This is a genomic window from Aureibacillus halotolerans, assembly GCF_004363045.1.
GTDB lineage: Bacteria > Bacillota > Bacilli > Bacillales > DSM-28697 > Aureibacillus > Aureibacillus halotolerans.
Map to the genome: position 1 here is coordinate 1 of NZ_SNYJ01000008.1, position 115,343 is coordinate 115,343.

The window sequence follows — 115,343 nt, forward strand, 5'->3', positions numbered from 1 at the left end:
GTGTGTCGCAACTATCATTATACAGGTTTTGGGGAGGTGCTCTATTTTTTATGTGGTTTTACTCTTAGAGCCGTATGGGTTCGGAGTTATGAAATGGATTCAAGTGTATTCCTTATTACAGTAATTGCAATAGCTACAACCATTGTGAAAGCGGAGGCGAAAGTATTTTCCGATGTATCCAATTCGCATTGGGCCAATTCCAGCATTCAGAACGCAGTTGGTCAAGGCATTTTAAAAGGCTATGGCAATGGAACTTTTGGTCCAGATCGGGATATTACTCGTGCAGAGTTTGTCACTATCCTTACACGTATGATTGATGCGGAATCGAATAGCTCTAGCTATTCAGATGTTCAGGGTCATTGGGCTGAAGATGCGATTGCTAGCGCGAAGGCGTCAGGCATTGTTGGACATGCTTCAACATTCCGTCCTAATGCGTCGTTGTCTAGAAAAACAATGGCTGTTTGGGTGGCCAAAGCACTTGGAGTAGAAAACAGTTCGTACAATCAAGCGTTCGCAGACAGCAAGACTGCATTGCTTCCGTTTACGGATCACAAGCAGTTTAAAGGAGCAGACCAGCAAGGTGCAGCTGTCGCATTTGGTACAGGGATTATGAAAGGCTTTCCAGATGATAGCTTTAAGCCAGGGGAAACAACAACACGTGCAGAAGTGGCATCAGTTATTCAACGTTTTCAGAACGTTGTGAAGAAAAGTCCGGATTCATTCGATGATTTGAACGAATTAATTGAGGTTTCAATAACTGGTACAAATATAATTACAAGGGTCCCAGAGGCAAGCATAATAGGAGGGGAATTTGAAGAAGTAAGAGGGAAAGAGATTACATTGAAGAATAACATTGGTGTAGATCGTGTACTTATGAACATTTTTTTAACAGACGATAGTATTTACCGGAAAATGTTTCTAGATATTGAACTTGAGGGAACTCTACCTATTGCTATCTATAAAAATCATTTTACTACTGTTAGCGTCGATGATGAATGGTCATATGAGCTGTCTTACGGTAATGCTCTTGGTTTTTCAGGTTTTTTGGTTGGGGGAAGCAGAATAGATGAAAACCTCGCCGATCAATTTAATTATAAAACAAGACCGTTAGACATTTCCAACTTTTATAAAAAAAGTAAACAAAACACGTTTTGGACCATTAATTATCTAAGAGATGGTGGACGTTACTCTATTACTACTGACAATGGAAGCGAATTTGAAATTGCTTTATGACGTTAAAGAAAGTTTGTAAAAAATATAAGAATTCACAGCAACAACTCCAACAATAATTATAAGTAGTGGGATTGGCATAAACGCAGCTGATACCTCAAAACGATTTCTGACGGGACGACAAAGTAAGTTGAAGTCCATCTCTATTGCAAGTGAATGTAACAGTGACAGCGAGTTATGACGTTGAGCGTCCATATTCCTATAGGCAAATCAAAACGTTTGGTGTGTGGCATAAGATGATGCTGAAATAGAGAACTATGCGCTACCGATTGGTGTGATGCTCCGATTGTCTCTTACTGAAACAGCACAAACTTAGAAAATTACTGACCCTGAAGAAATTGAACAAGATGATTTGCGAAAATAATATGAATTAGCCCTATCTATTTCTAATTTGCGTGATTTTTAAATGTAAATTAACTATACAGTCCAAGAAACTAAGAAATGAAATTCAACTAAAAGCAGCCACTAGCGAGACTCCTGCGGGAATAGCGAGCTAAGCGAGACCCCGCAGAGCGCGCAAGCGATCGAGGAGGCTCGCAGTTCGCCCGCGGAAAGCGAGCGTATGGCAGCTTGCATATAAAAGTCCTCCATAATTCCTAATCCCTTTTTACATCTTTCAGCATGGATGCTTTTCAGTTCGCATAAAAATTCTGAAATTCATTCCCAGAATTCAGTTCATTGTGCTTGACGCACGTCACAAGATCAGTGAAAATATAATGCAGGATAGAAAAGGGGAGGAAAAAAACATGAAGGAAATGACAGCGAAAGAGCTCGAACAGACATTGGAGACTTCATCTTTTGTCGTTGTCGATGTTCGTGAAGATGAAGAAGTGGCTGAAGGAATCATTCCAGAGGCTTTGCATATAAGACTCTCAACGTTGCCTGAAAGAATTGAAGAGCTGGATAAGACAAAGGAAATTGTTTTTGTATGCCGCTCAGGGAAACGTAGCGCAATGGCAGCCGACTTTGCTGACAATCAAGGGTTTCAAACGACGAATATGGTAGGTGGCATGCTCGCTTGGGAAGGCCCTACCAAGACTCCGGAGAAATAAGATTGTGGAAGGGCTACTTTGGTGGTGCCTGTTCCTTATCTTAGGGATGATTATCCTATGGCGCTTTTGGATAGAGCCGTCTTTTCTAATGAAGCAGCTTGCGTTTGAATGCGCAGATCAAAGCAAATATTACGTCATTGACGTTCGGGACTTCATCTCATTTAATAAGGCTCCGTCCATAGTGACAAAAAACATCCCACTGTCGTATTTACCAAGAGAAATGAGAGAGGAAGCTCGTTGCTCAAAAGACATTGTGGTCATCGCAGATGATTTGCAAACGGCGAGGTCTGCCGTTCGAATCATTAAAAAACGTTATAAGAATAAAGTGTTTTACTCCATATTGCCTAAAGCGTCCCCTTGTTTATAAGCAGGGGGCGTTTTTTGCCGTCTTGAATGAGGTTTCTTTTCTTGCATTTTAGGTTATAGATATAGAGAAGCACGAAGACAACGAATTAATTTGGAGGAGATCATATGTCAACCGAACAAAGAGCGAAAGACGTTGCCGAACTAGAGCTACAAGTGAACAGACAATTGTCCAACCTGCATGTCCTCTATATTAAATTGCACCATTATCACTGGTATGTGAAGGGACCACATTTCTTCTCACTCCATGAGAAATTTGAAGATATGTACGATTCCACTAAAAATCATATTGATGAAATTGCAGAGCATATGTTGGCGATTAAAATGAAGCCATGTGCGTCGATGGACGAGTTTATGCGCAATGCGACAATTAAAGAAGCGAGTGGTCATGAGGCAGCTGATGAAATGGTTGAAACCATTTCAGATGATTTGTTTGCTATCGGTGAAGAGTCCAAGCAGCTCATTGAAAGCCTTGAAGAGCATCAAGAATTCGCCATCGCTGATGTATTCCATGCCATGCTCGAAGAATACAAAAAAGATGACTGGATGCTGCGCGCTTACTTAAATAAAGAGTAATCAACCAAAAAGACATCTTCCGCCCATTAAGGCAGAAGATGTCTTTTTTTATTATCCTTTGAGTGAAAACGCCACGCTTGCAAGCCTTCTGTGAAAATGTCTCTCCCTGTTGTAATGCTTCCTCTAAACTTGTCACCCTCATTTTGAAGAGAATTCATATTCGAAAGACTTCCAGATAAACGACTGAGTGAAAGGAATGATTTTGTGATAAAATACAAAGGTCTGCAAAATTTAACGTAGGGAGGTCTAGCATGGCAGTTTCGCGCTTATTGCGGGGCACTTTTTTATTGACTTCCGCCACATTTATCTCGAAATTTTTAGGTATGATTCTCGTTTTTCCACTAAACGCGCTCTTAGGTGAACAGGGCGGTGCATTATACTCTTATGCTTACATACCTTATTCCATCATGTTAAGTATTGCGACGATGGGAGTTCCTTTAGCTGTCTCGAAATTCATTTCGAAATACAATACGATAGGTGATTATCAAACGGGGAGACGATTGTTTCGTTCTGGTCTCAAGGTGATGGGTTTGACGGGCGTCATTTCTTTTCTTTTTCTCTTTATCATCGCGCCTTGGATTGCGCCCTTTGTCGTCAATGAAGGCTCCGTGCATGCCACCTCTGACGTGGTCAATGTGATTCGACTTGTGTCGACAGCGCTCATTATCGTACCAGCAATGAGCTTGATGAGAGGATTCTTTCAAGGCCATCAGTCTATGGGGCCATCAGCAGTGTCTACCGTTATTGAACAAATCATCCGCGTCGCCTTCATTGTGATTGGATGTTCCATTGCTTTGTATTGGTTCCAAAGTGATATGCAAACAGCTGTAGGCATAGCGACACTTGCTGCCTTTGTTGGAGCACTTGGTGGTCTCGTCACGTTAGTGTATTTTTGGAAAAAACGCAAAGATGGACTTAATGAGATGCTGACACAGAGCAAACCTCATCCGAAAAAACCGTTGGATGAAGTGTATCGAGAATTATTACGTTACGCGATACCCTTTGTGTTTGTTGGGCTTGCAGTGCCGTTGTTTCAGCTTGTTGATATGTTTACGTTTAATACAGCACTCGCTGTGTCTGGCTTCAGTGGCGACACGAGTGGGGCATTTTCAGCGTATACCCTTTACGGGCACAAGCTCATCATGATTCCAGTTTCACTCGCGACAGGCTTCGCGTTAACGTTAATTCCAACGGTAACGTCTGCTTATGTTGCAAAACGCACGACAGATGTACACAAATACATCACTCAAGCGTTACAGATCATTATCTTTCTTATCATGCCAGCCGCTCTAGGTTTGTCGATCCTAGCGAAGCCAGCCTATGCAGCATTTTTCGGCATTTCAGACCAATTTTCAGTGTACGCGTCTATTTTAGGTTGGTATGCGCCAGCCGCCTTGTTGTTTGCGCTCTTTACAATTACGACATCCATCTTACAAGGTGTCAATCGTCAAAGAGTTGCGATGTTAAGCTTAACGATAGGCTTTATCGTTAAATGCTTACTCACCTATCCGCTCATCCTTGTGCTCCAAGCGGATGGTGCACCGGTTGCCACAATGCTTGGATTTGGGTTTGCCGTGCTCTTTAATTTTTATGCCATACACCGCACAACAGGATATCCGTTCAAGCGCTTGAAAAGACGTTCATTATTGGTTTTTCTGATGTGCCTGTTCATGTGCCTTTGCGTTGGCATTTGGAGTGCTACGCTTCAAGTATGGTTGCCCATTGAAAACAATCGTTGGAATGCTGTTGTTGTTCTTGGGACAGGCGTACTAATCGGTGCGCTTATCTATGGATTAGTCGCTTTAAGAACAGGTTATGCAGAGAAGGTTTTTGGTCCAGGACTTATGAAAAAGCTTAGATTGAGAGCTTGACGATGTTTTATTACTAAGAGAGGGACCTTTCACTTATCGTAAGTAAAGGAGTAGCTCAATACAACTTCATCAGAAAAATAAAAAACAAGAAGTTCCGCAAGGTTGGGAACTTCTTGTTTATCGCTTTTTGCGCCTATGAAATTACGCAGAAATTTATTTAGCAACTGTCGCTTTGTGTCTTTCGGTGGTTGTCCAATGTCCGCGGCTAGGGCTGTGTACCAAATCATTATATGCCAATACATGCAGGTCTCTCTGGATCGTTCGTTGGGTAATCCCAAATTCGTCGACGAGCTCGCTAGTAGATACAGTACCGTTTTGGCGGATATAAATATAAATGGATTTCACTCGTGTTAACATCCGGCCGGTTGATGGATTCAAAGAACCACTCCTTCACACTTAATAAGCATGGGTGTCTGGATGGGGGACAGTGAAGTATAATTACCCTATGTTTATGCCACTACAAACATTTTACAACGAAAACTTAGTGAACAGTTGATTTTTCAAAACCTTTTACAAACATTTTACAACGATTCTTCTTTAAAAACAAACGCAAATGTCTGAGAGTCGTGTCAGTTACTGGAAATCAAATAAGTCACCAGATAAATAGCGCTCCCCTGTATCACAGGCAATAAACACAACGGTTTGTTCAGGGGTTAAGTTTTTCGCTACGGTTAATGCAGCAAAGCACGCAGCTCCACTTGATGGACCAACAAGAAGACCTTCTAACCGAGCGAGATCCCTTGCCGTTTTATAAGCGTCCTCATCCTTTAATCTGATGATAGAAGAGTAAACGTCTTGATTTAATATATCTGGAATAAATCCTGGACTTGTGCCAACAAGCTTATGCCTGCCTGGTTTTCCACCAGATAAAACTGGCGATCCATCAGGTTCTACGACGTGAATGGCAATGTCCGGAAAGGCTTTTTTCAACTCTTCGCCTGTCCCAGTAATGGTCCCGCCTGTGCCAGCAGTTGCAACAAAAGCATCTAATGGCTTGCCAAGCTCGTTCATCGCGTCGATAATTTCAGGAGCTGTTGACATTCTGTGGGCCTCAGGGTTGGCATCATTGCTAAATTGCATTGGCATAAAGCTGTTATCAATTTCTTTTACTAGCCGTTTTGCTTTTCGAATGGCGCCTGGCATTTTTTCATCCCCTGGTGTGAGAACAACGTCAGCACCGTAAGCCTTCAATAAATTAACGCGCTCTTGAGACATCGTGTCGGGCATCACAAGAATGGCTTTATAGCCACGTGCTGCTGCGTTCATCGCCAAGCCAATCCCGGTATTGCCACTTGTTGGTTCAATAATGGTTGCCCCAGGTTTGATTTGACCTTTTTCCTCAGCAGATTGTATCATTTGATAGGCTGCTCGATCTTTTACGCTTCCGCTTGGGTTCATCATCTCAAGTTTTGCGTAGACCGCAGCACCATCTTTTGGGCTGAGTTTATTCAGCTTAAGTAATGGTGTGTTTCCAATTAATTCAGCGATGTTATTTACAATGGTCAAACAATACACGTCCTTTGTCCTAAAATCCTATCGGTTTATTTTATCACAGGATTGGACATCAATGCATACCGAAGCATTTTATCCTGAAAGGAGGAGCTTACGGTGGCAGCTCATTATTTTATAGGGGCAAAAATCCCAACGTCCTTTTATGAACCTTTACGAAGCTTACAACAGCATTTGGCATCGCACGCAGTAATGAAGCAGTGGACGCATGAAGAGGATTTCCATCTCACTTTTGCATTTCTCGGGAGCGTGTCCCTAGAAAAACTTGACGAGATCAACGATGCACTGTTGTCGGTGTCGCAATTAAATTCGTCGGTGTGCATGCATTGGACAACCATTGCTTCATTCGGGAAAGAAAAACAGCCGCGAGTCGTCTATGCTGGTGTGGAAAAAACCGGGCCTTTGCTCCGATTGCACGCTGCTATAGAAAAGGCATTGCAAAAGACAGGGCGAACGCCAGAAAAACGAACCTTCACTCCGCATGTGACGTTAGCGAAACGATGGGCAGATCAAACCCAACAGGTAGAAAGTGATTTTTTAGGAAAACCAATCCATTTGCCCTCATGGTCGTTAGAGAAAATAACGATATTTGAAATTAAACCTTTATTTCTGCCAAAATATCATGTTTTAAATGACCTCCCTCTTCAAAAGATCGGTACATCGTACGAAATGTTAAATAGAGAATAAGGAGAAAGAAGGCGAAGCTATCATGGCTCAGCTCATTAAGCTACAAGATTTTGTTTCACGATACGAAAGTGATATGTTTAAATACCCTAGCCAATTCATTCGTCTGAAGCAACAGCGCTGGCGACATTTGAAAAACGCTCATCATAATCAAACTTTGGTGCACCCAGAAAACGATCAATCGTCACTGAAGGATTGGGGAATTGATGATGACAAAAAGGGTTGGCAAGATAGGGTGTTCCGTCTTTTCAAGAAGACAAAAGAGGTTGAAGAGAAGAGTCCTGAGCCATTTACAGGCACACTGCATGAAGTGAAATCCATGTTTTTGGAAGAGTTATTTTTGCACCAGCTAAAATGGGCAAGCTCAACAATGCTTGAAAAGTCGTATGGTGTGAACACGTATAAACGGGACAGCCAGCTTCAGTTTTGGCTACGTGATCTTCCAGACAATTATTTTGTTATGTATAAGCCAGTGATTCAATTGAATCAATCGGTTGTGGAACTCGATACGATCATTATTGGCCCAACCGATATTTACTGTGTCACAATGATTGAGGGAGAACACGGTGCTGTATATGAAACGACAGACGCTTCTTTTTGGATGGAAAATGGCAAAGAAGAGCTCAAAAGGCAAAATCCGATACAATCATTGCAGAGGATGGAGAAAGTACTAAAAACAATCTGTCCGGAAAAAGAACGTCAAATGAGCATAAAAAAAATCGTCTATTGTCCTTCAGGATTTATCGAGGCGTCTGAATCGATCTCTTTTGCCCAATACGTTGATCTGCGAAACGAAAAAGAGTGGCTTAAAAAGATGCAAAGCAATTCCACCCCATTAAAATATTCGCAGTTAAAAGTAGCTGAACGGTTGTTGTCTCAATGCCAAACGACGTCTGTGTATCGAAGTGAATGGGAAAGTGAGACAAAAGAAAAAACAAAATGATGCAAGCTCTGCTTTTCCCTTCTTAGGGTTTTTGATATAATAAGAAATGTTCTAGAATGGACGGTCATAAAAAAGCTCAAGCACTTGAAAATAGCTCAAAAAAGCCTTGTTGAACAGGCTTTTTTGCTCTCTATAAACTGTATGACAGTATGAAATCATCATTTGAACACCAAAAAAAGGATATTCAAATGTAAAAGTAGCGATCAGCATGACGCAAATGCATTGGAGAAATTGAGGGTGAAGTGGTTGGATGATATTTTAGGGAAAGAATGGGAAATAAAGCCTGCTGGCGGAGCAACTGGTGAAGCCTACTTTGCGCAATCCCATAACGAAAAATTGTTTTTAAAACGAAATTCCTCTCCTTTTCTTGCAGTGCTGTCAGCGGAAGGAATTGTTCCTAAGCTGATCTGGACGAAACGCTTAGAAAACGGTGATGTCGTCACAGCGCAGCGTTGGATGGACGGTCACGAGCTCAAAGCAAATGATATGACAAGCCATCGTGTTGCTCAATTGTTAAGCAAAATCCATCGCTCGACGGACTTGCTCAACATGCTCAAGCGCTTGGGAAAACAGCCGATGCACCCGACGGAAATGTGTGAGCACGCCATTCAGGCAACGCAGTTATACGGGAACGATATATTGGTACGCACTTCGATTGATTATTTGAGTGCTCGTGTTGAAAAGGTGCAGCTACATGTTGAAAAGGTTGTCTGTCACGGAGATGTCAATCACAACAATTGGTTGATGAGCGCAGCCGAGGAACTCTATCTGATTGATTGGGAAGGGGCAGTCGTTGCTGACCCCGCCCTGGACATAGGCATGATTTTACATTGGTATGTGCCTCAGGAGGAATGGACGACCTGGCTCGCACACTATGGAGAAGAGCTAACCCCAGACCTTGAGGAACGGATGAAATGGTATGTTGTCTATCAATCCGTTGTTTCGATGGTGTGGCACCGCGGTCGCAATGAAACGAGAGAAGAGCGCCATTGGACCCATATCCTTAAAACTTTATTGGTGCAGCTGCATTTGATCCAGTAAGGAGACCCAGTGGTTCAATTTATCCTCGTGTGATGTAATATGTGTCGCCTGATCCATCGAAGAAGCTCCCAATTCACTATAACTGAGCACGTCTCGTAATAGCGTCTGGCTTTCGGTCGGCATAGCCGTATCCTGAGCGAGACGTTTTGCGATGCGTTGAATTTGCGCATGTTCCGAAGAGGACGCAGCGTGATCCATTTGATGAGTGATTAAAATATCTCTAAGGATGCGGAGCTTGTCGTTTGCAGTAAGTGGCATCGTCCTTAAGCCTCCTTTACGTTTTAGTCTATTTATTGTGTGCAACATAGAACATGACAATCTGGCGCTTTTAGGGAATAGCCCCAGAATTCTTTTTGGAAGGACGTTTTTTAATGAGAATGAAACATAAGCCTTGGGCAGAATCCTATTTACAATCGCATCCTTCAATTGCCATCCAAGAACCAGAGCTGAGAAAAGGGAAATGGCTGCAAGCAGCTGGAAAAACCAAGCTTCACATTGAAATCGGCTCGGGGAAAGGCCAGTTTATTACACAGCTGGCAGCACAACACCCAGATTGGTTGTTTATCGCTGTCGAAAAGCACGAAAGTGTCGTCGTAAGTGTGTTACAAAAATGCATAGAACAAGGGCTGAACAACCTTTGTATTTTAAATGTAGACGCAGAACGCTTAACAGAGTGCTTTGCTGACAATGAGGTTGACGTTTTTTATTTGAATTTCTCAGATCCATGGCCAAAAAAAAGGCATATGAAGAGACGCCTAAGTCATGCGGGTTTTTTAAATCACTATGCCCAAATGCTTACGAATGAAGGACAATTGCAAATGAAAACAGATAATCAAGGGCTGTTCATTTTTTCGCTTGAGTCGTTTTCACAAAATGGTTGGGGAATGGAGGCCATATCTTTTGATCTTCATCATCAAATTGAAATGGATCCGACAATCGAAAATATTGAAACAGAGTACGAGGAAAAGTTTTCAGCGAAAGGTCAGCCGATATATACACTCACAGCGAAACCTTTAAGCAATCGGACAGAAACAGTCGAATAAAGCGCTTTTATATGATATGATAATTTCGTTCCGTGTTTTTGCAGAGTAGAAGTGGTTTAGGAGGGAATAGATGATGTTGAAAAAATGGGTAGGAAGCTTTATGACAGTTGCTGTTGTTTTGTTTGGACTGGCATTGCCACAGGCATCTGCCGCAGAAGCAAGTGAATATGCAGGTGAATTTTCCCAAGCAGCGAATACCTTCTTGCAAGAAGAGCATCCTCACTTTAAAAATGGTTCGCTCGAATTATTTGACCTGACAGTTATTGACGTGGAAGACCCTGAAGGAAATATTACAACATTGGTCGGCGCAAAGGTTAAATATCTGACGGTGCGCGACGAAGTTTTTGGTTTCACGCATGTGAACACAATGTTTTTTAACCCAACTGAAAATACAATTGCGGATAAAACAGTTGTAGGCGGGTTTGAGCCGGTATCAGCTTTCCAAGAGCAATACCGTGATGCTTCTGGAAAATTCATGCATTTTACTGCAATTTTACTTTATCTTTTAGCGCTTGTTGCAGTTCCGATTATCATTCTTGTCATCATGAAAAAACGCTATTCTTCGATGGAATTCGTTACTCAAAATGACGTTTACAAGCAGTCTACGACGTACCTATAAAAATCCAGCTCCCTCTAAAGTGAGGGGCTGGATTTTTTTGTAGATCATTTTTTACTGTGCTGCCTCATAGGGGGTTAGGACGAAGAGTTTTCCACTGTACACATCCATTTGAAAATGGAAATGATGAGCACCGTACGCATCGGTTGCCATGACACCAAGCTCCAATGTGGAAAGGGTGCGACCTTGTATGACGGTCGGGGAAGGTTGATTGACGATCCAAGAACCGCTTATTTCATAACCAAGGTCACGTACAAGGCGTTTTGCCCTCTCAAGAGCTTCAGCCTCTGTAATTTTCAAACTAAACAACGTCCCGACCAATACACGTACAGTGATTGCACCTAAGCATGCGCCCGCGATAAAGCTTATGCTTTTTTTGGACATCCGATCGCCTCCATTGGTCCACTATTTACAAAAGTATATCATACTTAATGGGCAGTAAGGAAAGCGTGTGCTCTCTTTTCAATAGGGGAGCACTCCGATACAATAGAGACAGAGCTTACATAAGGAAAGGTGTGGTTTGATGGAACAAAAAACAAAAGCATTGTTTAAAACATTAACCGAATTAAGAGGGGCTTCAGGGTTTGAACATGAGGTCCGTGCTTTTATGAGACAAGAGCTTGAAAAGGTTTCTGATCGTATTGAACAGGATCGTCTAGGAAGTATTTTTGGTGTGAAGGAAGGTCAGCCAAGTGAACCGACCGTTATGGTGGCGGGCCATATGGATGAGGTTGGCTTTATGGTGACAGGGATCACAGAGACGGGGATGATTCGTTTCCAAACGTTAGGTGGATGGTGGAGCCAAGTATTACTTGCTCAGCGAGTCGAAATCGTTACCACGAATGGCATTGTGCCAGGGGTCATCAGTTCTATTCCTCCGCATTTATTGGACGATGCAACAAGAAACAAACCAATGGATATTAAACAAATGCTAATTGATATAGGAGCCGATTCAAAAACGGATGCTGAAGCCATTGGTATCGTGCCGGGACAACAAATTGTTCCAACATGCCCTTTTACGGAAATGGCAAACCCTAAAAAGTGGATGGCCAAGGCATTTGACAATCGTTATGGGTGTGGACTCGCAATCGAGCTCATGCAAGCTCTTCAAAACGAAACATTACCCAACACGTTGTATGCGGGAGCGACAGTTCAGGAAGAGGTTGGCTTGAGAGGGGCAAAGACAGCAGCGAATATGATAAAGCCAGATGTCTTTTTTGCTCTAGATGCTTCCCCAGCCAATGACATGCCTGGAAGCAAGAAAGAATTTGGACACTTGGGTCAAGGAGCGTTATTGCGGATTTTTGACCGTTCAATGGTGACACATAAAGGTATTCGTGAGTTCGTTTTGGATACAGCAGAAAGTGAATCCATTCCATACCAGTATTTTGTTTCTCCAGGTGGTACAGATGCGGGCAGTGTCCATGTAAGCGGGAGTGGCGTTCCGTCGGCAGTCATTGGCATTTGTTCACGTTATATTCATACGTCCGCTTCGATTATCCACACGGATGATTATGAGGCAGCAAAAGCTTTAATCACTTCTCTCGTGAAAAAAATGGATGCAACGACTGTGGCTACACTGCATCAGGCTTAAAATAAGCTCCCCATGTGACTTGAGCACATGGGGAGCTTTAAAGTGTATGAAGACAAGAAAAAATGGTTGTCATCTATTCATTTGTATAGTCATTTGGCTTCGTAATGTAATGAAGCACTTCAGCCGCTTGATCAAAGGATTCAACGGTGACTTGAGCGTGATTTGAAACTTCCTTTAAAGCGTGATGTAATGAAGGGTCCCGAACAAGAAGCACTGGTTTTCCTAGTCCAAAGGCAACACCGCAGTCAGAAGCAGTGTTCCATTGTTTATAGCTTGAGCCGAAATAAGCGACGACCACATCTGCCTTTGCTAGTAACACTTTTGTGCGGAGATTATTAATTGATGAAGCTGCTTCATCAGACGAAATGCTGTCAGGTTGTTTCCCCTTGATTTGTTCTCCAATTTGATCAGACATGGAATGTTGTTCAATTGGACCAAAGGCATTTATGTTTACCCCCTTCTTACGGCAAACCGTATAGAATTCTTCCTGCCACGGGTCATGAATTTGTCCAGCTAAATACACTTGAATGGTCATTAAATACAACTCCTTTTTGGTTTCTCTTCCTATAATTCCCGATATGGATACCGACAAATCCCCCCAAATGTTCTTTCTATTTGTCGAAAATCTATGTGGGTTTTTTGAACGTTTATCCAGCCATCAAGGTCATATACATTTAAAATGTAGAAAGGAGATCCAATGCATGAACGTTATTTCAAAAGGGGTATTCACCTTATGCATATTCAGTTGTTTATTGTTAGCCGCGTGCTCTGTATCAGAAGAGGATGCTCTCCAGTCGTTTGAAGACACTATACAGAATGCGGTTGAATCCCCTGTGCAAGAAGTCAATTATACAACGGATTCAATGTCTTTTTATAAGCCTGAAGCTTTTAGCGTAAATGAAGAAGATCAATACAATGTCGTATTGGAAGATGCCGGTCAACTGTTCATTCTGTTTGCCAATCCTTTTTCAGTTGAAAGTAACACGAAAGTGAATGAGCAAGCTGATTTTTATTCAGATTCAATAAAGGTACCTCAGTCAGAAACCGAGTTAAAAGTAAACGTGATAAAAGAGGACGACACGTACTTGGTTACATTCCAGCATGGCGACATGAAAATTTCTACAGAAACGAATAACCCAGGAGATCTCTCGAAGTATGCAGAACAAATGATTTCCATCATCAAGTCATCAAAGTATTTATAAGCGTACGTTACGCTTCTCTACAAGAGTTCATCGAGTAGGGAAGTTTTTTTGCAACCGTTTAAATGTACAAAAATTTCCGTTCTAGGGAACGCAAGGCAGTGTGAATTGACGTTAGAATTTGGTGAGCAAACTCCCTTAAGTGTCTTTACTTTTGACTATACATCCACTACCATAAGGAAGGGTAAAAGAGGGGTGGGAGAGCGCATGAAGGCGTTTTTAGAACGAAAAGGAATTCAACTTTCGGCGAAGGTGTATTTTATTGACGCATTATCTGCGATGGCGATCGGTTTGTTTTCTACGCTCATTATTGGATTAATTGTTAAAACGATTGGTGAATATAGCAAGCTTGATGGGCTTATCACAATGGGAGAAATGGGAATGGCGCTCATGGGGCCTGGGATCGCTGTAGCGGTGGCTTACGGGCTGAAAGCGCCGCCTTTAGTGCTAATTAGTGCATTGGCTGCTGGACAGGCCGCGGTGACAAATGGAGCGGGTCCAGCAGGTGCCTTTATTGCCGCGATCATCGCTGTTGAACTTGGCAAGATCGTGAGTGGCGAGACGAAGCTTGATATCATCCTAACCCCGTTCGTGACATTGACTGCTGGTTTTACAAGTGCTCTGTTTATTGCACCACCTATTGCTCAGCTGATGTCAACGATCGGGCAAGTCATTACGTGGTCCACAGCGCAGCAGCCTTTATTGATGGGGATCTTGGTCGCCGTTTTAATGGGGCTTGCGCTAACCGCACCAATTTCAAGTCTAGCCATTGCGATCATGCTGGACTTAAGTGGTATAGCTGCGGGGGCTGCAACGATTGGTTGTTGTGCCCAAATGATTGGGTTCGCAGCGAGCAGTTTTCGTGAAAATGGTTGGGCAGGATTTGTCGCCCAAGGGATTGGGACGTCAATGCTGCAAATGCCCAATATCATCAAACGGCCTGCAATTCTTATTCCACCAACTGTAGCTGGGGCAATTCTGGCTCCGATCGCTTCGGTTTGGCTTAGAATGACAAACAATGCGGCAGGAGCGGGAATGGGCACTAGTGGCCTCATTGGCCCGATGATGACCTTGCAAACGATGGGGGCCTCACCATCTGTCATCCTTTCTGTCGTGCTGCTCCATTTTGTTTTACCGGCTTTAATTGCTTTCTTACTTTCCGAATGGTTGAGAAAAATCGGCTGGATTCGATTTGGGGACCAAAGCCTATATTCCACAAAGCAGTCCTAGTGCCTCATCAGGTAATGTAGATCTTATTCTATTTAGAAAACGTGATCTCTTACAAATGCCCATTTTGAAACCATTTTCTCTAGGCAAACGGCTATACATGCGTGTTCAGCCTGAAGGGCACAAGGGCATCATCGACTCAAAAAGACTTCGTCGTGTTTTCATTGCCGCTGGAGTCTAGTTTCACTTCATTCCTTTACCATAATTTTTGTGTAAAAGGCACCAGATGATCTACCTTGAAAGATTGCATTTACTTGCTTTATTTGGTTGCCACAGAGCTTTTTCCCCTCTATACGAGACCAAGCCACATTAAAACAATGTAGACAGAAACAAACATCAGCGTAGTCAACAGACGTAGACTCTAGTGGGATCAGCGCGAGCTGAAGATCCCCTCGGAAAGCAAGATTCCGAGGAAGCTGAAGCCGTGCCCCACAGAAAGCGAAGTTTGTTGACGGAGCGATTCATAAAGACCTCGTCGTGTTTTCATTGCTGCTGGAGTCTCACTAGTTACCGTTTTTGGTTATTGTTAAGAACGAATGATATGAGATAGACCTTGTTAATTCAATTTCGACCATGACCAACTAAGTAGTGGAAAGCGCACTAGCTAAATAATTGAAGAGTGAAAGCAAGATAGATTCACAAGTAGGCTAACTTTCATAAAGTGAATTGTATTAATGCCCCCCTTCTGCGAAATGGCGGGGCTTTTTTTGTCTAATTCTAGCTCGCTGAAACTCCGATGTACCAGGGGAAATAAACCATTTCCGCCTTTCCATGCGTGACATGGTTTGTAGAAGAAGCATATGAAAAGCACCTCAATTGAGATTAAATCAAGCATGAGTTTTAATTGATCCTCGCGATCTGATACAATAAGAGAATGAGCAAAATACATAAGGGGGATTTCTGTTGCCGAAAAAAATGACAGTCTCCGCCATGCGGAAAAAAATAGAAGCAGCTTTTCAAACAATGCCAGGGATTGAATGTACTTTTGATTCAGAGAAGAGTTCTTTACGTATTCAATGGGCCGAAACAAAAAAAGGGGTCGATCTAGCCCTTTCTCCAGTGCTTGCGAAATGGGAGCGGCGTCAAGATGCAGCATTTGACGAGGTCGTTTTTCATATAAAAGAAACCTTAAATGCGATGAATGAGATTCAAACATTGCAGGGCAAAGAAAAACATGTCTTTCCAGTGATCCGTGCTACCTCGTTTCCATCAGAAACAAAAGATGGCGTTGCGCTCGTTTCAAAGCCTCACACAGCAGAAACGCGAATTTATTATGCGTTAGACTTGGGGAATAGTTATCGTCTCATTGATGTACCATTGTTAAAAGAAGAAGGCTGGAGCGAAGGACAATTGCATGAGATGGCGTTGTTCAACATCCGCTCTTTGGACACAACACTTAAGGAAGAAACAGTAGCAGGCAATCGTTTTTCGTTTCTGAATACGAAAGATGGCTATGATGCAGGGCGTATTTTAAACGAATCCTTCCTTGAACACTACGCAAGTACATGTGCTGGAGTGATGGCGGTTGCTGTTCCACATCAAGATGTTTTGATCTTGGCGGACATAAACAATGATCAAGGGTACGATATTCTTGGACAGATGGGAATGTCGTTTTTTGCGGATGGATATATTCCGATTACAGCCCTGCCGTTCATTTATGAGAACAAAGAACTTGAACCCATTTTCATTTTGGCAAAAAAACGACCTATACAGGAAAGAAATGAGGAAAAGTAAATGAATGCATATTATAACGAGATTGGCATAGGGGATGTACTCCTACTTGTCATTAAAGAAAGTGAAACTGAGGAGACGACCGTAGAGCGCCGAGGTGATGTCGCTGTGCTTAAGAATGCTGAAACAAAGGAGACGATTGGCTGGAACTTGTTTCATGTGAGCAAGCAACTGCACCTCACTGGGAATGGTCGTATTGATTTGCAAGAAGCCCAGGTAGATACGCTACAGTCATTGCTTAAAAAAGAAGGCTTTGATGAAGTGTTGCCAAAAGCGAGTGCGGCTTTTGTTATCGGACATGTTGAGTCATGTGAGAAGCACCCGAATGCTGACAAGCTAAATATTTGTCAGGTAAACGTAGGCAGCGAGACACTGCAAATTGTATGTGGGGCGGCGAATATCGCTGCCAATCAAACTGTCGTCGTTGCTCAAGTCGGTGCCATTATGCCTGGTGGGATGTTAATCACATCATCAGACCTTCGTGGAGTGGCATCCTCTGGGATGATTTGCTCCGCTCGAGAGCTCGCTTTGCCTAACGCAGACAATGAAAAAGGAATCCTTGTCCTAGATGGTGAAAAGTATAAGGCAGGCGACGTTTATACTGTAAGGAAGTAAACGAGTATAATCGGCCTCCTACCTCATGTCTATTGGAAATAATGAAGGGATGAGTGCAACGTGAGCAATTGGTTTAAACGTTTCTTTGAAAAAGAAGATGTTGATGACGTCCATTTAGAAATGCCTAATGAGCAAAAAAAGTACCGTAAGGATGAATTCAAGGCAAGAGTGACATTTCAATACCCACAAGGGCAATTTCGCTTCCCCGTTATTCCTGATCGTGCTTCGAGAGGATCCCAACGTTCAAACTCGGAAACAGCGCCACCACCAAAGGTTGAACGAAGCGAAAAGCCGACTAAGGAGACAAAGCCTTCATCTGTAGTAGGACCTAAATCATCAGGAACTAAAAAGCCATTTCAACCAACGGATGTGCCTTCGCCTATTTATGGTTTTAAGCAGCGTAAGTCATCGGAAGAAATAGAGCACAAGAAGGACGAAATTGTCCCTTTCCCTTCAGCACGAAGAAGAAAGCTGAAGCGTTTTAGTGAACTGGAGGTGGAGGCGGAACATAGTCGACCAATCACAAAAACAGAAGCGCCACAACCAGTAACTCAAGACACGTCGCTTAACTTAGTCGTCCCTGTGAAGAGGAAAAATGACAGTGCCGACCAAGCTCCTGAAAAAGAGACGGTGTCACCTGCTCAACAACCTAATATTTACGAGCAAAAGGCGTCCGACGAAGTAGAAAAGATGGACAGTGAACAAAAAGAAGAGAATCGTACGCCTGCTCCTGTCATCGAAGAAAAGCCCATTCAAAAACAGGTGGAGCCGATTTCTCGACGCAAAAAAAGCGCATCGGATGATGATCGTAAAGCAGAGAGAGATGAAGACGCGTCTGTTGTGCCATTTAATGTCGTCATGTTAAATCGTGATAAGCAACAGCTTAAAGATGGCAAACAGCTTGGATCATATCAGCATCCTTCACTCCAGCTGTTAAATGTTCCACCAAGACAAAGCGATGTGGAAGATGAATGGGTTCAACACAGCAGTGAGGTACTTAACGCTACACTGGCTAATTTTAATGTTGAAGCGACTGTAGTTGACTCAACGCAAGGCCCAACCGTTACACGCTTTGAAATTCAACCTTCACCTGGTGTAAAGGTGAATAAGGTGACAAATCTCCAGGATGACCTCAAGCTCAGCCTGGCCGCTAAGGACATTCGGATCGAAGCGCCAATCCCTGGGAAAAGTACGATTGGTATTGAAGTACCAAATCGATCGCCAAGGGCTGTGCTCATTCGAGAGATTTTAAGAACACCCGAGTTTTTAAAGCACTCGTCTCCGCTAGCCGTTGCGCTAGGCTTGGACATTGCTGGTCAGCCAATCGTGACAGATCTTCACCGAATGCCTCATGGGTTGATCGCTGGCGCAACTGGCTCGGGAAAAAGTGTTTGTATTAATGCCATCCTGATTAGTTTGTTATACAAGGCAACACCTGATGAAGTACGTTTAATGCTTATCGATCCGAAAATTGTCGAGCTTGCTCCGTACAATGAAGTACCACATCTTGTCTCGCCAGTCATTACGGACGTGAAGGCTGCAACTGCGGCACTGAAGTGGGCAGTAGAAGAGATGGAGGAACGGTACACGACCTTTGCTGAGAACGGCGTCAGAGACATTTCACGCTACAATGAAAAATTCGCAGGTCAAAAGCCACGTATGCCATACCTCGTTATCGTCATTGACGAGCTCGCTGATCTAATGATGGCAGCCCCACAGGACGTTGAAGAAGCGATTGCACGAATTGCTCAAAAAGCACGCGCTTGTGGAATTCACCTTTTAGTGGCAACGCAACGTCCTTCTGTAGATGTCATCACTGGTCTGATCAAGGCAAACATTCCGACAAGAATCGCCTTTTCGGTTTCCTCGCAAATCGATTCACGTACGATTTTAGATGGGAGCGGTGCAGAACGATTGCTTGGAAAAGGGGACATGCTTTTCCTTGAAAATGGTTCATCAAAACCTTTCCGCTTGCAGGGCCTCTACGTTTCTGACGATGAAATTGACGAGGTTGTCACACATGTAAAGAAGCAGGCTGAGGTAAATTATCTGTTTAACCAAAAGGAATTGATTGAGAAGTCTGTGTCGATAGAGGCAGAAGATGACTTGTTTGAGGAAGCGTGCTTATATGTTCTGGAACAAAACAGTGCATCAGCATCTGCCCTTCAGCGCCGATTTCGCATCGGATACAATCGCGCTGCAAGACTCATTGATATGATGGAAGAGAAAGGCATTATTTCGGGGAATAAGGGCAGTAAACCGAGAGATTTGCTCGTGACAAGTGATCAGCTTAATTCCTATTTTTAGACCGCTCCGGCGGTTTTTTTTGTGCAATTAAATATGGATGAACTAGGCGTTGCGTAGCGAAAGGATAGAATTAGAAGACATCTGACAGCAATTTGGTTTGGCATCTATCATCAAGACTGGTATGATATGAGCAGTGTGTGTATTGGACTAAAGTCGGAGACGACCAATACGTACGAAGTTCCATTCATCATCAACACTATGTGCTTTTAACCAAATACATTTTATGTTCATATACTGTTACTGACTTTGACTGATATGTGCTATGGAGGTTTTATTATGTCATTTTATCATTTTATCGGCATTAAAGGGACTGGGATGAGCGCCCTCGCCCAAATTTTACACGATATGGGCCACACGGTTCAGGGATCAGATATTGAGAAAACGATCTTTACCCAGACGGCACTTGAAGAACGAGGAATCTCCATCTTGCCTTTTTCAAAGAATAACATCCATAAAAATGAAGTGGTCATCGCTGGGAATGCATTCCCTAATGATCATGAAGAAATTCAAGAAGCAAAAACCTTTGGCGTGTCTGTTGAGAGATATCATCATTTCCTAGGCAAATTTATTGAACAGTATGCAAGTGTTGCTGTTACTGGGTCACATGGGAAAACATCAACAACAGGTCTATTAAGTCATGTGTTAGAAGCGGCTAAACCGACCTCTTACCTAATAGGGGATGGCACTGGGAAGGGTGCAGAAGACAGCCGTTATTTTGTGTTTGAAGCATGTGAATACAAACGCCACTTTCTTTCCTATTCACCTGACTATGCCATCATTACCAATATTGATTTTGATCACCCTGATTACTTCAAGGATCTAGAGGATGTCAAACAGGCATTTCAAGAGATGGCTCAAAAAGTGAAGAAATGTGTCATCGCTTGTGGGGATGATGAACATCTGCAAACGATTCAGCCTCAGGTGCCCGTCGTCTATTATGGGTTAGGTGAAGACAACGACATTCAGGCGAGACAAATCACTTCGACGCCTGATGGAACATCGTTTGAGGTGTATTGTCGCAATGATTTCTACGGTCATTTTTTAATCCCTTCCTTTGGAGATCACCATGTACTTAATGCCCTTGCGGTGATTACACTGTGTCACTACGAGAACATCGCGGTTGAGCTCGTCCAAGCACAGTTGAAAACATTTAGAGGGGTCAAGCGTCGTTTCACAGAACGTGTATGGCGCGATCAAATCATTATCGATGATTATGCGCACCACCCAACTGAAATTAAAGCAACGCTTTCTTCTGCACATAAAAAATATAAGGATCGTGATATCGTGGCGATTTTTCAGCCACACACGTTTACAAGAACAAAAACGTTCCTTAAAGAGTTCGCTGAAAGCTTAAAGGACGCTGATTACATCTATCTATGCAATATTTTTGGTTCCGCTCGAGAAACAGGGCATGCGTTAAAGATTGAGGAACTAAAGGCATTGCTCCCTAATTCTGTCTTGTTACAAGAGGAAGAGGTCGCTGTGTTGGCACAACATCAGAAGGCCGTGCTTTTGTTTATGGGGGCAGGAGACATCCAAAAATATGAAGAGGCGTATATGACGTCTCAACCAACTGAGGCTGACGTCGTCAATGACTGATGTCTCAGTGATTGTTTGCGATTTATGGAGGATTCTTAGAGAAAAATGTGGAATAGTATTAGTGAAGCCATGTTTTACCTTCAAAGATTAGGGGTAAACTCTCTAGGACTTCTACGAAATTTTTAAAACTGCACGGAGGTGAATTACCCGATGGACAGCATTTTATACTGGAGTATTGCATTAATTGCAGTTGCATTCGCTGTATTGGTCATTTTCCTTATTCGTACGCTTATTTCGTTACGAAAAACATTGGAGAACACGGCTTCTACACTGGATAGTTTAGAAACACAATTGCAAGGCGTTACAAAGGAATCAACGCAACTGTTACATAAAACAAATGCTTTGGCAGAGGATGTACAACAAAAGTCCGCTGCCCTCAATGGTGTTGTTGATTCAATCAAAGGCATTGGTGATACAATTCAACGATTAAACACGTCAGTTCGTCGTATCTCAGACGATATTGGACATCGTGCTGAAAATCGTAGTGAGCAAGTGTCCCAAGCTGTTGAGTGGTCACAAGCTGCCATGGACATTTGGTCCAAATGGAAGCATAGAAAAGACTTAGATAAGCAACCACAAAGATAACTTAAGGAGGAATTGTAATGGGTGAAATGAACACGAAAGATTTTGTTATTGGTACTTTAATCGGTGGTATTGTAGGTGCGTCAGCAGCGCTTTTACTAGCACCTAAATCAGGGAAAGATCTCCGCAATGACTTGAATGAACAAGCGTACGTTGTGAAAGAAAAAACAAATCAATTCAAATCCAACGCCTTTGAAAAAGGGACGGAGTGGAGAGATGTTGCAAAAGAAAAAACGGCACATCTTTCGAAAAGTGTATCTGAACAAGCAGCAGACATTCGTAAAAAGCTTCAAAAAGAAGAGAACACGGAATCACCTGTTGATGCAACGTCTACGGCATCATTAGGTCAAACAGATGTTACAAACGAAAACCCTGTACCACCTGTATCACCAACAACACCGCCAATAAAATAATAAGGAGGTCCATCAATGGAGCACTTAAACTCAATTCAACGTTTCGAGCAGCTCATTGAAGAACAGTCTCCTTTCTTTCTCCTCAAGCATAGCTTGACCTGTCCCATTTCGGCGAATGCACACAATGCATATGAAACGTTTTCCGAAAAGACAGAAGTGCCTTGTTTTGTCCTGTATGTGCAGAAGGACCAGGAAGTGTCAGCAAAGATTACAGAGAGTACAGGGGTCACGCACCAATCCCCACAGGCTTTTTTATTAAATGGCTCTTCTGTGCTCTGGGATGCTTCTCATCAATCGATAACTGTCCAAGCACTGGACGATGCTGAAAAGAAAGTCATGTAACAAAAAGCACCACCCGTTAGACGAGAGTCTCACTTCGTCTAATGGGGAGGTGCTTTTTTATGATACGCAGATAGTAAAATTAAGCTAGACACATGAAAAAAGCCATTCGTGATACACTCAAAATGAAATTCCGACAAAAGAAATCATAGGAGTGATCATGAATGGCCTACACCCATCTTAGCACGGACGAACTCGTAATCATAGAAGCCTATTTTCATCAGAATACGTCTGTATCAAAAATTTCAAGGTTGATCGGTCGTGCTCGCCAAACCGTACACAACGTCGTGACCTATCTGAAAGAGGGACACACCGCATTGGATTACTACAAACGCTATAAAGTGAACAAAACGCACTGTGGTCGTAAACAGATCGTGTTACCAGAGAATCAACAGACCTACATCAAAGAAAAAGTCGCTCAGGGCTGGACACCGGATGTGATTGTCGGTCGTCAGGAATACCCCATCGATTGTTCAGAACGCACGCTGTACCGGATGTTTAAACGTCAGGTGTTTGACATTTCTGTACTGCCGATGAAAGGAAAACGAAATCCAAACGGGTATCAGGAACGTCGCGGTCGGCAAGCGTTCAAACGGAATATCGCTGAAAGAGACAATGATTATCCAACATGTAAGAACGAATTTGGACATATGGAAGGCGATACCATTGTTGGCGTTCGTCATAAAAGTGCCGTCGTTACGCTGATCGAGCGTATGTCAAAGGTCATCATCACGCTAAAACCAGAAGGCAGAACAGCCAAGGATATTGAAACAGCTATAAGTGTTTGGTTGCAGAATGTGCCCAAGAACCTTTTCAAATCCATCACATTTGATTGTGGCAAGGAGTTTTCCAACTGGCGTACCATCAGTAATGAACACGACATTTCGATCTACTTCGCTGATCCAGGAACCCCTTCCCAACGGGGGCTGAATGAACATTCCAATGGCTTGTTGAGAAGAGGCGGATTGCCCAAGGAGATGGATTTCAATCAAGTCGATCAAGCGTTTGTTTCGTCTGTTGCGTCCAAAAGAAACCACATTCCAAGAAAATCCTTAAACTACAGAACGCCATTGGAAGTATTTTTGAGTTTAGTAGGAATGGACAATCTGTCTAGCTTAATTTGACAAAGAGAAATAACAATTCTGACCGGTTGTTTATTCCTCTTCGAAAGACAGCTCAAGAACGTCCCCGTCTGCAATACCATCCTGAAATGAGGCAGTGATGCCATTTTTGAGTACATTGAATCTGCCTTGTCTCGGCACCTCTATGTCTACATGACCAAACACATCTTGATAAATAAACGGGGATTGTGGCATTGGTTCTATTTTGATGTGATCGTTATGAAAAAGTTCAACACTTTCATCAAGTAAGAGACCATTCCGTTTCCATTCAGAAGCCTTTTTGCGAATGATCGTTTTCGACCCATTGAAGTACACAGCAATTGAATGATAAAGAGTCGCTCCAGCGAGCTCGGCTAACTGATCTGAGTGCGACGCTTCTCTCGAGATAAGGTCAATTCGATCGCCATTCGTTATTTCTGCGTCTAAGTGAGCTGTCGAGCCGTTTCGTTTCACTATGTGACTCCCTGAGTGCAATTGGTATGGCGTGCTCCCAACTGTGACAGAAATGGTATCAGACGTTACCTCTCTTCCATATAGCTGCGGTAAGCAATCCCTAAGACGATATGTGGCAGACCATTCCACCTTGTCTCCATCTTTAAGTTTTGTTGTCCCATCGACTTTCTGTTTGTTTCTCCAGAGGGAGGCTGGAAGTGTTCTCATGTCTCCATTCAACCAAACAGAAATAGAGGGAACCTCACCGAATAACTCCTCAACTGTAAGCGCTGCGTCAGTGCCATTTGCTCCCTTTTGAAGGGTAATATGATCGCGATTTTTAACAGCTGTATCTAAAGTGGCTGGCTCCTCGTTAACGAGAAGTTGAGGCGCATGTCCTCTTTCTCCTGGTACAGTGATTTGCTTCTGATTCACTGTCACAATCAGCCCTAATCCCGGCGATCCATACCATTCTGGCAAACGAAAACCTGATGCAAGGAACACATCTTTCACTGTTAGTGGCTTAGAGTCAAACATACGCACTGGTTGATTATTCAAGTGGACGCTCTGGTATTGAATAGGGTTTCGTAATGCTGCAGATGCAATACCAAGTGGTGTCACATAGCTAGGGCTTGGTTCAAGATGAGTGCCAAAATCAATATCCTTTAAGGCGCTTGAATCTCGAACAGCCACTCGTTGGGGAGGCAGCTGCAAGCGCTGTGAGAGCTTTTCAGGCAATGAGGGCGTTAGGCTCCCACCACCAATAAGCATAACGGCTTGTGGGGCACGTTTATTTAATTGCATGATTTCCTCGGCAATGGCCGAAGCCAACGAGTCAATGGCTGGCTCAATATTCATGAGGAGCGCATTTTGGTCTATCGTTTGTTCAAAACCTAAAATGTCTGCTACGGTCGCACTCCCATTTTTCGTCACTTGCTTTTTAACGGATTCAGCTTCGTAAAAATCAAGTAAAAAGGCATCTGATACGGCTTCTGTCATTTCATCACCTGCCACTGGGACCATTCCATAAGCCGTCACTGTGCCAAAATCGGTCAGAGCAATGTCCGATGTGCCTGCGCCAATGTCAACAAGGGCGATGTTTAACCGCCGCATGGATTCAGGGACAAGTACTTGCATGGCTGCGATAGGTTCCAACGTTAACGCTTCTAGCTCTAAATCAGCTTTATGTAAGGCAGAGATGAGCGAGTCGACCACGACTTGAGGCAAAAATGTCGCAATGACTTCAACCGTTGCCAGCTGCCCTCGTTGGTCGATGAGACTTCCCATTTCTTGCTCATCTAGATAATAACGAACGACGGAATACCCTACGCAATAAAGTCCGTTCGCCTCCTCGGTTTTTCCACCGAAAAGTGCTTCGCGTGCTTCTTGTACAGCTTGGATTTCTAAATGGTGGACATCTTTTTTTAGCAAAACGCCTTTTTGAGAGATATCCCATGATGCATGGGAGTGAACCGTTTTTAGCGCTCGACCCGCAGCAGCAACGCATGCTTTTTTCAAGGGGCCATGCGTCTGTTCCAACTGTTCTTTTATGTCCTTAATTCTCTCGGCAACTGCACCGACGTGATGAATTTGTCCATCGACCATAGCGCGATCCTTATGTTCTTTTTCGACAGCGCCTTTGACGATAATACCTTGCTCCGACGTTTCAAGCACGAGACCTACAATAGATCGCGTACCAATATCTAGTGAAAATACAGTTGAATTTGTCATGTGAAAACCTACCTTCTCTTTGTCACTGTAACTTGCGGAAAACGACATTTGTAGACAGAATATTAAGCAAAACACTTTAGTGCTTAAAAGCGTTTAATTGAAAAAGAATTTTTCGTGACAATGATGATCTTATCGTTTATAATAAACTCAAATTACAACAATTTGAACGTTTTTAGACGTTTTCATTGGCACAGTTGTGGATATGAGCATACCAATTTTTTCTGCACACGTGCAATGTAGCTTTAGCTAATCATAGCGAAAAGGGTAGTTTTCTAAAAAAAGGGAGGCATTTTGCCAATGACGGATTCACTCGAACAACTAAGAAAAGAACTCGACTCAACAAACCTCGACATTTTAAGCCTTTTAAATAAACGAGCTGAACTTGTGCAACGGGTTGGTCAAGCGAAGGATGCTCAAGGCGTGAGCCGCTTTGATCCCGTTCGTGAAAGAGAGATGCTCGACAGCATTGCAGCAAACAACGAAGGACCTTTTGAGACAAGCACACTTCAACATTTGTTCAAGCAAGTTTTTAAAGCAAGCCTTGAGCTGCAAAAAGATGATCACAGCAAAGCATTGCTTGTTAGTAGAAAGAAACAACCTGAAAACACAGTCGTTACAATTAAGGGCGAAACGATTGGCGATGGCATTCAACGCTTCGTAGCTGGTCCATGTGCTGTGGAAAGCTATGAGCAGGTTGCAACTGTCGCAGAGACAGTTAAAAAACAAGGCATTAAACTCCTTCGTGGTGGGGCATTTAAACCTAGAACATCTCCATACGATTTTCAAGGGCTCGGTGTTGAAGGCTTAAAAATTCTAAAGCGTGTTGCTGATGAATACGATCTTGCTGTAATCAGTGAAATTGTTAATCCTTCAGATATTGAAGAAGCCGTCCAGCATATTGATGTGATTCAAATCGGCGCGAGAAACATGCAAAACTTTGAACTGTTAAAAGAGGCTGGTAGAACAAACAAGCCGGTTCTATTAAAACGTGGAATGTCAGCGACGATTGAAGAGTTCATTAATGCTGCTGAGTACATTATTTCACAAGGCAATGGACAAATTATACTGTGTGAGCGTGGGATTCGCACATATGAAAAAGCAACCCGAAATACACTTGATATCACGGCAGTTCCAATCTTGAAGCAAGAAACACATTTGCCGGTCTTTGTTGACGTCACTCATTCAACAGGTCGTCGTGATTTATTATTGCCAGCTGCAAAAGCCGCGCTTGCGATTGGTGCTGATGGTGTAATGGCAGAAGTGCATCCAGATCCAACTGTAGCGTTGTCTGATTCTGCACAACAAATGGACATCCCACAATTTGAAGCGTTCATCCATGAATTAAAATCAAATCAGCTTTCACGCGTGAAACAATAATAGATGACAAGAGAAGTCTCTCAGATAAGAATTACTGAGGGGCTTCTCTTATTTTACGGCAAAAATGACCAGTAATTTTAGTAAAAGAACGAAAAAAGAACGAATATTTATAGAAAATCGTGTCAAACTAGTAACAGATGTTATGAAAACTTATGAAAAAAACATGAAAATAGCGTATGTAAACAATTGCGGACTGTATCATTCTGTCGTATGATGAAATAAATCATCGTATTATGTTTTATGTATTCCTGTACAAAAGCAGGAACAAGGAGGAAATTGAATGTCTAATATTACAATTTATGACGTGGCACGTGAAGCGAATGTATCAATGGCGACAGTGTCTAGAGTCGTTAACGGAAACCCGAATGTGAAACCTACGACAAGAAAAAAAGTGCTAGATGCTATTGAGCGCTTAGGCTATCGCCCGAATGCGGTCGCACGCGGGCTTGCAAGTAAAAAAACGACGACTGTCGGCGTTATCATTCCAGATATTTCGAGTATTTTCTTTGCAGAGTTGGCACGAGGTATAGAAGATATTGCTACAATGTACAAATACAACATTATTTTAAGCAACTCAGACCAAAACAAGGAAAAAGAGCTTCACTTGTTTAACACGATGCTTGGGAAACAGGTCGATGGCATTGTGTTTATGGGGGGCAATATTACACAAGAGCATGTGGAGGAGTTTATTAAATCCCCAGTACCAGTTGTTCTTGCTGCGGCATTTGAGCCTGACAATAAGATCCCATCTGTTAATATTGATTATGAGCAAGCGGCTTTTGATGCAGTCAAGCACCTGATTGAGAAAGGGCACAATACCATTGGTTATGTGACCGGATCATATGAAACACGTAAAAATTCCGTATTAAAACTTACAGGGTATAAAAGAGCTCTTGAGGAAAAAGGCTTGCCATTTGATGAATCCGTCATCGTTGTGGATGATTATACGTATGATGCAGGATTAAAAGCAATAGACGTGTTTAGCAACGGTACTATGCCAACCGCTGTCTTCGCAGGAACCGATGAGATTGCGTTAGGTATCGTCCATGGGGCACAAGATCGTGGCATCTCTATTCCTGATGATCTAGAAGTTATTGGCTTCGATAATACGAGACTTGCAACGATGGTTCGTCCGACGCTCACAACTGTTGTTCAGCCTATGTATGATATTGGTGCAGTTTCAATGCGCTTATTAACGAAGCTAATGAATAAAGAAGAAGTCACTGAAAAAACAGTGCAATTGCCTCACCGCATCGAATATAGACGTTCAACAAAAGAATAATTCATTTTAGTGATTTTTCTTTAAAAGGAACCTTCTCTAATTCATTGCGACGAAACAAAGAACGCACAGCAAGGCAAGGAAGGTGAGAGCAATGAAAAGAATCGATATGGTCACACCAATAGGTCTGCTTATTGGTGTAAGCATTCTTCTATTCGGCATTTTTTCAAATAGCGGTTGGGAAGCAGCAATGTCATTTTTGCATCTTCCCTCCGCTATGATTGTGCTTGGGGGCGTTGGCGGGGCTCTCTTTGTGAATTTTGGTTGGGAGCATTTGAAAAAACTCCCTCGAATCATCGCTATCTGCTTTTCAAAGTCCACATTAAACACGACCCATATGGTTCGTCGCTGTGTGTTTTTCGCTGATGTAGCGAGACGAGAAGGGCTGTTATCTCTTGAAATGCGACTTGACGAAGACGATGATGCATTTTTTCGCAAAGGGACCCTCTTAACGATTGATGGTGTTGAGCCTGATGTTATTAAAGATATGCTAAATGGAGAAATTATAGCGCTCGAAGAACGGCATGCGCTTAATCGAGCTTTGTTAGAGAAAGCGGGAGCCTATGGGCCAGCATGGGGAATGATTGGAACTCTTCTGGGGCTCGTATTAATGCTAAGAGACTTGAATGATCCTTCAACATTAGGCCCAAGCATGGCCATTGCATTAATTACAACGCTGTATGGAACATTGTTGGCTAACTTAGTGTGCCTTCCTTTAGCGGCAAAATTAGAGGCGCGTACGAAAGATGAAGTGTTTCATAAGCTTCTTGCCATAGAAGGAATCGTTGGAATTCAGTCAGGACAAAACCCTGCGCTCCTTATGGAAAAATTAAACTCCTTTATCCCCTTGAACAAGCAGTTGACTGAGAGCAAGTTACACGATCGTTCGTCTGAAGGTATGTTCAATGAAACATCTTAAAAACCGACGTCAGCAGCAACAAACCCAAACTGACTCATCGCCAGGCTGGATGATTACATATGCGGATGTCGTTACACTTATTCTCGTATTTTTTATTTTGTTATTCTCTATTTCCCAAATTGATAGCCAAAAGCTTGATGCAGCTGTTCAATCCTTTAGTTCTGTGGAGCCAATGGATGTTCCAGAAACAACTCCTGAGACGCAGACAGCACCTGAGTCGGTGGATGCTCCCACAGATGATCAGCTGTTGCAAAAGGTACAAGCGTATTTAACGGATCATGGAATCGCTAATCAAATTGAGGCAAACCGAACACAACAAGGGGTGGTGCTCGTTTTAAAAGAACGGGTGCTTTTCCATTCGGCTGATGCAACAGTGTTGCCAAAAGGAGAAGAGGTTCTTTCTCGTATTGCAGGGTTGCTCTTACAGCTTCCGAACGATGTTATTGTTGAAGGACATACGGACTCGAGACCAATATCCACATATCAATTTCCATCCAATTGGGAACTTTCTAGTGCTCGAGCAAGTAGCGTTATTCGTTATATGATTTCATCTACCTCACTGGAAAAGGAGCGGTTTCGAGCGATTGGGTTTGCAGATACTCAACCCGCTGTAAGTGGTACGAACGCTGAGCAGCTCGCTCAGAACAGGCGTGTGGAGATGGTCATCCTTACTATGGACTCCTAAGTAAAAGTTTTTATAATGCGCCTACTGTTGCAGAAGCAGTAGGTCTTTTTTATGCATATTACATACGGCGCAATAGTCGAGAAATAAAAACAAAATTGAGAAGTCTAATTATTTATATTATACTAAGGTCAATGTAGAGATTAGCTAGGAGGATGAATGGAATGAAATTGGAAGCGCTTCCCTCAATAGATGGAAACTATCAGCTGCAGAGTTATGATAAGACGAGAGATAGCTTTTCCTGGGAACAGGTCGAAAAAGAATTCAGCTGGCATCGTACTGGACGAATCAATATGGCGTATGAAGCCATTGATCGTCATGCGGAAGGAGCGCTAAAAGATAAAATCGCCTTGCATTATCGCGACAACAATCGATCTGAATCTTATACATTTGAAGAAATGAGACAGCTGTCCAACCGAGCAGGGCACTTGCTACGATCGACTGCCCAAGTGCAAAAAGGAGAACGTGTTTTTATCTTTATGCCAAGATCCCCTGAGCTTTATGGGTTATTTTTAGGAGCCTTAAAGCTCGGTGCGATTGTTGGGCCACTTTTTGAAGCGTTTATGGAGGGAGCTGTCGTTGATCGCTTGGAAGATAGCAGTGCGCGAGTGCTCATAACGACAAAAGAGCTATTGCCTCGTGTTCCAGTTGCCAAGCTTGCGGCTTTAGATACGATTGTGATCGTAGGAGACATGCCTGATGAAACCTATGAAGGTGTGAATATGATTTCATACAATGCAGCCATCCAAGAGGCTCCAAGCGAGCTGCAGATTGAATGGGTGGATAGAGAAGATGGGATGATTATCCATTATACATCGGGGTCTACGGGAAAACCAAAAGGTGTACTTCATGTGCACAATGCAATGATTCAGCATTATGTGACAGGGAAATGGGTGCTTGACCTAAATGAAAACGATACCTATTGGTGTACGGCTGATCCAGGGTGGGTGACCGGGACATCGTATGGCATTTTTGCCCCATGGCTGAATGGCGCAACCAATGTTGTCGTAGGAGGACGCTTTAAACCAGAAGATTGGTATAAAACCATCGAAGATTTTAATGTGACCGTTTGGTATTCGGCACCAACTGCGTTTCGAATGCTAATGGGGGCTGGCAACGACATCATTCAACAATTTGATTTAAAAAGCCTACGCCACATCCTCAGTGTTGGTGAGCCATTAAATCCTGAGGTTATCCGTTGGGGAAAACAAGTATTTCAAATGAGAATTCACGATACGTGGTGGATGACCGAAACTGGAGCGATGCTTATTTGCAACTATCCATGTTTAGAAATGCGGGTAGGGTCAATGGGAAAACCGCTTCCAGGCATCGAGGCGACCATCGTTGATGATAACGGTGTCGAGCTTCCAGCGAATCAAATGGGGAATTTAGCGATAAAAAGAGGCTGGCCATCAATGATGCGGGAAATTTGGAACCGTCCGGAAAAATACGATTCCTATTTTACAGCCAACGACTGGTATGTCTCAGGCGACTCAGCGTATAAAGACGAGGAAGGGTATTTCTGGTTTCAAGGACGTGTCGATGATGTGATCATGACTTCAGGAGAACGTGTTGGCCCATTTGAAGTGGAAAGCAAGCTTGTCGAGCACCCTGCTGTTGCAGAGGCAGGTGTCATTGGAAAGCCTGATGCCATAAGAGGCGAAATTATAAAAGCGTTTATCGCATTACGTACGGGATATGAAGCCTCTGATGAGCTAATTGAAGACATTCGGCAACATGTGAAGAAAGGACTTGCCGCACATGCTGCCCCTAGAGAGATTGAATTTAAAGATAAGCTTCCGAAGACAAGAAGTGGAAAAATCATGCGTAGGGTCCTTAAAGCATGGGAACTCGACCTACCAACCGGTGACCTTTCAACGATGGAAGATTAATATGAAATTGTCCTGTAAGCGATTTTTGCTTACAGGATTTTTTAATGCAGCTTTAAAAGTAACTTGTTCCAAACCTAATCATCGAAGAACTATCGTCAACATGGCTCTGATAGGCAACTACAAGGAATCTCCACCAAGTGCTCTTCACTCCCTGAGTCGAAGGACATTCCGCTTCAATTAGAAATCGCATGTATTGAATTATAGGCTGTCGGGAGTTCTCCGCTGCCTTTATTGACATAACCATGGCATTCGGTTCTGAACGAGTGAGGAAAGTGTCATTCGCGAGTCTTTCTGCTTTTACTCTCCTTTGCCAAACAGCCCATAGGAATACAGCTTCAAGATTCCTCTTTTATACTCGGTGCTAGTCTGCAAATACTCTGCCTGTCCTGTGACGGCCACGGATGAGAGGAGGAAAGCGAGGATGGCTTCATTTGGTATGTTTTCATCTAGGGCACCTTCTTTTTTGCCTAACTCAATAAACTTCATATAGATCGAGATGGCTTTCGTATGGACAATTTCTTTGTAAATCTCCTGGAACGTTTTATCCTCCCAGGCCATTTGACTAAATGCGGAATGGCTGATTTCATCAGTCGCAGATTGTTTTTTATCCATAATCAAAGTGAGTTTTTCAGCGAATGGAAGATCCATGTCCAATAATGCCTCATAGCCTTTGATTGTCTCATTCATATAGGAGAGGAGCACCTCCTTGGCGAGGGCGTTTTTGCTTCCGAAATAATTATAGATGGACACTTGGGAAACATTCGCTTTCGCGGCAATCTCACTGATGCTTACATCGGTCACCCCACGCTTCGTAAAAAGCTCCCAAACAGCGTTTATTATGGCCTCTTTTTTTGCTTGAGTTCGTCTTTCATAACCGCTCATTTTCATCACCCGAGTGTATCATACCATAGTTTTGAAATTGAATAAAATATATTACAAAAGTCATTGACTTTAAAATTTAGCTTATATATTATGAAATATATGAAGTGATATTTCAAAACTTTATTTTAAATAATAAAATAGGTAGAGGTGGCTTATGAAACCATATATTATTTCGTTTGCTGACATTACACAGGAGGATCTTGCTGCCGTTGGCGGAAAAGGATTGAACCTTGGGAAATTGGCGAAAATTGAAGAGATCCATGTGCCGGACGGATTTTGCGTGACGACGGACGCCTATAAAAGAATGATTAACAGTAGTCCTCAGTTGGTTGGACTATTAGACACATTGGCAAACTTGACGTCTGCGGACAGAAATCTAATTACCACAACAGCGAATGACATTCGTGCCGTAATTGAAGGAATCGACATAGGAAAAGAAATTGAAGGTGAGATTACGAAGGCGCTTCGCGGATTCAATAACGAAGAAGCATTTGCCATCAGATCTAGTGCGACAGCAGAAGATTTACCACATGCTTCATTTGCTGGCCAGCAGGACACCTACTTAAATATAAAGGGTACTGGTGAAATTTTGCGTCACATCGGCAAATGCTGGGCATCCCTTTTTACGGATCGCGCAATCGCTTACCGTATGCAGCATGGGTTTGACCATCGCAATGTCCACTTGTCTGTCGTTGTGCAAAAAATGGTTGCGTCCGAGGCCGCTGGTACGATGTTTACCGCGGATCCGATGACCTCAGATCGCGCTTCACTAACGATTGACGCAAGCTTCGGATTAGGGGAGGCGTTAGTGTCAGGGTTGGTCAATCCGGATAGTTATAAAGTGAAGGCGGAGAATATCACGGAAAAATCAATTGGCGTCAAAGAACTGGAGATAAAAACCGCTGAACAGGGGATCCTGGAGACACGCGTGGATGGAGAACGCCAGAAGCAGCAGGTCCTGACCGACGATCAGGTCAAGGTGTTGGCGGAGATGGGAAAGACGATTGAAAACGAGTTTGGCACGCCTCAAGATATTGAATGGTGCCAGAGCGATGGACGCTTTTATATCGTGCAAAGTCGCGCGATAACGACGTTGTTTCCGCTCCCCGACGTTACAAATACCAGGACACCACGTGTCTACATGTCCATTGGCCATATCCAGATGATGACGGATGCGATCAAACCGTTAGGGATGTCTTTTTTCGAGATGATCTCAGATGTCCGCATGGACAGGATTGGCGGAAGGTTGTTTTCCGATATTACGCATGATTTATCTTCAAAGGTTGGGAGAGCACGGCTCGTCATGGCAACGGGCAAGCAGGATCTCCTTATCCAGGGGGCGCTTAAAAATCTCACCAACGATAAAGTCTTTCTAGCTTCGCTTCCAAAGGGAAAGCGTAATATTCAGGGGGGCGTATTCAACGTTGGCTCCATCGCAAAAGCCATTCAAGTGATGAGGAAAAATGACCCTGTAATCATCAATCATTTAACGCGTTCGTTTGAAACGGATATTGAACAAATGGAGCAACAGTTGTCTAAATGTTCAGGTGACCGTATCTTTGACTTTATTGAAAAAGACAAAAAGAATTTATTGGCAATGGCTTACCACCCAACGATGCTTGGTGCCATTATTGCCGCAATTCTCACACATGATTCACTCAACAAGAAGATAGCGAAATGGCTTGGGGACAAAAATGCGGCGGATACACTGGCCAAATCCCTTGACCACAACGTTACTACTGAAATGGGCCAAGAGCTATGTGACGTCGCTGACACAATTCGACAGCAGCCTGCTGTCTTAGAGTATTTGGCGCAACGGCCAGAAGATAAGACGTTCTTTGAAACAATGCAAACTCTTCCTGGTGGAAAAGAATCATATGCAGCATTTCAATCATTTTTCGTAAAGTTCGGAATGCGCTGCCCGGGTGAGATCGATATTACGAAAGCGCGCTTTGAAGAAAAACCGACACAGCTGATTCCTTTGCTTCTGAACAACATTCATTTGTTGGAACCGGGCGAACACAGAAGTCGCTTCCAAAGCGGAAAGGAGGAGGCGCAAGACAAAGAAGAGGATATTCTTCGGCGCATAGCAAGTCTGCGTGGCGGACGGAGAAAAGTGAAAAAAATCAAAAAAAACATTCGCTTGCTTCGAAACTTCAGCGGTTGTAGGGAAGATCCAAAATATTATATCGTCCGTCGATTTCAGGTGTATAAAAAAGCAATGATGAAGGAAGCTCAGCGATTGGTAGATCAAGGAACAATCAAAGCAGCCGAGGATGTATTTTATTTATATATGGATGAACTTCGTGAGGTCGTAAGGACGAATACGCTCGACGCCGCTGTCATCGAAAAGCGGAAAGAAGCATTCGTTCGTTTTGAAAAGCTGACGCCTCCGCGTGTGTTTACCTCCGACGGATATGTTCCGCCAGTGACAATGACCACAGGAAATCTCCCTGATGAGGCAATTCCCGGAATTCCGGTCTCTTCAGGGGTCGTTGAGGGTCGTGCCAGGGTCGTACTGTCGGTCGATGAAGCGGACGTCGAAGAAGGAGACATCCTTGTCACTCAGTTTACTGATCCGAGTTGGACGCCTTTGTTTGTCACTATCAAAGGACTCGTGACGGAAGTCGGGGGCTTTACGACGCATGGTGCCGTCGTAACCCGGGAATATGGCCTGCCTGGTGTTGTCGGCGTCCAAAACGCTACGAAACGCATCAAAGATGGGCAGAGAATCAGAGTGAATGGAACAGAGGGGTATGTGGAAATTTTGGAAGATAGATAATGTGCAGGAACGATGTCGTTACTATATATTTTACATTTAAATGACTACTATCGTTAGTCGGAAACCGAATTTGGAGTTACATATAATAAGCGGTAAGACGACACGTTTTGTCGTTCTTGCCGCTTATTATATGTTGGCGCATGCCTAACCCGTAGCATTCCTTCCGGTGTTATTAAAATCTTTATCCAGGTGCACGTTGCCTATTAGGGCGTGTCTTAAAACTCGCTAAGAGACATCTGTCACCGCCTTTTCGTCCCCTGCTGCGTTCCTTTTCCTTGACGTACGTCCGGTACGCCTGCGAAAAAGCGCCTTGCTTGGAACGAAAATTCGGCAACATCTGCTCCCTTCTGAGTTCTCAGACACACCCTAGATGAATTTAATTTCGTGCTTTTGCGTCAAGTATGTCCCAGGCTCTTGTAAAAAAATGCTTTTTCCCTTGGCAGGATGTAACGTTTCATGTAAATGCTGGTTGCCCGTGTATGTCGAATGCTGTAAGCTAGAAGGGTGTACCCATGGCTGATTCTAAGAGCTGTAACATAGGGTAAAGCAGTTACGAACAATGAATCTATGAAAAAGGGAGAAAAGTATATGTCAAATCATCGTTTCTTAGCAAGTGCCGTCAGCGTTGCCGCTGTGGCCTCTATTGCCCTTCCTGGCGTCTCTCAAGCAGCGGAATTTACTGACTTAACCTCATCAAATGGTCATTATGACGATATTATGGCATTGGTTGAACGTGGTGTCATTACGGGCTTTCCAGATGGCACGTTTCAACCACAGGCTTCTCTCACACGAGCGCAAGCCGCAGTGATGTTCACAAGGGCCCTTGATCTACAAGTACCAGATGATGCTAACGAGTTGTTAGAAGCTTTTAATGACATCCCTGGTGATGCGTATTACAACGATGAAGTCGCCGCTCTTGTGGCTAGTGGAATCTCTAAAGGCTATGGCGATTATTATGCACCTGAAGCATCGTTAAGCCGTGAAGAAATGGCAACACTTCTCGTGAGGGCATTTGATCTACAACCAATAGAAGGCGTGAACGTGTCTTTATCAGATCTCGCCTCTGTGCAAGACGTACATAGAGAGAATGTTGAAATCCTTTATCAGAATGAATTGACGAAAGGCAAAGGCGACGGTTCTTATGGACCTCAGGATGAAGTGACTAGAGGTCAGTTTTCTGCCTTCATCGTCCGCGGTCTTGAGAATGCGGGAGCACTTGAAGATCTCGACATTGAATCTGTTGATGATGTAACAATTCATGCTGGAGAATCCCTTTCTTTGCCAGAAACACTTGAGGTGACAACGGTCAATGGTGAAACAACCTCAGTTGATGTCACTTGGGATTTAAGCAACTTTGATGCCAATGTGGAAGGCGATTACACAATCTATGGTACATTAGCTGGCTACAACCAAAAAGCTGAGGTTGACGTAACGGTAGAAAATCAGCCGTTGCAGGTTGAAGGCGTTGATATGGAAAACCTTAAGCAAATCATCGTTGAGTTAAACCATAGTGGGTACTCAAAAGCCATTGTTGAAAACGTGAATTATTATACGTACGAAGACAAGAATGGGGACAAAGGCGAATTATTGGACGCTACAGCGGTAGAGGATCAGGTCATTCTAACGTTAAGAGATACGTTTGATGATGAAGGTTACTTGCGAATCGACGAAGCCATTGATGGTGAAGAGAAGGAGTTTGAGCTTTCGTTTACGGATACGACACCGCCGGAGGTCGTTGAGATTTTGCCTGTAAGTGAAGACACAATCAAAGTGATCTTTTCCGAGCCGATGGATACTGGTGTTGCAAACGGCGAACGAGTAACCAACCGCGACATTGAGGATTCGTTTGACATTGACGATGAGAGCCATCGTGTTTCTGAAATTCAATCCTTCAGCTATGGACAAGAACTCAATGTGACGTTCAATAAAGACCTAGATGAAGGCGATTATACGTTAAACATTGGTCGTGGCATTAAAGATTATTTTGGGTTTGTTGTTGACGAGGATAGCTTTAATTTTGAGATGGACTATGACACGACTGATCCTGTGGTTACAGAGATTAAAGACATCTATCCAACGACAGCCACGCTTGTGTTTGATAGCGATGTGGAGTTGTCTAGCAATGCGCACAATGACTTTCATCACACGAAGTCGTCCATCGATGCGACGGACGCGATCGTTAAAAATGGTAATGAAGTTGTCTTGACGTTTGCGGAGGATGAAACGCTTCCTGAAGAAGGCGAAATCATTATTGACGCAAATGCATTAGAGGACCATTGGGGCAACGAAAATAAGAGTGATACCCTCGACTATACGATGGTCGACAACAATGAGGCGCCTGAAATTGCATCTGTGACTATGTTGGAGGAAACTGACACGACGGATCGTTATGTCACGCTTGACGTACAGTTTTCTGAGCCTGTGTTAAAAGAGCATGCCAACGAAAAGAGCAACTATGAGATCACAGGTGACGATGGGAAAACAATCGAAATTAAAAGCATTTCTCATCAAAACCAACAAGTCACCATCGTTCTTGATGCACGCTATGGCGATTTTTCACCACAGGACTATACGCTTTATGTCGATGAGATTGAAGATCTATTTGGAGAAACGAATGACCAATTATCCTACACGTTTAACGCTGGTAGTGTGGCTGCACCGAGCGCCTTTAAAGCCAATGTGTTAACAACAGACGATGACGAGGTTCGCTTTGTCGTTGACTTTGGCCGTGAAATGCAGGATACCGGGGCAAATGGCATAGAACAATTAAACCTCTATGAGCTTCGTTATCAAAACACCTCCATCTTGCTTCATCAATTGGATGAGCTTCGTGGAATAACGGTAGATATTAATACGTATGATCAACAAACACAAGCAGAAATCGTGATTGAGCGTGATAGTGCATCTACAGGAGAGTGGGATCGCTTTTTTGATGATGTTCAATACGTAGCTGAAAAAGGTACCTTGGACGACCTTTCCCTTCTTGTTGGACGAGTAGCAGACAAAAATGGAGTTCAAACGGTCAATTTTTCAAATGACATTACACTCAGTGCATCCAACACATTTGGTGCAAAAGAAGACAACATCCGTGCGACAGAACTGGATGAGCTACGCATTGAACTTTCGAGCATTGTCTATGATTTTGATGATGATGATTTCATTGTGTATGCGGACGAGAACAACAATGGGTCGCTTGATTCCAACGACACTGAGCTTGACGCCTCATTCGATTATGATGAAGATGACGATCGTCCATATATCTATGTGTATCTTGATGACGAGTTAGATAGTGACATGACGTATGATGGCCATCGTGTATATGTCACTACGGTTGATCGTGATGATGTAAATACAACAAACCGATATGGACAAACTATACTGCTCGATCACATACGTGTGATTGATGGGATCGCGTCACAGGTTGAAACATCTGATGGCGAAGAGCATGTCTACGTTCATGAATTAAAAGGAGAAGAAGACAAAGCCGTCGTGTCTCTTGAGTTTACAACAGATATTGACGACCGTTCTGTCAATTACTTGTCATTCACAATCTCGAATGATCGGTATTCAGTAGAAGAAGCATCAGTCAATGGTGATAGAGTTTACCTTGTAGTTGATTTGAACGGGGATACTGTGGAGGACCTTGTTGGCGAGTACGTTGAGCAACGAGCACCAATTGCGGATGAGAACGAAAATACGATTGAAGACCTTGAGCTTCGAATCAATGATGTACAAGGCGACCTTTCAGAAAATCAACTATAAGATCAAAAAAACGCGATGAGCTTAACTTTCTGCTCATCGCGTTTTTTTATTGTTCGTTTTCTTCAGAAGCATCATTGTCCTGCTCCAACGTTTCTTCTTGCTCTTCGGAGGCAGGTGTCGAGCTATCAGGTACATCTGTTGACGAGTCGGTATCGCTTGCATTCTCATCTTCAGTGGATACGTCACTGTCCTCAGAAGTATCAGATTCGCTGGATTCCCCAGTCACTGTATTAGACCACGGCGATTGGTTGCCTGCAATGTCGATGGCTACAACGTTGTAATCACCGCTTCCAGCAGAGATGCTCTGTTGATGAGCTGGCACAGTAGCAATCCGTTGGCCGTTTCTATAAACATAGTATCCAACAACATCTGTGTCACTTGTACTCCAGCTGATGGCACTTCCTGAATGATTCACAAATACCGGAGCTGGTGCTCTGCCATTTTCAATAGCGCTCCCACTACGAGGCGTTAACAGGTTAAGGTTTCCTGAAAGGAGCTGTTTTGGGTTTTCGACTTGATCATACCCCGATTGTTGGATAAAGGCAGGGTTTAGCATCGCTCCATACCGAGTAAATGCACTTGGTGTTCCGCTTAAGGCAGAATAAGGCGTCCCTTGAATGCTGACGTATTCTCCTTGTATAAAGCTGTTATCCCGTTCAGTAGGGACATATTTTGCGTTAAATAAGTCAGTTGTGACTAAACCCGCTTGTTGGCAAAGCTCAGATGGAAGCTTGCCTGAAATGCCACAAAAGGTGAGCTGTACAACACCATCCGGTCTTTCAAAAGAGCCACCAGTCACAAGCTCAGGATTTACGTCATAAGCAACGTTCATTAGTTCAGCCCAGAGCTTTATGTTTCTTGACCCATAAGAGTAACCTTGATAGGAAACTTCCAATGGCTTTGGCGTATCATAGCCCATCCAAACGCCAAATGTGACCTTTGGATTTGTCGCAACAAACCATGCGTCGTTGTAATTTTGTGAGGTCCCTGTTTTTCCGGCCCATTCGGACTGGAAGTTTAAAAAGCCTGGCAAGCTAACGGCCGTACCGCCTGAAATGACATCTTCAAGCATTGAGAGCATCATAAAATTCGTCTGCGGTGAGAAAACATCAACAGTTGTTGTTTCATGCTCATATACAGTTTCATTGTCTTTGGAAACAATTTTCTCGATGAGATACGCATCGGTAAATTTGCCTTGATTGCCAAAGGTGGAAAAGGCATTGACATTTTCTTCGACGGTTATGCCTTTTGTTAAAGCACCTAAAGCCATCGAATAGTTCGATTTGTCCCCAGGTACAAGGGAAGTGACACCCATCTTTTCAAGATAAGTGGTTGGTTGGTGTCCACTTTTTAGCATATCGACATATAGCTTGGCGGCAGGAATATTGTAAGAGCTGGCGAGTGCTCGACGTGCGGAAGTGAGCCCATGATAACCACCACCGTAATTACTAGGACTCCAAATGTCGCTACCTGCTCGTATGCTGTATTTCACATCTGCAATGAGTGTGCCAGGCTGAGCAACACCTAACTCAAGCGCTGGTGCATAGACGAGCAATGGCTTCATCGTTGACCCGTTTGAACGGAGCGCACTAGTCGCATGATTTTGCGCTTGTCTCTCATGATCTCGTCCTGCCACAAAGCTTAAAATCCGCCCGGTGCTGTTTTCAATTAGCATAGCACCTGTTTCTACAGGCTCCATTTCTGTAATTTCTTCTCCTGTATCTGGGTCAATGATGGTTTCTGGTTTTTCTGATCCATAGAGGGTAAATTGATTTTTCACGTCCTGCATCCGGTCGTACATATCCTTCTGAATCGTTGTATGAATCGTATAGCCATTTTTGTGAAGAGCTGTTTGCGCTTCATCATAATACGAGTTAAACAATTCATTATCTGCCTGTAAGGTTTCCTTGGATACACCATCTTCTGCAGCGAGCTGTTCTAAAAGAATTACTTTCGCCCTTTTCTCAATTTCCACAGTGAGCCACGGGTATTCTTGATTCGGAAGCGATCCTGGTGATGTGAAATCTGCTGTTACATCGTAGGCCAATGCGTCTTCATAAGCTTGCTCATCAATGATGTTCGTTTCAAACATCCGACTGAGAACAAGGTGCATTTTATCTATGCTTGGTGACAAATCTGGTTTTACTTCCCCAAAGTTCGTAAAAGGCGTAAACCTTGATGGACTCTGTGGCAAACCAGCAATATAAGCAGATTGGGCAAGGTTTAGTTCGGAGGCGTCAATTCCGAAGATGCCTCGTGCGGCCGTTTGTACGCCAGCAATATTACGTCCTGCGGCGTCTCTGCCGAATGGAACGATGTTTAAATACGCTTCAATAATATCTTCCTTTTTAAAGTATCTCTCAAGACGCATGGCAAGCAAGATTTCTTTTGCCTTGCGGTCGAACGACACCTCGTTCGTCAGAATTTGATTTTTAATAATTTGCTGTGTGAGTGTGCTACCACCTGAGCGATTGTCAGCGTTTGTTAGCTCCTGATAAACTGCTCGCATGACTGCTTTTGGAACAACTCCGTGATGTTCATGGAAAAGCTGATCCTCCGTAGCAATGATTGCATCGACAACAAATGGGGATACGTCCTCTAGATCAACCTCTTCACGATACAAATCCGAGCTGAGTTTTCCGAGATAATCGTTATTCGCAAAGTAAAGCTGTGTCGTTTCATTGTAATTATAAAGGTCTGTTTTCATGCTTTCATAGTCGCGAATTGGTTCATCTTTTACGAGAGCAGCGAAATACCCTGCACCGACGCCCCCAGCGAAAGCAAAGACAACAATGCAGGTCATGAAAAAGAGCAACAGTAAGTTCCAGCCAACTTTGTATGTAATTCGAGTGCTTGCAAGGATTCGTTGTGTCTTTACGTTCTTAAGAATATTCGAGAGCCATTCCTTGAATTGGCGCCATTGATCAGCCATTCTCACCCTCCTTTCTAAATCAGCACTATTATAGCATAAAACCATTGAAGTCTATAGAGTGAAAAGGCAAAAATAGACAACTCTCGTCCTTCTTTGCGTCCCACGAATAAAGCATTTATTGACAAACAAAACGTCATATGCTAAAACTATTCCTATCACATATACGTTATAGCGATGATGGGAAACAGTAGCTTTTGTCATGCGGAAAAATTAGAGAGTCGATGGCTGGTGAAAATCGACCCGCTGCAATTAGTGAATTACATTCTCGGATGCTCTTTTTGCGAACGCTGTTTAAGCATGAGTAAAAAGCGGGACCCTTCGTTACAGGGAAGAGAGGAAGCGTTTGTCTTCAAACAAGGTGGTACCGCGGTGCAATGTCATCGTCCTTGGCTGAAGAAGAGGGCTTTTTTACGTTGTGCATTTTTCTATGGTGTGTCTTAGAACTCAGAAGTGAGCAAATGTTGCCGAATTTTAGTTCCAACCAAGGCGCTTGTCCGCAGGCGTACCGGGCGTGCGTCAAGGAAAAGGAACGCAGGTGGGAACAAAAAGGCGGTGACAGATGCCTCTGAGCGTGTTTTAAGACACGCCCTAAATACACGAGCTAAAGGATGAGTCAAATGAGTGAATTAGTGAAGGATTTAGAGGCGAGAGGGTTAATCCACCAATCCACTGATGTGGACGTACTAACAAAACAACTTGAAGAAGAATCGCTTTCATTGTATTGCGGGTTTGATGCGACAGCAGATAGCCTGCATATCGGTCATCTTTTGCCACTGTTAACGTTGCGTAGGTTTCAAAATGCGGGCCATCGACCTGTTGCCCTCGTAGGAGGAGGCACGGGACTTATTGGTGACCCGAGCGGAAGATCTGAGGAACGGTCCCTGAACCCTGCGGAGACTGTTCAGCAATGGGCGGATAAAATTAAGGATCAAATTGGGACCATTATCGATTTTAACGATGATGCTCATCCAGCTGTCATGGCAAACAATTACGAGTGGCTTGGTGAATTAGAGGTCATTCCATTTCTGAGAGATATCGGGAAGCATTTCAGCATTAACTATATGCTTGCCAAAGACTCCGTGGATTCGAGATTAGAAAAAGGCTTGTCTTACACAGAATTTAGTTACATGATTTTACAGTCCTATGATTTTATGAATTTGTACAAAACCTACAATTGCAAGCTACAAATTGGCGGAAGTGATCAGTGGGGCAACATAACAGCGGGGATTGAGCTTATTCGTCGAACATTAGGGAAGTCGGATGTCCACGGTGTCACAATGCCTTTGATTACGAAAAGTGATGGCTCTAAGTTTGGGAAAACGGCAGGCGGAGCAGTATGGTTGGATGGAGAGAAAACAACACCTTATGAGTTTTATCAGTTTTGGTTGAACACAGATGATCGAGATGTCATTAAATTTCTGAAAAGCTTTACGTTTATTTCGCTTGAAGACATTAAAGCGTTACAAACCGAGATGGAAAAAGCACCAGAGGAACGAAAAGCGCAACGTAGCTTGGCTGAAGAAATGACAAACATGATTCATGGCGAAAAAGCGCTCCAGCAAGCGATTCATATTTCAAAAGCATTGTTTGGCGGAGGATCACTAAGTGACTTATCCGGTGATGAAATTCGTCAAGGTTTTAAAGATGTTCCTTCTGCGTCATGGACGAAGCAGGAATTGCCGCTTGTCGATATGCTTGTTGAATGTGGAGTCTCTCCTTCAAAACGCCAGGCGCGTGAGGATATTCAAAATGGTGCGATTTCCATTAATGGCGAGAAGAAAACAGATGTGCAGCTGCAGCTAAGTGATGATGATAAACTGGATGGCACATTTGTGATTGTCCGACGAGGGAAGAAGAAATACGTCTTGATTGAATGTGTGTAATGGCTAAAATGAGAGCATCATGCGGAGCAAATTATTGTTTCGCACGGTGTTTTTTTATTTGCGTTGGACCCATTGGCTCCGAAGGGTTTTGCATTCTGAAAATTGCTTATTCCTTTGAAAAGCACAAAAAGCCAGAGTATTCAATATTGATTATGTTATCAAACATGCTCTACACTTATTAAGAATATTTTAATAAGAAAGGGTGAGAGCATGCGAAACAGCTTTTTTATAATGGCTTTTTGTCTAATGTTTCTCCTTTGTGGATGCTCGCAGCAAACTGGGCAAACGGAAGATGGGCGAATGAAGCTTGTGTTTTGGAACTTGTTCTCCGGTGGAGATCAGGAGTACATGCTGTCGATTGTGGATGCCTATAACGAAAGTCAAAACGACGTCTTTGTAGAAAGTCCGACCATTGCTTGGGCAGATTACTACACAAAGCTTGTCACTAGCGTAGCAGCAGGTAAAGGACCGGATTTAGCTGTCTCCCATGCCGCACGTGTCCCAGAGCTTTATTATCAAGGTCTTGCCGCACCTCTTGATGACCTTGCAAATGAAATCGGTTTCAAATGGGGCGGTATTACACAAAACGTGGAAGAGTCGATTGTTCTTGATGGAAATCACTATGCAATACCGATTGATACACACCCGTTTATTTTATATTTGAACAAGGAGCTGGTGACGGAAGCAGGTCTGCTAGATGAAAATGGCAATGTGGCAATGGAAGAGACTCCAGAAGGATTTATAGATTTTTTTACGAAAGCAAAGAAAGCGCTTCCTCAAAAGTTCCCAATTGCCATGTCTTCGACAGGTGTCGACCCGTACCGTTGGTGGTGGGCGGTCTATTTCCAAATGGGTGGGACGCCAATGTTATCTGATGATCTGACAGAAACAGAAATAACGATGGATAGAGAAATTGCGATTAAGGCGGCAACGTATTTGAAGAGTCTTTATCATGAGCATGAGCTAATCCCACCAAACCTAGGAGATTTTTATCAAAGCTTTCAGTCTGGAAAAGCCGTTTCAATGCTGACAGGGGTATGGGCAACAGGAATTTGGGAGCAAACGGAAGGGCTTGAGTTTATCCCGCTGCCATTGCCGCAGCTGTTTGAACAACCTGGGGACTTTGGGGGCTCACATACGATTGTCATGCCGGCAGATCCTGATATGTCTCCAGAACGAAAGCGTGCCGGAATGGAGTTTATGGCATTTGTTCTTGATCAAGGGGCCGAATGGGCGAAAGCAGGACATATTCCAGCGAAGACATCGATATTGCAAGAAGATGCGTATCTTGAGCAACCCTATCGATCGTCTTATGCAGAAGTAGCCCAAAATGTTGTGTTTCCTAGTAAGACCATTTATGCAGGAGCAGCACAGACGATTATGCAGCGTAATCTTGATCTCATCTGGACAAACAATGCGTCTCCGGAAGAGGCTATTGACATCATGATTGATGAACTAGAGGTGCTTGTACCGTAAATCGGCTTGTCTCACAGCAATTGGTTTCATCAAAAATATCAAATTGGTGGTGAACAATCGATGAAGCAAAAAAGATCCCTTAATTGGCTAAAGCCGTTACCGTTTTTATTGCCATTTTTGCTTGTTTATCTTGTTTTTACAGTTTATCCAATCGCAAAAGGATTGCAAATGAGCTTGTTTGATTGGACATTGATTGAAAAGAAAGGCTTTAGAGGTTTTGATCATTATGCCCGCCTCCTTGAAGATCCGGACTTTTGGAGTTCTTTAGGGAATACGATGTTGTTTGTTATCCTGTCGACGCCAACAATGATTTTGCTCGCGTTAGGGTTGGCACTACTCGCCAATATACAAACTACATTGCAATCCATTTTTCGTGGAGCGTTTTTTATTCCAAGCATCCTGTCTGTGTCTGTCATCTCCTACCTTGCGATTTTTATGCTGCAACCCTATACAGGCTTTGTGAACAACGCCATCCAAATGTTTGGGACGGATGCAGAGCCTTTTTGGCTGAACAATCCAACGCTTGCTTGGTTGAGCATCGTTGCGGTCACACTGTGGTGGACAGTAGGCTTTAACTTGATTCTGTTTCTCACAGCTTTGCAGGACATCCCGGATCAGCTATACGAAGCAGCAGAAATTGACGGTGCAACGAGGACACAAATGTTTTTCAAAATTACACTGCCACAGCTCGTTCCGATTGCGCGAGTCGTGTTGTTGCTTCAAGTACTTGCCTCCTTTAAGGTGTTTGCTCAAATTCTCTTAATTACAGATGGAGGTCCGGGAACGGCCACTCGGCCACTGATCCAATATATTTATGAGATAGGTTTTGTACGCTTTGATCTCGGGTATGCATCGGCCATGTCGTATGCGTTGTTCTTCTTATTGTTGCTGCTTTCCATTGCTCAAATTCGTGGAAGAGGGAAGGAGGGAAGCATGATATGAGAAAAACAACAACTGCACACTCATCGACGTCAGCTCCTACTAAACATGCCTCCTTGCTACAAAAAAATCGCGATCCATTAAAAAGTGTAAAGATGACAGCTGCGATCGTCGCAGCGATTATGTTCGTGTTTCCAATCATCTGGATGCTTTTTGTTTCTTTGAAACCGCAGGCGACGACGGCTAGTCTTCCACTGGATTGGTTTTTGCCCCCGTATACTTGGGTCAATTACCACGAGATCTTATTTGAAAGCAAAGTACTGCTTTGGTTGTGGAACAGCTTGTATGTCGGTGTCGTCACCACCATTTTGACGCTGATTATTACGTCGCTCGCTGCATTTGCCATTTCCAAAATGAAGTTTGGTTATCGAAAATTTATCTATGTGTTTTTCCTTGCGGGAATGATGGTGCCAGGGGAAGCGACGATTATCCCTTTGTTTGAGATTGTAAAAAACTTAGAGCTCTTGGACACATATACGGGCTTAATTTTGCCGATGATTGCATCTCCAATGGGGGTCATTATCTTAAAAAGCTTTTTTGATGGGGTGCCCGACGAAGTCATTGAAAGTGCGCAAATCGATGGCTGCTCTTATGGCAGGCTGTACTGGAGCATTGTTTTACCGCTCGCCAAACCAGCGCTTGCGGCGATCGGCATCTTCACATTCATAGGATCTTGGAACAATTTTTTATGGCCCTTCTTGTCCATTGTCACCGAAAACCTTTATACGTTGCCAGTAGGTATCCCGACATTTAACTCGAATTATTCACAGAGTTATGTGCTCCCGATGACCGTAAATGCCGTTGCATCACTGCCTGTCATCATTGCCTTTTTGCTATTTGAAAAGCAGATAGTCAAAGGGGTTAGCTTTACAGGGTTGAAGGGGTAATGGGTGGTGGAGAGAAGTTATTAAAGGGTTACTTCACATGTAATGATAAGACTTGGTAAACCTTCAATTAGAGTTAGAGTTGCTTGTATGAGAGCGCAGCCATACGCTCGTTACAATCAAAAAAACCCCAGAGACGCTGCAATTAAAGCGTTTCTGGGGTTTTTTATTGAAGCAACTATTAACGAGAGTAGAACTCTACGATAAGTTGTTCGTTGATTTCTGCTGGTAGTTCAGCACGCTCAGGAAGACGGTTGTACGTTCCTGAAAGAGCTTCTGCATTGAATGTAAGGAATTCTGGAACGAAATTGCTCACTTCAACAGCTTCTTGGACAATCGCAAGGTTACGTGATTTTTCACGAACGGCGATTGTTTGTCCTGCAACGACGCGGTAAGAAGGGATATCTACTCGTCCGCCATCGACTTCAATGTGACCGTGGTTAACAAGCTGACGAGCTTGACGACGAGTACGCGCCAAACCGAGGCGATACACGAGGTTGTCAAGGCGAGATTCTAGAAGGGCCATGAAATTTTCACCCTGAATCCCTTTCATTTTGCTTGCATCATTAAATGTACGATGGAATTGACGTTCATTAATTCCAAACATAAAACGCAATTTTTGCTTCTCGCGCAATTGCAATCCATATTCAGATACTTTTCTACGCTGATTTGCACCGTGTTGACCTGGTGGGAAAGGGCGTTTTTCTAATTCTTTCCCTGTTCCTGTTAATGAAATACCGACACGACGTGCTTGTTTCCAACTTGGTCCTGTATAACGAGCCATATAATGACTCCTCCTTCGCTTTTATTTTGCATAAAATAAAAGCTTGCCATGGCACACACGCATGTTCTCTATGTTATTTCCTGCATCCTCGCCTCAGCAGCTAAGGTTACACGATGCACCTCAAATGAGGAACAACATACGAATAAACAAGGCGTCCACTCTGCTTTATTTTACACATGCAAACGCAAGTATACGTTGATTTGGTTATAAAGTCAATACGTTACGCCTTCAAAGACGCTTCAAGAACACGAACGAACTGCTCAAGAAATACCTGATCCTCAGTTGTAAAGCGCTGAAGTTCAGGAGCATCAATATCAAGGCAGCCAATGACTTTGCCGTCTGCATGAATGGGAACGACGATTTCTGACTTTGATGCTGGATCACAGGCGATATGACCTGGAAATGCAGAAACATCTGTGACAAGCTTTGTTTCATCCAACTCCACGGCAGTTCCGCAAACGCCTTTCCCTATAGAAATGCGCACACAGGCCGGAAGACCTTGAAAAGGGCCGAGCACAAGCGTTTCCCCTTTAACTAAATAAAAACCAACCCAATTGATGTTTTCTAGGTATTGATTTAACAACGCGCTGGCATTTGCCAGATTGGCGATTTGATCATCCTCATCTTCGATCAACGCTTGTAGCTGCTTGAGAACAAGCGCCTCGTTTTTTTGACGATCCTCTGAATATGATGAACCGGTGAACATCGTTTGTGACCTCCATTCAACATGATACGAGTATTTCCCCATTCATTCTCGCAGATCTTGCAGAAAACGTCGAGCGAATTGAACAGGTGTTGAAGAGAACTTAGAGAACTGTTCCTTCATAGAGATTTAAAGTGTGCACAAATAGAGGAGGAGCAGAAATGAGTACGTCAACAAAGAAAAAGATGCTTGATGCAGCAGTGTTACTGTTTAATGCGAAAGGGTATGGAGGCACTTCGGTACGAGCAATCGCGCAAAAAGCGGACGTCAATCCTGCGCTAATCTCCTATTATTTTAAGAATAAAGATGGTCTTTTAGAAGAACTGGCAATTGACTATTTTGAGGGGTATATGGATGTGCTTGGAAAAGCCATGAATGAGGTTGATCGAACCTATGCGCCAGCCGCCATAAAAGAAGTCATCGTCTCATTATTAGAACACCAACGTTCCCATGCAGAAACGGCACGGTTTATTTATCGCGAATTAACCCTTGATTCAATGCTGGCAAAAGAAGTGGCTTCGACCTATTTAGCAAAGGAGAAATATGCATTTTCTTCGCTTTTTGAACAGGGGATTCGCCAAAAACATTTGGTGTCGTTTCCGGTAGCCTATACGATCATGCAGTTGAAGACGATGTTGATGACACCTTATTTACAAAAGCACTATTTAACAAACGTGCTGTATGTATTTCCTCATGAGCCCTATTTCCATGTCATGCACCAACAGCAGGTTTGTGGATGGATTGATCAAATGACGCTTGCAGTGAAGCAACATGCTTGAAGGTTCGTGTAAGCGGATTTCAGGTCACGCGTAGGACGCCATTTCTCTTGTTTTCTCCCCCGAAAAACATATGGAGTGTGCATTTCTGTTTTTTTTCTACAAAATAGTAAGGTAGAGGGCGTAAAAGAATGATATGATATGGGATAATGAAGATTCTATTCTATTTCTAGTCATTTACCGTCCATTATCTATGAAAATGAATGAAAACTATTTTGAACGTATACAATTTATATTCTGTTAACACTCGTCTTAAAGTGAGAGAAATGGTGTTGATCGGGGAGGCCTTAGAATGTCGTTATTGCATTGGATTATTCTTACGCTGGTCGCTGTTACAATCTTGTTTATCATCTCGATGTTTCGTAAGCGGTCGATTTACAAGCAGGTGGAGCAGTTTGAAGAGAAAAAAAACCTTCTGCTGAACGGAAATGTTCCAGCAGAACTCGCGAAAGTGAAACAATTAAAGCTTACAGGAGAAACGGAGAAGAAATTCTACGGCTGGCGCGATACATGGGATGCGATCGTCACTGAGGAGCTTCCAAAACTTGAAGAAAAGATGTTCGACGCAGAAGAAGCAGCTGACAAATATCAATTCCGAAAAGCGGGTCATCTTTTATATGATATTCGTCAGACCTTGCAGGCCAATGAAGAAAAAATTCAATTTATGCTAGCAGAATGCCAGGAGCTCGTTGGCAGTGAAGAGAAAAATCGCGAAGAAATTGAAGAGCTAAAAGCCTCTCATCAAGCGCTTAAAAAAACAGTACTCGTTTCCCGGACGAAACTAGGTTCAGCTGTTACGATATTGGAGCAACAACTAGAAGAGATTGATGAGTCCTTTTTAGATTTCCATAAAAAAACAAACGATGGCAATTATTTTGAGGCAAGAGATGTTCTGTTGTCCATCGAAAGTCGTTTACATAATGTAACTTCCGTAACAGAAACTTTACCCGAGTTACGCCAGGAGTTCATGCATAGACTGCCAGATACGATTGATGATCTTAAAGCGGGTTGTCAGGATATGGAGGATCAATCCTATTATCTTGACCATTTGCAGCCTGAAGAATCAATTACAAAACTCACCAACGATTTAGAGGCAGGTAGGGCGCTGTTGGATCGCGGAGAGGTTGAGCAGGCAGAAGAACTTGCTTCAACAATGAAGAAAACCATTGATTCTTTTTATGAAGCTTTAGAAAAAGAAGTCTATGCAAGGCATTTCACAATGCAAGAGGTTGAAAAGCTTGAGCCTACATTAGTTTCTCTTGAGATGGAAGAGACGAAGCTGAAGGACGAAGTGCATTTGTTGCAAGCAAGCTATACATTGGATGAGAGTGAGTTACAAGAGCACTCAAAAATGGAGAAGGACATTCGTGCGCTCCAAAAACGTTTTCAGCAGCTCGTTTCGGCAATGGAGACTCATGTTGAGGCACCGAGTGCGTTAAAGGAAGAACTTGTAGAACTGCAGAAGGAAAAAGAGCGTATAAAAGCGTTGCAAAAACAAAGATTTGAAAACTACCAAACCTTGCGCTCTGATGAGCATGCAGCGATTGAAGCATTGCAAGGTATGAAGAAGAAGCTTGTTGATGTCCGTAGACTCGTTCATAAAAGCAATGTACCAGGGGTGCCCTCCTCCTATATCAATGGGTTTGAAAAAGCAGAGCAAGACTTGGGTGTCGTCGAAGACGCTCTAAAAGAATCCCCGTTGCATATGACGAAGGTGAACGAGAGTGTCGAAGCAGCGCAAAAAAGTGTAGACCAGTTGTATGAGGCAAGTGTTGAAATGGTGGATCAAGCCTTTTTAGTTGAGCAGCTGATTCAGTATGGGAACAAGTATCGCAATCGTCACCCACAGCTGGGCTCACAATTAAAGACGGCTGAAGAAAGCTTTCGTAAGTGCAATTATGAGCTTGCACTTGAACAGGCAGCCGCAGCTGTTGAGGCGGTCGAACCTGGTGCGTTGAAGAAGATGGAAGAAGTTCTAGAGTATCGCGAATCCATGTAATACAAAGCTGCAAGAGGAGCATCTCCTTTTGTAGCTTTTTAGTGTGAGTGAATATCAGAAAGAAAATACGACGAGACGTACTTTAGAGGAAATGTTGCAATTATGGACTTCAGCGTTTAAAGAAAACACGAAGAGGTACTTTCGAATCGATGTTACGCTTGTGCCCTTTAGAGAGCAAAGAAATCACGACGGCTTCGTCAAAATACTTCGCGTTCCGCGGGCACGGCTTCAGCTTCCTCGGAAAGCAAGCTTTCCTGCGGGATCTTCAGCTCGAGCTGTTCCCGCAGGAGTCTACGTATTTTGACTACGCTGATGTTTGTTTCTTTGTAAATTGTTTTTATTTTATCCCAGTTTCATATTACTGAGAAAATGGAAAAGAGAGTTGAATCGTGCTGCTTTAGTAAACAAGAAAATGAAGCGAAGTGTTTCATATAGAGGTGGATTTTTCTGTTTTTGCAAATTCTTTTCGATCTGTTGGATGAGAGAGTCAGGAATCCCAAGTGAACCTTGCGTATAAATGGAACAGATTGAATTAGAGTTAAGCGATGCGTACAAAAAACAAATACAGCGCAGGCATCCCACGTAATGCATACAACGAAGTACATGGGGCATTTCAGCAACATGAATACTTATCTGCTTCTGAGGTAACCACCAAACGCATGATAAAGCTAATAGAGAAAAACACCAGCCTTGTTTAGTAAACTGAAGATACCAGCGTTCACTATCTTAAACCTCCAAAAGATATGAAGCTTCATAATTAAAGCCAAGAATCCTTCAATACTTAAAATTAGTTGGGTTTGAGTAAATTTCTTTAAAAATATTTTATAAGCCATGTCTGAGAATGTAAGAATCGTTAACAAATCAAAAGCAGCCACTAGCGTGACCCCACAGCGCACGAAGTGCCGAGGAGGCTTAGCAGTTCGCCCGGCGGCAAAGAAATCACGACGAAGTCTTTTTGAGTCGATGATGCACTTGTACCCTTTAGGGTGAAAGCGGCGTATGGCAGCTTGTATAAAAAGCAACTACAACAATGGATTGCAAGTTTAGCCACTTATATCTAAGCTCCGTATGATCTTGTTGTTTTTAGTCAATCACTCATTTCGCAATTGTTTGCCCTAACAAAACAGGTCAACAGCTGCATTCTTTTGTTGTCGAATTTGATGTGATACGATATTGTCATTGCTATTACGCGTGAAGAAAGTAGGAAATGACCAAGTGATTTATTTAGATAACAGCGCGACGACGAAACCTTTTCAAGAGGTTGTCGACGCATTTTCAAAAACATCGCTCCGTTTTTTTGCCAATCCTGCGTCCATCCATTCAGAAGCGTTAGAGGCCGAAAAGCTACTTTCGCGGGCACGACAGCAGCTCGCTTCCCTCCTTCATGCGGACGAAGAAGAGCTTGTGTTTACTTCAGGAGGGACGGAAGGCAATCATATGGCCATCTTTGGTCGTGCACGAGCGATGCAGCATAGAGGCAAGCATATTATTACTACGAAACTGGAACATCCTTCTGTTCAAAAACCGATTGAGCATCTTGAGCAAGAAGGTTTTGAAGTGACATGGCTGACGCCAAATCAAAGAGGTGTTGTTACGGCGGAACAGGTCAAAGACGCGTTGCGTGACGATACGATTCTTGTCAGTATTATGCATGTCAATAATGAACTAGGAAGCATTCAACCCGTACAGGAGGTCGCAAGTCTTTTAGCAACACATCCGCTTGCGGCATTTCATGTCGATCATGTCCAAGGAGCAGCAAAGCTTCCGTTAGCTCTTCGTCAACTACCGATCGATCTCTTAACTCTCTCTAGCCATAAATTCCACGGCATGAAAGGATCAGGTGTCCTGTTTGTTAGGAAAGGCACCGCTTTAAGCCCCATTCAAATTGGCGGTACGCAAGAGGGAGGACGCCGGGCAGGGACCGTCAGTGTCCCCGGTGCCGTCGCCCTTGCAAAGGCGTTTAGGCTAGCCGCTGAAAGGTACGAAACCGAGTGGGTACACTTGGGGACCATCTCACAGCAATTTAGAGACTTGCTTGCATCAATGAAGGGAGTTCGTGTATTGTCACCACCTGATGCGATTCCAACGATTGTCAATATCGCGGTCCCGGGGCTTAAGGCAGAGATTCTCATACACGCCCTTAGCAGACAAGGTATTTTTGCATCGACTCAATCTGCATGTTCCACGCGCACGTATGCGCCAAGCAGAGTACTCCTTGAATGTGGTCACTCTGAAATAGTTGCAGGCAGCGCCATTCGTTTTTCTTTAAGCTGTGAGACGAAACAGAAAGATTTAGAAAGAGCAGCAACTGTTTTCCAACAAGCATTACACTCCCTACAGAAAGTGATGAAACCTTCATGAACATCTATGACCATATATTAATTCGTTACGGTGAACTGGCGTTAAAGGGAAAAAATCGCCATCACTTTATTCAAAAACTGAAAGATCAAATTGTCTCGAAGCTTGCCCCTTTGTCCGGGCATCCAACTTTAGACATTGCGCGCGATCGAATGTTTGTCCGTTTAAATGAAGCAAACCATAAAGAAGTCCTGACAGTGCTCCAGTCGGTTTTTGGAATTTCTTCAATGAGTGCTGCGGCCAAAGCGCCATCAGAGGTTGAAAAGATTTGCGAGACGGCGTTGAGCGTGTTTAACGAGCAGACGGCTGGCCAACCAACACGCTTCAAAGTTACGGTGAGGCGACCGGACAAAACCTTCCAGCCAGACTCACAAGTAATGAATGGAATCGTAGGGAGCTATTTGCTGCAACACTGTGCCAACGCCAGTGTAGACGTGCATACCCCTGACATCGAGCTTAAAGTTGAGATTAGACACAATGCAACCTATGTTTTTTCAGGGGATATTAAAGGCGTCGGGGGATTGCCTGTTGGCATCTCAGGTCGGGCGATGCTTATGCTTTCAGGAGGAATAGATTCTCCCGTGGCCGGATATCTAGGCATGAGAAGAGGATTAACACTGGAGGCGGTGCATTTTCACAGTCCCCCATATACAAGTGAGCGCGCCAAACAAAAAGTGATTTCTCTTGCGCAACGTCTGTCTGCGTTCGGTCCAGTTCGTCTACATATCGTGCCTTTTACCGCTATACAGGAAACGATTCGAAAAGAGGTGCCCGGATTCATTGCCATGACGGTGACACGCCGAATGATGCTCCGAATCACTCGGCAACTGGCGGAAGCCAATGATGCCCTTGCCATCGTGACAGGGGAAAGTCTTGGACAAGTGGCCAGTCAAACGTTAGAGAGCATGCATACCATTGACGCTGTTTGTGACCTTCCGATTCTTCGTCCGCTGATTACAACGGATAAAATCGACATTACAAAAGTGGCGAGGCAGATTCAGACATATGATATTTCCATCCAGCCTCATGAAGATTGTTGTACGGTTTTCCTTCCTTCAGCACCAAAGACTCGTCCGAAGAGAGGACCAACGGCTTTTTACGAGGCTGGTCTGCAAACAGAAACCCTTATTGCTGAAGCCCTTGCTGGGGTGGAGACGATGGAAAGTTTCGATGAAAAGAGTGAAAAGGAATATTCAGACTTACTTTAATGACAACAACGTCTTAGCAAAAGGAATGATGAAATGAAACGTTTGTTTACGGGTGGTCCTATTTATACAATGAATGCACCTGGGGAGATCGTAGAAGCAGTGGTTGTCTCAGGTGATCGAATTTTAGCGACCGGTCCTTTTGCATCATTGAAGGCGACCTATGCCGTGAAAAATGACGAGATGATCGATCTTGAGGGGCATACGATGTACCCTGGGTTTGTGGATAGTCATTTGCATATGATTGGTTATGGGGAAAGCCTTCTTCGTCTTGATTTGTCCGCTGAGACCTCTTCCAGAGATGTGATACAGGTTTTGATCCGTGAAATGGAAGGTCTTCAGAGTGAGTGGTTGATCGCTGACGGACTGAATGAAAACAATTGGAAGGATCGACAGATGATGTCGATCGAAACACTTGATGCCATCAGTCCATATCATCCAATTGTGCTTCATCGTATATGCAAGCATGCTATGCTCGTAAACGCAGAAACTTTACGGAGGGCAGGTATTGATGCCGAAACCCCTGATCCGCCAGGCGGTGTGATTGGTCGCTTTGGAGATGGGCGCTTAAACGGCTGGCTCTATGATGGTGCTCAAGAAGTTGTAAAACAACTTATGCCACAAGCCGATCAGATGTATTTGGATCGAGCGCTGAGAGCATCTGTGAGCAAATTGCTTTCGTTCGGTTTAACAGGTGGACATACAGAGGATCTCGCCTATTATCAAGGCATGTATCCAACGCTCTCTTCATTCAAAAGAGTCATCGATGGCGAACGATTGTCGTTTCGGACGCAGCTGCTTATTAATCACCTTTGTATGGATGAGCGGGATCGGTTTGATGGCTTTGCGGATGCACGGGAGTTACTCGAATGGGGTGCAATTAAGCTATTTGCCGATGGATCCTTTGGTGGTCGCACGGCATGGTTATCGCATCCTTATGACGATGATAAAATGACCAGTGGAGTTAAAATTCATACCAACGATGCGTTGGAGCAAATTATTTGCCGAGCAAGAGCCATCGATAAAACCGTCGCGATTCATGCAATTGGGGATGCTGCCTTGGCCATTGTGCTAGATCTCTTGGAAAAGCATCCACCGAATGTTGGGGACCAAGACCGCATCATACATGCTTCTTACGCATCAAAGAGGCTTATCGAGAAAATGGCGCAGCTCCCTATAGCCCTTGATATTCAGCCACAATTTGTCGTATCTGATTTCCCATGGATTCTCGACAGACTTGGTGAACGAGCCAATTTGTTGTATCCATGGAAAACGTATGAGAAGCATGGCTTGCGTTTAGCAGGGGGCTCAGATGCACCAATAGAAACCCCTGATCCGCGGTTAGGCATTTATGCAGCGATTGCAAGGAAAAAGCGGAGTGCCGTTCACAATGGCTATTTCCCAGCGGAAAAGCTGTCAATGTTTGAAGCCATCTCCCTTTACACGACAGGCAGTGCTTGGATTAGTGGACACGCCAACAGTCGAGGGCGAATTGCGGAAGGATTCGTGGCGGATTTTTCGATTTTCGAACAGGACTTTTTTGCACTAGAAGAAACCCCAGAGGCTATTCTCGACAACGCTGTTTCTCAGACAATTGTTAGCGGCAAGACACAATACAAGCAAACATCCCCGAACCGTAATTAAACGGCCGGGGATGTTTTTAGTTTTCCAAAAAGGAGCGTTTGACTTTTTCCCAGAAGGAATTGTTTTTAAGCTTTACGGTTTTAATCGTTCTATGGCTGAGAGCGATATCAATGGTACGAATGTTTTGGATGCTCATCGCTTCATTATCAAGACCAATCACAGGGTAGTCATTTCCGTCCTCATGAATGCGAAGACGAAGCTTGCGCTGATTGCTGAGGATAAAGGAGGACCCAAGCGTACGATAGCGATTGTTGTTTAATGAGGCAAGCTCACTAACTTGGAAGCAAGGCAGCAGCGGATCGACGACAGCACCATTAATGGATTTGTTGTACGCTGTGCTTCCCGTAGGTGTCGAAACAACGAGCCCATCTCCACGGAAGGTTTCAAAATGCAAATCATCAATGTAAACATCCATGACAAACGTTTTTATAATCGATGAACGAATGCTGCACTCGTTTAAACAATACAAAGGACTCATTCCATTTACTGACACTTCAAGTGTAGGGTAACGACGAACCTCAATGGATTCATTCGTTTCCACGGCCTTTTTAATCGTGTCAGGATCTGTGACAGAAAAGTCACAGTAGAGTCGAGGCTGAGCATCCGTCGAAATCCCGACATACGTGCAATCTTCCCGAAATTTGGTTTTACGAACAGCCTGCAAGAAAGAGCCGTCATCGCCCATACTTACGATAATGTCTGCCTTTTTATAATCTTTTTCAAGCGTAAATCCATAGGCGTCGGCTGCTTTTTGAATTTTTTCAATGCGTTCGGTCAGTTCAGGTGTCTTTTTAAAGGAAAAATAGATGGATTGGTCTGTAAGCAACCTCATCGCCTCGCTTTCATCTAGTTGTATCTGACGCTTCTATTATGACAAAAATAGCGCTTCTTTAACAGCAAGATCTTCCCTAGTCCCTTCCCTAAGGTTTGAAATCATTTTTTTGTGACGATACTGGTTAGCAATCTTTGTGTCGGGAATGAGTGCAATGGCCTATTGGATAATGGCAACGATAATCATCGTAGGAATAGGAATCGTCCTCTTATGTACAACCGTTCGTATACAATGCATGTACAAACGAGAAGAAAAAAACGATATTTTCGAAGTAACAATTGTGATGTGGCGTTTTATACGAATAAAGAAAAAAATACCAATGCTTGCTGTAAGTGAAAACGAGCCTGCTTTGGTCGCTGAGGTTGACGGAAAAAAGGAAAAGAAAACCAAGTTAATTTCAATCGACGATGCCATTCAACGAATTGAGGAGATTCATAAGCTCGTTTTACGCATTACAGGGATGCGCAAAATCGCTCGACGTTTTTTAAAACATCTGCAAATCGTCAAATTCGAATGGAAAAGTGAAGTTGGGACAGGGGATGCTGCAACTGCTGGAGTGGCGGCTGGAGCTGCGTGGAGTATTAAAGGGGTTGTGTTAGGAATGCTGTCCACTTTTCTTACACTTAAATGCCCCCCGGTAATTCATGTCTGGCCAAATTTTCAACGTCCGTGTTTAAACATGTATTTGAACTGTATGGTTTCATTTAAGATCGGACATGCTATTAAAACGCTTGTAAGTTTAGGGGTTCATTGGAAAAAATCGAAACCAAAAATAGAGGAGTCTGATGCAAATGTCTGAACATCCAATTCAAAGCTTGATGAAAACGGCGATGGAACACCTTCAAAAGATGATTGACGTAAACACCATTGTAGGAGATCCAGTCGAAACTCCTGATGGGAGTGTAATTCTAACCGTTTCAAAGGTAGGCTTCGGCTTCGCTGCAGGGGGCTCACAGTTTGGGAAAAAATCACATAAATCTTCTCAGTCTCAATCTCATTCGGCTGATGAGGAAGGTAGTCAAGAGGACGCTTCATCACCACAGAGTAGCCAAGACTTCCCTTTTGGTGGAGGAAGCGGTGGAGGGGTGTCCATTACACCTATCGCCTTTTTAATTGTTGGCCGTGATGGAGTGAAAATGGTTCACCTTGATGAAACGACTCATATTTACGAGCGTTTGTTGGATTTAGCTCCACAGGCCGTTGAGAAAGTACAGCAAATGTTACGCCGCCAGGAAAAGGAACACGGGCAACAGACACCTAATAGTGAAAAGCTTGATTTATAAAACGTTTGCATAACATCTAGCGGTTGAAATCTCCTCTGGAAACGTCTATGATGACTATGACATCAATGGAATGACGGTGAAAGAACTGAATCAAATAGGAGGAGATTCTTTGGGACGAGCAGGTGTGACATTTAAAGATAACGCAGTGACGTTGGCAGGAAATGAAGTAAAGCCAGGTGATAAGGCGCCAGACTTCAAGGTGCTAACGACAGGCCTTGAAGAGCGTACGCTTTCTGATTACAAAGGGACGCCACTCATTATCTCGGTGGTGCCTTCGTTGGATACAGGTGTTTGCGACGCGCAAACGCGGAAATTCAATGAAGCAGCGGATACCATTCCAAACGTTAAAGTTCTTACGATCAGTGTGGATTTACCATTCGCTCAGAAAAGATGGTGTGGAGCTAACGGCATTGATTCAGTCGAAACGCTTTCAGATCATAAGGATCTTTCTTTCGGGACAGCTTATGGTGTTCATATTGAAGAACTCAGACTGTTGGCAAGATCAGTGTTTGTCATTGATGCCAATGGAACGATCACCTATGCAGAATACGTGCCTGAAGTAACGAACCATCCGGATTATGAAGCGGCATTGAGTGCAGCTCGTTCAATCCAATAAACTGTTTCGCCTGAAGGCTCTGGTACTTGCCGGGGCTTTTTCGTGTGCTTATAAAGGAGGCTTACGATGACAACAAAGTCAGAAGTTGAATTGCTGTTTGAATGGTTGGATAAGACAGCGACAGAACAATTATCAACAAATGAAGGCTCCTTTTTGGACGCTTTGGCTTTAGCTGCGGAAAAGCTGTTTGAAGAAGAGGACGCCGCCTCGTTTTCTTTTGAACAATGGAACAGTGAATTCATCCGAAAAGGGCTTCAGTTAGGGATATTAAAAGGGATGAAAGAAGGGGTCCAAGCGCATCATGCGATGACACCAGATGGAGTGGCTCTCTTTGTGGCGTTTCTCATTAACAAATGGCTGGGAGATCGAAACGAGTGGAGTTTACTTGATCCGGCAACGGGAACGTCAAACTTGCTCACGGCGATCATAAACCAGTCCGTGCATAAACCGACGTTTGTGCAAGCTGCTGAAGTTGATGAAACATTGATGAGGTTATCCGCTGCAAGTGCCAACTTACAACGGCACCCTATTGCTTTCTCGCATCAGGATGCCTTGCAACCTATGTATATGAAGGAAGCTGATGTGGTTGTATGTGATTTACCTGTCGGCTTTTATCCAGGAGACACAAATGGCTACAGTTTAGCAGATGCAACGAATGAACGCATGCCATTTAGTCATTATTTGTTTATTGAGCAGGCGCTCAGGTATTGCAAAGACAGTGGCTACCTATTCTTGATCGTTCCAAATACTTTGTTTGAAATGGATGAAACACGAGCGTTGCATCACTTTATTACAAGTCATGCGTTGATTCATTGTTTCTTTCAGCTGCCAGAATCAATGTTTCAGCAAAAGCATCACGCCAAGAGCATTCTCGTTCTGCAGAAAAAGGGAAATGAAGCTATTCAGCCAAAAGATGTTCTTATTTCAATGCTTCCATCATTAAAAGATGAAGCGAAAGTACGATCTGCCATGATGCAAATTGGTCAATGGCATGCAGAACATCTCCAAAATAAGGAACAATCATCTTAGAATCAATAAGACAAATGACATTGCTTTCAAGAAAAAGCAATGTCTAGGGGGACATCTTGATGAGTAAAGTAATTGCAATTAATGCCGGGAGTTCATCGTTGAAATTTCAGCTATTGGACATGCCCGAGGAAGACGTCCTGTCAAAAGGCGTCTTTGAACGGATTGGCTTAGAGTCACCAACGTTTACGATTGAATTTGGTGACAATGAAATCACAAAAACATTGACGATAAAGGATCATGCTGAAGCGGTCGATACACTTTTGCATAGCTTGCTTGAACATGGAATCATTCAGTCATATGATGAAATTGAAGGCATCGGCCATCGTGTTGTCCATGGTGGTGAGAAATTTAGTGACTCCGCATTGATTACGGAGGAAGTCATTAAGGATTTACGCGAAGTCTCTGAGCTTGCACCTTTGCATAATCCAGCAAATATCGTTGGCATTAAGGCTTTTCATGAAAAACTCCCGAACGTGCCAGCCGTTGCTGTTTTTGACACGGCATTTCATCAAACGATGCCTGAGTCTTCATATTTGTATAGCCTACCTTACGATTACTACAAAGACTATGGGATTCGGAAGTATGGATTCCATGGCACATCACATAAATATGTAACTGAAAAAGCGGCTGAATCTTTGGGACGCCCTATTGATCAACTTCGTTTGATCTCTTGCCATCTTGGAAACGGCGCCAGCATTTGTGCTGTAGAAGGCGGCAAATCCATCGACACATCCATGGGCTTTACGCCGCTCGCAGGTGTTACGATGGGCACACGTTCTGGTGATATCGATCCTGCTTTAATTCCGTACATTATGGAGAAAACAGGAAAAACGGCGGAAGAGGTCACAAACATTCTTAACAAAAAGAGTGGTTTGCTTGGACTGACAGGTTTGTCTAGTGACCTTAGAGATATTATGGAGGCAGCTCAAGGTGGCAACCACCGTGCAGAACTTGGCCTTGAAGTGTTTGCAGCCCATATTCATAAATATATTGGTTCTTACGCTGCGAAAATGAGTGGTGTTGACGCCATTATTTTTACGGCTGGCATTGGGGAGAATTCTGCTCCTGTTCGAGCAAGAGTGTTAAATGGTCTTGAATTCATGGGCGTTTACTGGGACCCGATGCTTAATGAGGTTGGTAAAAAGACGTCGATGATCAGTTACCCTCATTCCCCTGTCAAAGTAATGGTTATACCAACGAACGAAGAAGTCATGATCGCACGAGATACAGTTCGTCTTTCACATATTTAATACCCTTTTGCCTTGCCTCTGTATTTAGGGGTAAGGTTTTTTTGTGCCTAAATCAAATGACAGACGTCTGGGCTCTTCATAATAATTGCGCATTGATTAAGTGGGCATACTAACACAACTATCTCAGCGTAAAATTACTTTTAACGCTAACACCATGAGGTGCATTCGAATCGATGTTCGCTTGTGTCCTTTGTGGTGCAAAGAAATACGGTCGCTTCGTCAAAATACTTCGCTTTCTGTGGGGCACGGCTTCAGCTGATCCCACTAGAGTCTACGTATGTTGACTACGCTAATGTATATTTTTGCGTAAACTGTTTTTATTTTGGATCGGTCTCATATAACGAGTAAGAAAAAGTGTTAAATCGTGATGCTTAGACAAGTAAGCGCATCGTTTCATGCAGAATCATATTACCTAGAGCCCGAAGATCATCTGCTTTGTAGGATTGATGCAGCGGTAGACTTAAGGTTAGATAACTTGGGCAGAGCGAGATCTTCAACGCTGGCTGTGTTTGTGTGGACGCGAGGTGACATAAATCAATTGACTCCTTCAAAACAACACCTGCTGTATTCAGTAAGATGGTGCCAATGCTCACAATCCTGTAATTTCTAACGCTCTAAAAAAGCAGACGAGACCTTTTTAGTTCACATCACGTCATAAAAAATGAGATCATCATTAAAAGCAGCCACTAGCGAGAATCCAGCGGCATTAAAAACACGATGAGGTCCTTTCGAATCGATTTAGAACTTGTACCCTTTAGGGTGAAAGCGAGTGTAGGGCAGCTTGTATAAAAAGCAACATCAACAATAAATTGCAGGTTTATCCAGCTTGTATCTCCCGAGTTTAAGGTGCGAAAGTTGAGATGATTTGGGTCTTCTGGAGAACACTAATTAGAATACCGTGACCTTGATTTGTAAACGAAAAGGCCAATCCAAAAAAAGCGTCCATCGCATGACATGAAAATGGTGTAATGAGTTAGATCCATAAATCAAAGTCTCGACGTTTTATGCAAGTGACAATTTTTTGAGTAGTAATGGGTAAAATAACGATATTCATACGAACAATAACTTTTTTATGAAAAAACGGTTGAAAAAAAAGTGTAAAGTTGCTAAAGTAGAGTGTAAGAAAATACAACTTGATGAATAATAATAAATTGTATAAACCATGAGATGTGATTCCCGTGTGGGTGCATGATTAAAAGGAGGACGTTTTTAATGAAGAAGGTTGTTTTAGCATATTCCGGTGGTTTGGATACATCTGTTGCAATTAAATGGCTTCAGGAAAAAGGATACAGTGTTGTGGCCTTGTGCTTGGATGTTGGCGAAGGGAAAGACTTGGATTTCGTTAAGCAAAAAGCACTTGATGTAGGTGCAATTGAATCGTATATGCTTGATGTGAAAGAGGAATTCGCAAATGATTTTGCATTAAAAGCGTTACAAGCTCATGCGCTTTATGAGCAAAAATATCCATTGGTCTCGGCGCTAAGTCGTCCACTGATTGCCAAAAAACTTGTTGAAGTCGCAGAAGCGGAACAAGCGATTGCTGTAGCTCACGGCTGCACAGGAAAAGGCAATGATCAGGTTCGTTTTGAAGTTGCCATTAACGCATTAAATCCGGATCTTGAAGTCCTTGCGCCAGTGAGAGACTGGAAATGGTCTCGAGAAGAAGAAATTGAGTATGCGAAGCAAAACAATATTCCAATTCCAATTCAATTGGATTCGCCGTATTCAATTGACCAAAACCTTTGGGGACGTAGCAATGAGTGTGGCATCCTAGAGGATCCATGGGCGACGCCTCCAGAAGGCGCTTATGAGCTGACTGCAAGCCTTGAAAACACGCCTGATGTGGCTGATATCATTGAAATAGATTTTGAAAAAGGTGTCCCAACGAAGATTGATGGGAAGGCATACAGATTGGATCAATTGATCATTGAACTCAACATCCTTGCAGGGAAGCATGGCGTTGGAAGAATTGATCATGTCGAGAATCGTCTTGTTGGTATTAAATCTCGTGAAGTGTATGAGTGCCCAGGAGCGATGACATTGTTAAAGGCTCATAAAGAACTTGAGGACATTACGTTGCCTAAAGAAGTGGCACATTTCAAGCCTGTTCTTGAGAAAAAGCTTACTGAACTCATTTATGACGGACTTTGGTTTTCTTCGCTTCGACCAGCCATTGACGCCTTTTTGCAGGAAACACAGAAGTCTGTGACTGGCACAGTACGTGTGAAGCTCTTTAAAGGGCATGCGATTGTGGAAGGGAGAAAATCGGAGTACTCTCTTTATAATGAAAACCTTGCAACCTATACATCTGATGATGAATTTGATCATGATGCGGCTGTTGGCTTTATCAAGCTTTGGGGTCTTCCAACTAAAGTTCACAGCATGGCCCACAACAAGAAGGTGAATGCGTGAAGAAGCTTTGGGGAGGACGTTTTACAAAAAGCGCCGAGGACTGGGTGGAAGCCTTCGGCGCTTCCATCTCGTTTGATCAGCTGCTTGTGATGCAAGACATACAGGGGAGCATGGCGCATGTACAAATGCTTGGTGCATGTAGCATTATTTCGAACGAAGACATGGAGAAAATTCATTCGGGCCTTGTGCAGCTGCAGCAAAAGGCAGCTGCGAATGAGCTTGAATATAGCGTTGCAAATGAAGACATTCATTTGAATCTTGAGAAGCATTTAATCGATTTGATTGGTCCTGTTGGTGGAAAGCTACATACAGGACGCAGCCGAAACGATCAGGTTGCGACTGACATGCATTTGTATTTGCGCGATGAAATTGCTGGCATTCAGGAAGATCTTCGTTCACTACAAACCGTTTTGTTAGAGGTTGCTGAGTCGAATATTGAGACGCTTATTCCAGGTTATACGCACCTTCAACGTGCACAGCCGGTTTCGTTTGGTCATCATATGATGGCGTATTTCTGGATGCTCGAACGTGATTACGGGCGTCTTCAGGATAGCTTAAAGCGTGTAAACATTTCTCCATTAGGGGCAGGCGCACTTGCCGGGACAACCTTTCCGATTGACCGGCATTTGACAGCTGAAAAGCTCGGATTTGATGGCATCTACGAAAACAGCCTTGACGCAGTCAGTGATCGCGACTTTATTCTTGAGTTTCTGAGTAACTCCTCCATGATTATGATGCATCTGTCTCGTTTTTGTGAGGAGCTTATTCTTTGGTCGTCTCAGGAATTTCAGTTCATTGAGATGGACGATACATTTGCAACCGGATCAAGCATTATGCCACAAAAGAAAAACCCCGATATGGCAGAGCTTATTCGTGGGAAAACCGGACGTGTATATGGTCATTTAATGGGTTTGCTTACGATTATGAAGGGCACTCCATTGGCCTACAACAAGGATATGCAAGAGGATAAAGAGGGCATGTTTGACGCTGTCACAACTGTGCGAGGATCTCTTAAGATTTTTGCAGGCATGATTGGTACGATGACAGTAAATAAAGCACATATGGAAAAACAAGTGCAAAATGATTTCTCTAACGCCACCGAGCTTGCCGATTATCTCGCAAGTAAAGGGGTTCCATTTAGAGAGGCTCATGAAATCGTTGGAAAGCTCGTCTTGCTTTGCATTCAACGTGGCATCTTCCTTAAAGATCTTTCGTTAGCGGAGTATAAGCAAACGAACGATGCGTTCGAAGAAGATATTTATCACTACTTGGATCCATATACCGTCGTCGAAAGGCGGAAAAGTGCTGGCGGAACAGGGTTTTCAGCTGTTCGTAAAGCGATCGATTTGGCGAAAACACGAATGCAATAATCACATAGAGTGTAGAAGAAAACGGACAGCGGATTATGCTGTCCGTTTTTTTGCATGTAGGTTAGAAGGCCATGGTTTCCATGCTCGGAACTTCTTTTATTAGCAAATGATCAACGATTGAACGTTTTGCGATATTGACTTGGGGTCATGCCAGAATAGCTTTTAAACTGCTTGTTAAAGGTTCTTAACGATTGGAAACCACTTTCTTCGGAAATCTGTAGGATGCTATGCTCAGGAGACCGCAAGAGCTCGTCCATGGCATGCTGTACACGCAGCCGAAGCAGAAGTTGGTGAGGACTTGTTCCAGTGAAGGTTTGAAAGCTTTGAAAGTAACGACTTCTTTTCTCGCCGCTTAACTCCATTAAAGTGTCGATGGAAACGTCTTCTGTGAAATGTTGAAGCAAATACTGAACAGAATGACTAATTGGCTGAACATCATTAGAATTAATGACCAATTGTTTCTGGCTACTTGCGTAGTCATAGATTTGAAGCAAGATATCTAGCAGGCATAAAAATTGCTCGGCTTGTTTTACTGTCTGCCTCAATGGCTGATCATTCGTTTGTGAGGCTCTTTGAAAGCTTTTTGCAATCGAAATTGCATGCGAAGATGACGCTGGAATTAACGGGGAGGGCAGCCAGTCCGTATAAAATGGAATAAGTAACTGGTATCCATTTGGAATTAAACGCGCTAAAGATGGGACAAACAATAGCATGTTCCAACAGGATTTTCTTTCGTTTACTGATGACCCCCAATGCGGCTCAAAAGGTCTGCATACAAATACGTCTCCTGGCTTCCCAATATAGGTTTCTTGACTAAACTGGTAACGCATTTCATTCTCCAGAACAAGGCCTACTTCTAAGCTATCGTGTATATGCTGTTCATGTTCTTCAAGGTTAAAGTACCCACTAGTAAAAAGAAAAGGTTGCTCCAAGCGAATATCTTCATAATACATCACTTCCCTCCTTCTTCTCCAATTGTAGCATTCATGGACAAAATGGCTAGTATTCAACGACTATATGCCAGAATATTTCTCCTTTTGCTGATACACTAGCGTTACTTTTGAAAGGAGGTAGGCAAGTGAGAATTTACTTCATTGGGGCTGGATTTATTAGCCGAACCCATATGGATTCATTGCGTAAGTTGGGGTTGTATGAATCGACACAGGTGAGGATCTGCGATTCAAATCCTAAAACGTTGGAAGATTTTATAGATCTTCATCCAGGAGCAGTCGGCTTTTCCGATGCCAAGCACATGCTCTCGGAAGACCCGCAAAAAGATGACGTTGTCATTGTTGGAACACCGCCATCATCGCACTTTACTTTAGCGATGCTTGGACTCAAGTCAGGCAGGCATGTACTTTGTGAAAAACCACTCGTCACAAAATCCGCTGACGCAGACCTTTTATTTAAAGAGGCACAACAGCGAGGCTTAACCATTGGCTGTTGTAGTAGCCGTTTTGCAGGACTTGAAATGGCTAAAGTGGTGCGCGATATTCTTCAACAAGGCAGAATTGGTGCCCCTTACAAGTTCAGCTTTATACATCGCGTAAATCGTGGCCGTCCAGGGATTGAATATCAACCACACAGCAAATGGTTTCTAGATAGCTCGGTGTCTGGGGGAGGTATCCTGTTCGACTGGGGACCATACGATATCGCTTCACTCATCGAGCTTCTTGAACCAGAACGTGTAGAAGTCCATGGTGCTTGGTTAAGCAGACCGATTACTGATGTTGATCCAACAGACGTTGTAAACGATGTTGAAACACATTGTGGGGCGATGATGAAATTCATTCAAAAAAATGGGGATGACGTCTTTATCCAATATGAGCGCGCATCATGTACCCATGGAAATACATTTAATCAAGTTGAACTTGAAGGTACTTTAGGCGCCATTACCTGGGACTCATTTTATGGTGGAGAAGAAATCACTCTTTCAACAGATGTAGAAGGAAAGATTCATCAAGAGAAAGAAGTGGTTACAGCGAAGGATGAGTTTAGTCCTATGGATAATCCTGTGCGTTGGTTTGTTTCACATCTAGAAAATGGACAAAGTCCTGCCATCGTGAATGAGCAGGCCGTGTTCAATCTCCACTGTTTACAAGCCATTTATCAAGGGGCAAGAACAGGGGAAATACAAATTGTAGAAAGAGTGAAATAAGATGATAAACAAAGGTTTTACTTCGAATCTTTGGGTTTGGTCAGAACGCTTTAAGCTGGATGGTCGCGAATGGGACTTAGAAACATGTCTCAACGAATGCGCGCAATCTGGCCTAAACGGCATTGAATTGAATGCGGATCAGCTTGAAGGCATGTATAAGCAAGTACAATCGGCAGGACTTGCTGTTTCGGCAAGTTATATAGGGTTGGAGCTTCATAAAGAAGGCTTAGGAAAAGAACTTAAAGAGCGCATTCTTCCAATCGCTGAACAGTTGGTTAGCTTAAAAGGAACGGATCTACTTGTCAACGCCGATGCTGATTTTAATGCAACAACAGCGTTTAAGACGGAAGATGATTTTAAAAGACAAGGAGAGCATCTGAGCATGATTGCAGAGCTGCTTGAGCCATATAAATTAAATACAGCTATGCATAATCATGCTGCCATCCATGAACATGCTGTCGGAGACTTACGTGCGGTTACAGCATATTCGAGTCCTTCAGTGGGTCTTTGTGTAGACACAGGCTGGGCACTTACAAGTGGCTGCAACCCTCAAGAGTGGGTTGAGAAATATCCAGAGAAGGTGTTTGCTGTGCATTTGCGAAATCAATTTGGCAGTGTACCAACAGAAGATCTGATTGAAGGTGACATCTCAATGCCGGCCTTTATTGATGCGTTAAAAGCAGCACAATACGAAGGGTGGATTTCACTTGAGCTTTGGCATCGCAAAGACACGAATGCAGAAAGAACAATGCTAGAGGATTATCGGCTTTCCATTGATTATTTAAATACGCTAATTCAGGCATAAACAGAACGAGCTTTCTGGAAGTGATGGGCATTATCGATTTAGATTTAAAGGTTGCACCGCAATTGCCAACACGAAAAAATTTCACTGTTGGCTGTGAATCATTCCGTTAGGTCCTACTGTTTCGTCCAGATTGGGCGAATGCCCTTTTACCTAAACCATATACTTGCGTATCGGACGTGTTCAACGTTTCTTGTGATGCGAAAAGTATTCTCACTAATGAGGTCATTCAATTAACAACATGTATGTAGCTAGAAGAACATTCATGATGTTCGCTTATAGAAAAAGGCATCTTCTTTGGGGGAACCCCCAAGAGGATGCCTTTTTCTGCGCAAAATGGCCATGACAGAAAAAGAGACAATGCCTAAACAGGTGTGAAGTTATAAAAACTAGAACTCAGAAGGGAGCAGATGTTGCCGAATTTTCGTTCCAAGCAAGGCGCTTTTTCGCAGGCGTACCGAACTGACGTCAAGGAAAAGGAACGCAGCAAGGGTCGAAAAGGCGGTGACAGATGCCTCTTAGCGAGTTTTAAGACACGCCCTAAAACACTGGTGGCAAATGAGGAGGTTTTCAAAGAACTAATCGAGCAGATTTTATTAAAAAGCTCTTTCTTTTCCAAAGATACCATTTACGTTATTCTTAAAGAAGAAAGTTCCCGATAGGAGGAAACCTGAGATGGCTCGCTTACAATGTTCAATTCATTCTGAAACGCTTGGTTTATCCACATCTGTGGTCGTGCTTTTGCCTGATATGGGATCAGCGCATTATCAGTTGCCCGAAGCTGGACTGCCGACGTTATATTTGCTCCATGGATTATCAGATGATAGCAGTATTTGGACGAGAAAAACATCGATTGAGCGATATGTTGAAGAAATGAATATCGCTGTGGTGATGCCCGAAGTGAATAAGAGTTTCTATACAGATATGCATCATGGGGACGACTACTGGACCTTTTTGACGGAAGAATTGCCAAGGTTTATGGAAAGAATGCTACCGTTGTCCAAGCATCGTAATGACCGATTTGTAGCAGGTCTTTCAATGGGAGGTTATGGTGCGTTTAAATGGGCGCTAACAAAACCTGATCAAATATCCTACGGTGCTAGTCTGTCAGGAGTGGTCGACATCCAAGTGTTACGAATGTCTGAGCAACAAGCGATTCGTGATCTTGGCGTCTCCATATTTGGAACAGATGAACGCATTGCTGATGCGCATAATTTGTTTTCGCTCATGGAACAAAATGTACACCGTGACTTACGCCCGACGCTGTATCAGTGTTGCGGGACTGAGGATTATTTAATAAATGACAATGTTCGCTTTAAGGAGGCTTGTCAAAAGGCAGGATTCCCTCTTCATTATGAAGAAGAGCCAGGAGGGCACACGTGGGCCTACTGGGATGAAAAAATTCAATCTGTGTTACAATGGTTGCCAATCAATATAGCAGATCCGGAAAAATGAAGGTGATAGGAGAGATTTTGTGATGCCGCACCCTCTGGCACATGTGTTTATAAGTGCAGGAACAAAAGGATTAGGAAAACAGGTGGCCATTTATTTTCTAAAACGTGGCCATCCTGTAACAATGTCCTATTTTCAAGATCAATCTGCTGTCATGAAGCTAAGAAAAGAGATGCCTGACGACGAGCACCTCATGCATTTCGTCCAAGGGGACGTGACGAAGGAGCAGGATGTCCAACGAATGGTTCAAGAAGCCAAGGAAAAACATGGCCCCGTTCTTACGCTCATTTGCAATGCCGGCCCCTATGTATTCGAGAGGAAGTCACTAGCTTCTTACAGCACAGAGGAATGGAACACTATGATTCATGGAAATCTTTCGTCTGTGTTCCATTTTTTCAAAGCGTGTGTAAATGGAATGAGGGAGGCTCATTTCGGACGAATTATTACGTACGGGTTTCAAGATGCGCCCAATGCGCCAGGCTGGGTGGAACGATCAGCTTTTGCAGCGGCAAAAACAGGTCTTGTCTCATTGACGAAAACGATTGCCATGGAAGAGGCGTCCTATGGCATCACTGCGAATATGGTCTGTCCTGGAGACATCTCAGGAAGTATGAAGGAAGCTTTTATCGCGGAATCAAGCCAAGCACTTAAAGCCGCACCCGTTGGTAGAGCGGGAACTGGAGAGGATATTGCAAGAGCGGTCGGTTTTTTCGCCAGCGAAGACTCTGGGTTTGTGACAGGAACGGTGCTGGAGATTACTGGTGGGGAAAATGTTGTGTACCAAAAAACGACTAAATAACTTCAGGTGGTTGAGAAACGCTCGCTTTTATCGTTGTATTGCCTTGTCCGGTGCTCATTGCCCATATGGCAACTCCGCGCCTCCTAGGCTTCACGCCTCAAAAGACAAACGTTTTCAATCCACCTGAAGGGGTTGTGAGAGAAACGCTCGCTTTTATCGTTGTATTGCCTTGTCCGGTGCTCATTGCCCGTATGGCAACTCCGCGCCTCCCAAGGCTTCCCACTTAGATAAGATAAACGTTTTCACGTTTTGACTAAAGTTTGTCGTCATAATGCTTCTTAAGAAGTATATATTTTCCGTATTGCCTCATCCTAAACGATGAGGTGATATGAAATGTGGCGAGTGATTCTTATTGGTGCAGCGATATGGCTTCTGTTTACAAGTGATCATCCGTGGACGCCAGACAATCTTCCAAAGACGATTGAACAATTTCAGTTGAAAATTGAAAATGCTGGTGAGATGTCGCTATTTCAAAAGCATGGCGAGGACGGCTACCTTGCATTTGCTCCGGATGAACTACAAGGCAAGCCTGCTGAGGATGCGGTCAATCAAGTGCTCGATCGTTTAACGCCAAAACAAGGAAAATCAACTGAAGAATATCTTGCTGATTTAAAAGAGCTTGGGTATACCTCAATTGAGTCTTTTCAAATGCTTTTGCACGATAAAGATGGATTATTTTCATGGATTTGGCCCAACAGTTAAGGTATAAGATAGATGAAAAGGGAGTGTAGCATAATGAAAATTGGCATTCCGAAAGAAATAAAAAATCAAGAGCATCGTGTCGCTCTCACACCGTCAGCTGTTTCTGAGCTTATCACTCGGGGGCATCAAGTCTTAGTTGAAGCGGGTGCTGGAAACGATTCGGGTTTTTTGGATGAGCACTACGAACGTGTCGGGGCGTCTATCGTGAAAACAGCGGAAGACGCGTGGAGCTGCCAAATGGTGATGAAGGTGAAGGAGCCCTTGCCAGAAGAGTTTAGATATTTTAGAGAGGGCTTATTACTGTTTACATACCTTCATCTTGCCGCTGATCGAGAGCTTACAGAAGCACTTAAAAAGTCGCGGGTCACTGCCGTTGCCTATGAAACCGTTCAAACGTCAGACGGGTCACTGCCTTTACTAAACCCAATGAGTGAAGTGGCTGGGCGAATGTCTACGCAAGTAGGCGCGCAGTTTTTAGAGAAGATGAATGGCGGCAAAGGCATCTTGCTTGGTGGTGTTCCAGGAGTGCGCCGTGGGAGAGTTACTGTCTTAGGTGGTGGCACTGTTGGGTATGAGGCTGCACAAATTGCTGTTGGTCTTGGCGCATACGTCACGGTTCTTGATATAGACCCAGAGAGGCTTCATTTTTTCGATCAACTGTTTGGGACGAAAATTCAAACGATGATGTCAAACCCATTGAACATTCATGATTGTGTAGCAGAAAGTGACCTGCTTATTGGCGCAGTATTAATCCCTGGAGCCAAGGCACCGACACTTGTAACAGAAGAAACCGTGAAGGCGATGGGAGACGGATCGGTGATTGTTGATGTTGCTGTTGACCAAGGTGGGATTGTGGAGACGACTGACCATGTCACGACGCATGATGAGCCTACGTATTTACGACATGGCGTGTTGCACTATGCTGTTGCCAATATGCCCGGTGCTGTTCCTAGGACATCGACGATTGCTTTGTCCAATGTGACAGTGTCCTACGCTGCTTTGCTAGCTGATCTAGGGGTACGTGAAGCGTTGATAAAACATCCTCCTTTACAAAAAGGCTTAAACGTATACGAAGGTGAAGTCACTTACAAGGCCGTTGCGGACGCACATCATATGAGCTGGAAAAATGTAGCGGATGGCTTGTAAGAGCAATGTGCTCAGATGAATGGGTTTTCAAGAAAAGGAATAAGACCACATGCGGCAGTTCATTTGCATGTGGTCTCTTCATTAGAACAGGGCCGAAATTATTTGTATGGCACGACCTCTAATTGTTTTGGGCTCTCTGTTAAAATCTCATAGCCATGCTCAGTGACGACGATATCGTCTTCAATGCGAATGCCACCAATCGACGGAACATAGACACCTGGTTCAACTGTGAACGTCATTCCTACACAAAAGGGGGTTTCATTTTTTTCGTGAAGGGACGGGAATTCATGAACATCAATGCCAAGCCCATGACCAAGCCTATGAGTGAAATCGGTCTCAAGCTTTCTTGTTTTTAATTCATCACGCGCTGCACGTTCTGCCGTTGCGATGGGCACGCCTGGAGCAATCGATTTGATCGCTTGTTCTTCGGCTGCAAGCACAGCTTCATATATGGTGGCTGCTTCTTCATTATACTCAGCAAACAAAAAGCATCTAGTGATGTCTGAAGTATACCCATTATGCACGACACCGAGATCGAAAAGGGCAATATCGCCTTTACATAACGCGGTGTTTCCACTATTGCCATGCGGCTGTGCTGATCGCTTACCGAATAAGACCGTCGTTTTAAAAGCCATTTCAGCGATACCAAGCTGAGCAAGGCCCTGCTCGATGGCATTTTTAACCTCAAGCTCTGTAATGCCTTCCTTAAGAGCGTGTTTCCCTATTTCTACTCCTTTGTCTGCGAACAATGCCGCTTCTTTCATGATCGCGAGCTCCTGTGGGCTTTTCACTAATCGCATTTGTTGTAATACATTCTCGACGGCAATGACCTTTGTTGGCTCCAATGTTTGCTGAATAGCTTCAAGTCGTTCAACGGTTAGATGATTTTTTTGAATTCCGAGTGTGGAAATGGTTGCACTGTCTAAAGATGCAGCAAGCAGCTCCCATGGTTGATCAGTGTCTTTGTATGGAAGCACGTCGCCCGCCCACCCATCTGCTCTAGCTTGTTCCACTTCCATTGCAGGAAGCAATAGGAGGGGATCGCGTTCTAGTTGAATGACCAAAGCAACAACACGCTCGTGCGGCTCAGTTTTAAATTGGGTTAAGTAGAAGATGTCCGATGGCAATGTCACAATGGCCGTATCCACTTCCATTTTCTTTAGTTGCACATTCAAATGAGTTAATGACATGATGCAATGTCCTCCTTTAGGATAAATTCAGCAGTCTTATCATTGAAAGAAAGACCAATCTCATAGTATCATAATAAAAGAAAGATTTTTTCCTGGGATTTTGAAACCTTTACGATGATTGACTCGTAAGACATAAAGAAGACGTCATTGAGTTTGATATTCAATTCATTGACTAAAAGCAAAGAGGTGGATATATGGGCGTATTTTCAAGAATTATGACGAAGCTAAAAGGGGATAAGACACCTCCTCCGAAAGTGCAAGCACGAAACCTGTATAACTTAAAGACCGGAGATATTGTCACCTACGAGCTTGAAGATTATGAGATCGTCGGTACGCTCACGTACAATGATTCCGGCTATAAGTGGTACGCCTACCAGCTGGTAAGTACAGGGAAAACGATTTGGCTTTCGGTTGAAATGGACGATGAGCTTGAACTAGGTGTGTATGAAAAGGTGTCTATTCCTTTGCAAAAACCAATCCCCCAGAAGATTACTTATGATGGTAAAACGTATTATGCGGGTGAGAAAGGGTCTGCTTATGTAACTGGCACAGGGCGTTCTCAAAACGTTTCAAATCGCAAAATGAGCTACCATGAATTTGCTGATGAAGAGGATGAAACATACCTCTCCGTTGAAATTTGGGGCGAGGAAGTTGAAGTGAGCAAAGGATATTCGATTGAGGAATTTGAGTTGAAGGTTCTTGCAGGAAGCTAAACAAAAAACAAATGACATGGAGGAATGAATACGATGTTTAAATTTTTTAAACGGGTAAAAACGGTTGTAGGCTCTGAATTAAATGCGTTACTAGACAAAGCGGAAGATCCGGTAAAAATGCTTGATCAGTTTATGCGAGAGATGGAAGCGGATATTCGCGAAGCTGAAACCGCAGTAGCAAAACAAATTGCGAACGAAAAGATGCTAAACAAAAAGTATCTGGACGCACAAAGTCTTGTTGAAAAACGTCAAGAGCAGGCTGTTCAAGCGTTAGAAGCTGGCAACGAAGATCTTGCTCGCCGTGCACTTGAAGATAAAAAAACACAAGCGGAGCAAGCTGACCTTCTTAAAGAAACTCATACACGCGCAAAACAGGATGCAGATAATTTACGTACGCGCCTAGATGAAATGAAACGCGAACACCAAGAAATGAAACTGAAAAAAGATACATTGAAGGCTCGTGCTGAATCGGCACAAGTGCGTAAGAAAATGAACCATGCGATGTCTTCTGTTGGATCGGATGAGTCGAAAGCTGGCTTTGAGCGAATGGAAGAAAAGGTTATGCAATTTGAAGCAGAAGCTGAAACAAGCGAAGACATTCGTTCCTCTAACCGCAGTCTAGACGATGAATTTGAAACTCTAGGGAAAAGTGGCGTAGATGACGAGCTTGCCGCATTGAAAAAGCAGTTAGGCAAAGAGTAACTCGTAGTCGCAGTTTCTATTCAGGAGGAAAAGCGATGTGCTTTTCCTTCTTCTGTGTTATACATACTAGCTTAGACAGACAACTGTGGCATGACCGCTTATTTCTAACAAATCAAATCATATATTCTGGATATTTTTAAATGTTTGAAAAAATGGGACGATAATAAGGATAGAAAGGAGTGAAGCGATTGACTTTAGATATGGTGCTCTTAACACTACTGTACTTTGTTGTTGCAGTCATTGTTGTCTTAATTGGTATCTTTTTATTCGAGTGGCTGACAAAGAAATACAATGATTGGGAAGAAATTAAAAACGGTAACGTTGCCGTAGCTCTTTCTGTTGGTGGAAAGGTTGCTGGGATTTGTATCGTATTAGCCTTTTCAATCAACCATAATGATTCTGCCCTCGATACTTTTTTATGGGGTTTGCTTGGTGTCGCTCTTCAACTAATTGCATACCTTATCTTTGAATTAATGACTCGAGGATTTTCTGTGGAAAGTGAATTAAAAGTGAGAAACATCGCTGTGGGCATTATATCTTTATGTGTGTCCGTCGGCCTAGGATTCGTCATTGGAGCATCGATTACATAGAGTGGCACTGAACGATGAATGTCTCTATTGATGTATATGTGAAGGGATTCCCAACGATAGGGTGGTGAACAAATGAAAAGTGTATACAGTATGATTGGGCTAGTAAGTCTCATTCTCTTGTTAACTGGCTGTGGACAGGGTGATGTAAGCGAATATCTCGATGGAACAAATGACTATCAGTTAACGGATGTTATTACGAGTAGCACAGACTCTTCTGATTATTCAAGAATCTACACAAATTCCTCGAAATCACTTGAACAGGTGAGTCAGGAATTAAGCGATTGGAAGTCCCCTGAAGAAAGCAGTCAAATCGTCGATGGCAAACAAGCGCTTATATATGATGAAAATTTGGTGGTCTTAACATCGAACGAGGAAGGTACTCAGGTTGAAGTGTCAGAGGATGATTTTGTCAGAGACAACTATCGCCCGAGCTTCTTTAACCAATTGCTAACGCTTGCTGTATTAAACCGATTTCTCGGTGTCTCGGATTGGGGAAGACTCCAGCAATCGCGCTGTTCGAGTCTGACAGGTAACGGAAGCTGTTATTCAGGGTATGCAACTTCAGGAAGTGGATATAGAGGTCCGACAAGTCCATCTCCTTTTAGAGAATACTCAAGCCGTGGTGGTGGGCCTGGTTCTGGAAAGTAATAAAAATCATTAAGATGCCTGGGAGGAGTGATTCACTTGAATTTTGATTTGGTGTTATTAACACTTATGTATTTTGTCGTGTCGGTGCTTGTTGTTGTTATCGGTGTTATCTTATTTGAATTGTTGACGAGAAAATATCGGGATTGGGAAGAAATTAAAAATGGCAATGTCGCTGTCGCTTTATCCGTAGGAGGAAAGGTTATCGGGATTTGTATTGTGCTTGCATTTTCTATCTTTCACAACGATTCCGTGATGTCCACTTTTCTTTGGGGTTTACTCGGTGTTGTTTTACAGCTAATTGCGTACCTCATTTTTGAATTGCTCACACGAGGATTTTCTGTTGAATCTGAGTTGAAGGCAAAAAACATTGCAGTTGGAATTATCTCGTTTTGTGTGTCCGTTGGTCTTGGATTCGTCATTGGAGCGTCCATTACATAATGCCACGTACGACTTTCTATAGCTCCAGACATTGTCTGGAGCTATTTTAGATCAAGGTATTTTTTCTTTTGAAAGCTGGTGTAAATGTGAATAAACAAATGATTAGTCCAGGTAGGCAGGTTAATTCGCTTTACTGGGCGTCAGGCATCGTCTCCATATGCGGCATTATTTTTGAAGTTCTTTTTGGCGCGCTAGGCTCCTACATCTTGGGGGATGGTGTGAAGCAGTACACGTTAACGATTTCTTTGTTTTTAACTGGAATGGGCATCGGCGCAGCCATTAGTGAAAAGGTCACCAAAAATTTAATCCTCTCCTTTGTTTGGATTGAATATGCCATCGGATTAATTGGTGGCTTTTCTGCTTTCATCCTATTCGGTGTCACCGCGTATTTGCCTGGGGGTACGGATGCACTTGTTCTCTATGGCATTACCCTGATTGTTGGTACGTTCACTGGTGTGGAGCTACCCGTGCTCATACGTAAAGCGAACGAAATCGGAGTTTCTTTAAGTAGAAGCACTGCTCGAGTTCTTTTTTCTGACTATGCAGGGGGGTTGGCAGGAGGCTTATTGTTTGTCTTTTTGCTTCGACCTCAGTTTGGTCTTGTGAAAACCCCATTTCTTGTGGCCCTTGTTAACGTCGGTATTGCTCTTTGGATCCTTTGGCTATTTCGTTCGCAAATCAAACACTTTAAAATTCATGCGTTTTTTGGCATTTTCTTTTTAATTATTCTCATTGTAGGTGTGTTGTTTGGTGAACAAACGGCTTTTCGTTTTGAACAAAGGCTATATCAGGATACGATTGTCCACGCTGAAGAAACCGCCTATCAGCGCATCATTATTACACGCAATGGCGGAGACACTCGATTGTACTTAAATGGACAGCTGCAATTAAGCTCCGTTGATGAGCATCGATATCATGAAGCTCTCATTCATCCTGCCATGTCGGCTGCTGAAAAACGAGAAAAGGTGCTCATTCTTGGGGGTGGTGATGGGGCTGCTTTGCGCGAGATCTTAAAATATGATGATGTCAAAGACGTCACTTTGGTAGATCTAGACCCTCGTGTTGTTCAACTAGCAAAAACGAATCATTTCTTACTTGATATAAATCAGAGGTCATTGTTCAGCCCGAAAGTCGATGTTCTTCATCAGGACGCTTTTCAATTTTTAGAATCACATAAAGGGTTCTTTGACGTCATTATCATTGATTTACCCGATCCAAACAATGAAGCATTAAACAAATTGTATACGTTTGAGTTTTATTCGCTCGTTCGTAATCATTTGAGTCCAGGTGGCACGATGGAGGTCCAGGCAACAAGTCCTGTATTTGCTAGGGAAGCTTACTGGACCATCAATAAAACGATTCAAAGCACTGGACTCCATACGTTAAACCTTCACGTCGATGTCCCAAGCTTTGGAAATTGGGGATTCGTGCTTGCTTCAAGAGAAGAAATAACGGAAGATGAAATGTCAGTCATGGTGGAGACCGACTTTCTTACCAATGATGTACTCTCCGCCCTAACGGCTTTTGGAAAAGATGAAGGTCCACCTAAAGAGGATGTAGAAGTAAATACATTAATTAACCCGTTGCTGCTTGAACTATATGAGAGTTCATGGAAATTTTATTGATTGGATGCATAGATTGTTTAACTGCCGGGTAAAGATTGAAAAGGAGTGATTTACACATGGACGTATCTTATCATGGACATGCCGTTATCAAAATACAGGTGAATGGCAAAACGATTTTAATTGATCCTTTTATTAACGGCAATGGCTTAACTGATTTGAAAGCTGACGAGGAAACACCTGATGTCATCCTATTAACCCACGGGCACGGGGATCATCTCGGAGATACGATCGAGATTGCGAAACGAAGCGAAGCATTAGTTGTCGCACCTAATGAACTCGCGAACTACCTTTCTTGGAAGGGACTTAAGACGCACCCAATGCATATTGGTGGAAAGTATCAATTTGATTTCGGGACAGTGAAGCTTATCCAAGCCTTTCACGGTTCAGCGATCACTGATGATGAAAACGAAACAATTGTCTATACGGGAATGCCTAGTGGAATCTTGTTTATGGCTGAAGGAAAAACAATTCTTCACGCCGGAGATACCGCGTTATATTCTGACATGAAAATGTACGGCGAACAGCATGACATTGATTTGGCCTTCTTACCAATTGGCGACAACTTTACGATGGGACCTGAAGATGCGAAAATAGCCGCTAGCTGGTTTCGTGCAAAACATGTCGTTCCCATCCATTACAATACGTTCCCTGTGATTGAACAAGATCCAGAGGCGTTTGTCGCTTCACTCGATTGTAAAGGGACGGTTCTCCAAACAGGTGAATCACTAACCCTTTAGGTTTACTAGTGCCCCATCAGGTAATGTAGATCTTATTCTATTTAGAAAAAATGATGTGCGTGTTCTCTTACAAATGCCCATTTTGAAGACATTTTCTATAGGCAAACGGCTATACGTTCGCTTTCACCCTAAAGGGTACAAGTGCATCATCGACTCAAAAAGACTTCGTCGTGATTTCTTTGCCGCTGGGCTTCTGCTGCGCCTCCTCGAGCGTGTTTCACGCTCTGCGGGGTCGCGCTTTCCACCCTAAAGGGTACAAGTGCAACATCGATTCGAAAGTACCTCATCGTGTTTTCTTTGCCGCAGGAGTCTCACTAGTAGCCGTTTTTGGTATATTATACAGAACGAATGAAATGAGAAAGATCTTTTTTGGTTTCATTTTCAACAGTTACCAAACGACATTCGTGTAAAAGGCACCAGGTGATCTACCTTGAAACATTGCACGTACTTGCCTTATTTGGTTGCAACACGGCTTTTTACCCTCTATACGAGACCGAGCCACCATAAAACAATGGACGCAGAAACAAACATCAGCGTAGTCAACATACGTAGACTCTAGTGGGATCAGCGCGAGCTGAAGATCCCCTCGGAAAGCCTGCTTTTTCGAGGAAGCTGAAGCCGTGCCCCACTGAAAGCGAAGTATGTTGACGGAGCGGTCGTCATTCCCGTACCCCCTAGCGCATCTTCAACTCGTAAAGACCTCGTCGTGTTTTCTTTGCTGTTGGAGTCTCACTAGTTACCGCTTTGGGTTAGTGTAAAGAACGAATGAAATGAAATGAGATAGACCTTGTTGGTTCAATTTCGACCATGACCAACTAAGTTAGTTGAAAGGGCACTGGTCGTCTCCAAACTTCTTTATGTCTAATGTAAAAGAAGCGTGCATATATATCGAATGACGTATGCATTGGAGGAGACGAATGTTGAGGGAACGGTATTTGCTTTGTATTTTAATGGTCGTTGCGTTAACTTGGCTAACGTATCCATATCTGCTTGCACAAACCGCAAGTCAAGAGGGAGCTGCCTTTGCTTCGTTATGGTTTTGTCTGGCTGGACTCGCGGTTTTTGGCAACTTGATCGCTTACATGCAAGCTCGTCCAACGAGACGAATCGCTCGTTCTACAGCAGCTGGGGCAATACAACGGAAACGAGTTCAGAAGCAACGAGTGTTTTCAAGATGAAGCAGGCGGATGGCAAACGCTCGCTACCTTTGTTGCTTTGTCTTGTACGGTGCTTATTGCCCATATGGCAACTCCGCTCCTTGAGCAGGGAGCATACACATCTTTCCAGGCGGATGTATTGTACGTTCTGAAACAACGGTTGCAGGCAAAGCACCGTTGTTTTTGTCTTTTAATAAAGGTAGTTTAAACTTAAGTGGTGGATTTAAAGAATCCAGAAAACCGCTTTCAAAGTGGATCCGATTGAATGCATGAGCGAAGAACAGTATAATAGGGAGTACTTGAAGCTAATGTAAAAAGGTGACCTTTCTATGGCGACAAAACATGAGCAAATTCTACAGTTTATTTATTCCCTAGACGTTGGACAGCGAATTTCGGTTCGTGGGATTGCGAAAGCAATGAATGTCAGCGATGGGACTGCTTATCGAGCGATTAAAGAAGCTGAAAATAAGGGCTTTGTGAGCACAATTGAACGAGTCGGTACGATTCGTATTGAAAAAAAGGATCGGAATAATTTTCAAGAACTGACCTATGCGGAAGTCGTCAACGTCATCGATGGACAGGTTCTCGGTGGAAAAGAAGGCTTACATAAGACGTTGAATAAATTTGTCATCGGTGCAATGAAACTTGATGCGATGATGACGTATACCGAAGCAGGAAATTTACTGATCGTTGGGAATCGAATTGAAGCCCATAAGCTTGCATTAGAAGCAGGGGCAGCGGTGTTAATCACTGGTGGCTTTAACACGGATGATGATGTAAAAGCCCTGGCTGACGAGCATAAGCTTCCTATTATTTCAAGCAAACATGATACCTTTACGGTAGCAGACATGATCAACCGGGCAATTTACGATCAAATGATTAAAAAGGAAATTGTGTTCGTAGAGGACATCCAAACGTCTTTTGAACATACTCATTATTTGTATACAACCGATCCAGTGCAACGGTGGCTCGATAAGAATGAAGAAACAAACCATAGCCGATACCCGGTTGTTGATGAACATCGAAAAGTCGTTGGCATGGTAACCTCTAGAGATATCTTGCATCATGAGGCTGGAGAGCTTATTGAGAAAGTGATGTCAAAGCAGCTATTTACGATTACAAAAAAGACCACTGTCGCTTCAGCCGCCCAGATGATGATTTGGAATGGCATTGAGATGGTACCTGTGGTCGATGAGATGCAGCGTTTGGTGGGCATCATCAGCCGTCAGGATGTACTTAAAGCGCTACAAAGGCATCCGCAATCAAGTGGGGAAACCCTTGATAATGCGATTCTCGCCAGTTTAAAAACGGTGCATAATCAACGAAATGAAAGAACATATACTTGTGAACTCACACCACAAATGACCAATGCGCTTGGTACGATGTCTTATGGTGTATTTACAACATTACTCGTGGAAGCAGCCACGCGACTTTTAAACATTCATCGGAAAAGTGAGCTCGTTGTCGAAAACATGAACGTGCTTTTCATTCATCTTGTTCAGCTTGGTGCGACGCTGCAGTTCACTCCGAGAATTCTTGAAATCGGTAGAAGAACGGCCAAGATTGAGGTAGAGGTCACTGCTGAAGGGAAGCTAGTGAGCAAAGTATTGCTTGTTGTACAATTACTTCAGCATACGCCGTAAATAAAAAAGAGCCTCTAAAAAGGCTCTTCAGGTTGGTGTGAAACGCGTGCATTCGGCGTAGCCTTGCCATATTCGGTGCTCATTGTCGTGTGGCAACTAAGCACCTTCTACGGCTTTGCTATTTGTACACTAAGCGTTTCTTGGATTGAGGGCTAGTATTTGTTATTTAGCCTTTCTGCTGGGCATTCACTGATTTTATAAACTTAAGCTGACGAACTCCTGCATATATATTCGCTCCTGCTAGAAGTAAAAAGACAATGCAGATAAATAAGGCCAATTGACTTCCTAGCGTTCCATAGGCATGAAGACCGGCAAAGGCGATAAAAAGCCCAAGGAAAAAGCGAGCATACACATGGCGTACGCCTTTTTTATACGGCGAGTCCTCTTTGTTGGCGGCCGCCTTTAAAAAAATGTGTGCAACGAGAGACAGCATTGAAAACAGCATTAACATACGAGGAGACCTCCACATAATAACATTGATTCTATTGTAACAAGCTTATGCAAAAATACAACAGAAGAAAAAAGGTGACGTAATGAGTGAACTATTAAATGCAATTAAAGCCGCACAAAAGATTGTCATCCACAGACATGTACGTCCAGATCCTGACGCGTATGGCTCTCAATGCAGTTTAGCGGAGATCATTAAAGAAAATTTCCCGGAAAAAACGGTGCTTCGTGCTGGGGAAGGAGAACCAACTTTGCAATTCCTTTCAAAAATGGACGAAGTAGAAGATGTGGACTTCAAGGATGCGCTCGTTATTGTTTGTGATACTGCCAATCAAGCACGAGTGGATGATCAGCGATACGCGACAGGTGCGACTGTTTTTAAAGTCGACCATCATCCAAATGATGATCCGTATGGAGATTACAATTGGGTGGAAACGACGGCAAGCTCCACGAGTGAAATGATTTACGAATGGTATAGTACTCATAAAGAGGAGCTTCGCTTGCCTGCGAAGGCGGCTGAGCTGATTTATGCAGGCATTGTGGGAGACACGGGGCGATTCCTATTTCCAAGTGCATCACCTAAAACGTATCGTTACGCGTCCGAACTCGTGACGTACCCGTTTTCGCGAACGGTGATCCATGATGCGTTATATGAAACAAAAGCCAACGTCTTGCGTCTGCAAGGTCATATTTTACAAACCTTCTCTCTTTCTGAGGAAGGAGTTGCGTCTGTATCGATAACAAGACAAATGCTCAAGCAGTTTGAAACGACGGCTCAAGAGGCATCACAGCTTGTTGGGATGCTAGGAAATGTGAGTGGCATTAAAGCATGGGTATTCTTTATTGAGGAAGAGCACTTAATTCGAGTAAGGTTGCGTTCGAAAGGTCCGGTCGTCAACACGATTGCTAAGCGGTACGAAGGGGGAGGCCACCCTTTAGCAGCTGGAGCATCGATTTATGATTGGGAGATGGTCCATCAGGTCGTCAGTGAGCTTAAGCGTGCAACCTTAGAGGCGTAGATTATTCATGGCTGACGACGAGCAAAAGTTCAAGCGTTTTATATAAATACATCTCTTTTACTTCTAAATGATAGGATCTTTGGTCAATCGTATACGTTTTATTTTCAATCGCTTTGATCACATACGTACGATTGGCCGCCACTTCTTCAATGTTTTTTGTTAGTAGTGGATGAAGCTCTTCTTCAGCAGCTTGTCGGAGCAGGTGGAGTGTATGAGCTGATGAACGATACTTTTCTTTTGCTTCCGCTGTAAATTCGACCTTTATTTGTTGTATTTTTAATTTCTTTTCGTTCGTTTCATTTAACGTCCGGTAATCTTCCTCCATGACATCAATTCGTTGTTTTAAATGGCGGATTTCAGCTGACTGATGATTGATTTTGCTTGCTTGAATGTCTTGAGTCTCACCATGGATAAAAAGAAAAACGATCCAGCCAAGCAATGCACCAATGGCAGCACCGGCAAGAAATTGCTGCCATTCCGGTTTTTTGTAGTAAGGTGGTACGTGCATTACAGCGCACTTCCTTGCGTAAACCATTGAATCAGTTTTGCCCCACTTTGGGCACCTGCCATCGCTGATAAAATCAATAAGGTTTGCTTAAAAATATCAAGAGGCGCTCCATAAAAAATGCCGCGCTCAAATGTTGAAATGACATCAAATGTCCCACCAATGGCAGCAACCATGCCCCAGATTTTGAGGCTTTGTGCCAATCGACCGATCGTTTCGTATGGTGGAGCACCGGTCAGAAACGCACTGATCCCCCCAATGAACGAACCTCCTAAAATAACGCCTAGTGCCACAAAATAACAATTCATAAACGTGACAATGAACACTTCCTCCTTCAAGGAAAACACCCCTTTATAGCAATCTGGCATTGAACGCATGTTTGTCTAATTGTATTCTTCTTGATATCTAAATATGAATGCCTGTCCGAACAAACCAAAGTAGAAAGGAGGCCGTGGAATGATTCATTTGCAGACAAAAAGCGGTTACAGCTTTTTACGAAGTGTGTGTCACCTCGAAACGCTCGTCCAACAGGCGAAAACGCATCGAATGCCAGCGTTAGCATTAACGGATGAAAATGTGTTGCATGGTGCATACAGATTTTCTCAGCTTTGTCTCCAGCATGGCATCGCCCCTATTATTGGTATGGAACTTGGTGTGCGCTTTGAAGAAGCAAGAGATGAAACCTTATTACTTTATGCAAAAAACCTTGATGGCTACAAAACTCTCTGTCGCTTGTCCTACGAAAAAACAGTAGGAACCATTGATGTATCAGCTCTAGAAGGCACTGCATCAGAACTATTTTGCATCTATTCCACGTCTTCCACATCGTTCAAAGAGGCATTAGAAGTAAATGAGCTTGGTAGAATTGATGCGATCGTATATCGGCTTCAGGAAGTGTTTGGAGAAAGTGTGTTCATAGGGTTGCAAAGCGTACACAGCCAACGCTATACAGCCGAACTAAAGAACTGGCTGTCCATCATTCAAATGCCTGTTGTCGCTCTGGGCAATGTTCGCTCGATTTCCGCAGGGGACAGCGATGCTTTACGTTGTGTAAGAGCCATTCAAGCCGGCAAACAAATGGAAGATGTCCCCCACGAAGAGGCCACTCACTTTCGTTCATCTGAAGAGATGGAGCAGGCTTTTTCAAATTGGCCAGAAGCCATTGAACAGACGAAAACGGTATATAAGTACATCACCCCTTTTCAGTTTGACTCACTTTCAGGGGAGTTGTTAAAGTATCCAGTGCCCGGCGAACAATCGTCCGAACAGTACCTTATTGACCTTTGTAAGCAAGGCTGGGAGACGCGATACTCACATAATGACGAGAAGGCACGTGCTAGATTAACACTCGAGCTTGAGACGATAGAACAAACTGGTTTTTCGGATTATTTTTTGATCGTATGGGATATTGTGAGTCACGCAAAGCGACGACGCATTCCTGTTGGACCTGGTCGAGGCTCGGCAGCAGGGTCAATGGTTGCGTACGTATTGGGGATTACTGATGTAGAACCAATGCGGTTCGGGCTCCTCTTTGAACGCTTTTTAAACCCAGAACGTCTCTCAATGCCCGATATTGATATTGATATCGCTGATGACCGACGTGAGGAAGTGATTCACTATATTCAGCAACGCTTTGGAGGAGAGCGAGTTGCCCAAATTGGCACCTTTGGTACGCTTGCGGCAAAAGCAGCTATTCGTGATACAGCGAAGGCATACGGCATCCCTGCACGCGACTTACAACGATTGTCTAGTGCCATTCAATCTGGAAAGACGATTCAAGAAAATCTTGCGAGCAATCCAGACATCAAACGTTGGATAAATGAACATCCGCGTCATGAAGACGTATTGAATGTCGCCACCAAAATTGAAGGCTTGCCAAGACATGCCTCTATTCACGCAGCTGGAGTCGTTCTCAATGAACGTCCGTTGCTGTCTATTGTTCCGCTGCAACAAACCCATTCACAAACGGTAACGCAGTATGGAATGCACGATCTTGAGCAATTAGGGCTTTTGAAGATGGATTTTCTAGGGTTGAGAAATCTGTCTTTCATTCAACGGATTTGTCGCCGGTTGAAGAGTGATGCAGGGACACAACTAGAACCAAATAAGTTTCCTTTAGATGATGAAAAAGCGTTACGAATGTTGGCGGCTGGAGATACGAGTGGCATTTTTCAATTCGAGTCTGCTGGTATGCGGAAAGCATTGCAAGACGTTAAGCCAACGTCGTTTCAAGATCTTGTAGCGGTAAGTGCTTTGTATCGACCTGGACCGATGCAGTTTATCAAAACGTATGCTAGAAGAAAGCATGGTCATGAAAAGGTGACTTATTTGCATGAAGCGTTAAAGCCCATTTTGGAAACAACGTATGGTGTCATTGTCTATCAGGAACAAGTGATGGCGATCGCCCATGAGGTCGCTGGATTCTCTCTCGGACAGGCAGATTTACTGAGAAGGGCCATGGGGAAGAAAGAGCAACAGACGATGCAGGACACAAAAGATGCTTTTATTGAAGGATGCAGAGCAAACGGGTATGAGGAGTCAACAGCCTCTCAATTGTTTGCGTTTATTCGCCAATTTGCCCAGTATGGCTTTAATAAAAGTCATGCGGTAGCGTATACGATGATTTCGACCCAGTTGGCCTATTTAAAGGCACGATATCCTGACGCATTTTATACCGAGCTTTTAAACAATACGGCTGGTCAGATGGAAAAACGCAGAGAGTACCTCCAAGAGTGCAAACACTTAGACATTCCGGTAATGCCTCCGGACATTAACTGCGCACACACTTATTTTGACACAAGAAATAGGTCGATTTATTTTGGTTTCATTGACATTAAGCACGTAGGAGCCCAAGCTGCAGAAGCCATTATCGAGACTCGAAAGGAGCGCCCTTTTGAAAGCTTTATTGATTTTGTTCGACGACTTCCGAAAAAATGGTTGCAGCGCTCGTTGCTTGAATCATTAATATACGCTGGGAGCTTTGATTCTTTACATGCCAATCGGGCGGCTGTGCTCGCAACGATTGATCCAGCTCTAGAATACGCCGAGCTGATTGGTGAGGAAGAGGGCGGACTAGGCATGATCGTTCCGCCGCCCTCTTTGCAGGGGGCAAACCCGCTGTCATCAATGGAGCAGCTGGCAGGCGAAAAAGACACTTTAGGCGTCTACATTTCTGGGCACCCGATGGATGGCTACCGATTAACGCTTCAAAAGGAAAAGGCAATTCACTTAAGTGATGTGCAATACAAAATCCACTTGCATGTTTCTACGGGTGGCATTGTTCAAGAAGTAAAAGAAATAACGACTAAAAAAGGAGAACCAATGGCCTTTTTACGTTTGTCTGATGCATCAGCGGATTTAGACTGTGTGATTTTCCCAGAAATCTATCGTCAAATTAAACCGATGATTAAGGAAGGCAAGGCGCTCCTTGTTCAAGGAAAAGCTGAGAAAAGACAGGGAACAGTACAGCTTATTTTTTCCAGCGCTCGTCCACTGTCTCAGGGGGGAGAGATCGGGGACTCGATACTCTATTTGCAGATTAACGCCAATAGCCGTCGTCACTTGCAGGAGATCAAAAACCTTCTCCAGGCGAATTCAGGCCGTGTGCCTGTCGCATTATATTACGTGGATACCCGCCGTTTATTAAAGCTGCCTGACCATTATAATACGGTTGTTGACACTGATTTGCTGGCGTCTTTGCAGCGTTTGCTCGGCAAAGAAAATGTCGCTCTAAAAGCAAAGAAAAGTCAATCCTAGCGCAAGTGGGTGTAACTGTTGATCTCTTCTGATATAATGGTATAGTCATTTTGCGTATCTTTATAAAATCAGTTGTTTCAATTTGTATAAAAAGGGACAAGGCGTTTTCAAGATACAGACTTGCAGTTGGAATGTCGTTTCTCATTCCAACTTCCTGGATACACTATGTATAACGAAAACGAGGATTTGAACGGTTGTCTCACGAATAAGGGATAGGACACAAATGTATTTATTATCACCATGTATGTTTTATAGGAACCATTAGATTGGTGTAAGGGGGAGGGTCTTCCATGGCTTCAATGCTAAAAGGCATGTTTTCAAAAAAGAAAAGGTATGCCCCGATTCCTTCGGAGCAAGCAAAAGCAGATATACCTGAGGGTTTAATGAGCAAGTGCCCTAAATGTAAAAAAATCATGTATACAAAAGAATTAAAAAAGAATCTTAAAGTATGTGATCAATGCGGGCACCATCTTCAAATGTCCTCTGAAGAACGATTGCAAACGATCCTTGATGAAGAGTCTTTCCAAGAATTAATGGGGGACTGGACGTCAGAAAACCCGCTTGAATTTCCTGGATATGATGAAAAAATGGATGCTGATCGTAAAAAAACAGGGCTAAATGAAGCCGTGGTTGTTGGTGAAGGAAGCATTACAGGCTCGGAAATTGTTATTGCTGTCATGGATGCCCGTTTCCGAATGGCGAGTATGGGGATCGTTGTAGGGGAAAAAATCACCAAAGGCATCCAGCATGCACAAAAACAAAAAAAGCCATTTATCATTTTTACAGCGTCAGGCGGCGCAAGAATGCAGGAAGGCATATTAAGTCTCATGCAAATGGCAAAAACAAGCGCGGCCTTAAAGGATTTTAATGACGATGGTGGACTCTTTATTTCGGTGATGACGCATCCGACAACTGGAGGCGTTTCAGCCAGCTTTGCATCCCTTGGTGATTATAATTTTGCTGAGCCAGCTGCGTTGATTGGATTTGCTGGAAGACGGATTATTGAACAGACCATTCGTGAAAAGCTTCCAGATGATTTTCAAACGGCAGAATTTCTGCTTGAGCATGGACAGCTTGATAAAGTGATCCATCGGAAAGATATGAAATCAACATTATCTGCTATCGTAAAGCTACATGAGCCAGAGGGGGCGAGACAATGAGCGGCACACTGGAATTTGAAAGACCAGTCGAAGAGCTTCGTGAAAAAATTGATGAGCTAAAACGATTTACACACGAAAAGGACATTGACCTGTCAAAGGAAATTGAACGGCTCGAAGTAAGGTTGCGGAAAGTGGAAGATGACGTTTATGGAAATATGGAGCCTTGGCATCGAGTGCAGCTTGCTCGTCACCAAAAACGGCCAACCAGCTTGGATTATATTGAACGTATTTTTGATGACTTTATTGAACTGCACGGCGATCGCTATTTTGGGGACGACGAAGCGATCGTCGCAGGTGTGGCTCGCTTTCAAGGCAAGCCAGTTACGGTCATTGGAGAGCAAAGAGGGCGAGATACGAAGGAGAATTTGCGTCGTAACTTTGGCATGCCTCATCCAGAAGGATACCGAAAAGCGCTACGTCTTATGAAGCAGGCTGAAAAATTCGGGCGGCCCATTGTTACACTCATCGATACGAAGGGAGCTTATCCCGGGAAAGCTGCAGAAGAACGGGGACAAAGTGAAGCCATTGCGAAAAACCTTTTTGAAATGGCAGGTTTAACAGTGCCTGTTCTTTGTGTTGTCATTGGCGAAGGAGCGAGCGGTGGTGCTCTTGCCCTAGGTGTTGGTAACCGTGTGTACATGCTCGAAAATGCGTGGTACTCCGTCATTTCGCCAGAAGGAGCGTCTTCTATTCTTTGGAAAGATGCTAATTTAGCACAAAAGGCTGCGGAAACAATGAAAATAACGGCATATGATGTACTGGACCTTGGTATTATTGATGCAATCATTCCTGAGATAAAAGGGGGCGCCCACAGAGATGTCGACACGCAGGCGGTTTATATTTCTGATGCGATTTCAAAAGGGCTTGCAGAGCTCTCTCCTTTGACTGGGGAAGCATTGCGAGAGCAACGTCAAAAGAAGTTTATGCAGATTGGCGAACGCTCTCAATCGCAATTGCCAGTGTTTGTTGAATAGCAAGATTTTTTAGCGGTCGTTGTTTGCATAGCAACTTCATGGTACATTTGAAGTATTGTGTGTAAGTATTGTGATAGAGGTGATAGGTATGAAACGAATTGGTGTACTAACAAGCGGTGGAGATTCACCAGGAATGAACGCTGCCATTCGATCCGTCGTAAGGAAAGCCATCTACAGTAATATTGAAGTGTATGGGATCTATTACGGGTATGCTGGCATGATTGAAGGAAATATTAAAAAGCTTGAAATTGGTTCTGTTGGAGACATTATTCACCGCGGTGGAACGATGCTTTACACGGCACGTACGGAGGAGTTTAAAACGGAAGCTGGTCGGGCCAAAGGCATTGAGCAGCTCAATAAACATGGAATTGAAGGTGTCGTTGTCATCGGCGGAGACGGCTCTTTTCAAGGCGCTAAAAAGCTGACAGAAGCAGGTTATCCATGCATTGGTGTTCCGGGAACGATTGACAATGACATTCCGGGAACGGATTTCACGATCGGCTTTGATACCGCCCTGAATACGATCATTGATGCCATCGATAAAATTCGGGATACAGCGACATCTCATGAGCGTACATATGTTATTGAGGTGATGGGACGTCATGCAGGAGACCTTGCGCTATGGGCAGGTCTTGCAGATGGCGCCGAAACCATTTTAATTCCTGAAGCGCCTTATGATATGGAGGAAATTATTACAAGACTCCAAAACGGTCATAAACGCGGCAAAAAGCACAGCATCATCGTGGTTGCTGAGGGCTGTGAGAGTGGTGTCGCCTTCGGGAAAAAGATCGAGGAAGCGACAAAGTTTGAAACTAGGGTTTCCGTGCTTGGCTATATTCAACGCGGGGGAAGCCCAACAGCTGGTGATCGTGTGCTGGCAAGTCGTTTAGGTGCGAAGGCCGTCGATTTACTTTTAGAAGGAAAGAAAGGACGTATGGTTGGTATTCAGCAAAATAAGCTTGTCGATCATGACATCCTTGAAGCCCTAAGTCAAAAACACACTGTCGATATGGACATGTATACACTATCAAAAGAACTTTCAATTTAACCTGCACTAGGGTTTGGGAGGCCAACAGATTATGCGTAAAACGAAAATAGTATGTACGATTGGACCAGTAAGTGAAAGTTACGACAAGCTTGTCGAGCTAATGAGCTCTGGCATGAACGTAGCACGACTTAATTTCTCACACGGTGATTTTGAAGAGCACGGCAATCGAATTATTAATATTCGCAAGGCGTGTAAAGAGACTGGTCATACGGTCGCGATTTTATTAGATACAAAAGGGCCGGAAATTCGTACCCATACAATGAAAGATGGTTGCTTGGCGCTTGAAAAAGGACAAGAACTCATTGTCTCTACAGAAGAATGCGAAGGAACAAAAGAGAAAATTTCAGTGACATACGAAGGACTCGCCAACGATGTTCATCCAGGATCAAAAATATTGCTTGATGATGGCTTGATTGAATTGGAAGTTGTGTCTATTGAAGGAAAAAACATTCACACCAAGATTTTGAACAGTGGTGAATTGAAAAACAAAAAAGGTGTTAATGTACCAAACGTATCTGTGAAGCTTCCAGGAATGACTGAGAAGGATGCGAACGATATCCGCTTTGGCATTGAGCAAGGCGTAGACTTTATTGCTCCTTCCTTTATTCGCCGTGCGTCAGATGTGCTCGAAATTCGTGAACTTCTTGAACAAAATGGTGCCCCTCATATTCAGTTGATCCCAAAAATTGAGAACCAGGAGGGTGTCGACAACATCGAGGAAATTCTTGAAGTATCTGATGGTCTTATGGTGGCGCGTGGCGACCTAGGGGTAGAAATTCCAGCCGAAGAAGTGCCACATGTGCAAAAACGCCTTATTAAATTGTGTAATAGCTTAGGAAAACCTGTTATTACAGCTACGCAAATGCTTGACTCTATGCAGCGTAACCCGCGTCCGACAAGAGCGGAAGCAAGTGACGTGGCGAATGCAATTCTTGATGGAACAGATGCAATTATGCTTTCAGGTGAAACCGCAGCGGGCGATTACCCTGTGTTGGCTGTACAGACGATGGCCAACATTGCAGAACGTGCAGAAGCGGCACTTGATTACAAGTCGTTGCTCGATAAATCTGCTCGGAGCAGTGATATGTCGATTACAAATGCCATTGGTCAATCCGTTGCGCATACGGCTCTTAACTTGAATGTGTCAGCCATTGTCGCACCAACTGAAAGTGGTTATACAGCAAAAATGATCTCGAAATATCGTCCGAAGGCTCCAATCGTTGCGGTCACTATGTCAGAAGTCACCCAGCGTAGAATGGCTCTCGTTTGGGGTGTTTATGCCATTAACGGCGAGAGCACCGATACAACAGATGAGATGCTCGAAAATGCTGTCCAAAAGAGCTTGTCGACAAGCATCGTTTCGCGTGGAGATCTGATCATCATTACCGGTGGTGTGCCGATCGGTGAATCTGGAAACACAAACCTCATGAAGATCCATGTCGTTGGCGACGTCCTTGTTCGTGGGACAGGCATCGGCAGACGCACAGCCTTTGGGCGTGCTGTGGTTGCGAAAAATGCAGAGGAAGCCAACACACGTGTTCAAGAAGGTGACATTCTCGTTACATCAGCCACCGACAAAGACATGATGCCAGCTCTTGAAAAAGCAGCAGGTCTCATCACTGAAGAAGGTGGATTAACGACACACGGAGCTGTTGTAGGACTCAATTTAGGAATTCCTGTCATTGTTGGCGTCACGAATGCGACAAACATTATCCATCATAGCCAGGAAATCACGATAGATGCACGTAACGGAGATGTCTATAGCGGTCATACAAGTGTGCTTTAAAACAATTTAATTGGATATCATATACTTAGAGAGAGGGCGAAAGCCCTCTCTCTAAGTATATGTACACATTAATAGCTGGAATGCACATAGTTGTGTTTATATAGACAACTTTCATAGAACAAAAACACCTTCAACGCTAGTTGTTCCTGAGTAGAAGTAAGGTGAGATAGCTCTATTGACATCTTGTGTACTCAGGAAATTTAAAGGTGCCAATGCTCACACTCTTGTATTCACGAGTTTCAGATCGATGATGCACTGAGGTGCACGGAAATTACGACCGCTCCGTCAAAATACTACGCTTTCTGTGGGGCACGGCTTCAGCTTCCTCGAAAAGCAGGCTTTCCGAGGGGATCTTCAGCTCGCGCAGATCCCACTAGAGTCTACGTATGTTGACTACGCTGAAGTTTGTTTCTGCGTAAATTGTTTGTTATTTTGTCTCGTCCTCGTATAACGCGAGGTAAAAGAGTGTTAAGGCGTGTGGTTTACCAAACAAGACAAGTATATGCATCGTTTCAAGCAGAATTAAATCACCTTCTGCACGAAGATCATCTGCTTCGTAGAATAGAAGCAGAGGTGGATTTAAAAAACAGAAATGAAGCGATTCCGCGTAAAAATCAAAAGCAGCCACTAGCGAGACTCCAGCGGCAAAGAAATCACGACGAAGTCTTTTTGAGTCGATGAAGCACTTGTGCCCTTTAGTGTGCAAAGAAAACACGACAAAGCTTCCTTAGAGTCGATGTTGCCCTTATGCCGTTTATCGTGAAAGCGAGCGTATGGCAGCTTGTATAAAAAGCACCTCCAACAATAAATTTCAGATTTACCCAGTTATGTCTAAGTGTATCTGCCAAATGTAAGGTGCATAAGTTGCGTTACAATAACACTTAAAAGGCTTGAGAGGAGCGGAGTTGATGCAAAAATGGCTGTTGCTTTTATTGATTGTTGTGCCAGCCCTTGAGGTGGGTATGTTTATCTTTGCTGGCCAAACCTTTGGTTACCTTCCAACGGTTCTTCTCATTATTCTTTCGGGCATCATCGGGGCATGGCTGCTCAAAAGGGAAGGAACGAAGCTGTTATTTGAGGCACGCCGAAAAATCGATCGAGGCATTCCGCCAACAGAAGAAATGATCGATGGAGTGTGCGTTATTGTTGGCGGTATCATGCTTGTTTTCCCTGGGTTTATTAGTGATATTATAGGCTTGTTTTTCTTAATCCCAGGCTTACGCTCAGGTCCTCGTCGCATTGTCCAGCTGATTATTACATTTATTGCTTCGAAAAAGGGCTTTATTATTTTCAGACGTTAGGGCGTGTCTTAAAACGCGCTTAGAGGCATCTGTCACCGCCTTTTCGTCCCTTGCTGCGTTCCTTTTCCTTGATGTACGTCTGGTACGCCTGCGAAAAAGCGCCTTACTTGGAACGAAAAATGGGTAACTTCTGCTCCCTTCTGAGTTCTCAGACTCTCCCTAGATTCAATATTTTGGTCCGCGAATGTACTTCCATGCAGCATTTGGAACCTTGGCGTGCGTGAGTGCGTACCCAATGACCATAAGAATTGGACCAAATACGAGGCCAGCGACGCCTATCCATTGATACATGGCAAACATTGAAATCAATGTAAGCAAAGGGTGCGTTCCAATTTGACTTGAGAGAATACGAGGCTCCATGACCTGTCTTATGATGAGGACAATTCCGTACAATACAGCGAGCCCAATCACCAAGGAGTAATCTCCTTGGACAAAGGCATAGATCATCCATGGGATAAAAACAAGTCCTGTGCCTGCATAAGGCAATAAATCAACAAGGGCAATACAAAGAGCAATGGTAAGTGCATAATTAACGCTTAATAGGGATAAACCGATCCACACGAGAACACTTGAGATACTGACAAGGATAAGCTGCGCACGTACAAACCCGATGAGGGATTTTTTTAATGAGCGCTGGATGGCTCGGCTACTATGCTGAAGAAATGGGGGTGAAAAGTCACGAAACCAAACGGCTACGCGCTCCCATTCTTTCAACATAAAGAAGGTGCCAAGGACTGTGCAAATAAAAACAGCAGCTGTATTTGGGAGTCTTGAGAGTATAATCGGGAAAAAGCTGAGACAAGCTTGAATGATTGCCTTGATCGTTTCTCCAGAGCTGTTTACGAGTTGTTCAATCTGCTGTTGAACAATCTGCTGTTGATCCGCATCAAGGCCTTGAACAATCGTTTGAATGTGGGTGTACAACGACATGACGCGTACATTTATGGCCTGAAATAGGGTGTCAATTTGAGAGGGCATGACGGATATAAGGTACCGTGTGCCATTGGCAAGCTCAGCAATTCCATAAACAAGCAAGCTACATAACACGCCAAGCACCCCGATCATTGTCAAGCTGATTGCAATTGTACGCGAACAATGGATACGAGCTTCAAGCCATGATACTGTCGGGTGAAGCATAGAGGCAAAGAGAAGAGCGATGACGAATGGGTATGCATAACGAATAATGGCGTAAATGACAATGCCTCCTATGGCGATGCACGTAAGGAGCACTAATGCGCGTCCGATCATAAATAAATGGTCGCTCTCTCTCTTATTCAAAGGCAACCTCCTTCTAAATTAAACGAATGACATCTATGGTTGAACGATGATAATGAAAGGCGCGTGGTAGAATGGCATTCGGATCGTCCCTGTTTTTATTCATATTGTTTGTTATTGGACTTATAGCAAAAAATAAGACATTGTATGTGGCTGTTCTAGTGTTAGCAGCTATTAAGGCTTCAGGAGCATCGGATAAACCGTTTGTATTTTTACAGGATAAAGGTCTACAAATTGGCATAACTGTCATCACAATTGCAGTGCTTGTCCCTATTGCAACTGGAGAAATTGGTTTCAAACAGCTTGTAGATGCTGCTAAATCATACAGTGCTTGGATTGCTGTTGGAGCAGGTTTGTTTGTCGCTTTAATTGCAAAAAGTGGACTTGATCTGCTTGCCAACGACCCCCATCTCACAGCAGCACTCGTTTTAGGAACGATACTTGCGGTGTCTCTATTTGGTGGGGTGGCTGTTGGGCCTTTAATCGGTGCCGGCATTGCAGCGCTTTTGATTTCAATGATCAAACATTTTGGAGGATAGGCTCCAACACTTTTGAATTGATTCACAAAAGATCAAGAAAACGTTATAATAGATTCATATGCATTGCATAGCATCAGCATGACGAAGCGTGTAGAAGGAATTTATTTTTAAAAAAGGAGAGAATGATATGACAGTTAGCCGAGGGCTTGAAGGCGTCGTAGCGACGCAGTCGTCTATCAGTTCGATTATTGATGATGTGCTTACATATAGAGGGTACAACATTGATGACTTAGCAGAGCAAGCGTCCTTTGAGGAAGTTGTCTACTTGCTGTGGTTTGGGCGTTTACCGAACCAAGAGGAGCACAAAGTGTTTGCTGATGAACTCTCAGCACAAACAGAGCTTCCAGAAGAAATCATTGCTCATTTCCGCTCATACAATCTTGATTCGGTTCATCCGATGGCGGCATTGCGCACAGCGGTTTCTATGCTTGGCCTTTTTGATGATGAAGCTGACATTGATGATCCGGAGGCAAACAAGCGAAAGGCGATTCGCCTTCAAGCAAAAATGCCGGCCTTAGTGACAGCGTTTTCGCGTATTCGAAGCGGGAAAGACCCGATTGCACCAAAAAAAGGTCTTAGCATTGCGGCGAATTTCCTTTACATGCTTACAGGAGAAGAGCCAAATGACATTAGTGTAGAAGCATTCAACAAGGCTCTTGTGCTTCATGCAGATCATGAGTTAAATGCATCCACATTTACTGCTCGAGTTTGTGTAGCCACACTTTCGGACATGTATTCAGGCGTGACAGCTGCTATTGGCGCGCTAAAAGGACCTCTCCACGGTGGAGCCAATGAGAGAGTAATGAAAATGCTTAAAGAAATTGGTACAATCGATAATGTAGAGCCTTATATTCAAAATGCGCTGGACAATAAAGAAAAAATCATGGGCTTCGGACATCGTGTGTACAAAACAGGTGATCCGCGTGCCAAGCATTTACGGGAAATGTCACAAGAGCTTACAAAGGTGACTGGAGAAGAAAAGTATTATGAGATGTCAGTAGCCATTGAAAAGCTTGTGACTGGACAAAAAAATCTTCCGCCAAACGTTGATTTTTACTCTGCATCGGTCTATCACAGCTTAGGTATTGATCATGATCTCTTCACACCGATCTTTGCTGTTAGCCGAGTGTCTGGTTGGATTGCTCATATTCTTGAGCAATTTGAGAACAATCGTTTGATTCGCCCGCGTGCGGAGTACGTAGGTAAAGAAGGCGAAACCTTTATCCCGATTGCCCAGCGTTAATTGAAGTAGGTAAACAATATAATTTCAGGAGGAATGCAACATGGCTCAAGGCGAACGTATTACAGAAACGAATGGTGTACTTAACGTACCAAATGCACCTGTAATTCCTTATATCGAAGGAGACGGAACAGGTCCAGATATTTGGGCTTCTGCTTCAAAAGTCATTGAAGCTGCTGTACAAAAAGCGTATAAAGGTGAAAAGCAAGTCGTTTGGAAAGAAGTACTTGCAGGTGAAAAGGCCTTTAACCAAACAGGCGAATGGCTTCCTGCTGAAACATTAGATGCTATTAGAGAATACAAAATTGCCATCAAAGGTCCTTTGACAACGCCTATTGGCGGAGGTATCCGTTCATTGAACGTAGCGTTGCGTCAGGAGCTTGACTTGTTCACTTGCTTGCGTCCAGTGCGTTATTTTGAAGGCGTACCTTCACCTGTAAAACGCCCTGAAGACACTGATATGGTGATCTTCCGTGAAAATACAGAAGATATCTATGCTGGAATTGAGTATCAAGAAGGCTCTGATGAAGTGAAAAAAGTGATTTCCTTCTTGCAAAATGAAATGGGTGTACATAATATCCGTTTCCCTGAAACGTCTGGTATCGGCATTAAGCCCGTATCTGAAGAAGGGACAAAACGTCTTGTAAGAGCTGCTATTCAGTACGCACTTGATGAAAACCGTAAATCCGTTACACTTGTGCACAAAGGGAACATTATGAAGTTCACTGAAGGAGCCTTCAAAAACTGGGGGTACCAAGTAGCTGAAGATGAATTTGGCGATAAAGTCTTTACTTGGGCTGAATACGATCAAATTGTTGAAGACAAAGGACGCCAAGCAGCGGATCAAGCGCAGTCAGAAGCAGAAGCAGCTGGCAAACTCATCGTGAAAGATGCGATTGCAGATATCTTCCTACAACAAATCTTGACTCGTCCAAAAGAATTTGATGTGGTTGCAACAATGAACTTAAACGGGGACTATGTGTCTGATGCACTTGCAGCCCAAGTAGGCGGCATCGGTATCGCACCTGGAGCCAACATTAACTATGAAACGGGCCATGCCATTTTTGAAGCAACTCACGGAACTGCTCCAAAATATGCGGGTCTTGATAAAGTAAACCCATCGTCTGTTATCCTTTCTGGTGTGTTAATGCTTGAGCATTTGAACTGGAATGAAGCAGCGGATTTGATCATTAAATCAATGGAGAAAACCATTGCTGAAAAAGTCGTCACGTATGACTTTGCTCGTCTAATGGATGGAGCAACAGAAGTAAAATGTTCAGCATTTGGAGAAGCTCTCATTCAAAATATGGATGCGTAACAACGAATACACTTGCGGTGCCGCTTATGGCACCGCTTGTTCTATTTTTAAACCTAGAGGAGGAGTTTACTCATGGCGATTCAAAGAAGAAAAGTATCTGTTATTGGCGCTGGATTTACCGGTGCAACGACAGCATTAATGGTTGCGCAGAAGGAACTTGCAGATGTCGTTTTAGTGGATATTCCGGAGCTGGAAAACCAAACAAAAGGCAAAGCGTTGGATATGCTTGAGGCAAGTCCTGTTCAAGGCTTTGATGCACAAATCATTGGAACGGCTGATTACAAAGATACGGCCGACTCTGATATTGTCGTCATTACAGCAGGAATTGCAAGAAAGCCTGGAATGAGTAGAGACGATCTAGTTGCGACAAATGCAAAAATAATGAAGTCAGTCACAAAGGAAATCGTCACGTATTCACCAAATGCGATCATCGTCGTTCTCACAAATCCAGTCGATGCGATGACCTATGCCGTATATCAGGCTTCCGGATTTCCTAAAGAACGCGTGATAGGACAATCAGGAATTTTAGACACAGCGAGATTCCGTACGTTTATCGCGCAAGAGGTGAACCTCTCCGTTAAAGACATTACAGGGTTTGTTCTAGGCGGCCATGGCGATGATATGGTTCCGCTCATTCGCTACTCCTATGCCGGTGGCGTACCGCTCGAAACGCTTGTCTCAAAAGAGCGCCTTGACGCAATTGTTGAACGTACAAGAAAAGGTGGTGGCGAGATTGTTAACCTCCTTGGAAACGGCAGTGCCTATTATGCCCCAGCTGCTTCGCTCGCAGAAATGGTGGAGGCCATTTTAAAGGATCAACGACGTGTATTGCCGGCCATCACTTTATTGGAAGGTGAATATGGCTACGACGGCATTTATCTTGGCGTACCTACCGTTCTAGGCGGTGCGGGTTTAGAGAAAATTATTGAATTGGACCTTACAGATGAGGAGAAGGCAGCGTTAGACAAGTCTGTAGAGTCCGTGAAGAAAGTAATGGACCTCGTCGACTAACAACTATCCTCTCAGCTGGTTTTTCACTCGAATGAAGGCATGAGGATCGTTTGAGACGATCTGTTTAACAGACGAAAAACCCATTTCTCACAGATACGGCTTATGAGAAATGGGTTTTTCGATGAATCATCAGCTGGAAATATCCTATTATCAACAAAAAAACGGTTTAAATAATCCCATTTTCCTTCAATAACGACTGTTCGTCGCCAGTAATCCATCCGAATATTTTAAACGTAGTGTCATTTTCTTGTAAAAGGTAATTGGATTGGAAAGGAATTGATATTTCTTCGCCATTTTTCTCATATACCGAATTCCATTTGGTATGAGCGACAAAATGCTTGTCATCAAGGACAGTGATTGAAACATCCAGACACTCCATGTGCTTTGTGCCAATCGATCGATAGTATTCATAGGCTTCGGCCATCGCATCTTTTAGTGATTCATTATTGATGCCAGTTTTTACGACTAATGGATTTACAGAAATAAATTCCTCAGAGTAAAAACGTACAATGACCTCTAAGTCAGGCGTATCGTTCAAAGCCTCATTGAATTTTGTTTCATACGTCTGAAAAAAGTCTTCTGCTTTCTTTTTCAATACGTCATTACTCAAAAAATCATTCCTTTAACAAAATAGTATCGTCGTTTTCTAATTCCCTCAATTCTTCGTTCTAAACGATTTTCCGAAGCTGTTAAAATCGTTCATCGCATACGAGCTATATCCTCCAGAATTAGAATGCCCTTCTGTTTCAAAACCATATGCGCTACAGTGATGACAAAGACACTAACCTCATACACGACTTTCCCTCTATCACAGGATAAAACGATAATAAGACGATTTAAAATAAGGAACTCCAATAAGAAAAACTTTTGCTCAATCAAAATTGATAGTATGATACATAGGAGAGTTCATTTACAAAAAGCTTGAGAGATACTCCCAGGCATTGATTGAAAACGAAAAAGAGAACCCTATATAGACGGGGAAATCAACGCAGGAGGACTCAATGTGAGCGATAAAAAAATATTAGTTGTAGACGATGAACCGTCCATTGTGACGTTATTAAAATACAATCTGGAGCAGGCTGGATTTGAAGTGATCACAGCCGATGATGGCGAAAAGGCACTGCAAATGATTGCGCAGGAGGCAACCGCCTTAGTTGTTCTTGATTTAATGTTGCCTAAAATGGATGGGGTCGAAGTATGTAAGCAGCTACGACAGCAAAAAAACCAGCTTCCTATTCTTATGCTCACGGCTAAGGATGATGAGTTTGACAAGGTTCTTGGTTTGGAATTAGGCGCAGACGATTACATGACAAAGCCCTTTAGTCCGAGAGAAGTGGTTGCGCGCGTTAAAGCGATCTTACGTCGAACACAGGCTGCTCAAACGGAAGAATCAAAAGAGCAAGAATCCTACGTATTCGGTGAGCTTGAAGTGTACCCAGACCAGTATGAAGCCTATTATAGAAAAGAAGAGTTGGAATTAACCCCTAAGGAATTCGAACTTTTGGCTTATCTCGCTAAAAATCGCGGACGTGTCATGACCCGTGATCAACTTCTTAGCGCGGTGTGGAACTATGATTTTGTAGGAGACACACGAATTGTAGATGTGCACATTAGTCACTTGCGTGAAAAAATTGAGGATGACACGAAGAAACCGACCTACATTAAAACGATTCGCGGGTTAGGGTATAAGATGGAAGAGCCTAAACACGTATGAAACGAATACACATTCGACTGCCAATTCTTTTAACAATCACATTGGCATTGTCCTTTGTGGCAATTGCTTTTGTGCTTGGGCAGGCTATTGAGCAACGATTCATAGAAGAAACACAAAACCAGTTGAGCGATGAAGCAACCTTCATTGGCAGTATGCTTGAAGAGAATGACGATTTATTGGATCGTGTCGCAGGCAATGGTTCAACGCTCATGGCGCTTTACGATGAGCAAGGGAGCTTGCTAACAACTACCCAGACTGGTGAAAATCAAGTTCCTATCCCTGACAACGTTCGAATTACAAGCGCTAGTGCGAATCAGCAAAACGAGCATTATTTGTATACTCTCGTTGAAGTGGACCTGTCTTCTCAAGGGGCTTATTTGTTCGTAGGAAAGCTAAGAGACGAAGTCACGGCAGCCACCTCATCGATTTGGTGGACGATTCTCCTCTTGCTTGGTTTAGCGTTGCTCATCATTACGTTTATAACAGTGCGAATAACAATGCATTATTCAAAACCGATTGAGTCCGCTACTAGAGTTGCTACGGAACTTGCAAGGGGCAATTATAAAGCAAGAACCTATGAACAGTTCTCAGGGGAAACGGGGAGTGCGTTAAGTCAGTCCATTAATATTTTGGCGCGCAATCTGCAAAAAATGGTCGATTCCCAAGAGATGCAAAAAGATCGTTTACGAACCTTGATTGAAAGCATGGGAAGTAGTTTGCTGCTCATTGATGGGAAAGGCTCAGTGAATCTGTTAAATAAAACGTATAAAGAAACGTTTTATGTTGACGAAAACGAGTTGCTGTATCGTAATTACTATGATGTCTTGGAGCACCAAGAAGTCATTCACTTGATTGAAGAAGTCTTTATGACGGAAAAAAGCGTACGTAAACAAATGCGCCTTTCATTAAATATAGAACGAAAGCATTTTGAAGTGTATGGTACACCAATTATCGGTGAAGCGAAGGAATGGAAAGGCATTGTGCTTGTTTTTCATGATATTACTGATTTGAAGAAACTGGAAAATACACGTAAAGATTTTGTTGCGAACGTTTCACATGAACTGAAAACCCCAATCACTTCTATTCGAGGATTTACGGAAACACTTCTTGATGGGGCAGGGGAAGAGAAGGAGCTTCGTGAGCATTTCTTATCCATTATTCTTAAGGAAAGCGAAAGGCTTCAGTCGTTAATTCATGATTTGCTTGATTTGTCTAGAATTGAACAAGAAGGTTTTGTGTTGAATGTCTCTGAAGTGTCCCTTGCGGATGTAGTGCAAGACACCATTGATGCGCTGTCTGACAAGGCGGGCAAAAAGAACATTGAGCTGTTTGCGAATTCGGATGAGAAAAACGAACTCTCAGTGAAGGGAGACAGCCTTCGGATTCGGCAAATTCTTTACAATCTCATGAACAACGCTATTGCATACACGCCTGAAGGTGGAAATGTTCACATTGCCATTCAGTCTAAAGAATCGGGAGTGGAGCTTGTTGTCTCCGATTCAGGCATTGGCATTGAGACAAGTGAAATTCCACGGATTTTTGAACGTTTTTATCGTGTTGATAAAGATCGAAGCCGCCATTCAGGAGGCACAGGCCTTGGCCTTGCCATTGTAAAGCACCTTGTTGAAGCCCATAGTGGTCAAATACGGGTCGATAGCAGCATTGGCAACGGAACGACATTCACTGTGCGGCTTCCCAATCAGTTTACATGAGTTTTACAAGCTATTCACACAGTCTTTATAAACATTCGGTATGCTTACTTATGAAACCCCTTCATATAGGAGCAATCCGAGTTTGGCGAAAAGCGTACATGCTTTTCGTCCTTTTTTTGTGGTGTGATCAATTAATGGATTGTATTTTCTAATAGATCGCCTCTTAGCAATTAAGCGGATCTCCATGCTCTATATAACTAGCGGCAAAGAAAACACGACCGCTTCGTCAAAACACTTCGCTTTCCACGGGCACGGCTTCAGCTTCCTCGGAAAGCAAAAGCTTTCCGAGGGGATCTTCAGCTCGCGCTGTTCCCGTAGGAGTCTACGTATTTTGACTACGCTAATGTTTGTTTCTACGTAAATGATTTTTGTATAAACAAGTAAGAAAACGAGTTAAGTCGTTTAAATTACCAAACAAGACAAGTAAGCGCATCGTTTCATGCAAAGTTATATCACCTAGTGCAGTATTGATGGAGCGGTGGACAGTGCAAAATCAACTTCAACGCTTGCTATGCTTCAGTGGAAGTAAAGCAATTGACCTCCCCAAAACAACGCCTGCTGTATTCAGTAAATAGGGATGGTAACGGTGCTCACAATCCTTTGATTTCTAAAAGGTCGTCTTTCAGTAACGAAGCTGACTTCTAGACGCAAAATCACAAGATGAGCCCCTTTTTATCTCTTATTAGATCAAAAATGAGCATCATTAAAAGCTACCACTAGCAAGACTCCAGCGGCAAAGAAAACACGACGAGGTCTTTTCGAGTCGATGTTGCACTTGTACCCGTAGGGTGAAAAGAAAACACGATGAAGCTTCCTTCGAGTCGATGATGCACTTGTACACTTTAGGGTGAAAGCGAGCGTATGGCAGCTTGTATAGAAAGCAACCCCAATATTGAATTGCAAGTTGAGTTAATATGTTTCTGTTTTGACCAAAAGCTATTCTACTCAATCAAGCTTTTTTTCTTTTGCTTTTAGGACATGGTAGAATACAACTTAGAAGAAGACGTTGAGGAGGCCATTGCCTAATGAATAATCGACTCGTACTGATTGATGGAAATTCTATTGCTTATCGTGCTTTTTTTGCACTTCCTTTATTAAGCAACGACAAAGGGGTTTACACGAATGCCGTTTATGGGTTCACGACAATGCTTTTAAAAGTATTGGAAAATCACAATCCCTCACATATGCTCGTTGCCTTTGATAAAGGAAAAAAGACATTTCGCCACGAGACGTATGCCTCCTACAAGGGAACACGACAAAAAACCCCTTCTGAATTGTCTGAGCAGCTTCCGATGCTTCATGACCTGCTTGCCTCGTTTGATATTGCCGTCGATCAACAGGACCTTTATGAAGCGGATGATTTAATTGGCACCTATGCGAGACTCGCTGAGGCAGAAGGCTACGACATTGACATTATTACTGGAGATAAGGATTTGCTACAGCTTGTCTCAGAGAAAATCACCGTTCATCTCACACGTAAAGGCATCACCGAGATGGATAGCTATGATATAGAAGCTCTATATGAACGATACGCTCTCCAACCAGAACAAATCATTGACTTGAAGGCCCTTATGGGCGATAGCTCTGACAACATTCCAGGGGTTCCAGGTGTTGGGGAAAAAACAGCGTTAAAGCTCTTGGCACAATTTTCAACAGTGGCTGGTGTATATGACCACCTTGACGAGGTAAGCGGGAAAAAACTCAAAGAAAAGCTTGCAGACCATCGTTCGGATGCGGAGATGAGCAGAAAACTAGTGACAATAAATACTGACGCTCCCATTAACAAAGCGCTCAAAGAGCTTTCCTATGCATCTTTTGAGCCGAACAAGGTTGGTGAGGTATTCAAGGAATTTGGGTTTAAATCACTGCTTGAACGTATTGGAAGTGAAGAGGCTGAAGAGGAATCTTCACAGTCCGACATTGATGTGGAGGTTGAGCTGCTAACTGCAGATGTAAAAAAAGCAGCCTTGCAGTCACCGGCAGCCATTGTTATCGAGCTGCCACAGGAAAATTACCATACCTCTCCTATACTCGGAATGGGAATCGCCAACGACAACGGTGTGTTTTTTGCCAGTCCAGAGGTCATTGAAGGCTCAAAAGAGTTGCAGGATTGGCTGGCGTCTGATGACGAGAAGGTCGTCTACCACGCCAAAAAAGCGTGGGTGTCGTTGAAGTGGAAGGGGCTCTCCTTGAATGGTGTCACATTTGATGCGTATATGGCCTCTTATTTAATCAATCCTGGAGAAACGAATCATGAATTATCCGATGTCGCCTCCCGCCATGCTGTTGGCAAGGTCCGTACCGATGAATCCATTTACGGGAAAGGCGCAAAATTTACTGTTCCTCCCGTTGACACACTTGCCCAATTTGTTGGGGAGAAAGCGGTTGTGTTACGTGAGCTTCATCCGTTGCTTGCTAAAGAGCTTAAAGCGCGTGATATGGACATGCTATTTGAAGAGCTGGAGTTTCCGTTAGCCGCCATCCTTTCCCAAATGGAATTCCAGGGTGTGGATGTTAATGCCGAGTCCCTAAAGTCAATGGGGCAAGAGCTTGAAAAGACATTGGCCAAGGTTGAAGCTGAAATTCATGAATTGGCAGACGTTGAATTTAATATCAATTCACCAAAGCAGCTTGGAGAAATTCTGTTTGATAAACTCAACCTCCCAGTTATGAAGAAAACAAAAACAGGCTATTCGACCTCTGCGGACGTGCTTGAAAAGCTTGAGGACAAACATCCAATCATCGAGAAAATTCTCTTGTATCGACAGCTAGGGAAGCTAAATTCAACGTATATTGAAGGCTTGTTAAAATCCATTTCCGATAAAACGGGTAAAATACACACGCGTTTTAACCAGGCCCTCACACAAACAGGTCGTCTGAGTTCCATTGATCCCAACTTGCAAAACATCCCCATTCGATTGGAGGAGGGACGCAAGATACGGAAAGCGTTTGTGCCTTCTGAGCCAGACTGGGTATTGCTCTCTGCGGATTACTCGCAGATTGAGCTTCGTGTGCTCGCGCATATCTCTGAGGATGAAAAGCTGATTGAGGCGTTTAAAAAGGGCGAAGACATTCATACACAAACGGCTATGGAAGTGTTCAAGGTGGAGGCTGATGATGTGACGGGAAACATGCGTCGTCAAGCAAAGGCTGTAAACTTTGGCATCGTTTATGGGATAAGCGATTATGGGTTATCTCAAAGCCTTGGGATTACGCGAAAGGAAGCTGGCCAATTCATCGAACGTTATCTAGAATCGTATCCAGGTGTGAAAAGGTACATGGAATCCGTAGTAGAACAGGCGAGAAAAGATGGCTATGTGACGACATTAATGAATCGTCGTCGCTACTTGCCGGATATTAATAGTCGTCAATTTAATCAGCGTAGCTTTGCTGAACGAACAGCTATGAACACTCCAATCCAAGGAACAGGTGCTGATATCATCAAGCAAGCGATGATTCGTCTGAATGATGAACTGAAGAAAAAAGGAGCCCGTGCACGTGTTTTATTGCAGGTGCACGATGAACTAATTATCGAAACGCCGAAAGAAGAATTGGCTTGGCTCGAAACCATTGTGCCGTCTGTAATGGAACAGGCGATGGCATTGGACGTGCCACTTAAAGTCGATCTTTCATCTGGAAGTACGTGGTACGATGCCAAATAAGCTATCGACTAGGTGAAATTGAAGAGGGTGGGCATCGCTAGATTGTTCAATGATCTGGCTAAACGCCCTCCTCTTTAAGTTTTCAGAAATAAGCTAACGATTTAATTAACATAGAAAGGAGTCACACCGTGCCAGAATTGCCCGAAGTAGAGAGTGTTCGAAATGCGCTCACCGCCCTTATTATTGGAAAACGGATTGAACATATGGACGTGTTTTGGTCAAATATTATAAAACGCCCCACAGAACAAGCAGAATGGAATCACCGTCTGCGTGGATCGACCTTTCAACGAGTGGATCGCAAAGGGAAATTTTTGATTTTATATACGGAAAAGGATGCCATCGTTTCACATTTGCGTATGGAAGGAAAGTATGAACTGTCTCCAAAAGATCGAGACAGAGACACTCATACGCATATTGTGTTTTCCTTTGCCGATGAAACAGAACTCCGATATAAGGATGTACGGAAATTTGGGACGATGCATTTGTTTCATATTGGGGAAGAGCACCAGAGCTTGCCTCTTTCTCAAGTAGGAGAAGAGCCCATTGATGAAGCGTTTGATGTGGGTGCTTTTTCTGCGAGCTTAAGGAAAACAAAACGGTCGATTAAAGCAGTGTTGCTGGATCAAAAAATTGTCGCAGGTCTTGGGAACATCTATGTGGATGAAACCCTCTTCCGATCGGGCATTCATCCAGCAAAATCGGCATGCGAGCTGACCGATGCACAAACGTTAACTCTCGCTGAACAAATGAAAGTAGTTCTTCTTGACGCGATTGAAAAAGGCGGCAGTACCATCCGCTCCTATAAAAATACGTTTGGTGAGCTCGGTACGTTTCAAAATGAATTTTTAGTTTACGGTCGTAAGGGAGAAAAGTGCAAGCAGTGTGAGGCTGGTATTGAAAAAAGCATTGTTGCCGGCAGAGGTACGCACTTTTGTTCAAGCTGTCAGCCTATGTAAGACGGACATAGGACAATTTCCTTCCATACACTACAGTAAGTTCATTGGAGGGAGACGGGTCTATGTCTTCATTGTTTTTTTTAAGTTTACTTGCGTTTGCGGTAAGCTTAGATGGGTTTGCGGTTGGCTTTACGTATGGGGTGAGAGGCATTCGCGTGCCGCTGCTAGCGCTTGTCATTATTTCACTTTGTTCTGCCTTGACCTTTCTCATGGCGATGCAGTTTGGAACGTTTATTGAGCAGTTTTTATCGGTTGAAGTAGCCGAGTCAATGGGCGGTTGGCTTCTGATTTGCATCGGGATGTGGGTCCTGATACAGATGATCATTTCATCTTTTTCAAACCGTACCCATTCAGCGGCGGAGAATGGCGGACCAAAGCAACTTCTCCATGTTGTAAAATCACCATCTTCAGCAGATATGGATGCGTCAGGTCATATTTCTGGAACGGAAGCGGTGTTTTTAGGTATTGCTCTGTCACTTGATGCACTTGGCGCAGGGATCAGTGCAGCATTTCTTTCATTTTCCCCTGTTTGGATGACACTTGCCATCGTGCTAAGCAGCTTGCTTTGTCTTCGTTCGGGGATTTGGTTAGGCCATACAATGTCAAACCCTCGATTGATGCGTGCGTTCTCTGTGTTTCCAAGTGTAATGTTAATTATGATTGGTTTGTGGAAAGTATAAAAGAAAGCGGTGGGTTGTATGTCACTAAACGTTGGATTGACGGGTGGTATTGCCAGTGGGAAAAGTAGCGTGTCTCACTGGTTGTCTTCGAAAGGATACCCAATCATTGATGCGGATGTCATTTCCCGACAAGTGGTCGAACCAGGTCAAGACGCGTTGAATGAAATCATTGACGCGTTTGGACAAGCGTATGTGCAGGAGAACGGAGCTCTGGATCGCAAAAAACTCGGTGCGCATATTTTTTCCGATGACAAAGCTCGCGAAACTTTAAATCACATCGTCCATCCTGCTGTGCAGAACGAAATGAAGCGTCAGCAAAACGAATGGATGAAAATGTCGCCAAACGCCATTATCAGTGATATTCCACTGCTTTTTGAAAACGGACGTGCTCATGAATTTGATACCACATTGCTTGTTTATGTATCGCCTGACATTCAGCTAGAACGATTAATGGAACGAGATCAATTGACTGAAGAAGCAGCCAAGCTACGAATTCAGTCCCAAATGACGCTTCAGGAAAAAAAGAAGTTGGCGCACTACGCAGTCGACAATAGTAGAACGTTTGAGGAAACAATTGAGCAACTTATTCAGTGGATAAACGCAATGAAAATCTAACGAAACACGTCTAGCTAAAAACGAACTATTAAGCAGTTAGGAATGTTGTCCAATAGAGTACTTTAAGCTGCTGCGTAAACGATGATGATTTTTGAAGACTGCTGATGTCAAGTCTTGGTGTCGGTTGCATTTATGCTAGACATATTGACATTCATTGAACTGCGATAAAAAAACAGGGGAAATTTTGTTGCAAAAATGATGGTAGCATCGTATACTATGAATCGTAACTTCATCAAGCAATTGGGTGAGGCTGCTCAAAGGGTTAGGACCTCTCTGGACTAACTTTCCCCCGTGGTAGTGAACAATTGTCATTCAAGTGCAATGAGGTGTTAATTACGAAAAGGGGGAACAAAAATGGAAACAATGGGTCGACATGTAATTGCAGAACTTTGGGGATGCAATGATGAGAAACTAAATGATATGAGCTATATTGAAGAAACGTTTGTTGGTGCGGCATTAAAAGCTGGTGCTGAAGTAAGAGAGGTTGCGTTTCATAAATTTGCACCTCAAGGGGTTAGTGGCGTTGTCATCATTTCCGAATCCCATCTTACGATTCATAGCTTTCCTGAGCATGGGTATGCGAGTATTGACGTGTATACGTGCGGAGATCGAATTGATCCGAATGTGGCAGCGAACCATATTGCTAAAGCGCTTGAGGCTTCTTCAGTGGAAAACATTGAAGTGCCTAGAGGTGCAGGACCTGTTCGAATCAAGGAAACGAGTGTAAATGCGTTGTCATAGGACATAGTTATAAGGTACACTAGAAGAGGTGGAAATCCACCTCTTTTTTCTATGGCGTTTTTTGGAACCGTCATCTTCGTAGATGACAAAAAGCCATTGAAAGAGCATCACAGAAAAAGAAGCTGGGGGAGAAAACAAATGAATTTTAGGCAATTTTTCGATAAATACTTTAACTCACATTCGGAATCGCGAGAAAAGCATTGGGATGAAAATTTAAAAACGCGTTATTACAAAGGAACTAAACAACAGACGATTGATGCTGTGGTTGCATTGCTTAAAAAAGAAAAGCAATTTGAGGTGTCCTCTGTACAAGCCGACCGTGGGGAAATTGGCGCGAACATACGTGGGGGAAAAAGAGCATTTATCGTCGTGACGATTATTGAAGTTCGTCCTTACAAAACAGCCGTTGATTTCTCAATTACTTCCTCAACTGTTCTGCCGTTTGATTTCGGTTCTTCTCATAAACTAATCACTAAGCTTTACAGTCAAACGGATAAATCACTCACATTTATTGGAACGGGACTAAGCTACGATTAAATCGACGCTTGCGTCCCTCTTTTCAAAGTAGATAAAATCAAGTAAAGTAGATACATAAGTAAAGTGAAGATAAAATGCAAAGGGACTTCATGCTGATCAAAGGTTGTTTATCTAAGTGAAAAACACTTGGGACCACGGAGTTGCTTTTGTGAGCAATGAAGATCGGACAAGCCAAAGCAACGAAGAAAGCGATGGAGATGGTTAAATGATATGCCCAAACTGTGGTCAAAACGGGAGCAGAGTGTTAGACTCCAGGCAAGCCGAGGAAGGCAGATCCATTCGTAGGCGACGCGAGTGTGAACGTTGTAACTTTCGCTTTACCACATTTGAAAAAGTGGAGGCAATGCCATTACTCGTTATAAAGAAAGAAGGGGCTCGTGAAGAGTTCAGTCGTGAAAAAATGGTCCGAGGGCTCATCAAAGCGGTAGAAAAACGTCCTGTGACAAGTCAAACACTTGAGGAACTATCCCTTGATGTGGAAAAGGAATTGCGTGATCGCGGGGTTCCAGAGGTTAGTTCTGAAGAAATTGGTGAAATGGTAATGGACCATCTTGCGCAAATTGATGAGGTGGCTTATGTCCGCTTCGCATCGGTATATAGGCAGTTTAAGGACGTAAACACGTTTTTGGACGAATTAAAAGACCTGATTAAACAAGAAAAGCCCCCACATCCGTATGATCCAGGGAAATGAAAAACGTAGGCTGAATGAAAACGATGGTCTTGTCTAAGAGTTGAAGCCTTGGGAGGAGCGGAGTTGCCTTTGGGCAATGAGCACCGGACAAGGCAAAGCAACGAAGAAAGCGATCGTTTCACCTCAGTCCCAATTTAGGCTGAATGAAAACGATGGTCTTGTCTAAGCGTTGAAGCCTTGGGAGGAGCGGAGTTGCCTTTGGGCAATGAGCACCGGACAAGGCAAAGCAACGAAGAAAGCGATCGTTTCTCATCAGCCCCAATTTAGGCTGAATGAAAACGATGGTCTTGTCTAAGCGTTGAAGCCTTGGGAGGCGCGGAGTTGCCATTTGGGCAATGAGCACCGGACAAGGCAAAGCAACGAAGAAAGCGATCGTTTCACCTCAGTCCCAATTTAGGCTGAATGAAAACGTTTGTCTTTCAAGGCGCGAAGGCTTGGGAGGCGCGGAGTTGCCATTTGGGCAATGAGCACAGGACAAGGCAAAGCAACGAAGAAAGCGAGCGTTTCTCATCAGCCTAAAAGCATAAAAAAGTAAGGTGATTCCTTGTGACAGAGCATTGGAAAGACGTTCTTCCCGTTGATCAGTATGAAATTACGACAAATGGCATGCTTCATCTAGAAGATCATGCGGTGCTGCAGCTTCTCTATCAACCATTAGTTGGCGCAATAGCGATGGGTGTTTTTCAAACACTCATTTCCGAGCATCGTCGTCGTGACTTTCAGCAGAAGACGCATACGCACCATTTCCTTATGAACGTGCTCGCATTAAACTTGCAGCAAATTTATGAGGCTCGTCAATTGCTAGAAGGCATTGGTCTGCTGAAAACGTATCGCCAAAAATCTGAGAATGTTCATCAGTTTGTCTATGAATTGCAATCTCCAATGCAGCCCGCTGAATTTTTTTCGGATGGGCTGCTTAACATTTTTTTGTATCAAAAAATCGGAAAGACCGCGTACGATCACTTAAAGGAGCTTTTTGAAGTCCCCTCGAGGAGTACGGATGACTATGTCGTAGTGACGAAGTCCTTTACTGACGTTTTTCAGAGCATTAAAATGTCAGATTTACAGCAAACGAAACCGCCAGAAACTCCTGCGGATAAAACAATGGAAAAGGCAGCAACGCCTTCAGGGGTCACCATTGAAACAGATACATTTGATTTTTCATTATTGCTCTCAGGGCTCCATGAGGCAATGGTTCCGAAGCAAGCCATCACGCCAAAGGTAAAAACTGCGATCTACAAGCTCGCTTTTCTTTACCGTATTTCTCCACTCGAAATGAAAAAAATCCTAATGAGCGCCCTCACGCAACACGAAGAAATTGATGTTGATATTCTGCGAAAACAAGCTAGGGAATGGTACCAATTCGAGTCAGGAGAAACGCTTCCTGCCGTTGTGCACCAAACTCAGCCGGCGCAAGCCCGTGAGTTTAAAGATAGCCCGCCGGAGACAGAAGAGGATAAGCTCATTCATGCACTTGAAATTTCTTCGCCGCACCAGATGCTAACAGAATGGTCTGGAGGGGCGCAACCCTCGGAAGCAGATCTGCGAATGGTTGAGGATGTAATGTTCCAACAGAAGCTACCAGCAGGGGTTGTCAATGTTCTCTTGTATTTTGTCATGCTCCGAAGCGATAGTAAGCTAACAAAGAGCTATGTACAAAAAATAGCCGGTCATTGGGCACGAAAAAAAGTAATGACAGTGCGGCAGGCCATGGCTCTTGCGAAGGACGAAAATGCTAAATACAAGGAATGGCAGACAGAAGGTCCAAAAAAACGTACGGCTAAAGCCATTCGCACAGAGAAGCTCCCATCCTGGATGGATACCCAAAATGAGTCACCGTCAGAGACATTGTCAGAGCAGGAACGGACTGAACAACGGGAGCTGGAGGAACGTTTAAAGAAATTTGCGTCACGCACAAGTGATGAGTCCACTGAGCAAAGGAGGAGCGGCAAATGAAGCCTATTCAGGATTCATTAAGAAAGTGGGGGAGTCAATCAGACCTTCAAAAGCAACTTCAGCAATTGAAAGAAAACGTGCTTTCCCATCAAGAGATCCGAAGCTTTATTGATAGCCATCAACTGACGAATGATATTGTTGAACGCCATCTCATGTTGTTTTATGAGTACACGACACAACAACATTCCTGCAACAGTTGCTCCTCCGTGGATCAATGTATCAATGTGATGAAAGGCTACCTGCCCAAACTCGTTTACACGGGCACACGAATTGAAATTCGCTATGAAAAATGTGATTCAAACATTCGTGAATCAACGATGAAGAAACAGCAATCCCTCGTACAAGGAATGGCGATTCCTGATGAAGTGTTAAACGCCACCATGTCGGATTTAGATACGCTTGAACTCGCTAGTAAGCGAAGAGCTGTTAGTCTTGCTGTCGATTTTATTGATCAATACAAGTCATCCCCGCCACCTGTTGGGTTGTATATCCATGGAAGCTTTGGCACTGGGAAAACCTATCTGCTTGGCGCCGTGGCCAATGAGTTGAAGTCGCGATATAAAGCCAGCTCACTGCTCTTGTTCGTACCGGAATTTATCCGCCAGTGCAAAGAATCACTCGGAAATGATTCGTTGGCGCGTCGAGTTCAGGCTGTACAAGAAGCAGAAGTGCTAATGCTTGATGATTTAGGCGCGGAATCAATGTCCAGTTGGATGCGTGACGAGGTTTTGGGGCCGATTTTTCAATATCGAATGATGCATAAACGCCCGACGTTCATTTCGTCGAATTTAGGCGTGGATGAGCTTCTCCATCATTTTTCCTACAGTCAGCGAGGAGAGCATGAGCAGTTAAAGGCGATGCGAATTATGGAGCGGATCAGAACGCTAACTATTCCCGTTGAACTAACAGGGAAGAATCGCCGCGATAAAAAATAAAATAAAACGGGTCATCCTTTGGAAACAGTCCAGAGGATGACTTTTTTTGATTGCTTTTTATACAAGCTGCCATACACTCGCTTTCACCCTTTGCACTTTATTCGTTTTTTGAACGTATCGCTTAACTCAAATTCAATCTGCTCCATTTATACGTAAGGTACATTTGAGCTTCCTGACTCTTTCATCCGACAGCATAATCTACCGCTGTATCAATCCTACTTATCAGACGATCTTCGGGCACTAGGTGAAATGATTCTGCAAGCAACGATGAACTTACTTTACATGTTTGCTAAAGCAACACAGCTTAACTCACTTTTCCATTTTCTCCATTAATACGAGACCGATAAAAACAATTTACGCAGAAACATCAGCGTAGTCAAAATACGTAGACTCCTGCGGGAACAGCGCGAGCTGAAGATCCCGGAGGAAAGCCGCTTTTGCTTTCCGAGGAAGCTGAAGCCGTGCCCGCGGAAAGCGAAGTATTTTGACGAAGCGGTCTTGATTTCTTTTCACCGTAAAGGGCATAAGGACAACATCGATTCGAAAGTCCATTACCTTGCTTCCATTTAGTTACAGATATTGATAGGAGCAACCTTCACTCATTAGAAAGAGTTTTGTCGAGCGTTTCTTAAGGGATTCCGAAGAGGAGGTTCATTTTTTTCATTTTTGTCCATATACATGTAGAACGAGAAAGGAGGGAGGAGTCGACAACGTGGTAATTCGATTTTCTATACAAATGAGCAGAGAAGCTGCCTCTCTTTGCTCAGCGCTTTGTACAAGCATTCACCCTTCACGAGTTCGTGTGGATCACTGGGCGACAGAAACAGAGGTGTGCGTCCGTATAGAGTGCATTGATTTCAATACCGATTATAGATCGATGCTAGTTCCCGTCATTGTTCAATGGATGTCTCAAACACTTGAAGAACGTCTTTGCATCCAAATTATACGTGAAGTGTTTCAATATCATAATGACGATGAGATCAATCAAATTATGCATATGGTTCAGCTCGTTATGGAAGGAGAAAAGCCAGGGGTTCCAGGGTGCCATAGCAGTGTGAAACAAATGATTGAGAAAGCGACCGATGCTTGGAGAGTGCTTGATGAGCATACGTCTTTTTGTTTTGATGCCTTCATCCAATTTCGACTTCGTGACTATAGAAAGGCTCTTCAGACCATTGTTGAAAAGGCCATTGATGAGAAAAAGCTAGAGGAGGAATACCAGGAATTTATTCATACACTCCGCTGTTATGTAGAAGAGAGACGTTTTAGCTCCACCGTGGCACGCGTCGTGTTTGACACGCATAGTCAGTTGTATACAGAAGATTTCCGACCTAAACAAGTGGAAGAGCTGCTGCGAGCGGCCGATGTATCGGTTTATCCGATTGATGAGAAAAACGACCGCTCTATGACGATGGCGGCGTTGCTTGCGTTAAATCCACAGCAGCTTATCGTTTACGGAGATGAGGCAGAGGATGCGTTAGTGGCTACAGTAGTG

102 protein-coding genes and 1 other annotated feature (1 of these 103 running past the window's edge) are annotated in these 115,343 nt (G+C 43.5%); of the genes, 82 read left to right on the forward strand and 20 right to left on the reverse strand.

Features of this window, described 5'->3' with window-relative positions; all coding sequences use genetic code 11:
• The 5 genes from EV213_RS10540 to EV213_RS10560 form a co-directional block, all read left to right on the forward strand.
• Window positions 1-1,233, forward strand: a 1,233-nt coding sequence (locus tag EV213_RS10540) for an S-layer homology domain-containing protein (protein ID WP_208112744.1), incomplete at its 5' end; no start/stop codon positions are given.
• A 743-nt stretch (window positions 1,234-1,976) separates the two neighbouring features.
• Window positions 1,977-2,282: a rhodanese-like domain-containing protein gene (locus tag EV213_RS10545; RefSeq protein WP_133580503.1), complete on the forward strand. Its 306-nt coding sequence runs from the start codon at window positions 1,977-1,979 to the stop codon at window positions 2,280-2,282.
• A 4-nt stretch (window positions 2,283-2,286) separates the two neighbouring features.
• Entirely contained in the window at window positions 2,287-2,649 is a 363-nt protein-coding gene (locus tag EV213_RS10550; protein WP_133580504.1) for a rhodanese-like domain-containing protein, read from the forward strand.
• A gap of 104 nt (window positions 2,650-2,753) precedes the next feature.
• Complete coding sequence (locus tag EV213_RS10555; RefSeq protein ID WP_133580505.1) at window positions 2,754-3,221, forward strand: Dps family protein; 468 nt, start codon at window positions 2,754-2,756, stop codon at window positions 3,219-3,221.
• Window positions 3,222-3,472: 251 nt separating this feature from the next.
• Window positions 3,473-5,092: a putative polysaccharide biosynthesis protein gene (locus EV213_RS10560; protein ID WP_133580506.1), complete on the forward strand. Its 1,620-nt coding sequence runs from the start codon at window positions 3,473-3,475 to the stop codon at window positions 5,090-5,092.
• A gap of 153 nt (window positions 5,093-5,245) precedes the next feature.
• On the opposite strand, the gene EV213_RS10565 is transcribed toward EV213_RS10560, so the two are convergent.
• Together EV213_RS10565 and cysK are read right to left on the reverse strand one after the other, a co-directional pair.
• Window positions 5,246-5,470, reverse strand: coding sequence for a DeoR family transcriptional regulator (locus EV213_RS10565; RefSeq protein ID WP_133580507.1), 225 nt, complete (start codon window positions 5,468-5,470; stop codon window positions 5,246-5,248).
• Window positions 5,471-5,665: 195 nt separating this feature from the next.
• Window positions 5,666-6,598, reverse strand: coding sequence for a cysteine synthase A (cysK, locus tag EV213_RS10570; protein ID WP_133580508.1), 933 nt, complete (start codon window positions 6,596-6,598; stop codon window positions 5,666-5,668).
• 102 nt (window positions 6,599-6,700) lie between these two features.
• Here cysK and thpR point away from each other — a divergent pair, with 102 nt between their 5' ends.
• The 3 genes from thpR to EV213_RS10585 all read left to right on the forward strand — a co-directional run bounded on the left by thpR (window position 6,701) and on the right by EV213_RS10585 (window position 9,269).
• Window positions 6,701-7,288 (forward strand): RNA 2',3'-cyclic phosphodiesterase, encoded by a 588-nt coding sequence (gene thpR, locus EV213_RS10575; RefSeq protein ID WP_133580509.1) that lies wholly within the window; start codon window positions 6,701-6,703, stop codon window positions 7,286-7,288.
• Between the two features lie 22 nt (window positions 7,289-7,310).
• Window positions 7,311-8,228 (forward strand): nuclease-related domain-containing protein, encoded by a 918-nt coding sequence (locus EV213_RS10580; RefSeq protein WP_133580510.1) that lies wholly within the window; start codon window positions 7,311-7,313, stop codon window positions 8,226-8,228.
• Window positions 8,229-8,474: 246 nt separating this feature from the next.
• Entirely contained in the window at window positions 8,475-9,269 is a 795-nt protein-coding gene (locus EV213_RS10585) for a phosphotransferase (protein WP_133580682.1), read from the forward strand.
• On the opposite strand, the gene EV213_RS10590 is transcribed toward EV213_RS10585, so the two are convergent.
• Window positions 9,240-9,527, reverse strand: coding sequence for a YtzH-like family protein (locus EV213_RS10590; protein WP_166639256.1), 288 nt, complete (start codon window positions 9,525-9,527; stop codon window positions 9,240-9,242). The two genes, EV213_RS10585 and EV213_RS10590, sit on opposite strands and share 30 nt — an antisense overlap.
• Window positions 9,528-9,640: 113 nt before the next feature.
• Between EV213_RS10590 and trmB the strand changes: the two genes are divergently transcribed.
• On the forward strand, window positions 9,641-10,312 hold the full coding sequence (trmB, locus tag EV213_RS10595; RefSeq protein ID WP_133580512.1) for a tRNA (guanosine(46)-N7)-methyltransferase TrmB: 672 nt from the start codon (window positions 9,641-9,643) through the stop codon (window positions 10,310-10,312).
• 70 nt (window positions 10,313-10,382) lie between these two features.
• Complete coding sequence (locus tag EV213_RS10600; protein ID WP_133580513.1) at window positions 10,383-10,931, forward strand: hypothetical protein; 549 nt, start codon at window positions 10,383-10,385, stop codon at window positions 10,929-10,931.
• Window positions 10,932-10,982: 51 nt separating this feature from the next.
• Here the strand turns inward: EV213_RS10600 and EV213_RS10605 are convergent, their stop codons facing one another.
• Window positions 10,983-11,312: a hypothetical protein gene (locus EV213_RS10605; RefSeq protein ID WP_133580514.1), complete on the reverse strand. Its 330-nt coding sequence runs from the start codon at window positions 11,310-11,312 to the stop codon at window positions 10,983-10,985.
• Window positions 11,313-11,451: 139 nt separating this feature from the next.
• On the opposite strand from EV213_RS10605, the gene EV213_RS10610 reads away from it, so the two are divergent.
• Window positions 11,452-12,522: a M42 family metallopeptidase gene (locus tag EV213_RS10610; RefSeq protein WP_133580515.1), complete on the forward strand. Its 1,071-nt coding sequence runs from the start codon at window positions 11,452-11,454 to the stop codon at window positions 12,520-12,522.
• A gap of 73 nt (window positions 12,523-12,595) precedes the next feature.
• Here the strand turns inward: EV213_RS10610 and EV213_RS10615 are convergent, their stop codons facing one another.
• A complete protein-coding gene (locus EV213_RS10615; protein WP_133580516.1) occupies window positions 12,596-13,057 on the reverse strand; it encodes a YtoQ family protein in 462 nt (153 codons plus the stop codon).
• 166 nt (window positions 13,058-13,223) lie between these two features.
• On the opposite strand from EV213_RS10615, the gene EV213_RS10620 reads away from it, so the two are divergent.
• From EV213_RS10620 to EV213_RS10665, 10 genes are all read left to right on the forward strand, one after another.
• Window positions 13,224-13,724, forward strand: coding sequence for a hypothetical protein (locus EV213_RS10620; RefSeq protein ID WP_133580517.1), 501 nt, complete (start codon window positions 13,224-13,226; stop codon window positions 13,722-13,724).
• Window positions 13,725-13,928: 204 nt separating this feature from the next.
• Complete coding sequence (locus EV213_RS10625; RefSeq protein WP_133580518.1) at window positions 13,929-14,951, forward strand: PTS sugar transporter subunit IIC; 1,023 nt, start codon at window positions 13,929-13,931, stop codon at window positions 14,949-14,951.
• A gap of 912 nt (window positions 14,952-15,863) precedes the next feature.
• Entirely contained in the window at window positions 15,864-16,682 is an 819-nt protein-coding gene (locus EV213_RS10630) for a DUF1444 domain-containing protein (protein WP_133580683.1), read from the forward strand.
• Window positions 16,683-17,294, forward strand: coding sequence for a YtpR family tRNA-binding protein (ytpR, locus tag EV213_RS10635; protein ID WP_133580519.1), 612 nt, complete (start codon window positions 16,683-16,685; stop codon window positions 17,292-17,294).
• Between the two features lie 60 nt (window positions 17,295-17,354).
• A complete protein-coding gene (locus tag EV213_RS10640) occupies window positions 17,355-19,601 on the forward strand; it encodes a DNA translocase FtsK (protein WP_243740066.1) in 2,247 nt (748 codons plus the stop codon).
• A 276-nt stretch (window positions 19,602-19,877) separates the two neighbouring features.
• Window positions 19,878-21,200, forward strand: a complete 1,323-nt coding sequence (murC, locus tag EV213_RS10645) for a UDP-N-acetylmuramate--L-alanine ligase (protein WP_133580520.1) — start codon at window positions 19,878-19,880, stop codon at window positions 21,198-21,200.
• 150 nt (window positions 21,201-21,350) lie between these two features.
• Complete coding sequence (locus EV213_RS10650; protein WP_133580521.1) at window positions 21,351-21,785, forward strand: DUF948 domain-containing protein; 435 nt, start codon at window positions 21,351-21,353, stop codon at window positions 21,783-21,785.
• 17 nt (window positions 21,786-21,802) lie between these two features.
• The gene (locus EV213_RS10655; protein WP_133580522.1) at window positions 21,803-22,195 is read left to right on the forward strand and encodes a YtxH domain-containing protein; all 393 of its coding nucleotides are present in this window, start codon (window positions 21,803-21,805) and stop codon (window positions 22,193-22,195) included.
• A 15-nt stretch (window positions 22,196-22,210) separates the two neighbouring features.
• Complete coding sequence (ytxJ, locus tag EV213_RS10660) at window positions 22,211-22,537, forward strand: bacillithiol system redox-active protein YtxJ (RefSeq protein ID WP_133580523.1); 327 nt, start codon at window positions 22,211-22,213, stop codon at window positions 22,535-22,537.
• Window positions 22,538-22,698: 161 nt separating this feature from the next.
• Entirely contained in the window at window positions 22,699-23,658 is a 960-nt protein-coding gene (locus EV213_RS10665; RefSeq protein WP_133580524.1) for an IS30 family transposase, read from the forward strand.
• A gap of 30 nt (window positions 23,659-23,688) precedes the next feature.
• Here EV213_RS10665 and EV213_RS10670 read toward each other — a convergent pair whose 3' ends face one another.
• Window positions 23,689-25,818 carry a cell division FtsA domain-containing protein gene (locus EV213_RS10670; RefSeq protein WP_166639257.1) on the reverse strand — a complete coding sequence of 710 codons (2,130 nt, stop codon included), beginning with the start codon at window positions 25,816-25,818 and terminating at the stop codon, window positions 23,689-23,691.
• A 297-nt stretch (window positions 25,819-26,115) separates the two neighbouring features.
• Here EV213_RS10670 and EV213_RS10675 point away from each other — a divergent pair, with 297 nt between their 5' ends.
• From EV213_RS10675 to acsA, 5 genes are all read left to right on the forward strand, one after another.
• Window positions 26,116-27,195: a bifunctional 3-deoxy-7-phosphoheptulonate synthase/chorismate mutase gene (locus EV213_RS10675; protein ID WP_133580526.1), complete on the forward strand. Its 1,080-nt coding sequence runs from the start codon at window positions 26,116-26,118 to the stop codon at window positions 27,193-27,195.
• Window positions 27,196-27,475: 280 nt separating this feature from the next.
• Window positions 27,476-28,477, forward strand: a complete 1,002-nt coding sequence (ccpA, locus tag EV213_RS10680; RefSeq protein ID WP_133580527.1) for a catabolite control protein A — start codon at window positions 27,476-27,478, stop codon at window positions 28,475-28,477.
• 91 nt (window positions 28,478-28,568) lie between these two features.
• Window positions 28,569-29,393 (forward strand): MotA/TolQ/ExbB proton channel family protein, encoded by an 825-nt coding sequence (locus EV213_RS10685; protein ID WP_133580528.1) that lies wholly within the window; start codon window positions 28,569-28,571, stop codon window positions 29,391-29,393.
• Window positions 29,380-30,078: a flagellar motor protein MotB gene (locus EV213_RS10690; RefSeq protein WP_133580529.1), complete on the forward strand. Its 699-nt coding sequence runs from the start codon at window positions 29,380-29,382 to the stop codon at window positions 30,076-30,078. The genes EV213_RS10685 and EV213_RS10690 overlap by 14 nt, the downstream gene beginning before the upstream one ends.
• Window positions 30,079-30,239: 161 nt before the next feature.
• Window positions 30,240-31,967: an acetate--CoA ligase gene (gene acsA, locus EV213_RS10695; protein WP_133580530.1), complete on the forward strand. Its 1,728-nt coding sequence runs from the start codon at window positions 30,240-30,242 to the stop codon at window positions 31,965-31,967.
• 297 nt (window positions 31,968-32,264) lie between these two features.
• Here the strand turns inward: acsA and EV213_RS10700 are convergent, their stop codons facing one another.
• Complete coding sequence (locus EV213_RS10700) at window positions 32,265-32,849, reverse strand: TetR/AcrR family transcriptional regulator (protein WP_166639258.1); 585 nt, start codon at window positions 32,847-32,849, stop codon at window positions 32,265-32,267.
• Between the two features lie 154 nt (window positions 32,850-33,003).
• On the opposite strand from EV213_RS10700, the gene rph reads away from it, so the two are divergent.
• Window positions 33,004-35,631, forward strand: coding sequence for a rifamycin-inactivating phosphotransferase (gene rph, locus EV213_RS10705; RefSeq protein WP_133580532.1), 2,628 nt, complete (start codon window positions 33,004-33,006; stop codon window positions 35,629-35,631).
• 588 nt (window positions 35,632-36,219) lie between these two features.
• On the forward strand, window positions 36,220-39,393 hold the full coding sequence (locus tag EV213_RS10710; protein ID WP_166639259.1) for an S-layer homology domain-containing protein: 3,174 nt from the start codon (window positions 36,220-36,222) through the stop codon (window positions 39,391-39,393).
• Window positions 39,394-39,439: 46 nt separating this feature from the next.
• Here EV213_RS10710 and EV213_RS10715 read toward each other — a convergent pair whose 3' ends face one another.
• Complete coding sequence (locus EV213_RS10715) at window positions 39,440-42,325, reverse strand: transglycosylase domain-containing protein (protein WP_133580534.1); 2,886 nt, start codon at window positions 42,323-42,325, stop codon at window positions 39,440-39,442.
• A gap of 165 nt (window positions 42,326-42,490) precedes the next feature.
• Window positions 42,491-42,716: a binding site (T-box leader), on the forward strand.
• A 226-nt stretch (window positions 42,717-42,942) separates the two neighbouring features.
• Between EV213_RS10715 and tyrS the strand changes: the two genes are divergently transcribed.
• From tyrS to EV213_RS10735, 4 genes are all read left to right on the forward strand, one after another.
• Window positions 42,943-44,208, forward strand: coding sequence for a tyrosine--tRNA ligase (gene tyrS, locus EV213_RS10720; RefSeq protein WP_166639260.1), 1,266 nt, complete (start codon window positions 42,943-42,945; stop codon window positions 44,206-44,208).
• A 300-nt stretch (window positions 44,209-44,508) separates the two neighbouring features.
• Window positions 44,509-45,684, forward strand: coding sequence for an extracellular solute-binding protein (locus tag EV213_RS10725; protein ID WP_166639261.1), 1,176 nt, complete (start codon window positions 44,509-44,511; stop codon window positions 45,682-45,684).
• A 60-nt stretch (window positions 45,685-45,744) separates the two neighbouring features.
• Entirely contained in the window at window positions 45,745-46,626 is an 882-nt protein-coding gene (locus EV213_RS10730) for a carbohydrate ABC transporter permease (RefSeq protein WP_133580537.1), read from the forward strand.
• Window positions 46,623-47,510: a carbohydrate ABC transporter permease gene (locus EV213_RS10735; RefSeq protein ID WP_133580538.1), complete on the forward strand. Its 888-nt coding sequence runs from the start codon at window positions 46,623-46,625 to the stop codon at window positions 47,508-47,510. Before EV213_RS10730 ends, EV213_RS10735 begins: the two co-directional genes overlap by 4 nt.
• Window positions 47,511-47,688: 178 nt before the next feature.
• On the opposite strand, the gene rpsD is transcribed toward EV213_RS10735, so the two are convergent.
• Window positions 47,689-48,291, reverse strand: coding sequence for a 30S ribosomal protein S4 (rpsD, locus tag EV213_RS10740; protein ID WP_133580539.1), 603 nt, complete (start codon window positions 48,289-48,291; stop codon window positions 47,689-47,691).
• Between the two features lie 220 nt (window positions 48,292-48,511).
• Entirely contained in the window at window positions 48,512-48,997 is a 486-nt protein-coding gene (locus EV213_RS10745) for a GAF domain-containing protein (RefSeq protein ID WP_133580540.1), read from the reverse strand.
• A gap of 158 nt (window positions 48,998-49,155) precedes the next feature.
• Here EV213_RS10745 and refZ point away from each other — a divergent pair, with 158 nt between their 5' ends.
• The 5 genes from refZ to EV213_RS10770 all read left to right on the forward strand — a co-directional run bounded on the left by refZ (window position 49,156) and on the right by EV213_RS10770 (window position 56,976).
• Window positions 49,156-49,773, forward strand: coding sequence for a forespore capture DNA-binding protein RefZ (gene refZ / locus EV213_RS10750; RefSeq protein ID WP_133580541.1), 618 nt, complete (start codon window positions 49,156-49,158; stop codon window positions 49,771-49,773).
• Window positions 49,774-50,062: 289 nt separating this feature from the next.
• Entirely contained in the window at window positions 50,063-51,769 is a 1,707-nt protein-coding gene (ezrA, locus tag EV213_RS10755; RefSeq protein WP_133580542.1) for a septation ring formation regulator EzrA, read from the forward strand.
• Between the two features lie 1,173 nt (window positions 51,770-52,942).
• Window positions 52,943-54,130, forward strand: a complete 1,188-nt coding sequence (locus tag EV213_RS10760) for a cysteine desulfurase family protein (protein ID WP_243740067.1) — start codon at window positions 52,943-52,945, stop codon at window positions 54,128-54,130.
• Window positions 54,127-55,335 (forward strand): tRNA uracil 4-sulfurtransferase ThiI, encoded by a 1,209-nt coding sequence (gene thiI, locus EV213_RS10765; protein WP_133580543.1) that lies wholly within the window; start codon window positions 54,127-54,129, stop codon window positions 55,333-55,335. The genes EV213_RS10760 and thiI overlap by 4 nt, the downstream gene beginning before the upstream one ends.
• 33 nt (window positions 55,336-55,368) lie before the next feature.
• Window positions 55,369-56,976, forward strand: coding sequence for an amidohydrolase (locus EV213_RS10770; protein ID WP_133580544.1), 1,608 nt, complete (start codon window positions 55,369-55,371; stop codon window positions 56,974-56,976).
• Between the two features lie 16 nt (window positions 56,977-56,992).
• On the opposite strand, the gene EV213_RS10775 is transcribed toward EV213_RS10770, so the two are convergent.
• A complete protein-coding gene (locus EV213_RS10775) occupies window positions 56,993-57,808 on the reverse strand; it encodes an NAD kinase (RefSeq protein ID WP_133580545.1) in 816 nt (271 codons plus the stop codon).
• A gap of 154 nt (window positions 57,809-57,962) precedes the next feature.
• Here EV213_RS10775 and EV213_RS10780 point away from each other — a divergent pair, with 154 nt between their 5' ends.
• The 7 genes from EV213_RS10780 to argH all read left to right on the forward strand — a co-directional run bounded on the left by EV213_RS10780 (window position 57,963) and on the right by argH (window position 65,768).
• Window positions 57,963-58,607: a DUF2953 domain-containing protein gene (locus EV213_RS10780; RefSeq protein ID WP_166639262.1), complete on the forward strand. Its 645-nt coding sequence runs from the start codon at window positions 57,963-57,965 to the stop codon at window positions 58,605-58,607.
• On the forward strand, window positions 58,600-59,091 hold the full coding sequence (ytfJ, locus tag EV213_RS10785; protein WP_133580547.1) for a GerW family sporulation protein: 492 nt from the start codon (window positions 58,600-58,602) through the stop codon (window positions 59,089-59,091). The genes EV213_RS10780 and ytfJ overlap by 8 nt, the downstream gene beginning before the upstream one ends.
• A gap of 109 nt (window positions 59,092-59,200) precedes the next feature.
• Window positions 59,201-59,707 (forward strand): thiol peroxidase, encoded by a 507-nt coding sequence (tpx, locus tag EV213_RS10790; protein ID WP_243740068.1) that lies wholly within the window; start codon window positions 59,201-59,203, stop codon window positions 59,705-59,707.
• Window positions 59,708-59,773: 66 nt separating this feature from the next.
• Window positions 59,774-60,736: a class I SAM-dependent methyltransferase gene (locus EV213_RS10795; RefSeq protein WP_133580549.1), complete on the forward strand. Its 963-nt coding sequence runs from the start codon at window positions 59,774-59,776 to the stop codon at window positions 60,734-60,736.
• A 59-nt stretch (window positions 60,737-60,795) separates the two neighbouring features.
• Window positions 60,796-61,986: an acetate kinase gene (locus EV213_RS10800; protein ID WP_133580550.1), complete on the forward strand. Its 1,191-nt coding sequence runs from the start codon at window positions 60,796-60,798 to the stop codon at window positions 61,984-61,986.
• Between the two features lie 1,212 nt (window positions 61,987-63,198).
• Window positions 63,199-64,398 (forward strand): argininosuccinate synthase, encoded by a 1,200-nt coding sequence (locus EV213_RS10805; RefSeq protein ID WP_133580551.1) that lies wholly within the window; start codon window positions 63,199-63,201, stop codon window positions 64,396-64,398.
• Window positions 64,395-65,768, forward strand: a complete 1,374-nt coding sequence (gene argH, locus EV213_RS10810) for an argininosuccinate lyase (protein WP_133580552.1) — start codon at window positions 64,395-64,397, stop codon at window positions 65,766-65,768. The genes EV213_RS10805 and argH overlap by 4 nt, the downstream gene beginning before the upstream one ends.
• A 110-nt stretch (window positions 65,769-65,878) precedes the next feature.
• On the opposite strand, the gene EV213_RS10815 is transcribed toward argH, so the two are convergent.
• On the reverse strand, window positions 65,879-66,721 hold the full coding sequence (locus EV213_RS10815) for a helix-turn-helix domain-containing protein (RefSeq protein ID WP_133580553.1): 843 nt from the start codon (window positions 66,719-66,721) through the stop codon (window positions 65,879-65,881).
• Window positions 66,722-66,846: 125 nt separating this feature from the next.
• Here EV213_RS10815 and EV213_RS10820 point away from each other — a divergent pair, with 125 nt between their 5' ends.
• The 6 genes from EV213_RS10820 (at window position 66,847) to ald (ending at window position 72,827) form a co-directional block, all read left to right on the forward strand.
• Entirely contained in the window at window positions 66,847-67,926 is a 1,080-nt protein-coding gene (locus tag EV213_RS10820; protein WP_133580554.1) for a Gfo/Idh/MocA family protein, read from the forward strand.
• A gap of 1 nt (window position 67,927) precedes the next feature.
• Complete coding sequence (locus EV213_RS10825) at window positions 67,928-68,731, forward strand: sugar phosphate isomerase/epimerase family protein (protein WP_133580555.1); 804 nt, start codon at window positions 67,928-67,930, stop codon at window positions 68,729-68,731.
• Window positions 68,732-69,403: 672 nt separating this feature from the next.
• Window positions 69,404-70,183: an alpha/beta hydrolase gene (locus EV213_RS10830; RefSeq protein WP_133580556.1), complete on the forward strand. Its 780-nt coding sequence runs from the start codon at window positions 69,404-69,406 to the stop codon at window positions 70,181-70,183.
• 34 nt (window positions 70,184-70,217) lie between these two features.
• A complete protein-coding gene (locus tag EV213_RS10835) occupies window positions 70,218-70,979 on the forward strand; it encodes an SDR family oxidoreductase (RefSeq protein ID WP_133580686.1) in 762 nt (253 codons plus the stop codon).
• A gap of 333 nt (window positions 70,980-71,312) precedes the next feature.
• Window positions 71,313-71,681 (forward strand): hypothetical protein, encoded by a 369-nt coding sequence (locus EV213_RS10840; RefSeq protein ID WP_133580557.1) that lies wholly within the window; start codon window positions 71,313-71,315, stop codon window positions 71,679-71,681.
• Between the two features lie 33 nt (window positions 71,682-71,714).
• Window positions 71,715-72,827, forward strand: a complete 1,113-nt coding sequence (ald, locus tag EV213_RS10845; RefSeq protein WP_133580558.1) for an alanine dehydrogenase — start codon at window positions 71,715-71,717, stop codon at window positions 72,825-72,827.
• Between the two features lie 98 nt (window positions 72,828-72,925).
• On the opposite strand, the gene EV213_RS10850 is transcribed toward ald, so the two are convergent.
• Window positions 72,926-74,017 (reverse strand): M24 family metallopeptidase, encoded by a 1,092-nt coding sequence (locus EV213_RS10850; RefSeq protein WP_133580559.1) that lies wholly within the window; start codon window positions 74,015-74,017, stop codon window positions 72,926-72,928.
• Between the two features lie 194 nt (window positions 74,018-74,211).
• Here EV213_RS10850 and EV213_RS10855 point away from each other — a divergent pair, with 194 nt between their 5' ends.
• The 9 genes from EV213_RS10855 to EV213_RS10895 all read left to right on the forward strand — a co-directional run bounded on the left by EV213_RS10855 (window position 74,212) and on the right by EV213_RS10895 (window position 82,270).
• A complete protein-coding gene (locus tag EV213_RS10855; RefSeq protein ID WP_133580560.1) occupies window positions 74,212-74,730 on the forward strand; it encodes a DUF4178 domain-containing protein in 519 nt (172 codons plus the stop codon).
• 33 nt (window positions 74,731-74,763) lie between these two features.
• Complete coding sequence (locus tag EV213_RS10860) at window positions 74,764-75,432, forward strand: PspA/IM30 family protein (protein ID WP_133580561.1); 669 nt, start codon at window positions 74,764-74,766, stop codon at window positions 75,430-75,432.
• 200 nt (window positions 75,433-75,632) lie between these two features.
• Window positions 75,633-76,022, forward strand: coding sequence for a DUF350 domain-containing protein (locus tag EV213_RS10865; protein WP_133580687.1), 390 nt, complete (start codon window positions 75,633-75,635; stop codon window positions 76,020-76,022).
• A gap of 72 nt (window positions 76,023-76,094) precedes the next feature.
• Window positions 76,095-76,670 carry a DUF4247 domain-containing protein gene (locus EV213_RS10870; RefSeq protein WP_133580562.1) on the forward strand — a complete coding sequence of 192 codons (576 nt, stop codon included), beginning with the start codon at window positions 76,095-76,097 and terminating at the stop codon, window positions 76,668-76,670.
• Window positions 76,671-76,706: 36 nt separating this feature from the next.
• Window positions 76,707-77,108: a DUF350 domain-containing protein gene (locus tag EV213_RS10875; protein WP_481725541.1), complete on the forward strand. Its 402-nt coding sequence runs from the start codon at window positions 76,707-76,709 to the stop codon at window positions 77,106-77,108.
• 98 nt (window positions 77,109-77,206) lie between these two features.
• Window positions 77,207-78,733, forward strand: coding sequence for a polyamine aminopropyltransferase (locus tag EV213_RS10880; protein ID WP_133580689.1), 1,527 nt, complete (start codon window positions 77,207-77,209; stop codon window positions 78,731-78,733).
• 56 nt (window positions 78,734-78,789) lie between these two features.
• Complete coding sequence (locus EV213_RS10885) at window positions 78,790-79,470, forward strand: metal-dependent hydrolase (protein WP_133580563.1); 681 nt, start codon at window positions 78,790-78,792, stop codon at window positions 79,468-79,470.
• Between the two features lie 917 nt (window positions 79,471-80,387).
• Window positions 80,388-80,648, forward strand: coding sequence for a hypothetical protein (locus EV213_RS10890; protein ID WP_133580564.1), 261 nt, complete (start codon window positions 80,388-80,390; stop codon window positions 80,646-80,648).
• A gap of 308 nt (window positions 80,649-80,956) precedes the next feature.
• Complete coding sequence (locus EV213_RS10895) at window positions 80,957-82,270, forward strand: DRTGG domain-containing protein (RefSeq protein ID WP_133580565.1); 1,314 nt, start codon at window positions 80,957-80,959, stop codon at window positions 82,268-82,270.
• A gap of 166 nt (window positions 82,271-82,436) precedes the next feature.
• On the opposite strand, the gene EV213_RS10900 is transcribed toward EV213_RS10895, so the two are convergent.
• Complete coding sequence (locus tag EV213_RS10900; protein ID WP_166639263.1) at window positions 82,437-82,721, reverse strand: YtpI family protein; 285 nt, start codon at window positions 82,719-82,721, stop codon at window positions 82,437-82,439.
• 82 nt (window positions 82,722-82,803) lie between these two features.
• Between EV213_RS10900 and EV213_RS10905 the strand changes: the two genes are divergently transcribed.
• Entirely contained in the window at window positions 82,804-83,736 is a 933-nt protein-coding gene (locus EV213_RS10905) for a DHH family phosphoesterase (RefSeq protein WP_133580567.1), read from the forward strand.
• Between the two features lies 1 nt (window position 83,737).
• Here EV213_RS10905 and ytrI read toward each other — a convergent pair whose 3' ends face one another.
• Together ytrI and ytrH are read right to left on the reverse strand one after the other, a co-directional pair.
• On the reverse strand, window positions 83,738-84,244 hold the full coding sequence (gene ytrI, locus EV213_RS10910; protein ID WP_133580568.1) for a sporulation membrane protein YtrI: 507 nt from the start codon (window positions 84,242-84,244) through the stop codon (window positions 83,738-83,740).
• Window positions 84,244-84,609: a sporulation membrane protein YtrH gene (gene ytrH / locus EV213_RS10915; RefSeq protein ID WP_133580569.1), complete on the reverse strand. Its 366-nt coding sequence runs from the start codon at window positions 84,607-84,609 to the stop codon at window positions 84,244-84,246. Before ytrH ends, ytrI begins: the two co-directional genes overlap by 1 nt.
• Window positions 84,610-84,697: 88 nt before the next feature.
• Here ytrH and dnaE point away from each other — a divergent pair, with 88 nt between their 5' ends.
• The 5 genes from dnaE (at window position 84,698) to pyk (ending at window position 92,965) form a co-directional block, all read left to right on the forward strand.
• Window positions 84,698-87,997 carry a DNA polymerase III subunit alpha gene (gene dnaE / locus EV213_RS10920; protein WP_133580570.1) on the forward strand — a complete coding sequence of 1,100 codons (3,300 nt, stop codon included), beginning with the start codon at window positions 84,698-84,700 and terminating at the stop codon, window positions 87,995-87,997.
• A gap of 299 nt (window positions 87,998-88,296) precedes the next feature.
• The gene (gene accD, locus EV213_RS10925; protein ID WP_133580690.1) at window positions 88,297-89,157 is read left to right on the forward strand and encodes an acetyl-CoA carboxylase, carboxyltransferase subunit beta; all 861 of its coding nucleotides are present in this window, start codon (window positions 88,297-88,299) and stop codon (window positions 89,155-89,157) included.
• Entirely contained in the window at window positions 89,154-90,131 is a 978-nt protein-coding gene (locus EV213_RS10930; RefSeq protein WP_133580571.1) for an acetyl-CoA carboxylase carboxyltransferase subunit alpha, read from the forward strand. The genes accD and EV213_RS10930 overlap by 4 nt, the downstream gene beginning before the upstream one ends.
• 88 nt (window positions 90,132-90,219) lie before the next feature.
• Entirely contained in the window at window positions 90,220-91,179 is a 960-nt protein-coding gene (pfkA, locus tag EV213_RS10935; protein ID WP_133580572.1) for a 6-phosphofructokinase, read from the forward strand.
• Window positions 91,180-91,210: 31 nt separating this feature from the next.
• Window positions 91,211-92,965, forward strand: coding sequence for a pyruvate kinase (gene pyk / locus EV213_RS10940; protein WP_133580573.1), 1,755 nt, complete (start codon window positions 91,211-91,213; stop codon window positions 92,963-92,965).
• A 427-nt stretch (window positions 92,966-93,392) separates the two neighbouring features.
• Here the strand turns inward: pyk and EV213_RS10945 are convergent, their stop codons facing one another.
• Complete coding sequence (locus tag EV213_RS10945) at window positions 93,393-93,593, reverse strand: hypothetical protein (RefSeq protein WP_133580574.1); 201 nt, start codon at window positions 93,591-93,593, stop codon at window positions 93,393-93,395.
• Between the two features lie 280 nt (window positions 93,594-93,873).
• On the opposite strand from EV213_RS10945, the gene EV213_RS10950 reads away from it, so the two are divergent.
• Entirely contained in the window at window positions 93,874-94,266 is a 393-nt protein-coding gene (locus EV213_RS10950) for an FxsA family protein (RefSeq protein ID WP_133580575.1), read from the forward strand.
• 165 nt (window positions 94,267-94,431) lie between these two features.
• On the opposite strand, the gene ytvI is transcribed toward EV213_RS10950, so the two are convergent.
• Complete coding sequence (gene ytvI / locus EV213_RS10955) at window positions 94,432-95,544, reverse strand: sporulation integral membrane protein YtvI (RefSeq protein WP_133580576.1); 1,113 nt, start codon at window positions 95,542-95,544, stop codon at window positions 94,432-94,434.
• 71 nt (window positions 95,545-95,615) lie between these two features.
• Here ytvI and EV213_RS10960 point away from each other — a divergent pair, with 71 nt between their 5' ends.
• The 4 genes from EV213_RS10960 to mdh all read left to right on the forward strand — a co-directional run bounded on the left by EV213_RS10960 (window position 95,616) and on the right by mdh (window position 99,649).
• The gene (locus EV213_RS10960; RefSeq protein ID WP_133580577.1) at window positions 95,616-96,080 is read left to right on the forward strand and encodes a DUF441 domain-containing protein; all 465 of its coding nucleotides are present in this window, start codon (window positions 95,616-95,618) and stop codon (window positions 96,078-96,080) included.
• A gap of 127 nt (window positions 96,081-96,207) precedes the next feature.
• The gene (gene citZ, locus EV213_RS10965) at window positions 96,208-97,323 is read left to right on the forward strand and encodes a citrate synthase (protein ID WP_133580578.1); all 1,116 of its coding nucleotides are present in this window, start codon (window positions 96,208-96,210) and stop codon (window positions 97,321-97,323) included.
• A gap of 40 nt (window positions 97,324-97,363) precedes the next feature.
• Window positions 97,364-98,638, forward strand: coding sequence for an NADP-dependent isocitrate dehydrogenase (icd, locus tag EV213_RS10970; protein WP_133580579.1), 1,275 nt, complete (start codon window positions 97,364-97,366; stop codon window positions 98,636-98,638).
• Between the two features lie 72 nt (window positions 98,639-98,710).
• Entirely contained in the window at window positions 98,711-99,649 is a 939-nt protein-coding gene (gene mdh, locus EV213_RS10975; RefSeq protein ID WP_133580580.1) for a malate dehydrogenase, read from the forward strand.
• Between the two features lie 166 nt (window positions 99,650-99,815).
• Here mdh and EV213_RS10980 read toward each other — a convergent pair whose 3' ends face one another.
• Window positions 99,816-100,259, reverse strand: a complete 444-nt coding sequence (locus EV213_RS10980; RefSeq protein ID WP_133580581.1) for a DUF6841 family protein — start codon at window positions 100,257-100,259, stop codon at window positions 99,816-99,818.
• 393 nt (window positions 100,260-100,652) lie between these two features.
• Between EV213_RS10980 and EV213_RS10985 the strand changes: the two genes are divergently transcribed.
• The 11 genes from EV213_RS10985 (at window position 100,653) to dnaI (ending at window position 113,848) form a co-directional block, all read left to right on the forward strand.
• Window positions 100,653-101,363 carry a response regulator transcription factor gene (locus EV213_RS10985; RefSeq protein ID WP_166639264.1) on the forward strand — a complete coding sequence of 237 codons (711 nt, stop codon included), beginning with the start codon at window positions 100,653-100,655 and terminating at the stop codon, window positions 101,361-101,363.
• Window positions 101,360-103,075 (forward strand): two-component system histidine kinase PnpS, encoded by a 1,716-nt coding sequence (gene pnpS, locus EV213_RS10990; protein ID WP_133580583.1) that lies wholly within the window; start codon window positions 101,360-101,362, stop codon window positions 103,073-103,075. The genes EV213_RS10985 and pnpS overlap by 4 nt, the downstream gene beginning before the upstream one ends.
• A 1,025-nt stretch (window positions 103,076-104,100) precedes the next feature.
• Window positions 104,101-106,737, forward strand: coding sequence for a DNA polymerase I (polA, locus tag EV213_RS10995; RefSeq protein ID WP_133580584.1), 2,637 nt, complete (start codon window positions 104,101-104,103; stop codon window positions 106,735-106,737).
• A 128-nt stretch (window positions 106,738-106,865) separates the two neighbouring features.
• The gene (gene mutM / locus EV213_RS11000; protein ID WP_133580585.1) at window positions 106,866-107,693 is read left to right on the forward strand and encodes a DNA-formamidopyrimidine glycosylase; all 828 of its coding nucleotides are present in this window, start codon (window positions 106,866-106,868) and stop codon (window positions 107,691-107,693) included.
• Window positions 107,694-107,755: 62 nt separating this feature from the next.
• The gene (gene ytaF / locus EV213_RS11005; RefSeq protein WP_133580586.1) at window positions 107,756-108,373 is read left to right on the forward strand and encodes a sporulation membrane protein YtaF; all 618 of its coding nucleotides are present in this window, start codon (window positions 107,756-107,758) and stop codon (window positions 108,371-108,373) included.
• A gap of 18 nt (window positions 108,374-108,391) precedes the next feature.
• Window positions 108,392-108,988, forward strand: a complete 597-nt coding sequence (gene coaE, locus EV213_RS11010; RefSeq protein WP_133580587.1) for a dephospho-CoA kinase — start codon at window positions 108,392-108,394, stop codon at window positions 108,986-108,988.
• Between the two features lie 354 nt (window positions 108,989-109,342).
• Window positions 109,343-109,729 (forward strand): adenosylmethionine decarboxylase, encoded by a 387-nt coding sequence (speD, locus tag EV213_RS11015; protein ID WP_133580588.1) that lies wholly within the window; start codon window positions 109,343-109,345, stop codon window positions 109,727-109,729.
• Window positions 109,730-109,867: 138 nt separating this feature from the next.
• The gene (locus tag EV213_RS11020; RefSeq protein ID WP_133580589.1) at window positions 109,868-110,266 is read left to right on the forward strand and encodes a cytosolic protein; all 399 of its coding nucleotides are present in this window, start codon (window positions 109,868-109,870) and stop codon (window positions 110,264-110,266) included.
• Window positions 110,267-110,471: 205 nt separating this feature from the next.
• The gene (nrdR, locus tag EV213_RS11025; protein ID WP_133580590.1) at window positions 110,472-110,957 is read left to right on the forward strand and encodes a transcriptional regulator NrdR; all 486 of its coding nucleotides are present in this window, start codon (window positions 110,472-110,474) and stop codon (window positions 110,955-110,957) included.
• 546 nt (window positions 110,958-111,503) lie between these two features.
• Window positions 111,504-112,913: a replication initiation and membrane attachment family protein gene (locus EV213_RS11030; RefSeq protein WP_133580591.1), complete on the forward strand. Its 1,410-nt coding sequence runs from the start codon at window positions 111,504-111,506 to the stop codon at window positions 112,911-112,913.
• Entirely contained in the window at window positions 112,910-113,848 is a 939-nt protein-coding gene (gene dnaI, locus EV213_RS11035) for a primosomal protein DnaI (RefSeq protein WP_133580592.1), read from the forward strand. Before EV213_RS11030 ends, dnaI begins: the two co-directional genes overlap by 4 nt.
• A 354-nt stretch (window positions 113,849-114,202) precedes the next feature.
• Here dnaI and EV213_RS11040 read toward each other — a convergent pair whose 3' ends face one another.
• On the reverse strand, window positions 114,203-114,400 hold the full coding sequence (locus EV213_RS11040) for a hypothetical protein (protein WP_133580593.1): 198 nt from the start codon (window positions 114,398-114,400) through the stop codon (window positions 114,203-114,205).
• 160 nt (window positions 114,401-114,560) lie between these two features.
• On the opposite strand from EV213_RS11040, the gene EV213_RS11045 reads away from it, so the two are divergent.
• A protein-coding gene (locus EV213_RS11045) for a putative sporulation protein YtxC (RefSeq protein WP_133580594.1) crosses the window boundary here: on the forward strand, window positions 114,561-115,343 show its 5' portion. 84 nt of this gene lie beyond the right edge of the window; the window shows 783 of its 867 coding nt (coding positions 1-783); its start codon is at window positions 114,561-114,563; its stop codon lies off the right edge, out of view.

Excerpts from the sequence above, each read along its gene's own strand:
- EV213_RS10545 (WP_133580503.1), top strand. The coding sequence starts at position 1,977 with ATGAAGGAAATGACAGCGAAAGAGCTCGAACAGACATTGGAGACTTCA.
- EV213_RS10555 (WP_133580505.1), top strand. The coding sequence starts at position 2,754 with ATGTCAACCGAACAAAGAGCGAAAGACGTTGCCGAACTAGAGCTACAA.
- EV213_RS10560 (WP_133580506.1), top strand. The coding sequence starts at position 3,473 with ATGGCAGTTTCGCGCTTATTGCGGGGCACTTTTTTATTGACTTCCGCC.
- EV213_RS10580 (WP_133580510.1), top strand. The coding sequence starts at position 7,311 with ATGGCTCAGCTCATTAAGCTACAAGATTTTGTTTCACGATACGAAAGT.
- EV213_RS10590 (WP_166639256.1), bottom strand. The coding sequence starts at position 9,527 with ATGCCACTTACTGCAAACGACAAGCTCCGCATCCTTAGAGATATTTTA.
- trmB (WP_133580512.1), top strand. The coding sequence starts at position 9,641 with ATGAGAATGAAACATAAGCCTTGGGCAGAATCCTATTTACAATCGCAT.
- EV213_RS10600 (WP_133580513.1), top strand. The coding sequence starts at position 10,383 with ATGATGTTGAAAAAATGGGTAGGAAGCTTTATGACAGTTGCTGTTGTT.
- EV213_RS10605 (WP_133580514.1), bottom strand. The coding sequence starts at position 11,312 with ATGTCCAAAAAAAGCATAAGCTTTATCGCGGGCGCATGCTTAGGTGCA.
- EV213_RS10610 (WP_133580515.1), top strand. The coding sequence starts at position 11,452 with ATGGAACAAAAAACAAAAGCATTGTTTAAAACATTAACCGAATTAAGA.
- EV213_RS10615 (WP_133580516.1), bottom strand. The coding sequence starts at position 13,057 with ATGACCATTCAAGTGTATTTAGCTGGACAAATTCATGACCCGTGGCAG.
- EV213_RS10620 (WP_133580517.1), top strand. The coding sequence starts at position 13,224 with ATGAACGTTATTTCAAAAGGGGTATTCACCTTATGCATATTCAGTTGT.
- EV213_RS10625 (WP_133580518.1), top strand. The coding sequence starts at position 13,929 with ATGAAGGCGTTTTTAGAACGAAAAGGAATTCAACTTTCGGCGAAGGTG.
- EV213_RS10630 (WP_133580683.1), top strand. The coding sequence starts at position 15,864 with ATGACAGTCTCCGCCATGCGGAAAAAAATAGAAGCAGCTTTTCAAACA.
- ytpR (WP_133580519.1), top strand. The coding sequence starts at position 16,683 with ATGAATGCATATTATAACGAGATTGGCATAGGGGATGTACTCCTACTT.
- murC (WP_133580520.1), top strand. The coding sequence starts at position 19,878 with ATGTCATTTTATCATTTTATCGGCATTAAAGGGACTGGGATGAGCGCC.
- EV213_RS10650 (WP_133580521.1), top strand. The coding sequence starts at position 21,351 with ATGGACAGCATTTTATACTGGAGTATTGCATTAATTGCAGTTGCATTC.
- EV213_RS10655 (WP_133580522.1), top strand. The coding sequence starts at position 21,803 with ATGGGTGAAATGAACACGAAAGATTTTGTTATTGGTACTTTAATCGGT.
- ytxJ (WP_133580523.1), top strand. The coding sequence starts at position 22,211 with ATGGAGCACTTAAACTCAATTCAACGTTTCGAGCAGCTCATTGAAGAA.
- EV213_RS10665 (WP_133580524.1), top strand. The coding sequence starts at position 22,699 with ATGGCCTACACCCATCTTAGCACGGACGAACTCGTAATCATAGAAGCC.
- EV213_RS10670 (WP_166639257.1), bottom strand. The coding sequence starts at position 25,818 with ATGACAAATTCAACTGTATTTTCACTAGATATTGGTACGCGATCTATT.
- EV213_RS10675 (WP_133580526.1), top strand. The coding sequence starts at position 26,116 with ATGACGGATTCACTCGAACAACTAAGAAAAGAACTCGACTCAACAAAC.
- ccpA (WP_133580527.1), top strand. The coding sequence starts at position 27,476 with ATGTCTAATATTACAATTTATGACGTGGCACGTGAAGCGAATGTATCA.
- EV213_RS10685 (WP_133580528.1), top strand. The coding sequence starts at position 28,569 with ATGAAAAGAATCGATATGGTCACACCAATAGGTCTGCTTATTGGTGTA.
- EV213_RS10690 (WP_133580529.1), top strand. The coding sequence starts at position 29,380 with ATGAAACATCTTAAAAACCGACGTCAGCAGCAACAAACCCAAACTGAC.
- acsA (WP_133580530.1), top strand. The coding sequence starts at position 30,240 with ATGAAATTGGAAGCGCTTCCCTCAATAGATGGAAACTATCAGCTGCAG.
- EV213_RS10700 (WP_166639258.1), bottom strand. The coding sequence starts at position 32,849 with ATGAGCGGTTATGAAAGACGAACTCAAGCAAAAAAAGAGGCCATAATA.
- rph (WP_133580532.1), top strand. The coding sequence starts at position 33,004 with ATGAAACCATATATTATTTCGTTTGCTGACATTACACAGGAGGATCTT.
- EV213_RS10710 (WP_166639259.1), top strand. The coding sequence starts at position 36,220 with ATGTCAAATCATCGTTTCTTAGCAAGTGCCGTCAGCGTTGCCGCTGTG.
- EV213_RS10715 (WP_133580534.1), bottom strand. The coding sequence starts at position 42,325 with ATGGCTGATCAATGGCGCCAATTCAAGGAATGGCTCTCGAATATTCTT.
- tyrS (WP_166639260.1), top strand. The coding sequence starts at position 42,943 with ATGAGTGAATTAGTGAAGGATTTAGAGGCGAGAGGGTTAATCCACCAA.
- EV213_RS10725 (WP_166639261.1), top strand. The coding sequence starts at position 44,509 with ATGAAGCTTGTGTTTTGGAACTTGTTCTCCGGTGGAGATCAGGAGTAC.
- EV213_RS10730 (WP_133580537.1), top strand. The coding sequence starts at position 45,745 with ATGAAGCAAAAAAGATCCCTTAATTGGCTAAAGCCGTTACCGTTTTTA.
- EV213_RS10735 (WP_133580538.1), top strand. The coding sequence starts at position 46,623 with ATGAGAAAAACAACAACTGCACACTCATCGACGTCAGCTCCTACTAAA.
- rpsD (WP_133580539.1), bottom strand. The coding sequence starts at position 48,291 with ATGGCTCGTTATACAGGACCAAGTTGGAAACAAGCACGTCGTGTCGGT.
- EV213_RS10745 (WP_133580540.1), bottom strand. The coding sequence starts at position 48,997 with ATGTTCACCGGTTCATCATATTCAGAGGATCGTCAAAAAAACGAGGCG.
- refZ (WP_133580541.1), top strand. The coding sequence starts at position 49,156 with ATGAGTACGTCAACAAAGAAAAAGATGCTTGATGCAGCAGTGTTACTG.
- ezrA (WP_133580542.1), top strand. The coding sequence starts at position 50,063 with ATGTCGTTATTGCATTGGATTATTCTTACGCTGGTCGCTGTTACAATC.
- thiI (WP_133580543.1), top strand. The coding sequence starts at position 54,127 with ATGAACATCTATGACCATATATTAATTCGTTACGGTGAACTGGCGTTA.
- EV213_RS10770 (WP_133580544.1), top strand. The coding sequence starts at position 55,369 with ATGAAACGTTTGTTTACGGGTGGTCCTATTTATACAATGAATGCACCT.
- EV213_RS10775 (WP_133580545.1), bottom strand. The coding sequence starts at position 57,808 with ATGAGGTTGCTTACAGACCAATCCATCTATTTTTCCTTTAAAAAGACA.
- EV213_RS10780 (WP_166639262.1), top strand. The coding sequence starts at position 57,963 with ATGGCCTATTGGATAATGGCAACGATAATCATCGTAGGAATAGGAATC.
- ytfJ (WP_133580547.1), top strand. The coding sequence starts at position 58,600 with ATGTCTGAACATCCAATTCAAAGCTTGATGAAAACGGCGATGGAACAC.
- EV213_RS10795 (WP_133580549.1), top strand. The coding sequence starts at position 59,774 with ATGACAACAAAGTCAGAAGTTGAATTGCTGTTTGAATGGTTGGATAAG.
- EV213_RS10800 (WP_133580550.1), top strand. The coding sequence starts at position 60,796 with ATGAGTAAAGTAATTGCAATTAATGCCGGGAGTTCATCGTTGAAATTT.
- EV213_RS10805 (WP_133580551.1), top strand. The coding sequence starts at position 63,199 with ATGAAGAAGGTTGTTTTAGCATATTCCGGTGGTTTGGATACATCTGTT.
- EV213_RS10815 (WP_133580553.1), bottom strand. The coding sequence starts at position 66,721 with ATGTATTATGAAGATATTCGCTTGGAGCAACCTTTTCTTTTTACTAGT.
- EV213_RS10825 (WP_133580555.1), top strand. The coding sequence starts at position 67,928 with ATGATAAACAAAGGTTTTACTTCGAATCTTTGGGTTTGGTCAGAACGC.
- EV213_RS10830 (WP_133580556.1), top strand. The coding sequence starts at position 69,404 with ATGGCTCGCTTACAATGTTCAATTCATTCTGAAACGCTTGGTTTATCC.
- EV213_RS10840 (WP_133580557.1), top strand. The coding sequence starts at position 71,313 with ATGTGGCGAGTGATTCTTATTGGTGCAGCGATATGGCTTCTGTTTACA.
- ald (WP_133580558.1), top strand. The coding sequence starts at position 71,715 with ATGAAAATTGGCATTCCGAAAGAAATAAAAAATCAAGAGCATCGTGTC.
- EV213_RS10850 (WP_133580559.1), bottom strand. The coding sequence starts at position 74,017 with ATGTCATTAACTCATTTGAATGTGCAACTAAAGAAAATGGAAGTGGAT.
- EV213_RS10855 (WP_133580560.1), top strand. The coding sequence starts at position 74,212 with ATGGGCGTATTTTCAAGAATTATGACGAAGCTAAAAGGGGATAAGACA.
- EV213_RS10860 (WP_133580561.1), top strand. The coding sequence starts at position 74,764 with ATGTTTAAATTTTTTAAACGGGTAAAAACGGTTGTAGGCTCTGAATTA.
- EV213_RS10865 (WP_133580687.1), top strand. The coding sequence starts at position 75,633 with ATGGTGCTCTTAACACTACTGTACTTTGTTGTTGCAGTCATTGTTGTC.
- EV213_RS10870 (WP_133580562.1), top strand. The coding sequence starts at position 76,095 with ATGAAAAGTGTATACAGTATGATTGGGCTAGTAAGTCTCATTCTCTTG.
- EV213_RS10880 (WP_133580689.1), top strand. The coding sequence starts at position 77,207 with ATGATTAGTCCAGGTAGGCAGGTTAATTCGCTTTACTGGGCGTCAGGC.
- EV213_RS10885 (WP_133580563.1), top strand. The coding sequence starts at position 78,790 with ATGGACGTATCTTATCATGGACATGCCGTTATCAAAATACAGGTGAAT.
- EV213_RS10890 (WP_133580564.1), top strand. The coding sequence starts at position 80,388 with ATGTTGAGGGAACGGTATTTGCTTTGTATTTTAATGGTCGTTGCGTTA.
- EV213_RS10895 (WP_133580565.1), top strand. The coding sequence starts at position 80,957 with ATGGCGACAAAACATGAGCAAATTCTACAGTTTATTTATTCCCTAGAC.
- EV213_RS10900 (WP_166639263.1), bottom strand. The coding sequence starts at position 82,721 with ATGTTAATGCTGTTTTCAATGCTGTCTCTCGTTGCACACATTTTTTTA.
- EV213_RS10905 (WP_133580567.1), top strand. The coding sequence starts at position 82,804 with ATGAGTGAACTATTAAATGCAATTAAAGCCGCACAAAAGATTGTCATC.
- ytrI (WP_133580568.1), bottom strand. The coding sequence starts at position 84,244 with ATGCACGTACCACCTTACTACAAAAAACCGGAATGGCAGCAATTTCTT.
- ytrH (WP_133580569.1), bottom strand. The coding sequence starts at position 84,609 with ATGCCAGATTGCTATAAAGGGGTGTTTTCCTTGAAGGAGGAAGTGTTC.
- dnaE (WP_133580570.1), top strand. The coding sequence starts at position 84,698 with ATGATTCATTTGCAGACAAAAAGCGGTTACAGCTTTTTACGAAGTGTG.
- accD (WP_133580690.1), top strand. The coding sequence starts at position 88,297 with ATGCTAAAAGGCATGTTTTCAAAAAAGAAAAGGTATGCCCCGATTCCT.
- EV213_RS10930 (WP_133580571.1), top strand. The coding sequence starts at position 89,154 with ATGAGCGGCACACTGGAATTTGAAAGACCAGTCGAAGAGCTTCGTGAA.
- pfkA (WP_133580572.1), top strand. The coding sequence starts at position 90,220 with ATGAAACGAATTGGTGTACTAACAAGCGGTGGAGATTCACCAGGAATG.
- pyk (WP_133580573.1), top strand. The coding sequence starts at position 91,211 with ATGCGTAAAACGAAAATAGTATGTACGATTGGACCAGTAAGTGAAAGT.
- EV213_RS10950 (WP_133580575.1), top strand. The coding sequence starts at position 93,874 with ATGCAAAAATGGCTGTTGCTTTTATTGATTGTTGTGCCAGCCCTTGAG.
- EV213_RS10960 (WP_133580577.1), top strand. The coding sequence starts at position 95,616 with ATGGCATTCGGATCGTCCCTGTTTTTATTCATATTGTTTGTTATTGGA.
- citZ (WP_133580578.1), top strand. The coding sequence starts at position 96,208 with ATGACAGTTAGCCGAGGGCTTGAAGGCGTCGTAGCGACGCAGTCGTCT.
- icd (WP_133580579.1), top strand. The coding sequence starts at position 97,364 with ATGGCTCAAGGCGAACGTATTACAGAAACGAATGGTGTACTTAACGTA.
- mdh (WP_133580580.1), top strand. The coding sequence starts at position 98,711 with ATGGCGATTCAAAGAAGAAAAGTATCTGTTATTGGCGCTGGATTTACC.
- pnpS (WP_133580583.1), top strand. The coding sequence starts at position 101,360 with ATGAAACGAATACACATTCGACTGCCAATTCTTTTAACAATCACATTG.
- polA (WP_133580584.1), top strand. The coding sequence starts at position 104,101 with ATGAATAATCGACTCGTACTGATTGATGGAAATTCTATTGCTTATCGT.
- ytaF (WP_133580586.1), top strand. The coding sequence starts at position 107,756 with ATGTCTTCATTGTTTTTTTTAAGTTTACTTGCGTTTGCGGTAAGCTTA.
- coaE (WP_133580587.1), top strand. The coding sequence starts at position 108,392 with ATGTCACTAAACGTTGGATTGACGGGTGGTATTGCCAGTGGGAAAAGT.
- speD (WP_133580588.1), top strand. The coding sequence starts at position 109,343 with ATGGAAACAATGGGTCGACATGTAATTGCAGAACTTTGGGGATGCAAT.
- EV213_RS11020 (WP_133580589.1), top strand. The coding sequence starts at position 109,868 with ATGAATTTTAGGCAATTTTTCGATAAATACTTTAACTCACATTCGGAA.
- nrdR (WP_133580590.1), top strand. The coding sequence starts at position 110,472 with ATGATATGCCCAAACTGTGGTCAAAACGGGAGCAGAGTGTTAGACTCC.
- dnaI (WP_133580592.1), top strand. The coding sequence starts at position 112,910 with ATGAAGCCTATTCAGGATTCATTAAGAAAGTGGGGGAGTCAATCAGAC.
- EV213_RS11040 (WP_133580593.1), bottom strand. The coding sequence starts at position 114,400 with ATGGACTTTCGAATCGATGTTGTCCTTATGCCCTTTACGGTGAAAAGA.